The organism is Micromonospora sp. WMMD987 (genome assembly GCF_029581435.1).
GTDB classification, from domain to species: domain Bacteria; phylum Actinomycetota; class Actinomycetes; order Mycobacteriales; family Micromonosporaceae; genus Micromonospora; species Micromonospora rifamycinica.
On sequence record NZ_CP120861.1, the window covers coordinates 4,830,341 to 4,945,683 of the forward strand.

Annotated in this window: 87 protein-coding genes, 1 tRNA gene and 2 pseudogenes (1 of these 90 cut by a window edge); 42 read left to right on the forward strand and 48 right to left on the reverse strand. The window is 73.7% G+C overall.

Going from position 1 to position 115,343, the window contains the following annotated elements:
* Positions 1–1,304, reverse strand: the 5' portion of a protein-coding gene (locus O7612_RS20300; protein WP_282266567.1) for a glycoside hydrolase family 3 protein. Its footprint begins 214 nt before the window's first position; only the first 1,304 of its 1,518 coding nucleotides appear in the window; its start codon is at positions 1,302–1,304; its stop codon lies off the left edge, out of view.
* A gap of 139 nt (positions 1,305–1,443) precedes the next feature.
* Between O7612_RS20300 and O7612_RS20305 the strand changes: the two genes are divergently transcribed.
* From O7612_RS20305 to O7612_RS20315, 3 genes are all read left to right on the forward strand, one after another.
* A complete protein-coding gene (locus O7612_RS20305) occupies positions 1,444–1,569 on the forward strand; it encodes a hypothetical protein (RefSeq protein WP_282266569.1) in 126 nt (41 codons plus the stop codon).
* 120 nt (positions 1,570–1,689) lie between these two features.
* Complete coding sequence (locus O7612_RS20310; protein ID WP_282266571.1) at positions 1,690–3,321, forward strand: ATP-dependent DNA helicase RecQ; 1,632 nt, start codon at positions 1,690–1,692, stop codon at positions 3,319–3,321.
* A gap of 62 nt (positions 3,322–3,383) precedes the next feature.
* Entirely contained in the window at positions 3,384–3,887 is a 504-nt protein-coding gene (locus tag O7612_RS20315) for a hypothetical protein (protein WP_282266572.1), read from the forward strand.
* Between the two features lie 66 nt (positions 3,888–3,953).
* Here O7612_RS20315 and O7612_RS20320 read toward each other — a convergent pair whose 3' ends face one another.
* Positions 3,954–6,647: a LuxR family transcriptional regulator gene (locus O7612_RS20320; RefSeq protein WP_282266574.1), complete on the reverse strand. Its 2,694-nt coding sequence runs from the start codon at positions 6,645–6,647 to the stop codon at positions 3,954–3,956.
* 180 nt (positions 6,648–6,827) lie between these two features.
* On the opposite strand from O7612_RS20320, the gene O7612_RS20325 reads away from it, so the two are divergent.
* The 3 genes from O7612_RS20325 to O7612_RS20335 all read left to right on the forward strand — a co-directional run bounded on the left by O7612_RS20325 (position 6,828) and on the right by O7612_RS20335 (position 9,129).
* A complete protein-coding gene (locus O7612_RS20325) occupies positions 6,828–7,238 on the forward strand; it encodes a Dabb family protein (protein WP_282266576.1) in 411 nt (136 codons plus the stop codon).
* 25 nt (positions 7,239–7,263) lie between these two features.
* Positions 7,264–8,301 (forward strand): medium chain dehydrogenase/reductase family protein, encoded by a 1,038-nt coding sequence (locus tag O7612_RS20330; protein ID WP_282266578.1) that lies wholly within the window; start codon positions 7,264–7,266, stop codon positions 8,299–8,301.
* Positions 8,302–8,403: 102 nt separating this feature from the next.
* A complete protein-coding gene (locus O7612_RS20335; protein ID WP_282266580.1) occupies positions 8,404–9,129 on the forward strand; it encodes a histidine phosphatase family protein in 726 nt (241 codons plus the stop codon).
* A 404-nt stretch (positions 9,130–9,533) separates the two neighbouring features.
* Here O7612_RS20335 and O7612_RS20340 read toward each other — a convergent pair whose 3' ends face one another.
* Positions 9,534–9,815: a transposase gene (locus O7612_RS20340; RefSeq protein WP_282266582.1), complete on the reverse strand. Its 282-nt coding sequence runs from the start codon at positions 9,813–9,815 to the stop codon at positions 9,534–9,536.
* 666 nt (positions 9,816–10,481) lie between these two features.
* Positions 10,482–10,565 (reverse strand) — tRNA-Leu (locus O7612_RS20345).
* A gap of 219 nt (positions 10,566–10,784) precedes the next feature.
* Here O7612_RS20345 and O7612_RS29480 point away from each other — a divergent pair.
* From O7612_RS29480 to O7612_RS20375, 6 genes and pseudogenes are all read left to right on the forward strand, one after another.
* Positions 10,785–11,201 (forward strand): annotated as a pseudogene (locus tag O7612_RS29480) (tetratricopeptide repeat protein); the annotation flags it as partial.
* Between the two features lie 2,274 nt (positions 11,202–13,475).
* Positions 13,476–13,883, forward strand: coding sequence for a fibronectin type III domain-containing protein (locus O7612_RS20355; RefSeq protein WP_282274115.1), 408 nt, complete (start codon positions 13,476–13,478; stop codon positions 13,881–13,883).
* A 187-nt stretch (positions 13,884–14,070) separates the two neighbouring features.
* Positions 14,071–16,695: a fibronectin type III domain-containing protein gene (locus O7612_RS20360; RefSeq protein WP_282266584.1), complete on the forward strand. Its 2,625-nt coding sequence runs from the start codon at positions 14,071–14,073 to the stop codon at positions 16,693–16,695.
* 35 nt (positions 16,696–16,730) lie between these two features.
* Positions 16,731–17,729 (forward strand): MoxR family ATPase, encoded by a 999-nt coding sequence (locus O7612_RS20365; RefSeq protein ID WP_282266585.1) that lies wholly within the window; start codon positions 16,731–16,733, stop codon positions 17,727–17,729.
* A 10-nt stretch (positions 17,730–17,739) separates the two neighbouring features.
* The gene (locus O7612_RS20370) at positions 17,740–18,900 is read left to right on the forward strand and encodes a DUF58 domain-containing protein (protein ID WP_282266586.1); all 1,161 of its coding nucleotides are present in this window, start codon (positions 17,740–17,742) and stop codon (positions 18,898–18,900) included.
* Between the two features lie 182 nt (positions 18,901–19,082).
* Positions 19,083–21,332, forward strand: coding sequence for a transglutaminase domain-containing protein (locus O7612_RS20375; RefSeq protein WP_282273970.1), 2,250 nt, complete (start codon positions 19,083–19,085; stop codon positions 21,330–21,332).
* Between the two features lie 196 nt (positions 21,333–21,528).
* Here the strand turns inward: O7612_RS20375 and O7612_RS20380 are convergent, their stop codons facing one another.
* Both O7612_RS20380 and O7612_RS20385 read right to left on the reverse strand, forming a co-directional pair.
* On the reverse strand, positions 21,529–22,338 hold the full coding sequence (locus O7612_RS20380; protein ID WP_282266587.1) for an SDR family oxidoreductase: 810 nt from the start codon (positions 22,336–22,338) through the stop codon (positions 21,529–21,531).
* Positions 22,339–22,423: 85 nt separating this feature from the next.
* Positions 22,424–23,398: pseudogene (locus O7612_RS20385) on the reverse strand (LLM class F420-dependent oxidoreductase); the annotation flags it as partial.
* Positions 23,399–23,523: 125 nt separating this feature from the next.
* Between O7612_RS20385 and O7612_RS20390 the strand changes: the two are divergent.
* The gene (locus tag O7612_RS20390) at positions 23,524–24,738 is read left to right on the forward strand and encodes a low temperature requirement protein A (RefSeq protein WP_282266588.1); all 1,215 of its coding nucleotides are present in this window, start codon (positions 23,524–23,526) and stop codon (positions 24,736–24,738) included.
* Positions 24,739–24,814: 76 nt separating this feature from the next.
* On the opposite strand, the gene O7612_RS20395 is transcribed toward O7612_RS20390, so the two are convergent.
* Positions 24,815–25,702 carry a phosphatase PAP2 family protein gene (locus tag O7612_RS20395; protein WP_282266590.1) on the reverse strand — a complete coding sequence of 296 codons (888 nt, stop codon included), beginning with the start codon at positions 25,700–25,702 and terminating at the stop codon, positions 24,815–24,817.
* A 219-nt stretch (positions 25,703–25,921) separates the two neighbouring features.
* Here O7612_RS20395 and O7612_RS20400 point away from each other — a divergent pair, with 219 nt between their 5' ends.
* Positions 25,922–26,575 carry a DUF3159 domain-containing protein gene (locus O7612_RS20400; RefSeq protein ID WP_282266592.1) on the forward strand — a complete coding sequence of 218 codons (654 nt, stop codon included), beginning with the start codon at positions 25,922–25,924 and terminating at the stop codon, positions 26,573–26,575.
* Between the two features lie 369 nt (positions 26,576–26,944).
* On the opposite strand, the gene O7612_RS20405 is transcribed toward O7612_RS20400, so the two are convergent.
* Positions 26,945–29,851: a glycoside hydrolase family 48 protein gene (locus O7612_RS20405; RefSeq protein WP_282266594.1), complete on the reverse strand. Its 2,907-nt coding sequence runs from the start codon at positions 29,849–29,851 to the stop codon at positions 26,945–26,947.
* 892 nt (positions 29,852–30,743) lie between these two features.
* Between O7612_RS20405 and O7612_RS20410 the strand changes: the two genes are divergently transcribed.
* Positions 30,744–32,234, forward strand: a complete 1,491-nt coding sequence (locus O7612_RS20410) for a GH1 family beta-glucosidase (RefSeq protein ID WP_282266596.1) — start codon at positions 30,744–30,746, stop codon at positions 32,232–32,234.
* Positions 32,235–32,346: 112 nt separating this feature from the next.
* On the opposite strand, the gene O7612_RS20415 is transcribed toward O7612_RS20410, so the two are convergent.
* The 3 genes from O7612_RS20415 to O7612_RS20425 form a co-directional block, all read right to left on the reverse strand.
* Positions 32,347–32,760, reverse strand: a complete 414-nt coding sequence (locus O7612_RS20415; protein ID WP_348774310.1) for a roadblock/LC7 domain-containing protein — start codon at positions 32,758–32,760, stop codon at positions 32,347–32,349.
* Positions 32,761–32,765: 5 nt separating this feature from the next.
* A complete protein-coding gene (locus tag O7612_RS20420) occupies positions 32,766–35,297 on the reverse strand; it encodes a nitrate- and nitrite sensing domain-containing protein (protein ID WP_282266600.1) in 2,532 nt (843 codons plus the stop codon).
* A 69-nt stretch (positions 35,298–35,366) separates the two neighbouring features.
* Positions 35,367–36,794: an FGGY family carbohydrate kinase gene (locus O7612_RS20425; RefSeq protein WP_282266603.1), complete on the reverse strand. Its 1,428-nt coding sequence runs from the start codon at positions 36,792–36,794 to the stop codon at positions 35,367–35,369.
* Between the two features lie 307 nt (positions 36,795–37,101).
* Between O7612_RS20425 and O7612_RS20430 the strand changes: the two genes are divergently transcribed.
* Positions 37,102–39,021, forward strand: coding sequence for an anthranilate synthase family protein (locus O7612_RS20430; RefSeq protein ID WP_282266605.1), 1,920 nt, complete (start codon positions 37,102–37,104; stop codon positions 39,019–39,021).
* Between the two features lie 95 nt (positions 39,022–39,116).
* Here the strand turns inward: O7612_RS20430 and wrbA are convergent, their stop codons facing one another.
* Complete coding sequence (gene wrbA / locus O7612_RS20435; RefSeq protein ID WP_067308244.1) at positions 39,117–39,737, reverse strand: NAD(P)H:quinone oxidoreductase; 621 nt, start codon at positions 39,735–39,737, stop codon at positions 39,117–39,119.
* A 387-nt stretch (positions 39,738–40,124) separates the two neighbouring features.
* Here wrbA and O7612_RS20440 point away from each other — a divergent pair, with 387 nt between their 5' ends.
* Positions 40,125–41,231 carry a winged helix DNA-binding domain-containing protein gene (locus O7612_RS20440; protein ID WP_282266608.1) on the forward strand — a complete coding sequence of 369 codons (1,107 nt, stop codon included), beginning with the start codon at positions 40,125–40,127 and terminating at the stop codon, positions 41,229–41,231.
* 849 nt (positions 41,232–42,080) lie between these two features.
* Here O7612_RS20440 and ugpC read toward each other — a convergent pair.
* The 5 genes from ugpC to O7612_RS20465 all read right to left on the reverse strand — a co-directional run bounded on the left by ugpC (position 42,081) and on the right by O7612_RS20465 (position 46,930).
* Complete coding sequence (ugpC, locus tag O7612_RS20445) at positions 42,081–43,286, reverse strand: sn-glycerol-3-phosphate ABC transporter ATP-binding protein UgpC (RefSeq protein ID WP_282266610.1); 1,206 nt, start codon at positions 43,284–43,286, stop codon at positions 42,081–42,083.
* A gap of 9 nt (positions 43,287–43,295) precedes the next feature.
* Positions 43,296–44,129 carry a carbohydrate ABC transporter permease gene (locus O7612_RS20450; RefSeq protein WP_282266612.1) on the reverse strand — a complete coding sequence of 278 codons (834 nt, stop codon included), beginning with the start codon at positions 44,127–44,129 and terminating at the stop codon, positions 43,296–43,298.
* A 1-nt stretch (position 44,130) separates the two neighbouring features.
* The gene (locus tag O7612_RS20455) at positions 44,131–45,072 is read right to left on the reverse strand and encodes a sugar ABC transporter permease (protein ID WP_348774242.1); all 942 of its coding nucleotides are present in this window, start codon (positions 45,070–45,072) and stop codon (positions 44,131–44,133) included.
* Positions 45,069–46,358 (reverse strand): ABC transporter substrate-binding protein, encoded by a 1,290-nt coding sequence (locus O7612_RS20460; protein ID WP_282266615.1) that lies wholly within the window; start codon positions 46,356–46,358, stop codon positions 45,069–45,071. The genes O7612_RS20455 and O7612_RS20460 overlap by 4 nt, the downstream gene beginning before the upstream one ends.
* 320 nt (positions 46,359–46,678) lie before the next feature.
* Positions 46,679–46,930 carry a flavin reductase gene (locus O7612_RS20465; RefSeq protein ID WP_282266617.1) on the reverse strand — a complete coding sequence of 84 codons (252 nt, stop codon included), beginning with the start codon at positions 46,928–46,930 and terminating at the stop codon, positions 46,679–46,681.
* Positions 46,931–47,184: 254 nt separating this feature from the next.
* Between O7612_RS20465 and O7612_RS20470 the strand changes: the two genes are divergently transcribed.
* From O7612_RS20470 to O7612_RS20490, 5 genes are all read left to right on the forward strand, one after another.
* Positions 47,185–47,982 (forward strand): helix-turn-helix transcriptional regulator, encoded by a 798-nt coding sequence (locus O7612_RS20470; RefSeq protein WP_282266619.1) that lies wholly within the window; start codon positions 47,185–47,187, stop codon positions 47,980–47,982.
* Positions 47,979–48,161, forward strand: coding sequence for a DUF397 domain-containing protein (locus O7612_RS20475; protein WP_282273971.1), 183 nt, complete (start codon positions 47,979–47,981; stop codon positions 48,159–48,161). The genes O7612_RS20470 and O7612_RS20475 overlap by 4 nt, the downstream gene beginning before the upstream one ends.
* Positions 48,162–48,442: 281 nt before the next feature.
* Positions 48,443–49,021, forward strand: coding sequence for a DsbA family protein (locus O7612_RS20480; RefSeq protein WP_282266621.1), 579 nt, complete (start codon positions 48,443–48,445; stop codon positions 49,019–49,021).
* A gap of 335 nt (positions 49,022–49,356) precedes the next feature.
* Positions 49,357–49,788: a hypothetical protein gene (locus O7612_RS20485; RefSeq protein ID WP_282273972.1), complete on the forward strand. Its 432-nt coding sequence runs from the start codon at positions 49,357–49,359 to the stop codon at positions 49,786–49,788.
* Positions 49,789–49,835: 47 nt separating this feature from the next.
* Positions 49,836–50,111, forward strand: a complete 276-nt coding sequence (locus O7612_RS20490) for a hypothetical protein (RefSeq protein WP_067308270.1) — start codon at positions 49,836–49,838, stop codon at positions 50,109–50,111.
* Between the two features lie 5 nt (positions 50,112–50,116).
* Here O7612_RS20490 and O7612_RS20495 read toward each other — a convergent pair whose 3' ends face one another.
* The 3 genes from O7612_RS20495 to O7612_RS20505 form a co-directional block, all read right to left on the reverse strand.
* Complete coding sequence (locus O7612_RS20495; RefSeq protein ID WP_282266624.1) at positions 50,117–50,818, reverse strand: L,D-transpeptidase family protein; 702 nt, start codon at positions 50,816–50,818, stop codon at positions 50,117–50,119.
* Positions 50,819–51,312: 494 nt separating this feature from the next.
* Positions 51,313–52,011, reverse strand: coding sequence for an HAD family hydrolase (locus O7612_RS20500; RefSeq protein ID WP_282266626.1), 699 nt, complete (start codon positions 52,009–52,011; stop codon positions 51,313–51,315).
* A 52-nt stretch (positions 52,012–52,063) separates the two neighbouring features.
* Positions 52,064–54,802: a glucosidase gene (locus tag O7612_RS20505; protein ID WP_282266628.1), complete on the reverse strand. Its 2,739-nt coding sequence runs from the start codon at positions 54,800–54,802 to the stop codon at positions 52,064–52,066.
* 45 nt (positions 54,803–54,847) lie between these two features.
* On the opposite strand from O7612_RS20505, the gene O7612_RS20510 reads away from it, so the two are divergent.
* The 6 genes from O7612_RS20510 to O7612_RS20535 all read left to right on the forward strand — a co-directional run bounded on the left by O7612_RS20510 (position 54,848) and on the right by O7612_RS20535 (position 64,054).
* Entirely contained in the window at positions 54,848–56,788 is a 1,941-nt protein-coding gene (locus O7612_RS20510; RefSeq protein WP_282266630.1) for an amylo-alpha-1,6-glucosidase, read from the forward strand.
* 142 nt (positions 56,789–56,930) lie between these two features.
* Positions 56,931–58,262, forward strand: coding sequence for a glycosyltransferase family 4 protein (locus O7612_RS20515; protein ID WP_282266632.1), 1,332 nt, complete (start codon positions 56,931–56,933; stop codon positions 58,260–58,262).
* 64 nt (positions 58,263–58,326) lie between these two features.
* Complete coding sequence (locus O7612_RS20520) at positions 58,327–60,660, forward strand: serine/threonine protein kinase (protein WP_282266634.1); 2,334 nt, start codon at positions 58,327–58,329, stop codon at positions 60,658–60,660.
* 141 nt (positions 60,661–60,801) lie between these two features.
* Positions 60,802–62,361, forward strand: a complete 1,560-nt coding sequence (locus O7612_RS20525; protein WP_282266636.1) for a serine/threonine-protein kinase — start codon at positions 60,802–60,804, stop codon at positions 62,359–62,361.
* Positions 62,362–62,463: 102 nt separating this feature from the next.
* Positions 62,464–63,273 carry a metal-dependent hydrolase gene (locus O7612_RS20530; RefSeq protein WP_282266638.1) on the forward strand — a complete coding sequence of 270 codons (810 nt, stop codon included), beginning with the start codon at positions 62,464–62,466 and terminating at the stop codon, positions 63,271–63,273.
* A gap of 130 nt (positions 63,274–63,403) precedes the next feature.
* Positions 63,404–64,054, forward strand: coding sequence for a hypothetical protein (locus tag O7612_RS20535; protein ID WP_282266640.1), 651 nt, complete (start codon positions 63,404–63,406; stop codon positions 64,052–64,054).
* Positions 64,055–64,093: 39 nt separating this feature from the next.
* Here the strand turns inward: O7612_RS20535 and O7612_RS20540 are convergent, their stop codons facing one another.
* The 7 genes from O7612_RS20540 to O7612_RS20570 form a co-directional block, all read right to left on the reverse strand.
* On the reverse strand, positions 64,094–64,687 hold the full coding sequence (locus O7612_RS20540; RefSeq protein ID WP_282273973.1) for an NTP transferase domain-containing protein: 594 nt from the start codon (positions 64,685–64,687) through the stop codon (positions 64,094–64,096).
* Positions 64,688–64,823: 136 nt separating this feature from the next.
* Positions 64,824–66,503, reverse strand: coding sequence for a bifunctional 3'-5' exonuclease/DNA polymerase (locus O7612_RS20545; protein WP_282266642.1), 1,680 nt, complete (start codon positions 66,501–66,503; stop codon positions 64,824–64,826).
* Positions 66,504–67,053: 550 nt separating this feature from the next.
* A complete protein-coding gene (locus tag O7612_RS20550; RefSeq protein ID WP_282266644.1) occupies positions 67,054–67,974 on the reverse strand; it encodes a carbohydrate ABC transporter permease in 921 nt (306 codons plus the stop codon).
* A gap of 1 nt (position 67,975) precedes the next feature.
* Positions 67,976–68,884, reverse strand: a complete 909-nt coding sequence (locus tag O7612_RS20555) for a sugar ABC transporter permease (RefSeq protein WP_067311563.1) — start codon at positions 68,882–68,884, stop codon at positions 67,976–67,978.
* 20 nt (positions 68,885–68,904) lie between these two features.
* The gene (gene ngcE, locus O7612_RS20560; protein ID WP_282266646.1) at positions 68,905–70,341 is read right to left on the reverse strand and encodes an N-acetylglucosamine/diacetylchitobiose ABC transporter substrate-binding protein; all 1,437 of its coding nucleotides are present in this window, start codon (positions 70,339–70,341) and stop codon (positions 68,905–68,907) included.
* Between the two features lie 25 nt (positions 70,342–70,366).
* Positions 70,367–71,116 (reverse strand): SIS domain-containing protein, encoded by a 750-nt coding sequence (locus O7612_RS20565; protein WP_282266647.1) that lies wholly within the window; start codon positions 71,114–71,116, stop codon positions 70,367–70,369.
* Entirely contained in the window at positions 71,113–72,060 is a 948-nt protein-coding gene (locus O7612_RS20570) for a MurR/RpiR family transcriptional regulator (RefSeq protein ID WP_282266649.1), read from the reverse strand. The genes O7612_RS20565 and O7612_RS20570 overlap by 4 nt, the downstream gene beginning before the upstream one ends.
* A gap of 201 nt (positions 72,061–72,261) precedes the next feature.
* Between O7612_RS20570 and O7612_RS20575 the strand changes: the two genes are divergently transcribed.
* The gene (locus O7612_RS20575; protein ID WP_282266651.1) at positions 72,262–73,281 is read left to right on the forward strand and encodes a BadF/BadG/BcrA/BcrD ATPase family protein; all 1,020 of its coding nucleotides are present in this window, start codon (positions 72,262–72,264) and stop codon (positions 73,279–73,281) included.
* 111 nt (positions 73,282–73,392) lie between these two features.
* Here O7612_RS20575 and O7612_RS20580 read toward each other — a convergent pair whose 3' ends face one another.
* From O7612_RS20580 to murD, 3 genes are all read right to left on the reverse strand, one after another.
* Positions 73,393–74,889, reverse strand: coding sequence for a CoA-acylating methylmalonate-semialdehyde dehydrogenase (locus O7612_RS20580; protein ID WP_282273974.1), 1,497 nt, complete (start codon positions 74,887–74,889; stop codon positions 73,393–73,395).
* A gap of 47 nt (positions 74,890–74,936) precedes the next feature.
* Positions 74,937–76,244 (reverse strand): aspartate aminotransferase family protein, encoded by a 1,308-nt coding sequence (locus O7612_RS20585; protein ID WP_282266653.1) that lies wholly within the window; start codon positions 76,242–76,244, stop codon positions 74,937–74,939.
* 193 nt (positions 76,245–76,437) lie between these two features.
* On the reverse strand, positions 76,438–77,784 hold the full coding sequence (gene murD / locus O7612_RS20590; RefSeq protein WP_282266655.1) for a UDP-N-acetylmuramoyl-L-alanine--D-glutamate ligase: 1,347 nt from the start codon (positions 77,782–77,784) through the stop codon (positions 76,438–76,440).
* An 88-nt stretch (positions 77,785–77,872) separates the two neighbouring features.
* Here murD and O7612_RS20595 point away from each other — a divergent pair, with 88 nt between their 5' ends.
* Positions 77,873–79,222 carry a hypothetical protein gene (locus O7612_RS20595; RefSeq protein ID WP_282266657.1) on the forward strand — a complete coding sequence of 450 codons (1,350 nt, stop codon included), beginning with the start codon at positions 77,873–77,875 and terminating at the stop codon, positions 79,220–79,222.
* Positions 79,223–79,367: 145 nt separating this feature from the next.
* On the opposite strand, the gene O7612_RS20600 is transcribed toward O7612_RS20595, so the two are convergent.
* The 3 genes from O7612_RS20600 to O7612_RS20610 all read right to left on the reverse strand — a co-directional run bounded on the left by O7612_RS20600 (position 79,368) and on the right by O7612_RS20610 (position 83,623).
* A complete protein-coding gene (locus O7612_RS20600; RefSeq protein ID WP_282266659.1) occupies positions 79,368–81,170 on the reverse strand; it encodes a PucR family transcriptional regulator in 1,803 nt (600 codons plus the stop codon).
* 87 nt (positions 81,171–81,257) lie between these two features.
* Positions 81,258–82,709 (reverse strand): argininosuccinate synthase, encoded by a 1,452-nt coding sequence (argG, locus tag O7612_RS20605; protein ID WP_282266661.1) that lies wholly within the window; start codon positions 82,707–82,709, stop codon positions 81,258–81,260.
* Positions 82,710–82,765: 56 nt separating this feature from the next.
* On the reverse strand, positions 82,766–83,623 hold the full coding sequence (locus tag O7612_RS20610; RefSeq protein WP_282266662.1) for an RNA methyltransferase: 858 nt from the start codon (positions 83,621–83,623) through the stop codon (positions 82,766–82,768).
* 88 nt (positions 83,624–83,711) lie between these two features.
* Here O7612_RS20610 and O7612_RS20615 point away from each other — a divergent pair, with 88 nt between their 5' ends.
* Positions 83,712–85,550 carry a thiamine pyrophosphate-requiring protein gene (locus O7612_RS20615; protein WP_282266663.1) on the forward strand — a complete coding sequence of 613 codons (1,839 nt, stop codon included), beginning with the start codon at positions 83,712–83,714 and terminating at the stop codon, positions 85,548–85,550.
* Between the two features lie 263 nt (positions 85,551–85,813).
* Complete coding sequence (locus tag O7612_RS20620; protein WP_282266664.1) at positions 85,814–86,419, forward strand: thymidylate kinase; 606 nt, start codon at positions 85,814–85,816, stop codon at positions 86,417–86,419.
* Positions 86,420–86,721: 302 nt separating this feature from the next.
* Here the strand turns inward: O7612_RS20620 and O7612_RS20625 are convergent, their stop codons facing one another.
* The 4 genes from O7612_RS20625 to O7612_RS20640 all read right to left on the reverse strand — a co-directional run bounded on the left by O7612_RS20625 (position 86,722) and on the right by O7612_RS20640 (position 92,002).
* Positions 86,722–88,950, reverse strand: a complete 2,229-nt coding sequence (locus O7612_RS20625; protein ID WP_282266666.1) for a transglycosylase domain-containing protein — start codon at positions 88,948–88,950, stop codon at positions 86,722–86,724.
* Positions 88,951–89,369: 419 nt separating this feature from the next.
* Positions 89,370–90,161, reverse strand: a complete 792-nt coding sequence (locus O7612_RS20630; protein ID WP_282266668.1) for a hypothetical protein — start codon at positions 90,159–90,161, stop codon at positions 89,370–89,372.
* A 256-nt stretch (positions 90,162–90,417) separates the two neighbouring features.
* Positions 90,418–91,524 (reverse strand): SPFH domain-containing protein, encoded by a 1,107-nt coding sequence (locus O7612_RS20635; protein WP_282266670.1) that lies wholly within the window; start codon positions 91,522–91,524, stop codon positions 90,418–90,420.
* Positions 91,525–91,528: 4 nt separating this feature from the next.
* A complete protein-coding gene (locus tag O7612_RS20640; protein ID WP_067312893.1) occupies positions 91,529–92,002 on the reverse strand; it encodes an NfeD family protein in 474 nt (157 codons plus the stop codon).
* 94 nt (positions 92,003–92,096) lie between these two features.
* Between O7612_RS20640 and O7612_RS20645 the strand changes: the two genes are divergently transcribed.
* On the forward strand, positions 92,097–93,410 hold the full coding sequence (locus O7612_RS20645) for a serine hydrolase domain-containing protein (protein WP_282266674.1): 1,314 nt from the start codon (positions 92,097–92,099) through the stop codon (positions 93,408–93,410).
* Positions 93,411–93,733: 323 nt separating this feature from the next.
* On the opposite strand, the gene O7612_RS20650 is transcribed toward O7612_RS20645, so the two are convergent.
* Positions 93,734–94,546, reverse strand: a complete 813-nt coding sequence (locus tag O7612_RS20650; protein ID WP_282266676.1) for a DUF3097 domain-containing protein — start codon at positions 94,544–94,546, stop codon at positions 93,734–93,736.
* Between the two features lie 128 nt (positions 94,547–94,674).
* Between O7612_RS20650 and O7612_RS20655 the strand changes: the two genes are divergently transcribed.
* Positions 94,675–95,469: a hypothetical protein gene (locus O7612_RS20655; RefSeq protein ID WP_282266678.1), complete on the forward strand. Its 795-nt coding sequence runs from the start codon at positions 94,675–94,677 to the stop codon at positions 95,467–95,469.
* Positions 95,470–95,629: 160 nt separating this feature from the next.
* On the opposite strand, the gene O7612_RS20660 is transcribed toward O7612_RS20655, so the two are convergent.
* The 4 genes from O7612_RS20660 to O7612_RS20675 form a co-directional block, all read right to left on the reverse strand.
* Positions 95,630–96,409, reverse strand: a complete 780-nt coding sequence (locus O7612_RS20660) for an HAD-IIA family hydrolase (RefSeq protein WP_282266680.1) — start codon at positions 96,407–96,409, stop codon at positions 95,630–95,632.
* Positions 96,410–96,448: 39 nt separating this feature from the next.
* On the reverse strand, positions 96,449–97,480 hold the full coding sequence (locus tag O7612_RS20665; RefSeq protein WP_282266681.1) for a ferrochelatase: 1,032 nt from the start codon (positions 97,478–97,480) through the stop codon (positions 96,449–96,451).
* 98 nt (positions 97,481–97,578) lie between these two features.
* Positions 97,579–98,346 (reverse strand): enoyl-ACP reductase FabI, encoded by a 768-nt coding sequence (fabI, locus tag O7612_RS20670; protein ID WP_067312905.1) that lies wholly within the window; start codon positions 98,344–98,346, stop codon positions 97,579–97,581.
* Between the two features lie 22 nt (positions 98,347–98,368).
* Positions 98,369–99,073, reverse strand: coding sequence for a beta-ketoacyl-ACP reductase (locus O7612_RS20675; protein WP_282266683.1), 705 nt, complete (start codon positions 99,071–99,073; stop codon positions 98,369–98,371).
* Between the two features lie 427 nt (positions 99,074–99,500).
* On the opposite strand from O7612_RS20675, the gene O7612_RS20680 reads away from it, so the two are divergent.
* A complete protein-coding gene (locus O7612_RS20680; RefSeq protein ID WP_282266685.1) occupies positions 99,501–99,710 on the forward strand; it encodes a hypothetical protein in 210 nt (69 codons plus the stop codon).
* 31 nt (positions 99,711–99,741) lie between these two features.
* Here the strand turns inward: O7612_RS20680 and O7612_RS20685 are convergent, their stop codons facing one another.
* Genes O7612_RS20685 through O7612_RS20695 form a run of 3 tightly spaced genes read right to left on the reverse strand, consistent with a single transcriptional unit; the run spans position 99,742 to position 102,784 of the window.
* A complete protein-coding gene (locus tag O7612_RS20685) occupies positions 99,742–100,692 on the reverse strand; it encodes a VWA domain-containing protein (RefSeq protein WP_282266687.1) in 951 nt (316 codons plus the stop codon).
* Positions 100,689–101,696 carry a DUF58 domain-containing protein gene (locus tag O7612_RS20690; protein ID WP_282273975.1) on the reverse strand — a complete coding sequence of 336 codons (1,008 nt, stop codon included), beginning with the start codon at positions 101,694–101,696 and terminating at the stop codon, positions 100,689–100,691. The genes O7612_RS20685 and O7612_RS20690 overlap by 4 nt, the downstream gene beginning before the upstream one ends.
* Positions 101,675–102,784: a MoxR family ATPase gene (locus O7612_RS20695; protein WP_282266689.1), complete on the reverse strand. Its 1,110-nt coding sequence runs from the start codon at positions 102,782–102,784 to the stop codon at positions 101,675–101,677. Before O7612_RS20695 ends, O7612_RS20690 begins: the two co-directional genes overlap by 22 nt.
* 240 nt (positions 102,785–103,024) lie before the next feature.
* Here O7612_RS20695 and O7612_RS20700 point away from each other — a divergent pair, with 240 nt between their 5' ends.
* The 3 genes from O7612_RS20700 (at position 103,025) to O7612_RS20710 (ending at position 105,410) form a co-directional block, all read left to right on the forward strand.
* Complete coding sequence (locus O7612_RS20700; protein ID WP_282266691.1) at positions 103,025–103,255, forward strand: hypothetical protein; 231 nt, start codon at positions 103,025–103,027, stop codon at positions 103,253–103,255.
* Positions 103,252–103,770, forward strand: a complete 519-nt coding sequence (locus tag O7612_RS20705; RefSeq protein ID WP_282266693.1) for a PH domain-containing protein — start codon at positions 103,252–103,254, stop codon at positions 103,768–103,770. Before O7612_RS20700 ends, O7612_RS20705 begins: the two co-directional genes overlap by 4 nt.
* Positions 103,771–104,024: 254 nt before the next feature.
* Positions 104,025–105,410 (forward strand): PH domain-containing protein, encoded by a 1,386-nt coding sequence (locus tag O7612_RS20710; RefSeq protein ID WP_282273976.1) that lies wholly within the window; start codon positions 104,025–104,027, stop codon positions 105,408–105,410.
* Positions 105,411–105,488: 78 nt separating this feature from the next.
* Here the strand turns inward: O7612_RS20710 and O7612_RS20715 are convergent, their stop codons facing one another.
* Positions 105,489–106,517 (reverse strand): phosphatase PAP2 family protein, encoded by a 1,029-nt coding sequence (locus O7612_RS20715; RefSeq protein ID WP_282266695.1) that lies wholly within the window; start codon positions 106,515–106,517, stop codon positions 105,489–105,491.
* 166 nt (positions 106,518–106,683) lie between these two features.
* Between O7612_RS20715 and O7612_RS20720 the strand changes: the two genes are divergently transcribed.
* Positions 106,684–107,091: a hotdog domain-containing protein gene (locus O7612_RS20720; protein WP_282266697.1), complete on the forward strand. Its 408-nt coding sequence runs from the start codon at positions 106,684–106,686 to the stop codon at positions 107,089–107,091.
* A complete protein-coding gene (locus O7612_RS20725) occupies positions 107,088–107,918 on the forward strand; it encodes an MBL fold metallo-hydrolase (RefSeq protein ID WP_282266699.1) in 831 nt (276 codons plus the stop codon). Before O7612_RS20720 ends, O7612_RS20725 begins: the two co-directional genes overlap by 4 nt.
* 209 nt (positions 107,919–108,127) lie before the next feature.
* Here the strand turns inward: O7612_RS20725 and O7612_RS20730 are convergent, their stop codons facing one another.
* Positions 108,128–109,060 carry a carbohydrate kinase gene (locus O7612_RS20730; RefSeq protein ID WP_282266701.1) on the reverse strand — a complete coding sequence of 311 codons (933 nt, stop codon included), beginning with the start codon at positions 109,058–109,060 and terminating at the stop codon, positions 108,128–108,130.
* 337 nt (positions 109,061–109,397) lie between these two features.
* On the opposite strand from O7612_RS20730, the gene O7612_RS20735 reads away from it, so the two are divergent.
* Positions 109,398–110,528 carry a lytic polysaccharide monooxygenase gene (locus O7612_RS20735; protein ID WP_282266703.1) on the forward strand — a complete coding sequence of 377 codons (1,131 nt, stop codon included), beginning with the start codon at positions 109,398–109,400 and terminating at the stop codon, positions 110,526–110,528.
* Between the two features lie 100 nt (positions 110,529–110,628).
* Here O7612_RS20735 and asnB read toward each other — a convergent pair whose 3' ends face one another.
* Positions 110,629–112,590, reverse strand: coding sequence for an asparagine synthase (glutamine-hydrolyzing) (asnB, locus tag O7612_RS20740; RefSeq protein ID WP_282266705.1), 1,962 nt, complete (start codon positions 112,588–112,590; stop codon positions 110,629–110,631).
* A 370-nt stretch (positions 112,591–112,960) separates the two neighbouring features.
* Here asnB and O7612_RS20745 point away from each other — a divergent pair, with 370 nt between their 5' ends.
* Positions 112,961–114,442: an aminopeptidase P family protein gene (locus O7612_RS20745; protein ID WP_282266707.1), complete on the forward strand. Its 1,482-nt coding sequence runs from the start codon at positions 112,961–112,963 to the stop codon at positions 114,440–114,442.
* Positions 114,443–115,343 lie beyond the last annotated feature (901 nt).

Consider the following 115,343-nt stretch of genomic DNA (forward strand, 5'->3'; position numbering starts at 1 on the left):
GCCCCGCCGGCCGGGTCGCCAGCCGTGGCGGCCAGGTCGACGGGCTCGGCGGACAGGTCGGCCTCGGTGAGTCGCACGGTGGTGGTGCCGGGGAGCAGGTCGGCCAGGGGTACGCCGAGGCCCCACGGCGTCTCCGCGCCGATGGCGATGTTGTGCGGCGGGGCGAACTCGACCACGTGCGCGGCACCGGTCAACGGCAGCCGGCCGATCGGGTCGCCGCTGACCCGGACCGCCCGCCGGGCGGCGGTCAGGCCGACCGGCGAGCCGTCGACCGGGCGCGGGGCGTCGGCGGGCCGACCGAGGCGGGCGGCGGTGCTCCACTCGGCGAGCTGACCGACCCGCTTCGCGGCCTCGGCGAGCCGTTCCTCGGGTAGCTCGCCGGAGAGCACCGCGGCCACGACGGCGTCGCGCAGGTAGCGGGCGGTGGCCTCGTCGGCGCGCTCACCACCGACGCAGATGGCGTCCGCCCCGGCGACGAGCGCCCGGACGGCGGCGCCGGCGAAGCCGTACCGGTCGGCGACGGCCCGCATCTCCACCGCGTCGGTGACCACCACGCCGGAGAAGCCCAGCTCGTCGCGGAGCAGGTCGCCGAGGATCCGGCGGCTGAGGGTGGCCGGCAGGTCGGGGTCGAGGGCCGGGACCAGCAGGTGTCCGGTCATCACCGCCTGCACCCCGGCGGCGACGGCGGCCCGGAAGGGGACCAGTTCACCGCTGTCGAGGCGGCCCCGGCTCGCCTCGATGCGGGGCAGGTCGTGGTGCGAGTCGACCCGGGTGTCGCCGTGGCCGGGGAAGTGCTTGGCGCAGGCGGCCACCCCGGCGGACTGGAGGCCGCGCACCCAGGCGGCGGTGTGCCGGGCGACCAGGTGCGGGTCGGCGCCGAAGGCGCGTACTCCGATCACCGGGTTGGCCGGGTTGATGTTGACGTCGGCGTCCGGAGCGTAGTTCAGGGTGACGCCGAGGGCGGCGAGTTCGTCGCCGAGGTCACGGGCGACCTCCTCGGTGAGCGCGGGGTCGTCGACCGCGCCGAGGGCGAGGTTGCCGGGACGGGAGCTGCCCCGGCCGGACTCGATCCGGGTGACGTCGCCGGCCTCCTCGTCGATGGCCACCAGTACGTCGGGACGTTCGGCGCGCAGCGCGGCGGTGAGCGCGGCCACCTGCTCCGGGTCGACGACGTTGCGGGCGAACAGCACCACCGCGCCAAGCCCGTCGGCCAGCCACCGGCGGACCCAGTCGGGCGGGGCGGTGCCGACGAAGCCCGGCTGCAGGACGGTGGCGGCCAGGCCCGCCAGGTTGCGCTCGTTCATCCGGCCCCGGTACCCCCGTCGCGTGCCGACGGCCCGGTGCCGTCGCGGTGCTGCCATGGTCACATCGGGCGACGTAATAGTCAATAAACCTTACTGTTACTGTCTGGCGTCGTTCGGGGTCACGTGCGACAGTGCGGGGATGGACCTGCCGCCGCTCGCCGACGCCACCTCCCCGGCCGACATCCCCGGCGTACGCCTGCTCGGCCTGGTGGTCGGCGGGTTGCTGCTGCTGGCCGCGATCCGGGCCGTGTTCGGCCGCCGCTGACCGACCGTCGAGCACGGCCGCACCCCGGGTGACCACCGCCTGACCTGCCCACAGTGGGCGGCACACCGATCCCGTGGGAGCGGTTTCGGCCTCGATCGACCCGGGTACCTCCGGCCCTCGATGAAGCTGTCCATGCACTCGACGACGTTGCGCCGCGCGGCGCGCAGCCTGTTCGGCTGGAAAGCGCTGCGGCCCAACCAGCTCGCCGCCATGCGCGCGGTGATGAAACGACGCGACGCCCTGGTGGTGCTCCCCACCGGAGCCGGCAAGTCGGCGATCTACCAGATCCCGGCGAGCCTGATCCCCGGGCCGACGGTGGTGATCTCGCCCCTGCTGGCCCTCCAGCAGGACCAGATCGCCGCGCTCAACGAACGCCAACGCCCCGAGCTGCGCGCGGTCCGGATCAGCTCGGACGAGAGCGCCGCCCAGCAGGCCGAGGCGATCGAGGACATCCGGCAGGGGCGGGCCGAGTTCCTCTTCATCACCCCGGAGGCGCTGAGCAACCCCGACCGGATGGCCGAGGTCAAGTCGCTGGCGCCGGCCCTGGTGGCGATCGACGAGGCACACTGCATCTCGGCCTGGGGGCACGACTTCCGCCCCGACTACCTGGCGTTGGGCCACCTGATCGACGGTCTCGGCCGCCCGCCGGTGGTGGCGCTGACCGCCACCGCCTCCCCGCCGGTACGCGACGACATCATCGCCCGGCTGCGGCTGCGCGACCCCGAGGTGGTGGTCTCCGGGCTGGACCGACCCAACCTCTTCATCGAGGTCGCCTACTGCCCGACCGACGACTACCGCTGGCGGCGGCTGACCGCGCTGCTGCGCGACGACGAGCGGCCCGGCATCATCTACGTGCCGACCCGACGCGCCGCCGAGGAGTTGGCCGACCGGCTGACCACCGCCGGCTTCCCGGCGCAGTACTACCACGGCGGGATGCCCACCGCCGCCCGGCACGAGCTGCACGAGGCGTTCCTCGCCGACCAGGTGCCGATCATGGTGGCGACCTCGGCGTTCGGCATGGGCATCGACAAGCCGAACATCGCCTGGGTGGTGCACATGGCGCTGCCCGACTCGCCGGACAGCTACTTCCAGGAGATCGGCCGGGCCGGGCGCGACGGTGCGCCGGCCCGGGTGCTGCTGCTGTGGCGGGCCGAGGACGTCGGCCTGCAACGCTACTTCTCCGGCGGCCTGCCGGACGAGACCGAACTGCGGGACCTCGCCGCGCTGCTGCGTCGCCGGCCGGCGACGAAGAAGGCCCTGCGCGAGTCGACCGGGCTCGGGCCGCGCAAGCTCGGCCAGTACCTGGCCCTGCTGGAGCAGATCGGCGCGGCCGAACCCCGGGCCGGGCAGAAGATCGGCGCACCGCGCTACTCCCCCACCCCGGTCGAGGCGGGCGCGGCGGCCCTGGCCGAGGCCGAACGGCAGCAGACGGTCACCCGGTCCCGCACCGACATGATGCGCGCCTTCGCCGAGACCACCGGGTGCCGGGGGCAGGTGCTGCTGGCGTACTTCGGTGAGCAGATGTCGCACGTCTGCGGGCACTGCGACAACTGCCACGCCGGCACCAGCGTCGCCGACAGCGGCGCGGTCGGTCCGTTCCCCGTGCACAGCCAGGTCCGCCACCCCGAGTGGGGTCCGGGCCTGGTGCTCAACTACGAGGAGGACCGGATGACGGTGCTCTTCGACGAGGTGGGCTACAAGACGCTCTCCGTGCGCGTGGTGTCCGAACAGGGTCTGCTGACACTGGACTAGCCTGACCCGGGCGACCGCCCGCGTGCGGTGCCCGCAGTGGAACAACCGAGAGGGGCTCAGTCGTGATCGAACAGCCGGCGTACACCGGGTTCGGGTTCTCCGACGAGGAGTGGGGGCTGCTGGTCGGCCTGCCGCAGTCGGTCCTGACCGCGGCGAGCGCCGCCGAGTCGGACGGCGCCCGGCGCACCCGCGCCGAGAACGCGGCCGGGCTGGAGACCATCGCCGCCGGCCGGGAGTCGGCCAGCCCGCTGGTCGCCGCCGTCGCCGGGGAGATCGTCTCCCGGGTCGGCGACCCCGAGGCCGGCGAGGAACTACCGGTGATCTCGCCGGCCGACCCGCAGGCGCTCATCGACGACGTGCTGGTCCGGGCCGGGCAGGCGGCCACCCTGCTGGCCGCCAAGGTGGACGAGGGCGAGGCCGGGGCCTACCGGCACTGGCTGGTGGAGATCGCCGACCAGGTGGTCGGGGCGGCGTCCAGCGGAGGACTGCTCGGCATCGGCGGCGACCAGGTCAGCGACTCGGAGCGGAAGTTCCGCGACCGCCTCTCCCAGGTCCTCAACGACTGACATCGCGTACGGCGACGGGCCGGGCCAGCCTGACGGCGGCCCGGCCCGTCGGTGGTGCCGGTGGGTTCACGACCCGAGGTCCGGCCGGTCCCTGAGTTGCCGCCGGGAGTTGATGCCGAGCTTGCGGAAGATGTTGCGCAGGTGGGTGTCCACGGTGCGGGGGCTGATGAAGAGCTGGTCGGCGACCTCGTTGGATGTCGCGCCGGCGGCGACCAGCCGGGCGATGTGCAGCTCCTGGATGGTGAGCTGGTCGTAGGTGTGTGACGACCGCCGGCGCGGCCGTTCCCCGGTGGCGCGCAGCTCGACCGCGGCCCGCCGGGCGAACGCCTCGAACCCCGCCCCGGACAGCAGGCGGTGCGCGGTGCGCAGGTACGGCCGGCAGTCCCGTCGGCGGCCCTCGCGTCGAAGCCACTCCCCGTACAGCAGATGTGCTCTGGCCCGGTAGGTCACCAGCGGACTCCGTTCCAGGTACGCGACGGCGTTGCGGTACGGCTCCTCGGAGCCGGTCACCAGCCCTTCGGAGTACGCCGCGATCCCCAGGGCGGTGGCGGTGCCGCTGGCGTCGGCGCGTTCGGTCAGCGACTCCAGCGCCGCCGCGGCGGCCGTGGCGTCGCCGCAGCGGACCGCGGCTTCGACCAGTTCGGGGAGCGAGAAGCTGGCGAGGAAGAGGGCGCCGTCCGCGACGGCCCGCCGGGCGGCGGTCAGCGCCGCCGGATAGTCGGCGAGACCGTTGTGCAGCACCGCCGACGCCCAGTCGATGTTGCCGGTCAGGAGGCCGCTGCCGCTGGTGGCAGCTGCGGCCGACGCCTCTTCGAACAGCGCGAGCGCCTCGGCGCGGCGGCCACGCACGGCAGCCAGGTGGATCCGGTGGTAGAGCTGTGGCGGCCCGCCGGTCGCGTCGGCGATCGCCTCCTCCTCGGCTATCGACGCCGTGGCCAGGCCGAGGTCGGCGGAGAGCGCGCCGTACGAGGCCCGCTGGGCGAGACCGAGACGAATCAGCAACGGCGAGCCGGACTCCTGGCCGGTCCGCACCAACCACCTCACGGTCGCCAGATGCAGGTCCGGATCCCACATCTCCCCCGCGAGCATCAGGGCGAGCGCGGGGTACCCGGTCCAGGCGGGACCGCCGGGACCGTCGAGGACCTGCCGGATCACCGGGACCGCCTTGCGGTGTCCGGTCGTATCCAGCAGGCTCAGCGCGTCCAGGATGTCCGGTGGGCGTGGTCCGGACGCCGGCAGCGACCGGACGGCGGTCAGCACCAGCTCCAGCACGCCGTTGGCCCGGCCGACGAGCAGACTCATCTCGAGCGCGTCCAGCAGACACCTACGGGCCCGCTCCGGGTCCGGCCCGGCCAGCCGCCTGGCGGCGCGGATCATGAACTCCGGGCCGCTGGTGTCCCCGTCGCTCTGGAAGGCCACCTGCCCCCGCAACAGATCGACGTCCGCGAGCTGGAACTCGTCGAGCGCGGCGTGCTCGACGGCTCTGACCAGCGCGGCTGCCCGGTCGGGGCGGCCCGCGGTGAGGGCGGCCTGCGCCGCCGCGAGGGTCCGTCCGATCCGGTCGGCGGGATCCCGGGAGAGTTCGGCCGCGCGTTCCAGGAAGGCCGCCGCGGCCACCACGCCGCCGCGCGCCCGGGCGCGGGCGGCCGACCGTTCGAGTTCAGCGGCGACGCCGTCGTCCGGGCCGACGCTGGCCTGGGCCCGGTGCCAGGCCGAACGGTCCGGGTCGGTGACGGCGTCGGTCGCCTCGGCCAGTACCCGGTGCGCGTAGCGCCGTTCGTCCGCCGACGCGGCACCGTAGACCGCCGACCGGGCCAGCGGGTGGCAGAAGCGGATACCGGTCGTGAAGTGGACCAGTCCCGTCCCGGCCGCGGCGGCGCTGGCCGTCGGCACGTCGATGCCCGACAAGCCCGCCGCCGGCCACAACAGGGCGGGATCGCCCGTCGGGTCGGCACTCGCCACGATCAGCAGGCGGCGGGCCCCGTCCGGCAGACCCGACAACCGGGCCTGGAAGCTACGCTCGATCCGCGTCGGCACCGGAGTGGTCTCCGGTGGCCCGAAGCCGCCCGCCCCGGGCAGTTCGAGCAGCGCCAGAGGGTTCCCCCCGGCCTCGGCCAGCAGCCGGTTCAGCACCTGGTCGTCGAGCAACAGGTGACGTCGGGCCGCCAGCAACGTCCGCGCCTCGGCGTCGCTCAGGCCGCCGACGTCGAGGCCCGGCAACTCGTCCAGTTCGCCCGACGCGGGCAACCGCAGCGCGAACAGCATGGCGACGGGCTCCTCGGCCACCCGCCGGCCGACGAAGGCCATCGCCTTCGCCGACGCCGCGTCCAGCCACTGGGCGTCGTCGACCAGGCACAGCAGCGGACGCACCCGGGCCGCGGCGGCCAGCAGACCCAGGGTCGCCACGCCGATGTGGAAGAGGTCGGGCGTACCCGCCTGGAGCCCGAACGCGACCCGGAGCGCGTCGGCGTGCCGGGCGGGCAGCTCAGCGAGGTGGTCCAGTACCGGCGCACACAGCTGGTGCAGCGCACCGAAGGGCAGTTCCCGTTCGAACTCCGCCCCGGACGCCTGGATGACGCGGGCACCGGACGCCGCGTCGAGCGCGTGTGCCAGCAGCATGCTCTTACCGATGCCGGCCTCGCCGCGTACCACCAGCGCCCCGCCCCGGCCCGACCGCGCTGCCCGCACCAGATCGTCGAGGACCGCGATCTCGACGTCCCTGCCGACCAGTGAGCCCCCGGCGGCGGCAGCGGATCGCACCCGGACACGCTACCCCTTGTCCGGCATCGCCCCGGAACCCCGGCGGATCGCCTACGCGGCTACGCAGTTCCCACCGATGCGGTGCCCGGTCCCGTCGGCGGAAGGTCTCCCTGTCACACCTGCGTCCCCGCCCGCCCCGGTCGGCGAGCGTGCTCACCACACCTCTGGAGGACAGCCCCGATGATCTACCACGGCAACCGGATAAAGATCAGGGACGACGCCGATCCCGGGCTGGTCGCTCAGGCCCTCGACGCCCTCCGCGAGCAGGGCCGGGTCATCCCGGCGGTCACCGCCTTCATCGTCGGACGCGAGTACGGCGGCGACTTCGACTGGGGAGCCGTCTTCGTCCTGGAGGACCTGGACGGATACTGGGAGTATCTGAACCACCCGGCACACGCGAGGTCCGAGCGGCTCGGCATTCCGTTGATGGCGAGGTTCGAGGCCTACGACATCACCGACGACGACTCTCCGGACTTCGCCGCCCGTGTCGCGGCCCTACAGAAGCGGCACTACGAGGCCGACCCGGACCTGCTGGCGGCGATGCCGTCCGACACGGGCACGAGCGTGCACCGCACGCCGGACAGGCCGTAGCCGTAACACTGTGGAGGAACGTCGCATGACCCACGTCGCCACCATCCGTACGACCGAGGTGGTCCTACCGGAAGCGGTCGAACCGAACGGTCTGGAGGTACGGACCCGCGACCTCCCGGCACCGGCGCCGGGGCAGGTCGTCCTGCGGATGGAGGCGACCGGGGTGTCCTTCGCCGAGCAGCAGATGCGCCGCGGTAAGTACTACGACCAGCCGCCGTACCCCTTCGTGCCCGGGTACGACCTGGTCGGCACCGTCGTCGCCACCGGGCCCGGCGTGGACGCCGACCTGACCGGACGCCGGTTCGCGGCGGTGACCAAGACCGGCGGGTGGGCCACCCACGTCCTGGTCGAGGCAGCCGACCTGGTCCCGGTGCCGGAAGGGGTGTCCGCCGCCGCCGCGGAGACGGTGGTGGTCAACGGCATCACCGCCTGGCAGATGCTGCACCGGCTGGCGAAGGTCCGGTCCGGCGGCGTCATCGTCGTGCTGGGTGCCAACGGCGGCGTCGGCTCCACGCTCGTCCAACTGGCCCGGCACGCCGGGATCCGGGTGATCGGCACCGCGGCGCAGCGGCACCACCACACGGTACGCGAGCTGGGGGCGACCCCCGTCGACTACCGCGACCCGGGCATGTACCACCGGATCAGGAGCCTCGCGCCGGACGGCGTGGACGCGGTGTTCGATCACGTCGGGGGCCCCGGCGTGCAGCAGTCGTGGCAGTTGCTGCGCAGGGGCGGAACGCTGGTGTCGTACGGCACGGCGGCGACGAAGGACGAGGAGGGCAACTCCCGGCTGCCGGTGCTGAAACTCTTCGCCCAGCTGAAGCTCTGGCACACCCTGCCCAACCACCGGAGCGCCTACTTCTACAACTTCTGGGCCGGTCACCGCCGTCCGGAGACCTTCCGGCGCACCCTGGCCGAGGACCTCACCACCGTGTTCCGGTTGCTCGCCGACGGCGTGCTCAGCCCGCAGATCGCCGCACGGATCCCGCTGACCGAGGCCGCGTCGGCGCTGACGCTCGCCGAGTCCCGTACGGTCGCGGGAAAGGTCATCCTCGTGCCCTGAGCGGACGCCCTACCGGGCTGCCACGGCGTGTGCCCATGGCGGTGACCGTGGGCGCACTCCCGGCGGCCGTCCCTGGCGGGCGGGTGGTGGAAACCTGGAGGCATGGACACCGTCGCGCAGTTGACCATCGTCCGTCACGGGCAGAGCGCCGCCAACGTCGCCTTCGCCGACGCCCACGCACGCGGCGTCGCCGAACACGGCCTCACCGGCCGCGACGCCGACGTCGACCTGTCGCCGCTGGGTCGGCACCAGGCCACCCAGCTCGGCCGTTGGCTCGCCACCCGGCCCGCCGACGAACGTCCCGAGCACGTCGTCTGCTCCCCCTACCTACGGGCCCGGCAGACCTGGACCCGGGTGGCCGACACCGCCGCGTCGCTCGGCGTCACCCTGCCGCCGGCCGAGATCGACGACCGGCTGGTGGACCGGCTCATGGGCGACCTGGAACTGCTGACCCCCCTCATGATCGCCGAGCGGTTCCCCGCCGAGGCGCACCGGCTCGCCGCCAACGGCCTCTACGCCTACCAGCCACCCGGCGGCGAGACGTTCGACCACGTCGCCGCCCGCGTCCGCGCCGTCCTGACCGACCTGAACACCCGCCACGCCGGCCGGCGGGTATGGGTCGTGGCCCACGACGCCGTGGTGATCGCCGCCCGCCACCTCCTCGACGAGCTGCCGTTCGTGGACCTCGACACGATCGTCGCCACCACCCCGATCGCCAACACGTCCCTCACCCGCTACGCCCACGTCGACGGCCGGCTCGACCTGGTCGAGTTCGCCGCCACCACCCACCTGACCGGAGGGCACCACACTGCCCCCAGTCGCCAATGACTCGCCTCGGTGGGCAGGAAATCCGACCCCTCGTCGGCAGCTCCACGACATCCGTGACACACCGCAGGACGCCGACAGCAGGAACAGGGGCACTGGCTACCGGAAGCGATGACTCGGGTGCGTCCACGGGAATGGTGTACGAATTGCCGGTGATGGGGGTGTTGAAGACGTGCCGAATCGGGGTGAGCCTGTAGGCGCCGAGCAGGGCACTCCTGGCGTCGTCGCGGCCCTGCCAACTCGCGGCGAGCACGGTCACGGTGACCCGTAGCCCCCGGGTGTCGGTGCTTCCGGCCTTTGATCTTTTTCGCGGCGTCGTAGCCTCGGCTGTCGCATCCGACGGTGTCAGCGCCCTTCACGCTCTGCGAGTCGATGATCCCCGACTACGGTTGCGGCTCAGCGCCCTGTTACACCCGTGCCCTGATCCGCAGCGTGGCCAGGAGTTCATCGGTGACGCCGGCTTCCTCCCAACGGATGAAGTACCAGGACACCGTCTGCCAGGATGGCAGGTCAGCTGGCAGGTGCCGCCACGGGCACCCGGACCGCACCACGTACAGGATCGCCTTGACGATCTCCCGGCGCGAATGCCTCTCCCGGCGGCCGTCTGTGTTCGGCTCCGGCAGCAGCGGCTCGATCAACGCCCACGGGGCATCGGTCAGATCGGAGGAATAGCCACGGCGTGCAGACACCGCGCCACCCTGCCCGTCCCGCCGGTGAAAGTCATGCCGCCAGGCGGTCCACAACAGAACTTTTCAAACACGCACTCAGCGGCCGATTGGCCAAGAAAAGCCATACAGGATCATGAAGCGCCCGTCTACACCGGACACACGCGCACACGCTACACCTTCGGCCCGTGCGGCGCACACACCCACGCAACACGCCCAATTGAGCGGGTGAGGTTCCCCCGGTTCGCTGGAGGGCCGCCGCCGGCAGACGGAGATGACCCTGACCGGTCACCGTGAACACACCCTGCCGATCCGCGCGGAACACCACCAGACCGGCACCCTCATGGATGTGCAGCCGGGTGCCCGGCACCCAACCGAGCGCCCGAACGACCCCACTGTCGGCGATCCGACCGCTGGCATCCAGCGCCGCCACCCCATAGACCATGCTGCCGGCACGAGGAGTCGGAAGATCCGGAAGCGGCAACGGCCGACGACGAAGACCCCCGTCAGACCGCCCACCCGGCTTACCCGGCCCCGCCGGCGGAACGACGGGAGCGACCACAACGTCAGCCACGCCGACCACCCCCGCCCGAAGCGGGACCGGCCGACGTCGACTCGGAGATCAGATCGGTGTGGTCAAGCGCGCCCGACCACCAGTACGTCGTAGACAGCAGGGATGCTGCCAAAGTGTGTCCGAGGGGGGACTTGAACCCCCACGCCCTATACGGGCACTAGCACCTCAAGCTAGCGCGTCTGCCATTCCGCCACCCGGACTTGCCCGTTCAGCCTACCGGGTCGGCTCCGGCGTCTTTCACCCCGGTCAGCCGGCCTGGTGGGCCGCACGGGGCATTACTGTACACGGCCGGAATGGATCATGCACATCACCGTCGGGCGGCCGGGCGTGAACTGGATCATCGCAGGTCAGAAGCCTGCATCGGAGCGCATCACCGGGTGGGTAGCGTCCGGACCCGTCCACGCGGCAGCATTGCTGGCGTGTCCGCACCCGCACCCCTCGCCGCAGTCCGACACCGGGCGCTCGCCCTGCGTTCCTCCGGTGACCTGTCGGCGGCCTGCCGGCTGCTCGCCGACGCGATCGACTCGGCCCGCCCCGCGTACGGTGAGGACCACCCGGAGGTCATGGGTGCGCTGTACCTGCTCGCGCGGCTGCACCGGGAGGCCGACGAACCGACCGCCGCCCGCCGGGTGCTGGAGGAGGCGTACGCGGCCGGTGAGCGGCGGTGGAGTCCGGCCGATCCGCTGATGCTCGCCCTCGCCTTCGACCTGGCCGGGGTCGCCGAGGAGCTGGGCAACCGGCACGAGGCCCGCCGCAACTACACCCGGGTCGCGACCGCTGGCCCCGCCGTGCTCGGTGACCAGCATCCCAGCGTGCGGGCCGCCCGCCGGTACCTGGGCATCCCGGCCGACCACCCGCAGCCCGGACCCGCCGCGACCGCCCCGCCGGCACCGGCCGCCGCACCACCGGCCCCTCCGGAGCAGGGATACGCGCCGTCGACGGCACCCCGGCAGGGGCACCCGCCCGCGCCGACGCCCCGGCCCGGAACCGCCCCGACGCCACCGGCACCCCCCGCTACGGCGCGTCCGATCTCCGCACCGCCCTCCGCCGCGGACGACCCACCGTTCCCGCCGAGCCCTTCCGCCCCACCGGACTCCCGCGGCGGGCCGCAGCGCACGCCACCGACGCCACGCCAGGGCACCGCCCCGGCCACCCCAGGTCCTGACGCCGAACCCCGGGTGCCGCTACCCCGGCAGATGTACGGCGCGACCGCCCGTCGGCCCGGTGCACCCCGCCGACCGGTGCCCCCCGCAGCGCAGTCGGACCCACCGTCCCCTCCCGCGTCGCGCACCGTCATCCCGGATTCCCCGGCGGCGCTGCCGCACCCGGCCGCGCCGGAGGTGACGCCACGCTCCGCCCCCGTGGCGTCGGAATCGTCCCGACCGCACCCGGCGCCACCGTCCTCCTCGTCCGCGCCGGTCTCCGGTGGCGGACCGGCAACGTCGCCCTGGGCACCGCCGCACCTCCAGCCGCAGCACGAGCACCCACCGCCCGCCGCACCGCCGCACCCCCCTCCACCGCACCGTCGAGCACCGTCGCTCCCGCCCGAACGGTCCGACCCCGGCGGGTCGACCGCCCGGTCGTCCGTACCGCACCACGGACAGCCGACCGCGATACCGCCCGTCCCGCCGGCCCGGCACGGACAGCCGACCGTGCCGCCACCCGGTCCACCGGCGCAGCACGGGCAGCCCCCCGCGCTGCCGTCGGAGCCACCGGCGCAGCACGGGCGGCCGGTGGCGATTCCCGCCGGCCCGGCCCGGCCGATCGCCCTGCCGGCCGGTCCCCCCACCCGGCGCGGTCAGCCGACCGTGCTCCCGGCCGCCCCGCTCGGCGGACGGGACGACGGTACCGGTCCGGTTCGCCCGGTTTCCGGCACGACGCCGCCGGAGGGGCACGTCGCCCGCCCGGTCAGCGCACCACCCGCCGCCGGGTTGCCGTCGGCGCGGGGCTGGGACCGTCCGACGGTGCAGGTACGCCAGATCGGGCCGTTACTGGAGGAGCGGGACGGTGACGCCGCCGCAGACCAGCGGACGCTGCCCGATGCCCGCCCCCCGGCCGGCTCACCGCCCATCGCCGTCCCGGCCGGCGGATCGTCCCCGGCACCGGCAGGGCAGCCGACCCCGAACACCCCACCGGCACCGGACGCCACCGTCGTCCCACCACCGGCGACGACTCCGGCACCGCCGGCAGGAGCAGCAGCACCGGCGGGACCACCGCCGCCAGCACCGGCACCACCAGCAGGGCCACTGCCGCCGACCCCGGCACCACCGGTGGCAGGGCTGACCGCACCGGCGGCGACGCCACCGCTCGCGGTACCGGCAGCAGACACCCCACCGGCAGCCGCGGAATCCTCACCGGCGACCACGCCGACGCTGCCGGACCGACCCGGTACGTACGGTGGGTCGACCGGCGCCCACGTGCCGGTTCCGCCGGTTGGTGGGGTACCCGCCGCGCCGCCGATGCCGTACGGGCCGCCCACGACAGCCCCGCCGGTGAGCGCTCCCCCCGCCGGAGCCCCCCGGCAGCCGGCCGACGGACCGTCGACACGCGGGATGAGCCGGCCACCGACGCAAGCGCCGGCCTCTTCCGCGGCGCCACCGGCGTACCCGGTCGGCGGCCCGCAGGTGGTGGAGCCGCTCGATCCGGCGGGTCCGCCGTCGCTGCGGCGGCCGTCGGTGGGTGCGCCACCGGCGTGGAAAAGCGGCCACTGGGACACGGGCGACCTGCCGGGCCCGGGCGAGCCGACGGGCACGGGTAAACCGACGGACGCGGGCGGGCCCACGGACACGGGCGAACCGACGGGCACGGGTGAACCGACGGACGCGGGCGGACCCACGGACACGGGCGAACCGACGGGCACGGGTGCGACGGCGGGGGCCGCCGACAGCCGCCGGGGCGTCGAGGGCGGTTTCCCGCTGCCGGCCGACCCCCCGGCCGAGGGTCCGGTGGCGCGGGCCGGGGCGGTCGAGCAGACGCCACCCGCCGTACCCGCCCCGCCGGTACCGGCACCGACCGGCGGATCCGCCGCCCAGGCGCACCTACCGCCCCCGGTGCGGGACGCGGGTGATCCCGGGCACCCGACGCGGACCGGAAGGTCGCGGGGTCGGCTGGTGGCCGTGGTGGCGGGAGTGGTGGTGGTGCTGGCTGTCGGGGGCACGGTCGGCGCGTTGACGCTGGGTCGGGAGTCGACCGATCCGGGACAGTCGACCGGTGCCGCCGGGGGGACGGCCGGGCCGCCGCCGGCCGACCTGAAGCTCCGTGACGATGCCGCCACCATCACGGTCACCTGGTCCGATCCGAGCAACGGGTCGGTGCCGTTCATGGTCGCGGGTGGACGGACCGGGAAGGCGCTCGGGGTGATGGCGACCGTCGACCCCGGACAGACCAGTTTCACGGTCAACGGGTTGAACACCGAGGTGGACTACTGCTTCACCGTGCTGGCGGTCTACTCGACGAACGCGTTCGCGACCTCCGGTCAGGTCTGCACCGACCGGGTCCGGCCGTCGCCTAGCCGCTGACCGGGTCGGTACCGGCCGGCACCGCGGGGGTGCGTGGAACCGGGCTGATCCCCGGCACGCTGGGTGTCCGAATCGGAACGGTGCGGGTTTCCTCGTCCCGGGGTGGCCCATATGATGTCCCACGGTTCAGGGCAGGACGGCCGGCACCCGGCCCGCCGCCCGGCCACCGGACGGAGGGCGAGCCGCTGTGGCCAGCATCGACGATGCCGCGAAGACCGGTGTCGGGGCGTCCCGTCGGCGGTCCCGGTTACGGGGCGGGCTGGTCACGGTCGGCACGGTGACCGCGCTGGTGGCCGCGCTGGGGCTCACCCTGCTCGGTCGGGGTGCCGCCGAGGACGCCCTGGCCAGCTTCGACGCCAGCAGTTGGCTGTGGAGCAGCACCCGCAGCGAGCTGGCCCGGGTCAACGGGATCACCGCCCGGGTGGACACCCGCAAGGAGGTTCCCGGCGCCCGGCAGCACCCGGTGCAGGTCACCCAGACCGACCGGGTGCTGGTCCTGCGGGACCTGGAGACCGGTCAGGTGAGCGCGCTCGACCTGGCCACCCTGCAGATCACCGCGACCACCCCCACCACGCCGGGCCTCGGGGTCAACGTGGTGCTGCACGACGACGCCGCCTTCGTGGTGGACGCGGTGCGGGGGGTGGTGCGGCAACTCGACCCCCGTTCGCTGGTGCCGGTGGGTGACCCGGTGCTCTTCCCGCCGGGCATCACGGCCGGCGCGTTCGACGGTCGGGGCCGGTTGTGGATCGCGGTGCCGACGGAGGGGACCGTCGCGGCGGTCACCGCCGCCGCCCTGCCGTCCGGGCCGGTGTCGGGGGCGGCCGGAGGGCACGGGCCGCAACGGGTCGAGACCCATCCGGTCGCCGAGCCGAACCACGAGCTGGTGCTGTCCACCCTGGACGACGGGGTGGCGGTGCTGGACCGCACCACGGGCATGTTGGTGACGGTCCGGGCCGGGCAGGTCCGGCGTACCGCGCTCGGCGCGACGGCCGGGGGTGCGCTGCCGGCGCGGACGAGCGGCCCGGTGGTGCCGGTGACGATCGGCGGGGACCGCCGGGTGCTCGCCGTGGGTGACGGCCGGGTGGTCACCCGGTTCGTGGTGCCGGGCGGCGGTGACCGGGTCGGGCCGGCGGTCGCCTGGGCCGGCCGGTTCTACTGCGCCGACGGGGTGACCGGCACGGTCTACGCGTTCGACGCCGCCGGGACGTTGGTGGAGACCATCCGGCCCGGCCGGGCCGCCGGCCCGTGGGAGCTGGAGGTGCGGGAGAACCACCTGTTCATCAACGCCCCGGGGGCGGCCACCGCCCGGGTGGTCGACGACGCGCACCGGGTGCGCACGGTCGACAAGTACGCCAACGACGTGCTGGGCGGGGATCCGCCGCCGGATCCGCCCCCGCCGCCGCCACCGCCGAAGCCGCGGGTGGGCAAGCCCGGTGCGCCGCAGCAGGTGACCGCGACCGCGGGCGACGCGCGGGCCCGGGTGGTCTGGCGGCCGGCGGCCGCGAACGGCGCGGCGGTGCTGCGGTACGTGGTGGAGGGCGCCGGCCAGCGGCACGAGGTCGGGGCCAACCAGCGGGCGGTGGAGATCACCGGGCTGACCAACGGGTCGACGTACACGTTCTCGGTGCACGCGGTGAACGCCAAGGGCGACGGTCCGGCCCGGCGCAGCAACCCGGTGACCCCGACGGCGGCGGTGCCCGATCCACCGGCCGGGGTCACCGCGCAGGCCCGCGCCGACGGCACGGTCCTGGTGCGCTGGCCGGCCGCCGACGGGCAGGGCAACCGCATCGCCCGGTACACGGTGACCGCGAGTTCGGCCGGCGCGAACGCCCCGGTGGGCGAGTCGCGGCGCACCGAGCTGGTGGTCCCGGCCGGTGAGCTGACGTACGGCACCCAGTACGCGTTCACGGTGACCGCGGTGAACGACCGGGGTGCCGCCTCGGCGGCCTCCCCGATCAGCGACCCGGTGGTGCCGTTCACCGCTCCCGGCCGACCGACGGAGCTGCGGGCGGTCACGGTGGCCGACCGGCCGGGCACGATCGCGGTGCAGTGGTCACCGGCGGCGGCGAACGGCCGGCCGGTGAGCCGGTACCAGGTCGACGTGGGCGGGCGGACCAGCGAGGTGACCGACACCGCCACGACGGTCACCGGGCTGGGCGACGGGCAGAACGTGATGGTCCGGGTGAAGGCGGTCAACGAGGCGGGGCCGGGGCCGGAGGCCACCGCGACCGCGCGCACGGTGGCGGCGCCCCGGGTCACGGTGACCGGCTCGTCGGCCGACGCGACGTCGGTCACGGTGACGTTCACCGTGGACGCCGGTGGCGGGGAGCCGACCTGCACCGCCGCCACCGGCGGGAAGAGCGCGACGGGCGGCTGTGCCAGCCTGCGGGTGACCGGCCTGACCCCGGGCACGGCGTACACGGTGACGGTGACGGCCGCCAACGCCGCCGGTCGGGGCACCGCCACCCGGGCGCAGACCACCGACCCGCTGTACGGGGTGGCGACCTGTGTCAACGGCCCGGACGGCGACCAGCGCACCTACTGTGACGCCGATGTGGACGGTCGCAACGGCAACGAGGTGTTCTCGGTGCCCCGACAGGACGACGACAAGCAGGTCGGCTGGGCGAAGCCGGGCACCCGGCTACGGGCGTACTGTCGGCGGCAGGGCGAGAACGTCGATTCCTGGATCTACAACGACCAGAAGCAGAGCACCTGGTGGGTCCGGGTCGACTACCGGGGCCGCAACTACATTCCCTGGGCCTGGCTCAACCTGGCCGGCGGTGACGACATCGCCGTGCTGCCGACCTGTTGACGTCCGTCACCCCAGCCGAGGAGCCTCCCGCCGTCGTGAACAGCACCCCCGAACCGCTCAGCCAGCCGGAGGTCCAGGGTTTCGCCGCCCTGGCCGCCCGGTTGGCGGAGAACGTCAACGCGGTCGTGCTGGGCAAGCCGGAGGTGGTCCGGTTGGCGTTGACCGCCCTGTTCGCCCAGGGGCACGTGCTGCTGGAGGACGTGCCGGGGGTGGGCAAGACCACCCTGGCGCGGGCGGTGGCGGCGACGGTGCAGGGCCAGTGGCGGCGCATCCAGTTCACCCCGGACCTGCTCCCCTCGGACGTCTCCGGAGTGACGATCTTCAACCAGGCCACCCGGGGGTTCGAGTTCCATCCGGGGCCGGTGTTCGCCAACATCGTCATCGCCGACGAGATCAACCGGGCCTCGCCCAAGACCCAGTCGGCGCTGCTGGAGGTGATGGAGGAGCGGACGGTCACGGTGGACGGTGTCCGGCACCCGGTGCCGCAGCCGTTCCTGGTGGTCGCCACCCAGAACCCGGTGGAGATGGACGGCACGTACCGGCTGCCCGAGGCCCAGCTGGACCGGTTCCTGGTGAAGTTGTCGGTGGGCTACCCGGACGAGGCGGTCGAGGTGGAGGTGCTGCGCGGGGCGACGGTCCGCTCCCCCGACTCGTTGCAGCCGGTCACCGACACGGCCACCGTCGGGGAGATGGTCCGGATGGCCCGCCGGGTGCACATCGCCGAACCGCTCTACGGGTACGCCGTCCGGCTGGCCACGGCCACCCGCCAGCATCCACAGGTCCGGGTGGGGGTCAGCCCCCGTGGGGTGATCGCGTTGACCCGGGCGGCCTGCGCGTACGCGCTGATCGACGGCCGGGGCTGGATCATGCCGGAGGACCTGAAGGCGCTCGTCGAGCCGGTCTTCGCCCATCGCCTGCTGCTCACCGCCGACGCGCAGGTGCGCGGGGTGACCGCCGCCGAGGTGCTGCGCCAGGCGGTGGCGTCGGTGCCGGTGCCGCTGCCGTCGGGCCAGTCGACCCCGACGCACGGCTGACCGGGCCGGGATGGGGCTCACCACCCGGGGTGCCGGGCTGCTCGTCGCCGCGACCGCGCTGCTCGGTGCCGGGCTGCGGTTCGGGTATCCGGAGCTGACCATGCTGGGGGCGGCGGGCGCGGTGGCGGTCGGGCAGGCGGTGCTGGGCGCGCTCCGCCGTCCCCGGCTGGTGGTCGCCCGGGCGGCCGACCCGGACCGGGTGGCGGTGGGCGAGCCGGCCCGGATGACCCTGACCGTGCGCAACGCGGGCCGGTTGCGGGTGACCAGCCTGCTGGCCGAGGACCGCTGCGCGGGCCGCCCGGTGCCGGTGCCGCTGCTGCGGCTGCGCCCCGGCCGGGACACCACCTGCGGGTACGACGTGCCGACCCGTCGACGGGGGGTGCTGCCGGTGGGGCCGCTGCGGGTGACCCGCCGCGACCCGCTGGGCCTGTGCGCCGCGACCCGCCCGTACGGGCCGGCGACGGTGATCCGGGTGCATCCCCGGGTGTTCCCGTTGACGGCGGTGCCCACCGGGGCGGGGCGCAGCCTGGACGGCCGGGTGGACGGGGTGCCGCACGGGTCGATCACCTTCGACTCGTTACGCGAGTACGTGGTCGGCGACGAGTTGCGCCGGGTGCACTGGCGGACCAGCGCCCGGGTGGGTGAGCTGATGGTGCGGGAGAACGTGGACACCAGCCTGCCCCGGATCGTGGTGCTGCTGGACAACCGGGCCGCCGCCCACCCGGACCGGGCCGACGGGGTGGCCGCGTCGTTCGAGGCGGCCTGCGAGGCGGCGGCCTCGCTGGTGGTGGCCGCGTTCCGGCAGGACCTGCCGGTGGTGTTGCTGCCGGTGGATCCGGCCGACGACCGGGCCGCCGACCCGGCCCTGGACCGGCTGGCCGCGGTGACCCTGGCCGGCACCGGTCCGGGCGGCCCGGCCGACGGGGTGCTGGGCGCGGCGGTGGCCCGGCTGCGCCGGGAGCGGCCCGGCGACACCCTGGTCTTCCTCACCGGCCCCGGCGGCCGGGACGACCTGGGGCGGCTCGGGGCGCTGCGTGGGGCGTACCCGTCGGTGGTGGTGGGGATGTTCGGGGCGGACGGGCCGACACCGGCGGCGGGCGGGCCGGTGGTCCTCGACGTGGCCGACGGCGCGGCGTTCGCCGCCGCGTGGGACACGGTCCGCCGGTGGTGACGGTGACCGACCGACCCGACGGGACCGGCCCGGGCAACGGCCCGGGCGACGGCGGACCGGGCGGCAGCGGGCCGGGCGGCGGCGGGCGGGGCGACGGCGGACCGGGCGGCGGCGGGCGGGGCGACGGCGGGCCGGACGACGGCGGGCGGGGCGGCGGCGGGCCGGGCCGGACGGCCGGCGGGCTGCCGGGGCGGGTGCTGCGGGCCGCTGTGGTGCCGACGACGCTGGTCGCCGCCATCGGCCTGACCGGGGTGGTGCTCAACCGGGTGTACGCCGGTGACCTGCTGACCCGGCTGGTGTGCGGTGCGGCCCTGGGCGCGGTGCTGGTCAGCGTCGCCGCCCGCCGACTGCCGTCCTGGCTGGTGGCGCCCCTGTCGGTGACCGCCATGCTCGGCTGGACGGGCTGGTCGGTGCGGCTCGCCGCCACCCGGGCCGACCTGCCGGGCGGTTTCCTCGACGTGGCCGCCGACGCGGCCGGCAACGCCGTTCCCCGGCTGCTCACCGCGATGATCCCGGTCGAGCCGGCACCGGACACGGTGCTGGTGCCGGTGGTGGCGGCCTGGTTGGCCGGGCTGGCCGGCGCCGAGGTGGCGATACGTGCCGGGCGGGTGCTGCTGGGGTTCCTGCCGGCCACCGCGCTCTACGTCGCGGTCGTCTACGTGGTCGGCCCGAACGCGGCACCGGCGGTCGGGGCGTCGGTCGTCTTCGCCGGGCTGATCGCGGTGGCCCTGGCGACGGCCCGCACCCCCGGCCCGGACCCGGCCGCCGGGCTGGCACCGGCCCTGCGGGCCGCCGTCCGGCTCCGGGCCGCCACGGTCTCCGCCGCCGGGGTGGCGCTGGTGGTGGCGGCGGCCGCCCTGCTCGGCCCGGCCCTCGCCGGGCGGGTCGACGAACGGCCGGTGGACCCGCGTCGCTACGTGCCGCCGCCCCGGGTGGAGTCGCTGGACGAGAACCCGCTGATCCGGATCTCCGGGTGGGCGCTGGAACCGCAGCGGAAGCTGCTGGACGTGTCGACCCGCCCTCCGGCGGACGGTCCGACCACGATCCGGCTGGCGGTGCTCAGCGACTACGACGGGGTCACCTGGCGGGTGGGGGCGACCTACCGCACCGCCGGTCGGGTGCTACCGGCCGGGGAACCGGGCACCGGGACGGTGGACACCGTCCGGCAGGAGATCACCGTGGCCGGATTGACCGGCCGGCTGCTCCCGGCGGTCGCCACCCCCCGTGCGGTCGACGGCGCCCGGGTGGCGTACGACCCGCAGAGCGGGACGCTGATCCGGCCGGAGGGGCTGGTGCCGGGGCTGACGTACACGGTCACCTCGGCCCGGGAACGGCCGGACGCGAACCTGCTCGGCACCGCCGACGTGCCGGCCGGTGCGCAGGTGGCCCGGGTGCTGCGGGTGCCCGACGGGGTACCGGAGCCGTTGCGCCGGCTCGCCACCCAACTCGCCGAGGAGAACGGCGCCCCGTACGCCCGGGCGGCGGCGGTGGAGCAGTTCCTCGCCGAGCACTACCGGCTGGTGGCGGACGCGCCGAGCGGGCACGCGTACCCGAATCTGGAGTTCTTCCTGTTCGGGCCGCGCAACGGTGGCGGTCAGCGGGGCACCTCCGAGCAGTTCGCCGCCGCCTTCGCGGTGCTGGGCCGACTGACCGGCCTGCCGACCCGGGTGGTGGTGGGGTTCACCGCCCGGGGGGACGGGCCGGTCCGGGCCGCCGACGCGTACGCCTGGCCGGAGGTGCTCTTCACCGGGGTCGGCTGGGTGCCGTTCGACCCGCTGCCCCGCCCCGACAGCGCCCCCCGCCCGGTGGAGGAGGACTTCCGACCGGCCGCGCCGAGTCCACCGCCGTCGGAGGTGCCCGAGCCGACCCCGGCCCTCTCGACCACCCCACCGGCGGTGGCCGGGCCCGGCCACGCCGCCCCGGAGCACGCCGGGCCGGTCCCGGTCTGGTTGGGGGCCGGTGCCGTCGGGCTGCTGCTGGTCGGGGTGACGCTGGGGGTGCTGGTCGGCTGTCGCCGGGCACAGACCCGCGCCCGGCTGGCCCGGGGGGATCCGGCGACCCGGGTGGGTGGCGCGTGGCGGCACGCCACCGACGCGCTGCGCCTGTCGGGCCGGCCGGTCGGCGGGCAGCTCTCCGCCACCGAGGTGGCCGAGCTGGCCGGGCGGGCGCTCGCCGAGGACTCCGGGCGGACCGGGCAGGACTCCGTGCGGACCGGGCAGGACTCCGGGCGGACCGGGCAGGAGGCGGCGCTGACGGAGTTGGCCGGGCTGCTCAACCAGGCGGCCTTCGCCCCGGGCACGTTGACCGACGCCCAGGCCGACCGCGCCCGCAGTCTCGCCGAGGGGTACGCGACGGCGCTGCGGGCGGCCCGCCCCCGCTGGCGGCGGCTGCTCTGGTCGGTGCGTCCCGGCCCGCTGCGCTGGCCCCGCTGACCCCTGACCGGCACCGCCGCGCACCGACCGGCCCCGGGGCCACGACGGCTCGCCCGGCGGCCGGTCGTCACCGGTGGCGGCGCACGGCCGACCGGCAACCGGGCACCCGGCCGACCGGCGGCCGGTCGTCACCGGTGGCGGCGCACGGCCGACCGGGAACGGGGCATCCGGCCGACCGGCGGCGGCCGGCAGCCGACTACGCGGGTGGCGGGTCGGCGGCGCGTAGCCGGCGGACCAGCTTACGCAGACCGGCCTGCCAGCCGTCCGGGTCCTCGGCGCGGCGCAGCGCGTACCGGGCGACCTCCGGGTGGGGCAGGATGAGGAAACGCTCCTCGGCCAGCCCGGCGACCGCCGCGTCGGCGACCTGGTCGGCGGTGAGTACCGGGCCGGAGGCGGCGATCACCCGGGCCGCCAGGTGCCCGCTGCCCAGCCCGTCGGCGAGCATCGGGGTGTCCACCCCCTGCGGGCAGAGCGCGCTGACCCGGATGCCCTGGTCCCGGTAGGTGATCGCCAGCCACTCGGCCAACCCGACCGCCGCGTGTTTGGTGGCGGTGTACGGGGCGTCGCCGACCGCGGTGAGCACCCCGGCCGCCGAGCAGGTGTGCATCAGGTGACCGCCGCCGCGGGCCAGCATGCCGGGCAGCACGGCACGGGCGGCGTACACGTGGGCCAGCACGTTGACCCGCCAGGCCCGGTCCCAGTCGGCGTCGGCGACGTCGATACCGCCGCCGGTGGCCACGCCGGCGTTGGCGCAGAACAGGTCGATCCGGCCGTACCGTCGCTCGGTGTCGGCCACCAGGTCGCGGACCTGGGCCTCGTCGGCGGCGTCGACGGCGACCGCGCGGGCCGCCGGGCCGACCGTCGCGGCCACCGCGACCGTCGCCCGCAGGTCCAGGTCGGCCAGGACGACGGCGGCGGCGCCCTCGGTGGCGAAGCGACGGGCCAGCGCGGACCCGATCCCTCCCGCTCCCCCGGTGATCACCACCACCCGGTCGGTGAGGTTCATCTCAGCCCCATTCCGTCGACTGCCCGGTGCGCCCCGCCGCCGAGCCGTCCCCGGCGGCCGGTGACGGATCCGGGACCGGCGGTGGTCCGAGCCGGGCGATCAGGTCGTCCAGCGCGGCGGCCCCACCGGCGGTCAGTTCCGGGGTGGGCAGCAGGGCCAGCACCGGCACGTCCACCCCGGCGTCGGCGTAGCGGCGCACCTGGTCGCGGCAGTGCTCCGGGGAGCCGTGCAGGATCAGCGCGTCGACCACCTCGTCGGGGACGGCCGCGGCGGCGGCCCGCCGGTCACCGGCGGCCCAGGCCGCCCAGACCGGGCCGAGCGCCGGCTCCCGGCCGAGCCAGCGGTGGAACTCCGCGTACGCCGGGACGGTGAGGTAGCTGGTGATCAACCGGCGGCCGAGGGCGCGGGCGTGGTCGACGTCCTCGGTGGGGCAGACGAAGATCCGGGCGACCACCTCGAAGTCCGGCCCGTGTCCGGTCAGCTCGGCGCGGACCCGGGGAACGTCGGCGGCGGCCAACCAGTTGAGGATCACCCCGTCGGCCTCGGCGGCGGCGAGCCGCAGCATCCCCGGTCGCAGCGCGGCGAGCAGCACCGGCGGCGGGCTGGCCGGCGGGCGTTCCAGGGTGAACCGGCGCACCCGGAAGGTGTCGAACGCCCCGTCGACCGTCTCGCCCCGCAGGGCCGGCTTGAGGAACCGCAGCACGTCCCGGGTACGCCGGAACGGCTCGGTGTAGGGCACCGCGTTCCAGTCCCCCACCACCACCGGGGAGGACGCGCCGATGCCCAGCGCGAACCGGCCCGGGGCGGCCTCGGCCAGCGCCGCCGCGCTCATCGCCAACAGGCCCGGCCCCCGGGTGAAGGCGGGGGTGATCGCGGTGCCCAGCCGCAGGCCGGGTTGCCAGGCGGCGGCCAGGGCCAGCGGGGTGAACGCGTCGGTGCCGTTGACCTCGGACGACCACAGGTCGGTGAAACCGGCCCGTTCGGCGGCCGCGTAGCAGGCGGCGTGCGCGGCGAGCGGGACACCGGTCAGCGGCACCGTGAGGCCCCATCGGTTCGTCATCCGGTCGATGGTGCCCGCTCACCCCCCGACGGAACAAGGGTGGATTGCCGCGTTGACCGTCCCCGGGACCGGCCAGGATGCTACTAACCCCTGGTGGGTTGGGCCGACGGCAACTGCCGACGATCATGACGGGCGGCGGACAGGCCGCTCCGCTGCGGCGTACCGGGTCGGCGCAGGGCGCGACATTCCTGGAGCTCTTCTTCGACCTGGTGTACGTCTTCGCGCTCACCCGCATCTCGTTCCGCGCCTTCGAGGATCTCTCCCTCGAGCCCGGCGGCACCAGCGGCTGGTCACCGGTCACCGGAGGCGTCAAGACGCTGCTGCTCCTGCTCGCGCTCTGGACGATCTGGCAGGGCGTGGCGTGGACCACCAGCCGTTACGACCCGCACCACGGTTGGCTCCAGCTCGTGGTGATCGTCGCCCTGATCGGCAGCATGGTGATGGGGGTGGCGATCCCCCGCGCGTTCACCTCCGCCGGGCTGACGTTCGCGGTGGCGTACGTGGTGACGCAGGTGTTCCGGCCGGGGCTGCTGCTGGTGGCCCTGCGCAGTCACGAGTACCGGCGGCTCAAGCTGCGCATGCTGCTCACCTACTGTGCGACGGGGGTGCTCTGGCTGACCGGCGCGTTCCTGCCGCCCACCGCCCGGGGGGTGTGCTGGGCGCTGGCGCTGCTCGCCGAGTACCTGGCGGTCCGGTTCGGGTGGCCGGTGCCGGGGCTGGGCCGGTCCACGGCGAGCCGCTGGGACGTCGCCGGGGAGCACCTGGCCGAGCGGTACCAGCAGTTCTTCCTGGTCGCGCTGGGTGAGACGATCCTGGTGAGTGGGCTGGCGTACAGCACGGGACCGTTCGACCCGGCCCGCACCGGGGCGTTCGCGGTGGCGTTGGTGACCTCGGTGCTGCTGTGGCGGATCTACGTGCAGCGGGCCGGGCAGATCCTCGCCGAGGCGGTGATGCGGTCGCGTCACCCGTCGGTAACCGGTCGGTCGGCTGCCGACACCCACCTGGTGATGGTGGTGGGGCTGGTCGGCACGGCGATCGGGTACGAGCTGACCATCGAGCACCCGCTCGCCGCGCCGGAGGCGGCCTGGGTGGTGCTGGTGGTGGGCGGTCCGGTGCTCTTCCTGCTCGGCCGGACCCGGTTCGAGTACGAGGTCTTCGGCCGGGTCTCGCCGTCCCGCTGGATCGCGGCGGCCAGCCTGGTGGTGCTCTTCCCGCTGCTGCTGCACGTGGTGCCCCTGGTTTCCGCCGTGGCGGCGATGGTGGTGCTCGGCGCGGTCGCGGCAGCCGACGCCCGCCGGGCCCGCGGCCGTCCCCCGGAACCCGCCGCCCCACCCCTGTGACCCCACCCCACCGGCACGTGCCCGGTGGTCAGGAGGTTCGCGCCGGTGGCCGGTGGCCGGTGGCGAGGGAGGGTCGTCAGCCCTTCCACCGGGGCACCAGGCGGTGCACGGAGAGCAGCACCAGCGCCGCCACCACCCCCATGGTGCCGGCGATGCCGGCGGCGCTGCCGGCGTACCCGATGAACAGGGTGCGGCGGGTCAGCTCGTCCACCGGCGTCTGCTGCTGGTCGAGCAGGCCGGACAGCGCCAACCCGCAGCCGAGGACGGCGAGCAGGCCACCGATGCCGAGCACGCTGGCGGCCACCTTGTGGGCGTCGTCGGAAGCGACCTGCGCCTGCTCGTGCTGGAAGACCAGCAGCAGCAGACCGGCCAGCGCCGCCCAGACCCCGACCACCAGGAACGCGGCGACCGCGTCACTGGGCCGGTGCCAGCCGGCGGAGAGGGTGGCCACCCCGGCCACGGCCGCGTACGCGACCCCGAGGAACGCGCCGAGCACCCGCACCTTGGCCGGCAGCACCAGGATCAGCGCGAGCGCCACCGAGGCGGCGATGGTGGTGTGTCCACTGGGCAGGCTGTTGCCGACCCCGTCGCGCTGCGGGTCGATACCGAGCGCCGGCCGGTCGATGACGTACTTGAGCACCTGGGTGGTGACGTTCGCCCCGGCGATCAGCAGGGTGGCCGAGATGGCGAGTGCCTTGCGGCCCCGGATCAGCGCGATGAAGAAGATCACCACGGTAGCGGCCAGCAGGGAGACCACCGACATCGCGTTGAGGATCCGGTTGACCAGCCCGTCGATGCGGTCCTGGCCGATCCGGTTGCCGGTCAACGCGACCGTGTCGAGCCACTGCCCGGTGCCGGTGTGCACGGCGAACCGCCATACCAGCAGAAAGGCGGCCGTCTGGGTCAACGCCAGCACGACCAACCAGACCGCGGTCCAACCCCTTGCCGTCGCTCGCACCCGCACACCGTAGCGGCAAGCCCGGCCCGTCGCGCGCGGGGTCGCCGATCCGGTACGGATACTTGGCTTCCGGACCCACGGGAGGTGACGGTGACCGGCTCACCACAGCACGAACGACCGCCCCGGCAGTCGGCGCGGGAGGGGCCGGCACCGGAGGGGTCCACGCGACCGGTGCCGACGGACCGGTCCCCCGGCGACACGCCGGCACCGGACACGTCAGCCCGGGTGCCGGACGGTGCAGCCGCACCGGAGCCGGTGGAGTCGTTGGCCAGCCTGCTCGGCGGGCGGGGTGGCGCGGTCGACGCGACCCTGCCGCCGGTGGCGTTCACGATCGGCTGGCTGGCGACCGGACGGTCGGTCGTCGGCGGGGTGGCCGCGGCCGTGCTGGCCGGCACGGCGGTGGCGCTGTGGCGGTGGCGGCGCGGGGACCGTCCCCGGGCGGTGCTGATCGGACTGCTGGCCGTCTGTCTGGCCGCGCTGGTGGCGCTGCGCACCGGGCGGGCCGTCGACTTCTTCGCGGTGCAGTTGCTGTCGAACCTGGCCAGCACGCTGGTCTGGGTGGTCAGCATCGTGGTGCGCCGGCCGCTGCTCGGGGTGGTCGTCGGGGCCGCCTTGCGGCAGCGCGGCAGGTGGCGACGGGATCCGGCGCTGCTGCGGGCGTACGGGCGGGGCAGTTGGGTGTGGGCGGCCACGTACGTGGTACGGGTGGCGGTGTTCCTGCCGCTGTGGCTGGGCGGGCAGGTGCTGGCGCTGACCGTGGCCCGGGTCGCGCTCACCTGGCCGCTGGTGGCGGCGGCGTTGACGGTGAGCTGGGTGGTGATCCGCCGCTCGCTACCGGCCGGTCACCCGGGGCTGCGGCACCCGGTGGAACCCGGCTGAGCCGGCGGTGCCCGGGGCGACCGGGACACGCGGTGCGGGACGGGCCTGCCCGCAGGGCAGGAGCGCGGTGCGGGCGGCGGAAACGTTAACGGAGAGGCCGCCACGGGGGGAGCGGCCTCTCCGATCAACACGGTACTCCGTCATGCGGCGTCGCGTTATCCCGCGCGCCCTCTTTTTTCGCGGCTTTCCCGCCGTGGCGGGGTGGGGGATGGTGGGGTGGGCCGACCGATCCGCTGCGTCGGCCAGATGATCGACCCACCCCCGGCCTGACCGTGGGAATCAGGCCGCCCGCCGACCGGGCGTCCGCTCCCCCGGGCCCGGTCGGCCTCCGGGTGGGCGGCGCCGCGCCACCCACCCGGTGGGGTCAACTCAGCCGTTCGGGAAGAGCATCCCGTAGTCCGCGTACGCCATGGCGATGTCGGACTGGGCCCAGAACCGGTGGTAGTTGAACGTCGGCTCGGGGCCACCCTTGAGGTACGCGTCGACCTTCGGCCAGTCCGGGTCGTTCTTGTAGAACGACCGGATGTCCAGGAAGCTCTTGCCCGCGGCGATGGTGTCGCCGTTGGGCATCTTCCCGGTCCAGCCCGGCGGCACGTAGAGGCCCTGGCCGTCGGCGGCGTTGTACACGTCGTCGAACCGCTTGTAGTCGCCGCGCGTCTCGGTGGTCGAGACGCCCTTGCTGTCACTGGCCGCCGAGAGCGCGTCCAGCAGACCCTTCGCGGTGGTCTTGGCCTGGGTGTTGCCGGACTTGGCCGCGTACGCGATCAGGGTCCGGGCGAGGGAACCGGTGACGCCGACGTCCTGGCCGGTGGACATGACCTCGACGTGCAGACCGGTGTTGGACGCCGGGCTGCTCGGGTTCCAGTTGGCGGGCTGGCCCGTCCACTTCAGCTCGGACGGGACCGACCAGTTGGTGCCCAGCTTGGTGTTGGCGATCGCCCACGGCACCCACTTGTCGAGCAGCGCCTTGGCCTTGGTGTTGCCGGTCTCCAGGTACAGCTCGGCGATGCGCTGCATCGACCAGACCTGCATACCGAACCACTGGTTCGACGGCGGGTCGTTGTAGACCGGGTCGACGTCGTAGTACATGCCGTAGAAGGTGGCGGTGCCGGCCGGCGGGGTGCCGTAGTTGCCGTCCCAGCTGTTGGTGGCGCCACCGGCGATGCCGCCCTCGGCGGACTGGAGCCAGGTGTAGAACTCCAGCTGCCGGTCGAGGCTCTTCTGCCAGTCACCGACCGCGGTCGGGGACTTCGGCTTCAGCTCGTTCACGTTGGTCATCGCCCAGGCCGCGAACGGGTTCTGGTAACCGAAGTGGTTGTGGCTGGAGCCGATCCGCCAGGACCAGCCCGCGCTGGCGTCGTACGCGCCACCCCAGGCGTAGTACCAGGACAGCAGGTAGTGCGCGGAGTCCTTGCCGCTGCCGGCGGGGCAGGTGCTGGCCCCGACGCAGTTGCCGATCTTCTTGAAGTACTTGTCGTACATCGCGTACCGCAGGTAGTCGCCCATCTTGGCGGCCTTGGCCACGGTGGCCGCGACGTCGGCCTGCTTGCCCTGGGCCTTGGCCCAGGTCAGCGCCCAGTACGCGGCCTGCACGGCGCGGGCGTCGGCGTCCGGGGCGTTGGTGTACTTCCACTGCTTGGCCGGGGCGCTCGAGTCCTTGACGAACAGGTCGAGGTAGCCGTACTGGCCGCCGTGCTTGAAGGTGTCGCAGGACGGCTGCGGGATGGTCTCCCACACCGACTCCTGCGTGCCGCGCTGGAAGGTGTTGATGTAGGCCGGCTTGGTGGTGCCGTCACCGCAGCGGCCGAAGCCGTAGGTGTTGTCGACGTCCATCAGCCAGTGCATGCCGTAGATGTCGCCGGTGCCGTAGGTGGACGTCAGCTCCGAGCGCAGCGGGTCCTGGCCGACCGGGACGCTGGCGTTCAGCGCCGACGGGTACTGGCTGGGCAGGTTGTACTCGGCGGCGTACTGCGGGGTGCCGGCGGCGCCCGCGGTGGGCTGGTCGGCGTGCGACGGGATGATGTACTTCTCCATCACCGTCCAGGCGTTGTTGAACGGCGCCCAGTTCTGGGTCACCCGGCCGTAGTAGGCCTCCAGCCACAGCCAGTAGCTGAACGCCTCGGAGGTGGTCTCGTGGCCGTGGTCGGGGGCCTCGACGATCAGCGTCTCGATCGAGTGGTACGGCACGCCCTCGGGGCTGAAGTAGCCGGAGTTCTTGATCTTGCCGTACTGGTCGAGGAACTTCGCGACGTAGGCGTTGTCCCCACCGGGGGTGTCGTTGTCGATCTCGGTGGCGGTGACCACCACCGAGGCGACGCCGGTGCCGGCCGCGGTGATGGTGGCGGCGCCACCGGCGGTGTCGGTGTCCTCCGCCGCGGCGACCGTGACGGTGACCCCGGTGTTCCAGTTGCTCGGGGTCAGCGTGACGGTGGCGGGCGACACCGTGATGTCGGTGTCACCGGCGCGGGTGAGGGTGACCGGCACGCTGCCCGAGGGGGCGGCGCTGAGCTTGAGGTTGAAGGTGCTGCTGCCACCCTCGTTGACGCTCACCGAGGACGGCGTGGCGACCAGCACCGGGCCGGTGGCGGCGCCGACGGTGAACGACTTCTCCGACACGCCGATGCCGTTGGCGTTGTCGTACGCCTTGGCCTGGACCGTGTAGCTGCCGGCCGGCAGCGAGGTCAGCGTGTACGCGTACGGCGCGGAGGTGTCGGTGTTGACCAGCAGGCCGTTGCGGTAGAACTCGACCTTGCTGATCGTCCCGTCCGGGTCGCTGGCGGTGGCGGTCAGCGGCACGTCGGCCGGCGCGGTGAACGGGCCGGTGGGCACGCCGAGGGTGACCGTCGGCGGCTGGTTGGCCGGGGTGCCGTTGCACGGGGTGCCGTTGAGCGTGAACGACGTCGGCTTCGGGTTGCTGCCCGAGTAGGAGCCGTTGAACCCGATGGTGGTGGAGCCCCCGGTCCCGATGTTGCCGTTGTAGGACTCGTTGGTCGCGGTGACCTCGCTGCCGCTCTGGCTCCACTTCGCCGACCAGCCCTGGGTGACCCGCTGGCTGCTGTTCGGGAAGGTCCACTTGAGCGACCAGCTGCTGAGCGCGTCACCCAGGTTCTTGATGGTGACGTTCGCGGTGAAGCCGCTGCCCCAGTCGTTGGTGGCGTAGACCACGTCGCAGGCCGGCGCGGCCTGGGCCGCACTGGCCGGCAGGCCCACCCCGCCGATGGCGAGTGCGGTGGCGGCGAGCATCGCCGTGCGGCGACGTCTTGCCATGAGTCTCATGTGCGCGGTGTCTCCTCGGACCGGGCCGGGGCTACGGGCCCCGGCGGAGGCACCTCCACGCGCGGAAACAGGGGTGCGCGGGGGGACGGAGGCGCCGGAATGGTGGTCGGTCCGGCCGGTGGGCCGGGGCAGGGACGGGGTACGGCCACTCGACCGGCCGTGCCGTTCCTTCGGGTGCCGTCCGGGAGACCCGGATGCCCTCGGCGACCCATCACTCGCGCATGTCTGGCTCCGCTGCGTTGATTCGACAGTGTGCCATGGAAGCGCTCCCACAACAACTACCAGTGTCGAAACGCAGGTCGATGTTTCGATCTCGTTTAGGGGCTTTCACAAAGCCGTGACGGGCGTTACAGTCGCAGCATCGCCGATGGGAGCGCTTCCATCGACGGAGATGCAACAAATGAAGGTCGAACCGTGGTCGCCCGACCACGGGGTTCAGCCCGAACGGCTGACGACGGGCCAGCCCGGACACCGTCGCCAGCCGACATCCCACCACCACGGAGGGAGGTGGAACCAGAGCCACTCGCGTGGCCCGGCTCCCGCGCGACACGCACTGTCGGACGCCAATTCGAGCGTGCGTGTGTGCAACACAGGTGGGGACGGGGGTTGCCCTCCCCCGTCCCCACACTAAACCCCCGTACTCGACAGGAAAAGAGGCCGACGGGTCAGGCGTACACGCCACCCGGCCGGCCTCGATCGCTATCTGCCCCTCGGCAGTGGGGCCGACCGTCCCTCGACGGCGCCCGTCACACCCCCGCTTCCCCATCCCGGCCGCCCACGCGCGGCCCTCTAGGCTGGCGGTCCGCCTCCCCGAGGCGGCCGGGCCGCCGCACGCCCGCGCTGGGAGCGCTCCCGGCCGTCGGGGTGGCCCGCACCCTGAGGAGAAAACTCCATGTCGATACTCACCCGACGGCGCCTGCTGCGCCGCGCCGCGCTCTCCGCCACCGCCACCGCCGGCGCCGGCCTCCCCGCCGCCGGTGCCGCCGGCGTGGCCGCGGCCGGTGGCGCCCTCGCCGGCTGCGACGCGCCGAAGGGTGGCGAACCGACCGCCGACCCCAGCGGAGAGCGGCTGCGCTTCCCGTCCGGCTTCGGCTGGGGTGCCGCCACCTCGGCCTACCAGATCGAGGGCGCCGCCAAGGAGGACGGCCGGGGCGCATCGGTCTGGGACACCTTCAGCCACACCCCCGGCCGCACCCGCAACGGCGACACCGGTGACGTGGCCGCCGACCACTACCACCGCTGGGCCGACGACCTCGACCTGATGCGCGACCTCGGGCTGCGCAGCTACCGGTTCTCCATCTCCTGGCCGCGGATCCAGGCCGACGGCACCGGCAAGCCCAACCAGCGCGGGCTCGACTTCTACAAGCGGCTCGTCGACGGGCTGCACCAACGCGGCATCACCCCGATGGTCACCCTGTTCCACTGGGACCTGCCGCAGGCGTTGCAGGACGACGGCGGCTGGGAGAACCGGGACACCGCCCACCGGTTCGCCGACTACGCCGACGCCGTCTTCCGGGGCCTCGGCGACCAGGTGCCGGTGTGGCTGACCATCAACGAACCGAAGACCGTGGTGCAGAACGGTTACCTCTGGGGCCACCACGCCCCGGGCCGGCAGGACGCCGACGCCGCGTACCTGGTCGCCCACCACCTCCAGCTCGCCCACGGTCTCGCCGTCCGCGCGCTGCGCGCCACCGGCCTCGACGCCCGGATCGGCCCGGCGCTCAACCTGCACCCGTGCTACCCGGCCGACGACAGCACCGCCGCCGCTGCCGCCGCCACCCTGCACGACGGGTACGAGAACCGGCTCTACCTGGACTCGATCCTCACCGGCGCCTACCCGGCCGACGTGCTCGCCGACCTCGGCCCGGACAGCCGGATGGTCCGCGCCGTCCGCGACGGCGACCTGGCCGTCATCGCCAGCCCGGTGGACCTGCTCGCCGTGCAGTACTACACCCCGCTCTACCTGACCGGCAACGGCGACACCGTCACCCGCTGGCCCACCAGCGAGGCGGACTGGCAGCAGATCTACCCGCAGGGCATGTACGACATCCTGACCCGGGTCACCCGCGACTACGGGCCGGTCCCGATCACCATCACCGAGAACGGCCTACCCTGCCCGGACACCCTCGGCTCGGACGGCACGGTCGACGACGCCGGCCGCATCGCCTTCCTCCGCGACCACCTGACCGCCGTCCACCGGGCCGTCGCCGACGGCGTACCGCTGGAGAGCTACCACGTCTGGTCCCTGCTCGACAACTTCGAGTGGGCCGAGGGGTACGACCAGCGGTGGGGACTGGTCTACGTCGACTATCCCACCCAGCGGCGGGTCCTCAAGCGCAGCGCCCACTGGTACCGCCAGGTCATCCGGGACAACGGCCTGTAGCGTCGGCCGCCGGCACCCGACGGCAGCACCGGCACGGCCGGACCGCGTGGGGCGGTCCGGCCCGGCACCCGGCGGGCACCACCCGGGCCGTCCGCCCCGACGCCCCGTCCGCTCAGCGGGGCAGCGCCTGCTGGAGTTCCGCCCGCAGCGCCGGGGTCAGCATCTCCCCGGCCTGCTTGGCCAGCCGGGCCATCTCGTAGCCGACCACGCCGATGTCCGCCTCCGCGCCGGCCAGGGTGGCCAGGATCGAACCGTCCCGGATCTGCATGACCAGGAAGTAACCCCGACCCATCTCCACCACCGTCTGCTTGACGACGTCCCCGTCGAACATCTGGGCCGCGCCCGCCGTGATGCTCATCAACCCCGACGTCACCGCGGCCAACTTGTCCGCGTGGTCCCGGGGCAACTGCGCCGAGAGCGCCACCAGCAGACCGTCCGAGGAGACGACCACCGCGTGCGCCACCCCGGGCACCCGCTCCGCGAACGCGTTGACCAACCAGCTCAGGTCGCGCGCCTCCTGGCTCAGCGTCATCACTGTCGTCCTCCTTCGCCGCGCACACCCGGCGGCAACGTTAACTCGGTGGTCTCCTCGGCCTCCGCCCGACGCACGCCGCTGTACAGCCGCGACAGCATCCCGCCCACCGCCTCCGGATCCGGGTCCTGGCGGACCCGCGTCGGCTGCGGACGGGCCGGCTCGGTCACCGTGGTCAACTGGGCCATCGGCACCCGCACCGGCAGGCCCCGCTCGTTGGTCCCCCCGGTCACCGGGACGAGCGGCGGCGCGGGCAGGCTCTCCCCCAGCGAGACCGGCGACGACGACGCCGGACCCTGCCGGGACCACCAGCCGCCACCGGCGTCGACCGGGGTCGGGACGGACGGCGTCAACACGTCCGCGGCCCGCACCGGCGTCCCGGGTGAGCGGTCCGGGCGGCGGCCCGCCACCGGCAGCTCGGCCGGTCGGGCCGGACCCGGCCACCGGGGCGGCCCGCCGACGACGGTGCTGGTGAGCGCCCGCGGCGCGGGCGAGGTGTCCACCTCCGGTGCGGGCGGCGCGGACAGCAGGGTCGCCGGCAACACGATCCGGGCCACCAGCCCCTGCCCCGCGGCCACCAGCCGCACCCCGACACCGTGCCGGGCGGCCAGGTGACTGACCACGAAGTGGCCCATCCGCTCCACGGCTGCCACGTCCGCCGCCGGCGGTGCCGCCAGCACGGCGTTGGCCTGCGCCAACGCCGTCGGAGTCATGCCGAGACCGGCGTCGGCGATCTCCACCACCGCCCCGCCGTCCTCGGCCCGCGCGGTCACCCGGACCAGGGTGTCCGGCCGGGAGAAGGCCGTGGCGTTCTCCAGCAGCTCCGCCATCAGGTGCACCAGCTCACCGACGGCGTGCCCGACCACGTACAGGTCGGCCACCGCCTCGTGCCGGACCCGCTGGTACTGCTCGATCTCCGCGCTGGCCGCGAGCAGCACCGCACCCAACCGCACCGGCCGATTCCACCGCCGGGTCGACTCGGTGCCGGCGAGCACCAGCAGGCTCTCGTCGTTACGGCGCATCCGGGCGGCCAGATGGTCCAACTTGAACAGGCTCTCCAACTGGTCCGGGTCGGCCTCCTCCCGCTCCAGGTCGTCCAACAGCTCCAGTTGCCGTTCCACCAGCACCTGGCTGCGCCGGGCCAGGTTCACGAACATCGCGTTCACGGTGCGCCGGGTCTCCGCCTGCTCCACCGCCACGCTGACCGCGCTGCGGTGCACCGCCACGAACGCCTCGGCCAGCTCACCGATCTCGTCGAGCGACCGGACCACCGCGGGCGGCACCTCGATCCTGGGCACCCCGCCGTCGACCGTACGGAGCCGGTCCAGGGCGTGCGGCAGCTCCACCTGGGCGATCCGCAGGGCCTGGTCGCGCAGCCGCTGCATCGAGTTCGCGATCGACCGGCCGACCAGCACGGCCAGCAGCACCGCCAGGGCGAGCACCACCACGATGCCGCCGAGCACCAGCAGGGTGGTGCGCAACTGGGCGTCACTGACCCCGTCCGCCCGCGCCACCGCGTCGTCGAGCACCCGGGTCTCCAACTGCCGCAGCAGCTTCTGCCGCTGCTCGCTGACCGTCCACCACTGGTTCGCCGGCAGCACCGGGGGCAGGGCGGTGCCGCCGGTGGTGATGCTCCGCTCCTCCAACCGGGTCGCGTCGACGAATGCCGCCTCGCGGGACATCCGGTCGTACGCCTGGATCTGGCCGGTGCTCGCGGCGACCCGGAACGCGCCCAGCGCGGCGAGCTGCTGGACCCGCAGGTCACTGAGGCTCACCTGGTCCTCCAGGCCGTACCGGCCGGCGCGGGCGGCGGCGTAGAGCTGGCCCCGGATCCGCGACGACAGTTCCTTGACCCGGGCGAGCTGCACGTACCGCAGCACCGCGTCGGTCAGCTCCGGACGGTCCGGCCCCGGGCTCGGCTCGGCCAGCAGGCCGAGCAGCGACTCCACCGCCCGGTGGTAGTTGCCGAGGATGGTGTCGTTGCTCAACACCGCCGGTGGCACGGCCGTCCGGATCCGGACCACCTGGTCGTACGCCTCGAGTGCCTCGGCGTAGGCGACCTGCCAGGCGGCGTCGGAGTCGGCCAGCGGCCCGGCCGCCGAACGCAGTTCGTCGAAGGCGGTGTCGGTGGCCGCGTGCAGCGGTCGCAGGGCGAGTGTCGCCGCGTCCCGGTCGGCGGCGTTGCCCGCGCGGCGCAACGCGGCCAGCTCACCGGCGGTCCGGCCCCGTTCCTGCTGGAGCCGGTCCACCGCCGTGGTGATCTGCTGTCCGATGCCGACCTGGCGAGCGAAGTCGTTCAGCGCGGTGGTCCGCCCGACCAACCCGGCGGCCTGCACCCCGGCCAGCACCAGGAAGGCCACCGACGGGATGACCAGGACGGTGGCGAGCTTGGTACGCATCCGCCAGTCCCGCAGCCGCAACGGCGAGCGACGCCGGTGCGGTACGACCCGCTCGTCGAACCGGTTCCGACCCGGCGGCGACGGAACGCTCGGTGTCGGGACGCTCGGTGTCGGGTCGGGACCTGCGTCCACGTCTCGCCTCCTCGGCCTCCGTCCCCACGACGGGGGGCCGGGTCCATCCAACCAGGCCCCGGAGCTGTGTCAACGGGTCGACGGGGCATCCGACCAGGCGGACGTGCCGTTCCCGACGGCCGAGGTCGGCGAGGGGTCCTCCTCCGTACGGCCGGTGCCGCCGAGCCGCTGCGCGTCGGGTACCCGGCCCAGCGCGACCAACGCGGCGCCGGTGGCCCCGATCTCCCGCTCGGCCCGGTGCCGGACCCGGCGCGGCGCGAGGGCGGCGGCGAACGCGGTGCGCCACCACGCGGAGGCGGTCACCGCTCCCCCGCCCAGCACCACCTCGACCGGGGCGTCGACACCGGACTCCAGCACGGCCAGGTCGTCGGCGACCATCCGGCACAGTCCGGCCATCAGGCCGGCGAGGATGTCCACCCCACCGGTGGAGAAGCTGAGCCCCCGCAGCTCGCCGGAGCCGGCCGGGGCCGATCCGGGCGGCCGGTCCCCGCCCAGCCGGGGGTTCGCCCCGAGCACCCCGTCCGGGGCCACCCGGTCCAGGGCCGCGTCCAGCTCGGACCCCTCGGGCAACCGCAGCGTCCGGTTCGCCCAGGCGAACAGGTTCCCTCCGGACGAGTACGCCGCGCCGGTCACCACGTACTCGTGGTCCACCCGGTAGCGCCACAGCGCATCGGGCAGCGGCGGCAGCGCCGTTCCGGCGGGAACCCGCTGGACCAGCCGTACCGCGGCCGACGTGCCGACGGTGACCGCCGCCCGGCGGGGGTCCACGCACCCGGAGCCGACATTGGAGGCGGCCCCGTCGCCGACCGGGGCGGTCCAGTCCGCCCCGGCGAGCTGCGGCCACCGTCGGGCGAATCCGCTGCGCAGCCGGCCGCGCCAGTCCATCGGGGCCAGTTCGGGCAGCTCACCCGGCCGGACGCCGGCCAACGCGACCGCCTCGGCGTCCCAGGCCAACCGGCGTAGGTCGAGCAGGCCGGTGCCGGAGGCCATCGACACCGACATGGGCGCGCTGTCGAGCAGCTGGCCGAGGACGTACTCGACCAGGCCGGCGAACCGGGCCACCCCGGCCGTCCGGTCCCGCAGCCAGGGCAGCCGCACCGACCAGTAGCAGCGGTGCCACCACGCCCCGGTACGACCGTGGAAGTCCGCCGGATCGGCCGGGCCGCCCACCCCGGCCGGTGCGGCGGGGCGGGTGTCCAACCAGGTCAGTACCGGGCCGAGCGGGTCGCCGGCCCGGTCCAGCGGCACCACCGAGTGCCACTGCGCGCAGGTCGCCACCAACCGGACGTCGCGCAGGTGACCGGCGGCGGCCAACTCGTCCAGGCACTCGGTCAGACCGGCGAGGTAACCGGCGGCGTCCAGGGTGCCCGTCCCGTCCTCGGCCACGGTCAGGTGCACCTTGCGGCGGGCCAACGCTCCCGGCAGCGGGTCGGCGTCGGCGTCGAGCACGAGTCCGCGTACCGAGGAGGTGCCCAGGTCGAGAGCGAGAATGTTCATCGCCGGTCACGGTACCCGCCGGTCGGCCCGCCGACGCCCCGATCGGCCACCGGCGTCGCCCGGTCCCGCCGGCGGGTCGACGGCACCGCCCGGGTCGGCGTGGGAAGCCTCTTCCCCGCCGCCCGCGCGCCGCCTAGGGTGTGGCTATGCCCGCGCACCCGACCTGCTGGTGGCCCGCCGACCCGGCGGCCATCCCCCGCGCGTAGCTGACACCCACGCGGCCGCCCCACGAGGCGGCCGACGGTTCTCTCCCCGGCACCCGGGGCCGCCCGACGGACGAGGCGGCCCAGCCCCGGAGGAGAACCCGATGAATCCCCTGCACGACCTGCTCGCCGCCGTCGCCGACGGCCTCGACCCCGGCCCGTTCGCCCTGGTCCGCCGGCACGGCATGGACCACGTGGACCTGTACACCGGCCCGGTGGACGTGGCCGACCGGCTCGCCGACCTGCCGCTGCCCGGCGGTGGCCCCGGCCCCCGGACCCTGGCACTGGTGCCGTACCGGCAGATCGCGGAACGGGGCTTCGCGTGCGTGGACGACGGTGTCCCGATGGAGTACCTGACCGTCACCGGGCACACCGAGCTGCCGCTGGCCGACCTGCTCGTCGCCCTGCCGGCCGGGCCGGTGGTCACCGACGACGCGGCCTTCGACGTCGACGACGACGAGTACGCCCGGATCGTCGAGCGGGTGCTGGCCGGGGAGATCGGGCGGGGTGAGGGGGCCAACTTCGTCATCCACCGCACCCTGCACGCCACCGTGCGGGGTGTCCCGTTGGCCGCCGCGCTGGCGGCGCTGGGCCGCCTGCTGCGCGACGAGCGGGGCGCGTACTGGACGTTCCTGGTGCACACCGGCACCCGGATCCTGGTCGGCGCGACCCCGGAACGGCACGTCAGCGTCGACGACGGGCTGGTCATGATGAACCCGATCAGCGGCACGTTCCGACACACCGGGACGACCGCCGACCGGGACGGGCTGCTGCGGTTCCTGCACGACCCGAAGGAGGTCGAGGAGCTGTACATGGTCCTCGACGAGGAGCTGAAGATGATGGCCGGGGTCGCCGAGAACGGCGGGCAGGTGGTCGGGCCGTACCTCAAGGAGATGGCGCACCTGGCGCACACCGAGTACCTGCTGGCCGGTCGGGGCACGCGCGACGTCCGGGAGGTGCTGCGGGAGACCATGTTCGCCCCGACGGTGACCGGCAGCCCGATGCAGAACGCCTGCCGGGTGATCGCCCGGCACGAACGCACCGGGCGGCGCTACTACTCCGGGGTGCTGGCGCTGCTGGGCCGTGACGCCGAGGGCCGGCAGACGTTGGACGCGCCGATCCTGATCCGCACCGCCGAGATCTCCCCCACCGGGCGGCTGCGGGTGCCCGTCGGGGCGACCCTGGTGCGGCACTCCACCGCCGCCGGTGAGGTCGCCGAGACGCACGCCAAGGCCGCCGGGGTGCTCGCCGCGCTGGGGCTGGGTCCGCGGGCGACGGCCGCCGGCCCGTACCCGCCGGTGCGGTGGGCCGACGATCCCGAGGTACGGGCGGTGCTCGCCGCCCGCAACGCCCCGCTGGCCCGGTTCTGGCTGGACCAGCGTGCCCCCGGCGCGGCGGCGCTGCCCGGGGCGCTCGGCCGACGGGCGCTGGTGGTCGACGGGGAGGACACCTTCACCGGCATGCTGGCCCACCAGTTGCGCGCCCTGGGCCTGGCGGTGGACGTCCGTCCGTGGCACGTCGGCGGCGACGACGACGGGTACGACCTGGTGGTGGTCGGTCCGGGGCCGGGCGACCCGGGTGCCCTCGACGATCCGAAGATGGCCGCGCTGCGCGGCGTGCTGGCCGGTCGGCTCGACGCGGGCCGACCCACCCTGGCGGTGTGTCTGGGGCACCAACTGCTCAGCGGGTTGCTCGGGTTGGCGCTGCACCGCCGCGCCGCGCCCTACCAGGGACTGCAACGGCAGGTGTCGCTGTTCGGGGTGCCGCGCCGGGTGGGCTTCTACTCGACGTTCACCGCCCGGTCGGCCACCGACCGGGTCGGTTCGCCGTACGGGCCGGTGGAGCTGGCCCGGGATCCGGCCGACGGGTCGGTACACGCGCTGCGCGGGGGGACCTTCGCCGGGGTGCAGTTCCACCCGGAGTCGGTGCTCAGCCGGGACGGCATGGCGGTCCTGGCGGAGCTGCTGGGGCAACTGCTGGCCCGGCCGGCGCTGACGGCGCACGGTGACGTCGAGCACGGCTGACCCGGCGGTACCCGGTGTGCCGGGCGGGGAGCAGGCCTCCGCCCGGCACACCGGTCACCCGGCCGACCCGACCCGGCGGGGCCGGGTGCACGGCTTCAGCCGGCGGCGAGGCCGCGCTTGACGCCGGCACCGATGCGGACCGCCCGCTTGGCGGTCAGCGCGGTGGCGGCGAGGGCCACGTGGTCCGGGGCGATCTCCCCGTTGTTGCTGGTGTGCGACGCGCCGTACGGGTTGCCGGCGACGAACTGGCTCGGGTCGGTGTAGCCGGGGGTGACCACCACGCCGCCCCAGTGGTAGAAGATCGTGAACAGCGACAGCAGGGTCGACTCCTGCCCGCCGTGCGAGGTGGCGGTGGAGGTGAAGGCGCTGTAGACCTTGTCCGCCAGGGCGCCGTTGGCCCAGAGCGGGCCGGTGGTGTCGATGAACTGCTTGAGCTGGGCGGCGATCATGCCGTACCGGGTGGGTGAACCGAAGATCACCACGTCGGCCCAGGCCAGGTCGTCGATCTCGGCCTCCATCACGTCCTGGGTCTCCAGCCGGTGCGCCTGCCAGCCGGCGTTGGAGCGGATCGCCTCGTCCGGTGCCAGCTCGCGCACCTTGCGCAGCCGCACCTCGGCTCCCGCCTCACCGGCTGCCTCACAGGCCGCCTGCGCCATCTGGTAGGTGATACCGGTGGCGCTGTAGTAGATGACCGCTACCTTGACCTGGCCGTCCATCGTCTGTGTCCTCCTCGGTTCGGGTCAGCTCCGGCGACTACCCGGTGGTTGCCGGATCAAACACCGCGCCCCGGTATGATCCGGACAACTCCCGGACGTCGAACGGCCCTTTCCCGGAAAAGTTCCCGCAGGCAGCTCAAGATTTCCGCAAGTTCCATCCGTGAACGCTCCCGTCCGACGACCGGCACGGAATCCTGACGGGTACGGCTGCCGTGGGCGGGGGCGGACCCCGGCGGCCAGGGGGGCCTGCACGGGGGATCGCGCTCCGCCGGTTACGGCAACCGGCGTAGCGCGATCGGGGCCCGACCCCGCTTCCGCCCTCGACGAGCGCTGTCGGGGGTCTTCCCATCCTGGCCGCTGTCGGAGGGTCTTCCTATCCTGGCCGGCATGGTGGAACTGACCGGGGCCGAGGCGCTGACCCTGCGGATGACCTCGCTGGGCATGCGGGAGCATCCGGGTGGCCGCCCGGCGGACGTCGCCGGGGTGGTGGAGTGGTTCGGGGCGATGCAGGCCCAGGACGCGGCGAGTGGTCTGTGGTCGCTGGGGCTGCGGCTGCCCGGCCACACCGAGGCCGACGTGCGGGCCGCGTTGGAGCGACGCGAGGCGCTGCGGACCTGGCCGATGCGCGGTACCGTGCACCTGGTGCCCGGCCGGGACGCCCGCTGGATGCTGGAGCTGACCGGCGTACGGGCGCTGGCCGGGGCGCCGGCCCGCCGGGCCACGCTCGGGCTGACGGAGGCCGAGGCCGACCGGGCCGCCGACGTGCTCGGCGCGGCGCTGGCCGGCGGCGGTCGGCTGACCCGCGCGCAGTGCCTGGACACCCTCACCGCCGCCGGGGTCGACGTCCGCGGCCAACGCGGCTACCACCTGCTCTGGTATGCCAGCCAGCGGGGCGTCACCTGCATCGCCCCACACGTGGGCACCGAGCAGACCTTCGCGCTGCTCGACGAGTGGATCCCCGACCCGCACCGGCCCGAGCGGGACGAGGCGCTGGGCATCCTGGCCCGGCGGTACTTCCGCAGCCACGGGCCGACGACCCGACGCGACTTCACCGGGTGGACGGGCCTGAACGCCGCCGACACGAAACGGGCCGTCGCGGTCGCCACCGACGCCGGGACGTTGACCGCCGTCCGGGTCGACGGGGTGGAGTCGTACCTCGATCCGGCGCTGCTGGACGCCCCCCGGCTGGCGGTGGACGACGTGCACGTGCTGCCCGGCTTCGACGAGTACCTGCTCGGCTTCAAGGACCGCGCCCTGATGGTCGAGCCGGCGCACCTGAAGGCGGTGATTCCCGGTGGCAACGGCGTCTTCCAGTCCACCGTGGTACGCGGCGGCCGGGTGGTGGGCACCTGGAAGCGCCGCCTCGCCCGGACCAGGGTCACCGTGACGATGCAGCCGCTGGTCCCGCTGGACGGGCCGACCCGGCAGCGGGTCGAGGCGGCGCTGGAGGGTTACGCCCGCTTCCTCGGCCTGCCGCTGCACCTCACCTGGTAGGGCCCGCCACCTCCCGCCGGCCACCGATGCCGGACTGCCGACGCTGCCGGGCTGCCGACGCTGCCGGGCTGCCGACGCTGCCGGGCTGCCGACGCTGCCGGGCTGCCGACGCCGCTCGCCTGCCGACGCTGCCGGACTGCCGATGCTGCCGGGCTGCCGCGTCGCCGGTCTCCCGGTCCCGACCTCCGACCAGCCTGCCGCCGGACGGTGTCGTGCCCGCATCCGTCTGCACGTGATCCCGAGGCGAGTGACGGTGACCGCACGCCGTCACCCTGCGCCACCAACGAGTCTGTTACCGAGAGTAACCGCAGGTCATCCACCGTCGCCAGGGCCAGCGCTCCACCAGGACAAGCAAAACCTCCCCTGAGCTGCGCTTACGTCGCAACCCTCCGCCGACCTCCACCAACCTCTCACGGAAGCTTTGCTCTGCTGCCCTAGATGCGACGGCTACTCATCGTGGCTGTCGCCTACGGGGCAGCAGAGCAAAGCCTCCGGAGGTGATGGGGTTCGCCCGGTGTCAGGTCACTGTCCGTGTCGATCGGCACGGGTGGGTAAGCGGGCGGAGGGAAGGGCGGACGAGACCGGAGGGGTGGGCGGGCCAGGCGGCACGGGCGGGCCAGGCGGCATGGGCGGGCCAGGCGGCATGGGCGGGCCAGGCGACATGGGCGGGCCAGGCGACACGGGCGGGCCAGGCGGCACGGGCGGAACGCCGGACACCTGAGGGGCACCGGGCGAGGTACCGAGGCCGCAGGCGGCGCGGGACGGCAGAGCAGGGTTCGGGGGATCGGTGGGCGCACGCCGCTGGTGCCGGGTGGGCGTGCGGCCACCGATCCGGGGTGAGGGGGTGGGTCAGTCGCCGAGCGCGCCGGCCGACCGGCCCTCGTGCAGGGTCAGGTTCCGGCCGGTCGCCGGGTCGAACAGGTGGATCTTCTCCAGGTTGAACCAGACCCGGCGGTCCTCCCCCTCCCGTACCGGGGACTCGGCCGACAGCCGGGTCACCAGGTTGCCCCCACCGCCGCTGAAGTCGGCACCGGCGTCGGCGGCCAGTTCCTCCAACTCGGCGGCGCTGGCCCGCTCTCCCTCGACGGTGAAGTAGACGTACTTGTCGGAACCCATCGACTCGACGATCTCGGCGGGCGCGGTGAACTCCATGCCCCGGGCCCGGGTCTCGTCGTCGATCAGTTCGGCGTCCTCGAAGTGCTCGGGCCGGATGCCGAGGATCAGCTCCCGGGGCGCGTCGGCCCCCTCCAGCTCACGGCGGATCCGGTCGCCGATCGTGACGTCACCGAGGGCAGTACGCAGCTTCCCGTCCGCCACGGCGGCGTGCAGGAAGTTCATCGACGGCGAGCCGATGAACCCGGCGACGAACAGGTTGCGCGGGTGGTCGTACAGCTCCTGGGGCGGGCCGACCTGCTGGATCGCGCCGCCCCGCATGATCACCACGCGGTCGCCGAGGGTCATCGCCTCGGTCTGGTCGTGGGTCACGTAGACGGTGGTGGTGCCGAGCTTCTTCTGCAACCGGGACACCACCGTGCGCATCTGCACCCGCAGTTTGGCGTCCAGGTTGGACAGCGGCTCGTCCATCAGGAACGCCTTGGGCTGCCGGACGATCGCCCGACCCATCGCCACCCGCTGGCGCTGCCCACCGGAGAGGTTCGCCGGCTTACGGTCGAGCAGCGAGGTCAGCTCCAGCACCTTCGCCGCCTCGTCCACCTTCTGGTCGATGGTCGCCTTGTCCAGCTTGGCCAGCCGCAGCGGGAAGGCCATGTTCTCCCGCACCGTCATGTTCGGGTAGAGCGCGTAGGACTGGAACACCATCGCGATGTCCCGGTCGCGGGGGGCCTTGTCGTTGACCCGTTGCCCGCCGATGCGCAGTTCACCGGAGCTGATGTCCTCCAGCCCGGCGATCATGTTGAGGGTGGTGGACTTCCCGCAGCCGGACGGGCCGACCAGGATGACGAACTCGCCGTCGGCGATCTCCAGGTCGACGTCCCGGACCGCGACGGTGCCGTCGGGGAAGCTCTTGCTCACCTTGTCCAGCACGATGTCAGCCATTGTTGTCACCTATCCCTTGACGGCGCCGGAGGTCAGGCCGGAGACGATGCGGCGCTGGAAGAAGAGCACGAACAGGATGATCGGAATGGTGATCACCACGGCGGCGGCGCAGATCGCCCCGGTGGGGTCCTCGAACTGCGACTCGCCGGTGAAGAACGACAGCGCCACCGGCACCGTCCGGGCCCGCTCGGTCGAGGTGAGCGTGATGGCGAACAGGAAGTCGTTCCAGCAGAAGATGAAGACCAGGATCGCCGTGGTGAACAGGCCCGGGGCGGCCAGCGGGGCGATCACCCGGCGGAACGCCTGCCCCTGGGTCGCGCCGTCCATCTTCGCCGCCTTCTCCAGGTCCCACGGGATCTGCTTGAAGAACGCCGACAGCGTGTAGATCGCCAGCGGCAGGGCGAAGGTGATGTACGGCAGGATCAGCCCCGGCCAGGTGTCGAAGAGGCCGAGTTGCCGCTCGATCTCGAACAGCGGCGACACCAGCGACACCTGCGGGAACATCGCGATCAGCAGGGACACCCCGACCAGCAGGCGCTTGCCGGGGAAGTCCAGCCGGCTGATCGCGTACGCGGCCATCGCGCCGAGCACCACCGCGATGAACGTGGCGATCAGGGCGATGCCGATCGAGTTGACCAGGGCCCGGACGAACTGGTCGGTGTCGAAGATGCTCCGGTAGTTGTCCAGCGTCCACTCCCGCGGCCAGAACCTGCCGTCGGTGAGGGTGGCCGGGGTCTTGAACGACAGGGAGGCGATCCAGAGCACGGGGACCAAGGCGAAGACGACGACGATGACGTCGATCAGGCCCCAGCGCAGCTTCGCCCGGGTGGTGGTGTCGGCCATGTCAGCGCCTCTCCCCGTCGTCGCTGCCCGGGGCAGCGGTGCCGAACAGCTTCACGAAGACGAACGCGATGATCGCCACCGTGATGAAGATCAGCACGGACATCGTGGAGCCGATGCCGAGGTTGAGCCCCCGGATCAGGTTGTTGTAGGCGAGCATCGACACCGACGAGGTCTCGTTGCCGCCGTTGGTGAGCACGAAGATGTTGTCGAACACCCGGAACGCGTCCAGGGTGCGGAACAGCAGCGCGACGAGGATGGCCGGCTTCATCACCGGCAGCATCACCTTGGTGAACCGCTGCCAGGCCGTCGCCCCGTCGGTGGAGGCCGCCTTGAGCAGGTCCTCCGGCACCAGGGCCAGCCCGGCCATCAGCAGCAGGGCCATGAACGGGGTGGTCTTCCAGATCTCCGCCAGCATGATGATCGCCAGCGAACTGGCCCGCTCGGTCAGCGGGGCGCTGCCGTCGAAGAGGTTGGCCAGGTAGCCGGTGCCGGGCGTCCAGGCGTACCGCCAGGAGAACGCGGCGACGACCGTGACGATGCCATAGGGAATGAGCGCCGCGGTCCGCACGATGCCCCGGCCGACCAGGGTGCGGTGCATGACCAGGGCCAGCCCCATGCCGAGCACCAGCTCCACCGCGACGGTGACCACCGTGATCAGCATGGTCACCCCGAACGCGGTCCACCAGAACTCGTTGCTGAGCACGGTGACGTAGTTCTCCAGCCCGATGAATTCGCGCTGGTCGGGGAAGCGCAGGTCGAAGCGCTGCAGCGACAGCCAGACCGAATAGATGATCGGGTACGCGGTGACCAGCACCATGACCAGCGCGGCCGGGGCGCAGAGCAGCCAGCCCAGCTTCCGTTCGGCCTTCTTGTTCTCGCTCAACGGGGCTCTGCCCCGTCGGCGGCCGGACGGCGGCGCGGGAGCGGTGTCGGAGCGGCTCACGGCAGGACCCCCTTGGACTGGAGCGCGTCGGAGATCGCCTCGCGCAGCTCCTTGGCCGTCTGTTCCGGCCGGATCGCCGACGGCGGCGACAGGATCGCCGACATCACCGTGGAGATGCTCTGGTACGCGGGGGTCAGCGGCCGGACCGCCGGGTCCTTCAGCTCCTCCAGGATGGTCTCCTTCATCGGGTACGCCTCGTCCATCTCCGGGTCGTCGTAGACCGACTCGATGGTCGGGGGCACCCCGTCGTTGACCGCGGAGAACTTCTGGTTCTTGGCGTCCCGGATGCACTTCGCCGCCTCGAAGGACTCCGTCGGGTGCCTGGAGTAGGCGCTGACCGCCATGTTGATCCCGCCGATGGTGACCTTGCTGGGGGTGTTCGCGTCTACGCCGGGTACCCGGGCCCAGGTGACCTTCTTGGCCAGCTCCGGGTCGGCCTCCTGCAACGCCGGGTAGACGAACGGCCAGTTGACCTGGAACGCGCCCTTGCCGGACTGGAAGTCGAGCCGGACCGGATCCTCGGTGGAGTTGCTGAACGACGGCGACGTCACGCCCGACGTGGCGAACCGCTGGAGCTGGTCGAGGGCCTTGACGGCGCCGTCGTCCAGCACGGCCTTCTTGCCGTCGTCACTGAGGATCTTGCCGCCGGCGCTCTCGGCCAGGGTGTTGTAGAGCACCACCAGGCCCTCGTACTGCGCGCCCATGGTGAGCACCTGGTACGGCTTGCCCTGCCCCTTGAGGTCCTTGGCCGTGTTGATCATGTCGTCCCAGGTCTTCGGGGCCTGCGGGACCAGGTCGCTGCGGTACCAGAGCAGCTGCACGTTGGTGTTCTTCGGCGCTCCGTAGAGCTTGTCCTCGTAGCGGGCGGTGTCCAGCGGGCCCGCCAGGGTGCCCTGCTCGACCTCACTCTTGTCCTGGCCGGTCCACTCGCGGATCCACTTCGCGCTGGCGAACTCCTGGGTCCAGGTGACGTCCAGGCCGAGCACGTCCATCCCGCTGTCCTCGGCGGCCAGCCGGCGGACCAGTTGCACCCGCTGGTCGTCGGCCTGCCGGGGCAGCACCCGGTAGGCGATCCTGTAACGTCCCTCGGCCCGGGTGTTGCAGTCGTCGACCACCTTCTGCAGGTTCTGCTCCGGTGGGTAGTACAGGTTGATCGTCGGTGTGCCTCCGCCACCGTCGTCGGCGCCGCACGCGGCCAGCGGCGCGACCAGCGCCAACGCGGCTGCCGCCGCCCCGGCCCGGAGCGCCGGCCGACGCCGGTGTCGGGCCGTTCCGGGGTCCGTCATCACCCTCCCCCTCTCTTCGGCGAAAACCGGGGAAGTGACCCGCGCCCCGGCCCGTGGCCGGGCCTCTGACGTGCGGAAACGCGCCTGCCCAGCCGTTCCGTGCGCCTAGACTGCCCGGCCCGCCACGCCGCGAAACCTGCCGGCAACCCGGGTCCGGGCCGGTACCCGGGCTCCGGCCGCCGCGTGGGCTCCCGACGCCCCCGATGGTGGCTCCTCGGGCCGGATGCCCGGTTTCAGCCCCGCCCCCGCGCCCAGGGCAGCCGGCCTCAGCCCCACGCCCAGGACAGCCGGCCTCAGCCCCACGCCCAGGACAGCCGGCCTCAGCCCCGCGCCCGCGCCCAGGACAGGAAGCGTTCGGTCATCCGGGCCGGTGGGTGCCCCGGGTGCAGTTGGCCGAGCTGGCGGGTCGCCTCGGTCATCAGGACGCCGAGGTAGACGAGCAGCCCGGTGCGGTCCTGCCGGAACTCGGTGAGCAGGGCGAGCTTGGCCGGTTGGCAGGGCCACTCCCGGCCACAGTTGCGGCACCGCCACAGCGGGCGCATCGCGACGTGCGGGACGGGCGGTCGGACCACCGTCGCCACCTCCTCGGGTCGATCCCCGTCGATCCGGTCCTGGAAGGGGCCGCTCCCGCACGGGGGATCGGGAGCGGCCCCGCAGCAGGACCCGCTACCGCCCTCCCTGGCTGCCAGCGGGTCCGCCATGGTGACAGTCTGGTGATCGACCCATTACCGTGGATACACGCTCACCGCATCTGCGCAGCTCAGCACCGCGGGTGAGCAATCACGACAGACCCGCCGATCCACGGTGGGCAGAGGTTGGGGGTGTGATGGGGACAGCTACCGACTACGTGCTGGAGGAGTTACGTCTGTTCCGGACGGGGCTCGGGCTCAGCCAGGAGGATTTCGGCAAGGGCATCGGCTATTCGGGGTCGCACGTCAGCTCGGTGGAGACCGGCGGTCGGGCGCCCACCAGGGAGTTCATGCGGGCGGTCGACGGCTGCCACGAGACCGGCGGGCGCTTCCAACGGATGCTGGAGAGGCTGGGCCGGCTCGACGCCGAGCCGGCCTGGCTGCGGGAGTGGATCGAGTTCGAGCGGGAGGCGACCACCCTGCGCTGGTTCGAGATGACGTACGTGCCGGGCCTGTTGCAGACCGAGCGGTACGCCCGCGCGACGCTGGCCGGCGGCCGGTTCGCCGCGGAGGACGTCGACCGGATCGTGGCGTCCCGGCTCGAACGGCAGGCGATCCTCCGGCGGGAACGCCCGCCGCAGCTCATCTGCGTGATCGACGAGGCGGTGCTCCGTCGGCCGGTGCTCGACCAGCCGGGGCTGATGATCGAGCAGTGCGAGCACCTGGCCCGGTTGACCGCCGAGGAGCACGTCCAGGTGCACGTCGTGCCGACCGACGCCGGCATGTACCTGGGGCTGGCCGGGCAGTTCATCATCGCCGAGATGCCCGACGGCGAGCGGGTGGCGCACGCGGACAACCAGCTCACCGCGCAGATCGTCGATGCGCCGACCGACGTTGCTAGTCTGGCCAGGACGTGGGAGATCGTGCGGAACGAGGCGCTCCCCCGCCGGCAGTCAATCGAGCTGATCGAGGAAGTGGCGAAGTCATGGACATGATGACCCCGCAGTGGCGGAAGTCGACCAGGTCCGGCGGCAACGGCGGATCGTGCGTCGAGGTCGCCGACAACCTGCCCGACCGGGTGCTGGTGCGCGACACCAAGGACCGCGAGGGCGGCACCCTCCACTTCGACCGGACGGCCTGGACGGCGTTCGTCTGCTACGCCAAGCAACACTGACCCGGCTCACCCGACCAGGCTCACCCGCCACGCCGGGGAGCCTGGTCGGCCCCGGCCTCCGGCCACCGCCCCGGGCACTGAGCCGGGCCGAGCCGCACCCCGGGGGCCGAGCCGCACCCCGAGGCCGAGCCGCACCCCGGATCGGGGCCGCACCCCGGATCGGATCGGATCGAACTTGAGCCGCGCGAGGCCGGGTCGGGTCGGGGTGCGCGGCGGGGCCGGACGGGGGTCCGCGGCGGGGCCGGACGGGGTGCGCGGCGGGGCCGACGTAGGCTCGGCCGATGGATGCCACCTTCTTCTTCGATCCCGCCTGCCCGTGGACCTGGCGCGCGTCGCGTTGGCTGGTCACGGTGGCCGAGGCTCGTGACCTGACCATCGAGTGGCGGGCGTTCAGCCTGAGCATTCTCAACGCCGGACGGATCCCGCCGCAGTTCGCCGAGCCGATGGCCGCCTCCGCCCGGGCGCTGCGGCTGGTCGAGGCGCTGCGCGCCGACGGGCGCGGTGCGGACACCGGCCGGTTCTACACCGAGCTGGGCGTCAACACCCACGACGCCGGCACCCCGCTCTCGGCCGACCTGGTCGACGCGGCCGTCAAGGCGGCCGGTGTCCAGGACGCGGCACCCGCCCTGGAGGACGCCCGCTGGGACGCGGCGGTACGCGAGTCGCACGACCTCGCGTACTCCTCGGCCGGACCGGACATCGGTGCGCCGGTGCTGATGGTGCCGGACGCCGAGCGCGGCATCCACGGACCCATCCTGACCGAGGTGCCCGCGCGCGACGACGCCCTCACCATCTGGGACTCGTTGCTGCCGCTGCTTCGGATGCCGGCCTTCCACGAGGTCAAGCGCGGTCGCCGCTGATCCCGCCCGCCCGCGACACGCCCCGCCACGCCCGACGTCGCGCCGCCCGCACCGGCGGCGGCGGTCACGTCAGCGTTCGCGTCCCGTCGCGCGGGTGAGCGGCGTCGGCGTCCGCGCGTCCCGTCGGCCGGTCACGACTGGCCGGTCGGCGGGCTACCCCGGGGGTGCCGCGTGCACTAGCGTTGACGCACTCACTCCACAGCCAGCGCGTCGCCGTCGTAGTCGATACGCCTCCGGCCGACATCAGCCTGCCCGATCGGTGGGTTCTCCCGCGAACTCCCCCGGCGCGGCCACCGGGTTGGGCAGGATCATCCTCAACGAGGAGGTGCTCCGTGGTGCAGGAGACCCGCGCTCTCGCCCTGACGTTCGAGGTGAGCGGCCTGCCACCGGTGAAAACCGAAGCGCTGTCCATCTTCGCCGCCGGCCATCGGCAGGCGACGAGGGTCCGCGCCCTGCTCGAAGCGGCCTGCACCGCGGCCCAGCAGACCGGCTGGACACCGTTGGCCGGGCCGATCGAGGTCGACCTGACCCTGCGGTGCCCACCCGGGCACCGCACGTCCGACGCCAGCACCCTGCTCGGTGGGGTGTGCGCGGTGCTCCAGGACAAGAAGCGGGTGGCGAACATCGGGCTGGCCCACCTCGGGGTCCTGGTCGACGTCGCCCTCTACGCCGACGACCGGCAGATCCGCCGGCTGTCGTACCGGGAGGAGCCGGCGGAGGACTTCTCGTACCAGGTCCGGGTGGCCGCCGCGCCAGCCGTGGTTTGACCGACGCCCGCGGTGGGGTACCGCGGACGCCGACGAAGGGAGCGCCGATGTCGGAGCCACATGTCACGCTCGACCCGAGAGGGCTCGACCCGGTGCAGCAGAAGCTGCGCGGCCCATTGGAGGACCAGCTCACCTCGGCTCTCCAGGCCGCCACCGACCGGGTCCGGGCCAGCTACGCGGGCGAACCGGTCGAGCAGGTCTGTCAGCGGCTGCTCGAGGAGACCCGGTCCGGGCTGCACCCCGACATCGCCGCCGGGTTCCAGCCCGACATGGACGAGTTCTGCCGGGTGGCGGTGGCGATCGTCCGCAACGAGGTGTCCTGAGCGGCTCAGTACCGGCCGAGGTTCTGCGCCGGGCAGATCACGATGCGCGGCGCGTGCTTCGGGTCCAGCCAGCGCAGCACGGCCACCAGGTCGGCGTGCGCCAGGCTGACACAGCCGGCGGTCGGGCCACCGGCGGCGGTGCTGAACTCGTGCAGGAAGATGCCGCTGCCGGCGTTCGGCACCGGCTTCGGCACGTTCGGCGGCATGTTGTAGGTGATCACCGCGAAGTGGGTGTACGCGGGCACCTCCCGCCACAGCGCCTCGCTGTAGCCGCCCGGGTTGGTGGCGCTGTGCTGGAAGGTGTTGTAGGCCGCCGAGTTCGGGTTCTCGTTCCACCAGTCGTCGGTGACCACCCGGTGGTAGGGGAACCGTACGCCGGGATTGGCGGCGATGCCGTACATGGTGGGGCCGAACGAGTAGACCCCGGTGGGGGTGGTCGCCACCCCCTCGGTGTGGTGGTCGCTGAACCCCTTCGCCCCCAGCCGCGCGGCCAGCGGGGCCGACACCGGCACCCAGTGGCCGCCGGCCCGGTGGAACGTCTCCAGGGTGGCGTGCGTGGTGGCGTAACCGCTGCCGGTGACGATGACGACCTGGCGGGTCGCGGTGGGCAGGGTGGTCAGTCGCGCAGCGCGGTTCGGCGGCGGGACCAGCCGACCACGGCCCGTCGTGGACGCCGTGCCGCCGCCCGGGGCGGTTGTCGTCTCCATCGCTGACATGATCGCATCACCGCCGGCATCCGGGATGCCCCACCGACCACCTGACGCCCGGAGTCGGGCGTCCGGACGATCGCCGGCGGCGGGTCAGGGCCGGGTCCGCAACTCCCCGACCCCGACCGCCGGCTGTCCGGCCCGGCAGCGGTGTACGCCGCTGCGGACCCCACGGGCGGGGCAGGCCGCCGCGTCGGGTCCGACACGCGGACCCAGGCCGCCTGCACTCAGCTCCACGGTGCCCCCCGGTGCCGGACTTCGGCGCGTTCCCGACCACCCCGACAGGGTCGTCAACGCCGGGCAAGGTTAGGCAGCCCCCGGGTCGCCGGGCAAGCGGCCCGACCCCGCCCGGAAGGTGATTCACACCGGGGCGGAAATGCGGCATCCCGGCGTGACACGCGCCGCCGGACGGACGCTGTTCCGCGTCGGTGCGGCCCGTCGCCACGGCCCGTCGAACCGGCCTGTCGGAGGCGGCCCGTCGGAGCGACGGTCGGCTAGAAGTGGGCGAGCAGATCCGGGAAGGCGGCCAGCCGGATCACTCCGGTGTCGGCCGGGTCGAGGTCGTCGTCCTCCAGGATCCAGGTGTTCTCGTTGGGGATGAACACCGCCCGCATCCCGGCCGCCCGCGCCGGCAGGATGTCCGACTTCGGAGAGTTGCCGATCATCCAGGCGTCGGCCGGGGTGAAGCCGTGTTCCCGGGCCAGCCACCGGTAGGTCCCGGTGTCCTTCTCCGCCACCACGTGCGCGGCGGCGAAGTGGTGCAGCAGACCGCAGGCGTCCAGCTTGCGCTGCTGCTCCTCCCGGTCCCCCTTGGTCAGCAGCAGCAGGTCGTACCGGGTGGCCAGGGCGGCCAACGTGTCGGCGACCCCGGGCATCAGCTCGACCTGGTGGTTGACCAGCGCGGTGGCCAACCTGTCGATCTCCCGCCGCTCCTGCTCGGTGACCGGCCGCTCGCGCAGCCGGGCCAGGCACTCGCCGAGGCTGCGCAGGAAGACCTTGCTGCCGTAGCCGTGGGCCACCGCGTTGGCCCGCTCGATGTCGTCGAGCACGGTACGGATCTGCACCCGGTCGAGCGTCGGATGGTCGAGCCAGTCCAGGAAATCGTCGATTACCCGCTCGAACAGGACGTTGTTCTCCCAGAGCGTGTCGTCGGCGTCGAAGACCAGCGTCGTTCCGGCCCTATCCGCACTCATCCCGATCCCCTCTCGGACGGTCCGCCCCCGACCGGCGGCGACCCCGGACACGTTAGCGGCCCGACCCGCCCGGCACCTCCGGGTTATCCCGGCGCAGGGTCAGGATGAGGTCGGCGACCAGGGCGGTCCAGCCGGTCTGGTGCCAGGCCCCGAGGCCCGCGCCGTTGTCGCCGTGGAAGTACTCGGGGAAGGCGATCAGGTCCCGCCAGTCGGGATGCGTCTGGAAGAGCTGGCACGCGCCGTAGATCGGCCGACGCCCCCACCCGTCCCGGGTGAACAGGGAGATCAACCGGACGGAGAGGTCGTCGGCGATCTGGTCCAGGGTGCACTTGCGCCCGGACCGGGTCGGGTACTCCACCTGCAGGTCGTCGCCGAAGAACGCCGCGTAGTCGCGCAGCGCGCTGACCAGCAGGAAATTCGTCGGCATCCAGATCGGACCGCGCCAGTTGGAGTTGCCGCCGAACAACCCGCTGGTCGACTCGGCCGGCTCGTAGCCGACGCAGAACTCCTGCCCGCCCAGGTCGACCGCGAACGGCTTGTCCAGGTGCGCCCGGCTGAGCGTCCGCAGGCCGTAGTCGGAGAGGAACTCGTCGGGGTCGAGCATCCGGGCCAGCAGCCGGACCACCTGCTCCGGGCCGACCATCGACAGCAGCCGCTGCTGCCGGCCGTCCGGGCCGAGCCGGCGGGCACCGATCACGTCGGCGTACTCGGGACGCTGGGTGAGGAACCAGCGCAGCCGGGCCCCCAGCTCGGGCAGGCGTTGCAGGGTGCGGGCGCTCAGCCGGGTGGTCGCCGCCAGCGGTAGCAGCCCCACCACCGAGCGCACCTTCAGTGGCACCTGACTGCCGTCGGCGAGCCGCAGCACGTCGTAGAAGAACGCGTCCTCGGCGTCCCACAGCCCCTGCGAGTAGCCGGCCGCGGCGATGTAGGCGAAGTGCTCGAAGAACTTCGTCGCGGTGTCCACGTACGCCCGGTCGTGCTCGGCCAGCACGATCGCCATGTCCAGCAGGTTGAGGGCGTACATCGCCATCCAGCCGGTGCCGTCGGACTGCTCCAGCACCCCGGCCACCGGCAGCGCCGCCGAACGGTCGAACGGTCCGACGTTGTCCAGCCCGAGGAAGCCGCCCTCGAACAGGTTGTTGCCGCCGGTGTCCTTGCGGTTGACCCACCAGGTGAAGTTGAGCAGCAGCTTGTGCATCACCCGGGCCAGGAACTCGTGGTCGCGCCCGCCGTCGATCTCGAACACCTTCAGCGCCGCCCAGGCGTGCACCGGCGGGTTCACGTCGCCGAACGCCCACTCGTACGCCGGGATCTGGCCGTTGGGGTGCAGGTACCACTCGCGGAGCAGGAGCAGCACCTGCTCCTTGGCGAAGCCCGGGTCGACCCGGGCGATGGTGACGCAGTGGAAGGCCAGGTCCCAGGCGGCGTACCAGGGATACTCCCACGGGTCGGGCATGGAGATCACGTCGAAGCTGGTCATGTGCCACCAGGCGCTGTTGCGCCCGTGCCGGCGGCCGGCCGGCGGCGTCGAGCCCGGGTCGCCCTCCAGCCACCGTTTGACGTCGAAGTGGTAGAACTGCTTGCCCCACATCAGCCCGGCGATCGCCTGCCGGGCGACCAGCGCCTCGTCGGCGCTGGCCGCCGCCGGGATCACCCCGGCGAAGAAGCGGTTCGCCTCGGCCCGCCGCGCCCACACCACCGCGTCGAAGCCGGCCCCCAGCTCCGCCGGGGGCGGCACGGCGGCCCCGGGCGGCGGCGCGGTGCGGGTCAGCCGCAGCCGGATCTGCCGCTGCCCGCCGGCCGGCACGTCGAGCACGTAGTGCAGGGCGCCCTTGGTCCCCTCCCGGTCCGGGTTGACGGTGGCCGCGCCGGCCACCACGTGGTCGTTGATCCCGTCCTTCGGGTACGGCGAACGACCGGGCAGCCCCCACAGCCGTTCGGCGTTGGTGTCGTTGTCGCAGAGCAGCGGGACCGGCCCGCCGTCGCCCTCCAGCAGGATCTGCCCGAGCACCCAGTGCTCGCCGACCAGCCGGCCGCCCTCGCCGGTCAGCCGGGGCACCCGGTCCGCGCCGGGCGGACCCCAGGCCCAGGTGTTGCGGAACCACAGCGTGGGCAGCACGTGCAGGGTGGCCGCCTCGTCGGCCCGGTTGGCGACGGTGACCAGGATGCACAGGTCGGTCGGGGACGCCTTGGCGTAGTCGACGGTGACCGCCCAGTACCGGTCGTCGTCGAAGATGCCGGTGTCGACCAGCTCGTACTCGGTCTCGTCCCGGCCGCGCAGGGCGTTGACGGCGACCAGTTCGTCGTACGGGAAGGCGGCCTGCGGATAGTGGTAGCGCCAGCGCATCCAGGAGTGGGTGGGCGTGCTGTCGAGGTACCACCAGTATTCCTTGGCGTCCTCACCGTGGTTGCCGCCGTCGCCGCCGAGGCCGAACATCCTCTCCTTGAGGATCGGGTCCACCCCGTTCCACAGCGCCAGCGCGAAACAGAACGTCTGCCGGTCGTCGCAGACGCCCGCCATGCCGTCCTCGTTCCACCGGTAGGCTCGGGACCGCGCGTGGTCATGGGGGAAGTAGTCCCATGCCGTGCCGTGCTCGCTGTAGTCCTCCCGTACCGTCCCCCACGCCCGTTCGGACAGATAGGGACCCCATGCGCGCCAGTCCTGCTCCCCGGCATCGGCCTGGGCGAGCCGGAGCCGCTCGGCATCGGGGGACGGGGCGTCGGAGGGCGATCGGTCGGTGCGCACCTGCACATTTTCGACGCCGCCGGGGTACTTGACCACAGCGGCCATTGTCGTCGTGGCGTGTTACACCTCGCCGCCACAGGAGGAAAGAAGTTGATCGAGTTCGGATTCGGCCCGGGGGTCTGCGGCGAACTGGCCGGCGGAGCGACCCGGGAATGGCTGGTCACCGACGGTCTCGGCGGGTACGCCATGGGCACCGTGAGCGGGCTGCGGACCCGCCGCTACCACGGTCTGCTGGTGGTGGCCGGGGAGACCCCGGCGGCCCGTCGGGTGGGGCTGGTCAGCCTGGACCCGGCGGTGGTCCTGCCGTCCGGGGCCCGGGTCCGGCTCGGCGCGCACGAGTGGACCTCGGGCGTGGTCGACCCGCGCGGCTTCGAGTACCTGGAGCGCTTCGACCTGGTCGACGGGCTGCCCCGCTGGCGGTGGCGGATCGGTGACGTGGTGATCGAGCGGGAGCTGGCCATGACGTACGGTCGGCCCGCCGTCGCGGTGGTGCACCGGCTGGTGGCCGGCGGCCCGGTCCGGCTGGACCTCTCGGCCGCCTGCACCTGGCGCGACGCGCACGGCGAGCGGCGGGCCGACGGGCCGACGCCCCGGGTGGAACCCGCCGACGGCGGCGCGGTGATCGAGGGCGCGTACCGCCTGACCGGCCCGGACTGGACGCCGGAGGGTCAGTGGTGGCTCGGCGTGCACCACCGCGAGGAGGCCGAGCGCGGGCTGCACCCCGAGGAGGATCTCTGGTACGCCGGGCGGTTCTCCGGCGCGCTGGACCGCCCCGGGGACACCATGTCGGTGCTGGCCTGGGCCGGTGACCTGGCCGAGGAGCCGCCCCCGGCGACGCGGGTGGTGGCGGCGGCCCGGCAGCGGCACCGGGCGGTGGTGGCGGCGGCGAAGCCGGCCGACGCGGTGGAGGCGACCCTGACGCTGGCCGCCGAAGCGTTCGTGGTGCGTACCCCCGCCGGGCCGGACGTGGTGGCCGGTTACCCCTGGTTCGGGGCCTGGTCGCGGGACACGATGACCTCCTACGAGGGGTTGTTCCTCTGCACCGGCCGGGCCGACGAGGGGCGGGAGCTGCTGCGGTCGTACGCGGCGACGCTGTCGGAGGGGATGCTGGCCAACACCGCCGACACCGGGAGGGTGGAGTACAACACGGTCGACGCGACGCTGTGGTTCCTGCACGCGGTGAGCCGGCACGTCACCGTGACCGGCGAGACCGACCTGGGTGACGAGCTGCTGCCGGCGCTGCACGGGGTGGTCCGGGCGCACCTGGACGGCACCCGGTACGGCATCGCCGTCGACCCGGCCGACGGGCTGATCACCCAGGGTGGCACCCCCGGCACCGCGCTGACCTGGATGGACGCCCGGGTGTACGGGGTGCCGGTGACCCCCCGGGTCGGCAAGCCGGTCGAGGTCAACGCGTTGTGGATCAACGGGTTGGCCGGGTTGGCCGAGCTGACCGAACTGGCCGGGCAGGACCCGGACGAGCTGTGGCGGCTGCACGACCGGGCGCGGGAGGCGTTCGGCAAGCGGTTCCCCACCCCGGCGGGCTGGCTGCACGACGTGGTCGACGCGCCCGCCCCGGCGTACCCGCTGGGTGGGGCCGCGCACCACGACGACGACCTGCTGCGACCCAACCAACTGCTCGCCTGGTCGCTGCCGTACGCCCCGCTGGAGCCGGACCCGGTGGCGCTGCGTCGGGTGGCGGCCGGGCTGTTCACCCCGCTGGGTCCGCGCAGCCTCGCCCCCGACTCGCCCGAGTTCGCCCCCCGGCACCGGGGCGGCCCGGCCGACCGGGACGGCGCCTACCACCAGGGGACGGTCTGGCCGTGGCTGGTCGGTCCGTTCGTCGAGGCGTACCGCCGGGCCGGGTTGCCCACCGACGACCTGCTGGCCGGGCTCGTCGGCCATCTCGGCGAGTACGGCCTGGGATCGGTGAGCGAGACCGCCGACGGCAGCGCGCCGCACGCCGCCACCGGCTGCCCGTTCCAGGCGTGGTCGGTGGCCGAGCTGCTGCGGGTCCGGCGGGCTCGATAGGCAGCCGTTACACACCGGCAACGGTGGCGTCTCCGCTGGTTATCCCCGACTGGGCAGGATGGGCACCGACCCCGGGCCACAGCGAAGACACCCCTCTGGTGTCCCACCGGCGCGTGCCCGGGACACACCCGAAGGGGGCCGCATGTCACCTGACGCCGACGTGATCGACATCCACCCCGGCCGGCACCAGCGGGTGCTGATGCTCTCCTGGGAGTACCCGCCGGTGCTCGTCGGCGGCCTCGGCCGGCACGTGCACGCCCTGGCCACCGCCCTGGCCGCCGCCGGGCACGAGGTCACCGTGGTCACCCGGCACGCCGAGGGTGCGCCGCTGGAGGAGTACGCCGAGGGGGTCCGGGTCCTGCGCGCCCCCGAGGACCCGGTGACCTTTCCGCTGGCCACCGGGTCGCTGCTGGCCTGGACGATGGCGTTCAACCACACCCTGACCCGGACCGCCCTGCGGGCCGCCGACACCGCCGACTACGACGTGGTCCACGCCCACGACTGGCTGGTCGGGCACACCGCCGTGACCCTGGCCGAGCACCTCGACCTGCCCCTGGTCACCACCATCCACGCCACCGAGGCCGGTCGGCACCAGGGCTGGCTGCCCGGGGAGCTGAACCGCACCATCCACGGCGTCGAACACTGGATCAGCAACGCCTCGACCCGGGTGATCGCCTGCTCCGGCTACATGCGCGAGCAGGTGGGCCGGTTGTTCGACGTGCCCGCCGGCCGGGTCGACGTGGTACCCAACGGGGTCGACGACCGGGCCTGGCGGGCCCGGCCGCGCGCGGTCGCCTCGGCCCGCGCCCGGTTCGCCGGGGACGGCCCGCTGATCGGTTACGCCGGGCGGCTGGTCTACGAGAAGGGCGTGCAACACCTGGTGGACGCCGTGCCGCACCTGCGGCAGCGGCACCCGGGGCTGCGGGTGGTGATCGCCGGCGACGGCCCGTACAAGGACGAGCTGGTCGACCGGGTGCACCGGCTGCACGTCGCCGACAGCGTCCGGTTCGCCGGCTTCCTGGACGCCGGGCAGCTCCCGGCGATGCTCGCCGCCACCGACGCGACCGTCGTGCCGAGCCTCTACGAGCCGTTCGGCATGATCGCCCTGGAGGCGGCGGCGGCCGGTGCCCCGCTGGCCGTGGCGAGCACCGGCGGGCTGGCCGAGATCGTCGAACCGGGCGTCACCGGGGTCACCTTCCCGCACAGCGACCCGGGCGCGCTGGCCGGTGCGGTCGACCGGCTCGTCGGCGACGAGGTCTTCGCCCGCCGGGTGGCCCGTCGGGCACGCACCATGGTCGGCGAGCGCTACGGCTGGGCGGCCATCGCCGCACGTACCGTGAGCAGCTACGCCACCGCCCGCCGCGAGCACGGCGGCTTCCAGGCCCGGCGGGCGGCGACGCTGCTGGCCGGTGGTCGCCCACGGATCGCCATCCCGGAGGGCAACCTGCTGGCGCTCGACGGCGCGGCCTGCTGACCGGATCGAGACCTGACAACCGATAGGTCCGTCCCGATCCATTGGCTACGGTGTACCTCGGCCGATGGTGAGGAGAACGGTGCAGCAGGTAGTGATCGCCGGCCGGTACCGCCTGTTGAAGATGGTGGGCCGGGGTGGCATGGGCCGGGTCTGGCTGGCCCGCGACGAGGTGTTGCACCGCGAGGTGGCGATCAAGGAGGTCGTCCCGCCCGCCTGGCTGGCCGACGACGAACGCGACGAGCTGCGGCTGCGGACGCTGCGTGAGGCGCGTACCGCCGCCCGGCTCAACCACCCCAATGTGGTCCGGGTCTACGACGTGGTCCAGATCGAGGAGCGGCCGTGGATCGTGATGGAGTACGTCCTGTCCCAGTCGTTGCAGACGGTGCTGGACACCACCGGCCCGGTCGACCCGGTACGCGCCGCCGACATCGGGATGGCGCTGCTGGCCGCGTTGCGCGCCGCGCACTCCGCCGGGGTGCTGCACCGGGACGTGAAGCCGCAGAACGTCCTGGTCGCCGACGACGGCCGGGTGATGCTCACCGACTTCGGGCTGGCCACCTTCGACGGCGGTGACGGGCTGATGACCCGTCCCGGCATGGTGCTCGGTTCACCGCAGTTCGTCGCCCCGGAACGCGCCGCCGAGGGCGTGTCCAGCGTGGAGGCGGACCTGTGGTCGCTCGGGGCCACCCTGCACGCCGCCGTGGAGGGCCGGTCCCCGTACGCCCGGAGCACCGCGATGGCCACCCTGGCCGCCCTGGCCACCTCGCCACCGGACCCGGCTCCGCACGCCGGGCCGCTGCGCCCGGTGCTGGACGGGCTGCTGCTGCGCGACCCCCGCCAGCGGATCGGCCACGACGAGACGGCGCGTCGGCTGGAGATGGTGACCCGGCCGGTGCCCAGCGTGGAACCGCCCACGGTGGTGATGCCGGTGGCCCGTCCGGCCAGCCCGCCGCCGCACTGGCCGGGTAGGGACGGCGAGACGGCCGGTCGTCCGGCGGCCCCGTCACCGCAGGGCCGGGCGGAGAGCGACACCGAACGCGATTGGGGACCGCCCGGCCGCCGGGTTCCCCCCGACGCCGCCGGCCGACCCGCCCCGGCCCCGACCCGTGCCACCGCCCCGGCTCCGACGTCACCCGGTGCCGCCTCCACCGCTGCGGCGTCGTCGGGTACCACCTCCCCCGCCCCGGCGTCGTCCGGTGCCACCGGCCCGGAGCGGGTCGGCCGGGCCGGGGTGGTCGGCACACCACCGGGCGGCCTTCCGACGGTCCCCACCGGCTCCGGCGGGGCGACGCTGAGCGGCTCCGGCGGCTCCGGCGGCCCGACGCTGAGCGGCTCCGGCGGGCCGACGCCGGGCGGCTCCGGCACCGGCGGGGCGACGCCCGGCAGCTCCTCCGGCACCGGCGGCCCGGCAGCGGGCGGCCCCGGCACCGGCGACTCCGGTGCGGGTGCCGACGACCCGGCCGGCTACCGCCCGGGACTGGTCGATCCGCAGGGCCGCGGGCCCGGGGTGGGCAGCCCGGCGGACCCGGGGTCGGGCGGCCAGCGGGCGTCCGGCCCGGGGCGGGCCGGCACGGGCGCGGGTTCCCGACGGGCGACCGGGACGGGCGGGATGGCGGCGATGACCGCCCGGCTGGCCGGGGGAGCCCGGGGCTGGCTGCTGGCCGGGGTGACGCTGGCGGTGGGGGCGACGGTCGGGATCGGCACCACCATCGCGATCAGCGACGACGACCACCGGGCCGCACCGCCCGCCACCGACGTGCCGACCACCGGCAAACCCTCGACCCGCCCCTACGGCCCGCCCGGTCCCGGTACCGGTACGGGCCGACCGGGGACACCGCCGCCCGGCGGACCGGGCGTCGCCCCACCGCCCCTGCCCTGCCTGCGCCCCGAACCGGTCGGCACGAAGGTCACCGGTCGACCGGCGACCGTGGACGACGGGTTCCGTCCCCCGCCCGGGTGGACCTGGCACGACGGAGCCGGTTACCGGATCGCCGTACCGGTCGGTTGGCTGCGTACCCAGGAGGGCACGGTGGACTGCTTCCGTGACCCGGGCAGCCGTCGGACGCTCAGCGTGGAGCCGTTGGTCGGTGGCGGTGGTTCGGCGCTGGACCGGTTGCGGGCCGAGGAGCGCACCCAGCTCGGCTTCGGTGCCCTACCCGGGTACGACAAGATCAAGCTGGTGGCCTCCGGCGGCGACGGCGCCCAGTGGGAATGCCGCTGGGACACCCCGTTCGGCGGCCGGGAGCACGCCGTCCGGCTGATAGTCGGCGGCGACCTGGCCGGATACATGTTGAGCTGGTCCGCGGCGGACGAGGACTGGAACGCCTCCACCGACGAGCTGGGGGTGGCCCGGGAGAGCTTCCGGGGCCGGTCCACCGAGATCACCTCGCCCACCTGACGCCACCCCCCGACGACGTCCCGGCCGGGGAACCCGCACCGTCCGCCGCCTCCGGTCGCCGTCCTTCCCCACCGCGCCCGCGGTCGAGAAACCGCAGCTAGGTGGCTACCCTGGTATCGGGGGGAGCCGAGGGGGAACGTCGTGCAGCAGCTGCTGGTCGCCGGGCGTTACCGGCTGCTCCATCTGGTCGGCACCGGCGGGATGGGCCGGGTCTGGCTGGCGCGCGACGAGATGCTGCACCGGGACGTCGCGGTCAAGGAGGTCGTCCCGCCGCACTGGCTCGCCGAGTCCGAACGCGAGGAACTGCGGCTGCGGACGCTGCGCGAGGCCCGTACCGCCGCCCGGCTCAACCACCCCAACGTGGTGCGCATCTACGACGTGGTGCACGACGGCGACAGCCCCTGGATCGTGATGGAGTACGTCGCCTCCCGGTCGGTCCAGCAGCTCCTGGGCGACGACGGTCCGCTGGACCCGCACCGGGTGGCCGGGATCGGCCTGGCGGTGCTGGCCGCCCTGCGCGCCGCGCACGCCGCCGGGGTGCTGCACCGCGACGTGAAGCCGCACAACGTGCTGGTCGCCGACGACGGTCGGGTGGTGCTGACCGACTTCGGGCTGGCCACCTTCGACGGTGGCGACGGGGTGATGACCGGGCCGGGCATGGTGCTCGGCTCGCCGCAGTTCGTGGCCCCCGAGCGTGCCCGCGACGGGGTGTCCGACCCGCGCACCGACCTGTGGTCGCTGGGGGCCACCCTCTACGCGGCGGTGGAGGGCCGGTCGCCGTACGCCCGGTCGAGCGCGATGGCGACACTGAGCGCCCTGGCCACCGAGCCCCCCGACCCCACGCGACGGGCCGGCCAGCTCCGCCCGGTGCTGGACGGCCTGCTGCGTCGCGACCCTGACCGACGGCTCACCGCCGCCGAGGCGGAACCGCTGCTGCGGGCGGCGCTCGCTGCCACGTCGGTGCCACCGGGCGACCCGGCACAGCGGCGACGCGAGCCCGCCCGGGACACCACGGTGGCGCCGGCCGGGGTCCGCCGTCACCGCCGGATCGCCCTGGTCGCGGTGGCCGTGGCGGCCGCCCTGCTGGCCGGAGCCGGCACCACGCTCGCCCTGCGGGCCGACGGTTCCACGCCGCCCTCACCGGGGGCCGGTGCCGGCGACCCGGTGGCCCGGCCGGCGGCCTTCCCGTGCGCCGCCCCCGCGCCGGCGAACGCCACCCCGGTCCGCTCCGCGCCGCCGCCGTCGGGTGAGCGGTTCGGCCTGGTTCCCGGTTGGACCTGGTACGAGGACCCGGCCGGATTCCGGATCGCCGCGCCGGCCGGCTGGCTGCGCTACACCGAGGGCACCGTGACCTGCCTGCGGGAGCCGGGTGGCCCCCGGGTGTTGAGTGTCGCCCCCGGTGACGCGCCGGCCGACCCGGTCGCCCACTGGAGGACCGAGGAGCGCCGGCTGACCGACGACGGCCGGCTCGCCGGCTACCGCCGGGTGGAGATCTCGGCGTTGGACATGTTCCGGGGCGGCGCGCTGTGGGAGTGCGAGTGGACCGGCCCGACCGGCGTCCGGCTGCACACCGCCCGGCTGCTGGTGCGGGTCGCCCCGGAACGCGCCTACACCGTCTCATGGTTGACAGACCAGTTCGACTGGCAGGTCAACGCGACATACTTCCTGATGATCCGGCAGAGTTTCCGCCCTGCCGCCTGACGCCCTCTCCTGTGGACCATCCGGGTGATTGCCCCGTCGACGGCGGCTCTGACACAGTGGCGTAGCGTTGTCGATCAAGAAAACGGGGAGGGGCGAGGCGACATGATGGGACCGTCCCACGCACTGTCGGGCGCGGCGGTGTGGCTGACCGGGTCGTGGGCACTGGACCACTTCGCCGACTACCACCAGTCCCCGCTCGCGTTGGCCGTCGGCACCGCGGTCTGCGCCGGGGGCGCGCTCTTCCCCGACCTCGACCTCTCCGGCAAGGTCACCCGCAACCAGGGCGGCGCCACGGTGGCCCGCACCTTCGGCGTCTTCTCGCTCTTCGTCGCCGAGGTGATGGAGAAGATCTCGCTCGGGGTCTACTACGCCACCAAACTCAGCCGGGATCCACGGCGCAACAACGGCCACCGGACCCTGACCCACACCATTCCGTTCACCGTCCTGGTCGGCTGGGGCACCACCGCGCTCTGCGCCGCGTACGGCAAGTGGGCGGTGGTGAGCATCCTGTTCTTCATGATCGGACTGGCGCTGCGCGGGCTCTTCGACGAGTGGGCCGAACGGGCCGGCTGGGTGATCGTCACGCTCGTCTCGGCCGCCGCCGCCTGGTTCACCTTCGCCAACCTGCCGGGTGACCGGGGTTATCCGATGATCGGGCTGGCCGTCGGGGTAGGGTGTTTCGTACACATCCTCGGCGACATGATCACCAAGGCCGGGGTGCCGATCCTCTGGCCGATCCCGATCAAACGTCGGATGTGGACGATGATCGGGCTGCCCAACAGCATCGCGCTGCGGACCGGCAGCAAGGCCGAGGTGGTGGTGCTGCGGACCGCCCTGACCGTGCTCTCGGTGCTCGCGGCGGTCGGCCTGGTCGCCCCCTCGGTACTCCAGCGGTTCAACATCGAGGTCTGACCGGGGCTGCCCCCGTCTCGCGCACCTTCCCTGGTCACTGCGGTGCCGGCCGGTCCCGGCACCCTGCCCCACGGCGGGACCGCCCAACCGGGGGAAGTACGGGGGGTACGGCGACGCCTACGATGCGAGCATGTCCGCCGGCCCCAGGACCCGTACCCTCGCCGGAACCCGCCGCGGACGATCGATCGCCGGCCTGTCGGTCCTGCTGTCCCTGGCCCTCTTCGGCGGTGTCATCTGGGACGCCGGGTACGCCCGGCTCTACCCGGCGGCACGGTTCCTGCACCGGCCGCTGCCCCTGCTCGGACTGGCCACCCTGGCCGCGCTGACGCTGGTGGCCGCCGGCTGGCTGGCCGCCCGGCAGCCCCCCGCCTCGACGGCGCTACGGCTCAGCGCGCTCGGCTGCGCGGTGCTGCTCGGGGTCGGCACCTCCGCCTGGGGTATGTTCCGCACCGGTTTCGCCTCGACCGTCGAACGGGACTCGACGCTGGCGGTCTCCCCCGACGGCCGGTACGCCGTGGTCCGGCTGGACATCCGGGACTGGAAGGACCTCCCGCACACCGAGCTGCGGGTACGGTCCCGGGCGGGCCTGCTCAGCCGCGACGCCGACCGGGAACTGGTGGACTGCCGCCGCGGTTGGCCCAGCGGACGGATCGACGCCGAGTTCGTCGGTGAGCGGACGGTCCGGGTGACCCCCGCCGGCCGCTCGGCGGTCACCGTCGCCTTCGACCAGCGGTTGCGCCCCCAGCACCGGGTGGACGCCTGCCGTCCGAGCGACGGCTGAGCGCCGACCGGGCGGCCGGGCGACCCGCCAGCGCAGCCCTCAGACGCCGACCCGCTGGGGTGGCACGGTGAGGCCGTAGAGCGCCATCAGCTCCGGGCTGTCCACCCGTTTGCCGTCGGCGACCGAGTCACAGGCGATGTCGACGATCTGGTCCTTGTGCGCCAGCAGGTAGGGCCGGGCTCCGACGTCGGCGCTGGCCAGTGTGGCGATGCCGGCCCAGTGCCGACGGCCGAAGAGCATCGGGTAGCCGCGCAGTCCGTCGTAGGTGGCGCAGGCGAGCACGTCCGGGTACGGCAGGGCGGCCACCCGCCGGACCGCCGCCGGGGTCAGACCGGGCATGTCGACCGGCACCACCACCACCGCCTCGACCCGCTCGTCGGCCAGCGCGGCCAGTCCGGCCCGGATCGACGAGCCGACCCCCGTGCCCCACGCCCGGTTGACCACCACCGTGGCCGGGCTCAGGTCGGCAGCGGCGCGGACCTCGTCGGCCGCCGCCCCCAGCACGACCGCCAACTGCCCACAACCGGCCTCGGTCATCGTCTCGATCATCCGACTGACCAGCGGTCGGCCCTCCAGGCACAGCAACGCCTCCGGGCCGCCCAGCCGGCGTCCGCCGCCCGCCGCGATGATCATTCCTGCGATACGCACACCCGGTGCAACGAGCCCCCACGAGATGAGTGTCGGCACGAAACGGATATTTCACGCGTATAACCCACTGGGTCCGGCCCGCCCCGGCCCCGCCAACGGCCCGGTGGGGTGGGGTGGGGCGCTAGGTGGCGTCGGCGTAGCAGTCGACCACGGAGAGGTCGAGGGGAAAACGGACCGGGGAGTCTCCGAACAGCAGGGTCGAGGCCCGTGCCCCGGCCCGGCGGACCGCCTCGGCGACCGCCCCGGCCAGCTCGGCGGGACAGTGCACGATCACCTCGTCGTGCTGGAAGAAGACCAGTTCCCCACCGGTGTCGGCCAGCTCGCCGCGCAGGGTGGCGAGCAGCGTCGAGGCCCACTCGGCGGCGGTGGCCTGGATGACGAAGTTCCGGGTGAACCGACCCCGGGACCGGGCGGCCCTGGCCCGGGGCGAGCGGGGGTCCGAGCCGGCATCCGGATCCGGCGGGGTGTCGTCGTCGCCGAGGCCCGCCGTGCCCGGGGGACAGGTCCGGCCCAGCCAGGAACGGACCAGGCCGCCCGCCTCACCGGTACGCGCTGCCGCCTCCAGGAAGCCGAAGGCGGTCGGATAGCTGCGTTTGAGCACCGCCAGGGCCGGCAGCGCCCCACCGCCGGTCTGCCCGTACATCGCGCCGAGCAGGGCGAGCTTGGCGCGAACCCGGTCACCGCCGAAGGAGTCCCGGGCCAGCGCCGCATAGAGGTCACCGGCCGCGCCCGCGGTGGCCAGCCGGGCGTCACCGGAGACCGCGGCGAGCACCCGGGGTTCCAGTTGACCGGCGTCGGCCACCACCAGCACCCAGCCCGGATCGGCCACCACCGCCCGACGGATCACCTTGGGGATCTGCAACGCACCGCCGCCCCGGGTCGCCCACCGGCCGGAGACCACTCCGCCGGGGACGTACTCCGGGCGGAACCGACCCTCGCGGACCCAGGCGTCCCGCCAGGCCCAGCCGTGCGCCGTCCAGAGACGGTAGAGCTCCTTGTATTCGAGCACCAGCGGCACGGCCGGATGGTCGACGCCGCGCAGCACCCAGGCCCGGGTGTTGGGCAGTTCCACGCCGACCCGGGCGAACGCGCGCAGCAGCTCCGCCGGGGAGTCGGTGTGCAGTTGCCGGACGCCGAGGGCCTCGGCGATCCGGGCGGCCAGCTCGGCCAGCCGCCGGGGCGGCCCACCCACCGGGGACGGCTCACCCAGCAGCTCGGCGAGGAGCGCGTCGTGCACGTCGGCCCGCCAGGGCAGCCCGGCGGCGGCCATCTCCACCGCGACCAGCGCGCCGGCCGACTCGGCGGCCACCAGAAGCCGGAACCGGCCGGGATGGGCGGTGGCGGCGATCCGGGCGAGCTGGTCGGCGTACACCCTCGTCACGGCGTCGATGCCGGGAGCCGGCAGGCCGGGGACGGCCTCGAAGAGCGTGGCCTGCCCGTGGCCGGGCGGCGCGGGCGGCCGGGGCGGCGGATCGGGCGGCACGGCGGCCCCGGTGAGCCGGGCGAACGCCGCGGCCGGTGAACGGGGCTCGCCCCACCGGCCGGCGTGCCCCAGCAGCAGCGCCTCGGTCAGCTCGAGGTCATGGCAGCGCTCGACGCGCACCCCGGCGCGCAACAGGATCGGGTAGACCGCCGTGCCGGAGCCCCACACCCAGCGGGGGCGCTCGACGCTCTCCCGGGCGGCGACGGCGCCGGGCAGGTCGTCGACCAGCTCGACCGCGCCGAGCGGCCGACCGGCGGCGTCCAGCGGCCGCAACGCGCCACCGCCCCGCTCGCCCGCCGCCACCGCCACCACCGCCACGGCCCGATTCTGCCCCGCCCCTGTGACACCCGTCCGGCCGTCGGAATCCGTCCGCCCCGGTCGCGCCGCCCCAGACTGCCAGCGGGCCGGACCTCGCGCGGCCCGCCGTGCCCGGCCCGCCCGCGCGGCGCCCGGAGGCCGGAGCGGACGGACACGGCCGGAGCGAACGGGAGGCGGGGTGACAGGCCGGTGGACGGGCGGGGTGACAGGCCCGCGCGGACGGGTGCGGTGATGGGCCACGTGCGGACCGGGCGGGGTGATGGGCCGGCGCGAATGGACAGGATGACAGGACCGCGCGGACGGGCGGGGTGATGGGCCACGTGCGGACGGACGGGATGATGGTCCACGTGCAACCCGTATGCCCCGCAGGCATATTTATGCCCGCGGGGCATATGGGTTTCGGACACACATGCCTGTCCGACCCCCGGGAGCGGCGGCGGGATGGGCTGCCGGCCGTGCCGGAGATCAGGCCGGACACAGGTGCCTGTCCGACCCGAGGACCTGTCCCACCCCAGGACCTGTCCGATCCGGGAAGCGGCAGTGGGTTGGGCTACTTGACCGCACCGGAGGTCAGGCCGGACTGGATCTGCCGTTGGAAGACCGCATACACGATGATCATCGGGAGGATGGCGATGGTCAGGGCGGCGAACAGGCCGGACCAGTCGGCCTCGTAGCCGGCGTTGACCGAGATGTCGGCGATGCCCTGGGTGAGCACCCACTTGTCCTTGGCGTTGGAGAGCAGCACCAGGGGCAACTGGTACTGCGCCCACTGTCCGATGATGTTGAAGATCGCCACGCTGATCAGGCCCGGCTTCGCCATCGGCAGCATCACCTGGAAGAACAGCCGGGTGTGCGAGCACCCGTCGATCATGCCGGCCTCGGCCACCGAGTTCGGCAGCGTCCGGAAGAACGCGGCCAGGAAGAAGACGGTGAACGGCAACGAGTAGGCGATGTAGACCAGGATCACGCCGGTGTGGGTGTCCAGCAGGCCCAGGTTACGGACCACGAAGAAGAGCGGAACCAGAGCCAGGAAGACCGGGAACGCCAACCCGGAGACGAACAGGTAGTAGATCGCCCGGTTGCCCCGGAACTTGTACCGGGCCAGCACGTACGCGGCCATCGAGCCGAGCAGCATGGTGCCGAAGGTGCTGCACGACACCACGAAGACGCTGTTGAGGAAGTACCGGCCGACGTGCGCCTTGGTCCAGGCCCGACCGAAGTTCTCCCAGCGCAGTTCCGCCGGCAGCGTCCAGGGGCTGCTGAAGATCTCGCTGGTGTTCTTGAACGCGGCCAGGAACGTCCAGAGGATCGGCACGATGACGATCACCGCCCAGACGGCGAGCGCCAGCTGCCCCAGCCCGCTGAACAGCCGTACCTCGTGGTGCTGACCCCGGCCCCGGCGGGCGCGGGTGGCGGGCCGGCCCGGCGGGGTCTCCGCCGGGGCCGACGTCAGCGTCGTCTGTGCGGCCATCTCAGTACTCCACGCTTTCCCGCTTGGTCAACCGCAGCGTCAACGCCGCGAACGTGAGGGTGAGGAAGAACAGCGCCACGCCCATCGCCGAGGCGTAGCCGTACTTCGAGTAGACGAAGGCGTTGCGGTAGATCTCCACCGCCAGCACCGTCGTCGCGCCGTCCGGGCCGCCGCTGTCCACCGAGAGCACCGCGACGATGGCGAACGCGTCGAACGCGGCGATGCCGAGATAGATCCAGGCCACCTGGAGGGTGTCCCAGAGCAGCGGCAGGGTGACCCGGAAGAAGAGCATCACCTTGCTCGCCCCGTCCATCTCGGCCGCCTCGTAGATCTCCCCCGGGATGGAGGCCATCCCGGCCGAGAAGAGCACCACGTAGAAGCCGACCGCCTGCCAGACCAGCACCGCGATGATCGACCAGAGGGCCAGGTTCGGCCGGATCAGGAACAGCACCGGATCCAGGCCGAGCTTCATCAGCACGCCGTTGATCAGGCCGGACTCGTTGGGCCGGTACACCATCTGGAACAGCACCGCGATGATGGCCACGGCGAGGACCTGGGGGAAGAAGAACACCACCCGGTAGAACCCCGACCCCCGGACCCCCTGCCGCTGACCGCCCACGCTGCGTCCGCCCACGTTGAGCAGGAAGGCGAAGAACAGCGCGATGGCGATCGTGATCAGCGGCAGGGCAAGCAGCAGTACGCCGTGGTGCTGGACCGCCTGCCAGAAGCGCCCGTCGTCGAGCAGCCGCCGGTAGTTGTCGAAGCCCACCCACTGCGGGGCGGACAGCCCCCGCCAGTTGGTCATCGAGATCTGGAACGCCTGCGCGTACGGTGCGATGACGAAGACCACGTACAGCGTGACCGGGGCGAAGAGGAACCCGATCACGAACGGATACTTGCCGTGCCGCATGATCCCGCTACTCCGATCGGTCAGCGCGTGAACTTGGCGACGGAGCTGTCCTTCTTGATGGCGTCGGCCCGCTTCTGGATCCGCTCCACGAAGGCGTCCGCCTTGATCCGGCCGAACATCAGCTCGTTGGTGGCGGTCCGCGCCTCGGTGTCCAGCTCCTTGTACCAGCCGTCGAAGTACAGGTTGAACACGTCCTTGCCGGCGGCGGCGAGCGCGGCCTGCGAGCTGGCCACCCCCGGCGGGAAGGCGAAGCCGGCGCTGCCCGCGGTGACCACCGTCGGGGCCTTGACCACCTCGGTGAAGCCCTTGGCCCCGGCCACCGAGAGCATCTGGCGCATGTACTCCAGGCCGCCGCGCGGGTTCTTGCTCTTGGCCGAGACGAAGTAGCCCTCACCGGCGGTGGCCCGCACCGCGGTGCCCGGCAGCTTGTCCGAGCCCGACAGGCTCGGCACCGGCATCAGCTGGTAGTCGAAGCCGGCCGGCGTGTCCTTCTTCTGCTCGCCCTCCAGCCAGTCGCCGCTGGGGTAGAGGGCCAGCTTGTACTGGTTCTGCCGGAGCTGCACGTCGGTGTGCTTGAGCCCCTCGAAGCTCTTGTCGACGTACTTCGCGCCGATCTCGGCCCACGCCTCGGCGGCCTGCTTGACCGCGTCCTGCTGCCAGGCACCGTCCTCCAGGTTGTCGATGTTCTTCAGCACGTCGGTGCCACCGATCTTGGCGGCGTGGGTGAGGATCACGTTCCACTGGTAGTAGGCCGCGTTCGCCCCGGCGTAGCCGTACGGGGTGATGCCCTTGGACTTGATGCCGTCGAGCAGGGCGGTGAACTCCGACCAGTTCTTCGCCGGTGCCCAGCCGTTCTCCTTGAACAGCTTGCCCGAGTACCAGATCCCGAAAACGGTGGAGACGTAGTACAGGACGTAGGGCTTGCCGTTGAACGAGCCGGCCTCGACCGTGCCGGGCACCACCGTGTCGCGGACCTTCTTGTTCGGGTCGTCGACCGAGGGGGCGTCCCACAGCTCGGTGAGGTCCATCAGCTGCCCGTCGGCGACCAGCGAACCGAAGTCGATCAGCTTCTCGCCCGAGTTGTTGACGAACTCCGGCGGGTTGCCGGAGGCGAACCGGGGCTGGAGCACGGTGGAGACCGCCTGGGTCGACTGGTGCTTGACCTCGGCCTTGGGGAACGCCTTCTTATACAGCGGCTCGTGCACGTCGGTGGCGTACTTCTCGCCGTAGCCGCCGTTGAAGATGACCACCTCCAGCGGCGCGTCCTCGGGGGCGCCGAGCGGGTTGGCGGCGCTCTTGGTGCCCTCCTCGGCCTTGCTGCCGCCCTCGTCGGAGCCGCTGGTGGCGCAGGCGCCGAGCAGGCCGACCACCGGGGTGGCGAGCAGGCCCGCGGCGGCGGTACGGCCCAGCAGGGTGCGGCGGTCCAGCGTGGTCGGGGTCTCGGGGGTATTCGACATCGTCGTCTCTCCTTGGGTGTCCGGGTCAGGCGGTCCGCCGGAGACGTCCGGCGTACCGCGACTCGAGGGCGAGGTTGTGCGCGTCCCCACCGGGGACGTTGGCGGAGAGGTAGATAGGGGGTACCTCTCCGACCTGGTGGAACCGTCGGACGACCTCCGCTGTCAGCACCTGCGCCAGCAGCGCCGAGGTGACCGAGGAGGTCGCACAGACCGCGCCGCCGCCCTCCAGCGGCAGCAGTGCGTCGCCGTACGGGGCGCCGTTGTCCAGCACGACGTCGGCGAGGTCGGCGAGCCGGTGGCCGGACAGGTGGCGGGGGGCCACCCGGGTGGTGTGCGCGACCGAGGTGACCGCGATCAGCGGGTGGCCGCGCCCGGTGACCAGCGTCGCCAGCTCGACCACCGAGCCGTTGATGCCGGACTGGGAGGCGATCAGGAAGACGTCGGCCGGCTGCGGTCGGGCCAGCGGGTAGAGCTGGTGGGCCACGGCCGGATCCCGTTCCAGCTTGGGGTCGGTGAGCACGTCGCGCGGGGCGTCGCCGTGCAGCACCAGGTCGTGCAGGCCGAGCCGGTTGGTGGGGACCAGGCCACCGGCCCGGGCCACCAGGTCGGCGGCGAACGCCTCGGAGTGGCCGGCGCCGAACGCCTGGAGCACCCCGCCGGCCCGCAGGCTCGTGGTGATCAGGTCGGCGGCCCGGCCGATCGCCTCGGCCTGGCCGTCGACCACCCGGTCGAGCAGGGGGCGGACGGCCCGGGCGTACCCCTGGGCACTGATCATGAGGTGGTCCCCTTCGCGGCCTTGTGCCCCTCGACGGCCTGGGCGGTACGCCGGAAGGCCGCGTGGGCGCGGTCGTGGGTGCGCTGCGCCACGGCGATGTAGAGCAGGTCGAGCACGACGAGCTGCGGGTGCCGGGCGGACAGCGCGTCCGGCCGGAACGTGGTGGCCTGGCTGGCGGTGAGCAGGACGAGGTCGGCCAGCTCGGCCAGCGGGGAGCGCGGGAACCCGGTCAACGCCACCGTGGTGGCGCCCCGGCTGCCCGCCTCGGCCAGCATCTCGATGGTCTCCCGGGTCTGCCCGGTGTGCGAGATGCCCAGCGCCACGTCGCCGGGGCCGAGCAGCGCGGCGCTGGCCAGCCCCTCGTGCACGTCGCTCCAGGCCCACGCCGCCACCCCGATGCGGTGCAGGCTGAGCTGCATCTCCTCGCCGACCAGGGCGCTGCCGCTGGCGCCGAAGATGTTGACCCGGGCCGCGCCGGCGATGGCGACCGCGGCCCGTTCCACCTCGGCCAGGTCGAGCAGCGTGGCGGTGTCGTGCATGGCCCGGGTGTCGGCGGCCATGATCTGGTCGAGCACCCGGGCCAGCGGGTCACCGGGTTGGATCTCCCGTCCGATGTCGACGGTCCAGCCGGCCGAGCGGGCCCGGCCGGTCTCGGAGGCGATACCCAGGCGCAGGTCGGCGTAGCCGTCGAAGCCCATCGCCCGGCAGAACCGGGTGATGGTGGCCGGTGAGGTGCCACTGCGTTCGGCCAGTTCGACGATGGTGGCGCGGGCCGCCGCCTCCGGGTCGCTGAGCACCTGCTCGGCGACCCGGCGCAACGCTCCCGTCAGCTCACCCGCGCCGGCCCGGACCCTGGCCAGCACCCCGTCCGCGCCCCGCCGGTCGGCCGGCTCGGCGTCGACCACCGCGGTTGCCGCGGTGGTGTCCCCCTCGCGTTCGGCCATCGACCCGCCCTTTCGGAAAAGAGTGTTAACTGTTAGTGGTAAAAGTTCTTACTGAAGGCCCCTTCCTGTCAAGACCATGGGCGAAGTTTTCAAACTGTTACCTGCCGCCGCACCCCGGCACCGGCCACCACCCTTGCCCTCCGGCCCCCGCAGCGACCAGCATGGACACCCCCACCCCAGCCCGCCCGGAGGTCCCCGCCGATGTCCGACACGGTCGTGGTCGGCCTCGACGTCGGCGGCACCTCCACCCGGGCGGTCGCCCTGACCCTCACCGGCGAACGCCTCGGCACCGGCCGGGCCGGCGGCGGCAACCCCACCAGTCACGGTGCCGAACGGGCCGCCGCCGAACTGCTGACCGCCCTGCGCGACGCGGTACGCGGAATCGACCCGGCCCGGGTCCACGCCGGAGCCATCGGGCTGGCCGGGGCGGGCCGGCTCCGCGCCGACCCCGACGGCCGGGCCGCCTTCGACCGGGCCTGGTCGGACGCCGGCCTGCGCTGCCCCTACACCGTGCACAGCGACGCCCTCGTCGGCTACGCCTCCGGCACCGCCGCACCCGACGGCACGATCCTCGTCGCCGGCACCGGGGCGATCGCCGCCCAGGTGCGCGGCCTGCGCCTGGACCGGGTCGCCGACGGACACGGTTGGCTGCTCGGCGACGCCGGCTCCGGCTTCTGGCTGGGCCGCGAGGCGGTCCGTACGCTCCTGGCCGACCTGGACGCCGGCACCGCACCCGGCCCGCTCGGCCGACGGTTGCTCGCCGAACTGCTCGGCACGACCGACGTGGCGGCCCGCCCCCGGGACACCGTGGACGCGGTGGTCCAGGCGGTCACCCGCCAGCCGCCGGTCGCCCTGGCCCGGCTCGCGCCGCTGGTGGTCGACGACGCCGCCGACGGTGGGCCGGTGGCGGCCGGACTGCTCCGGCGTGCCGCCGCACACCTGGTCACCAGCGCCGGCCGGATCCGCCCGACCGGCGCGACGACACCGCTGGTGCTCGGCGGCGGGCTGCTCACCGGGGACACCCCGCTCGCCGCGGCGGTCCGGGTCGAGGTGGCACGCCACTGGCCGGACGCCCCGGTGCACCCGGCCGGGGACGGCGCGGCGGGGGCCGCCTGGCTCGCCGCCCGCACCCTGCCCGGGTTCACCGACCCGGCCGCCCGGCACGCGTTGCTGGTGGCCCCGGCCCGGACGGCGGCGGCCACCCCGGAGGGGGCCTCCTGACCGCCGACGTCCCGCCGGCACCCACCATGGCGCGTCCCTCGTCGCTCACCACGGACGATCGTTATCGGTCAGACGGCGCGGCCAGGACGGGGCAGGCCAGGACGGGGCGGGTCAGGTGGCGGTGGGGAAGCCGAGGTTGACGCCGCCGTGGCGGGGATCGGGCCAGCGGCTGGTGACCACCTTGCCCCGGGTGAAGAACCGCACCCCGTCCTCGCCGTGGGCGTGCAGGTCACCGAAGAGGGACGCCTTCCACCCGCCGAACGAGTAGTAGGCCATCGGCACCGGAACCGGCACGTTGATCCCGACCATGCCCACCTCCACCTCGTGCTGGAACCGCCGGGCCGCCCCGCCGTCGTGGGTGAAGATCGCCGTGCCGTTGCCGTACGGGTTGGCGTTGACCAGCGCGACCGCCTCGTCGTACGAGTCGACCCGGACGACGCCGAGCACCGGCCCGAAGATCTCGTCGGTGTAGATCGACATGTCCGGGGTGACCCGGTCGAACAGGGTCGGGCCGAGCCAGAAGCCGCCCGGTTCGCCGTCCGGCACGACCTGCCGGCCGTCCACCACCGCGACCGCGCCCGCCGCCACCCCGGCCGCCACGTACGACCGGACCCGCTCGGCGTGCCCGGCGGTGACCAGCGGACCCAGGTCGACGCCGCGTCGGCCGTCGCCGGTACGCAATCCGGCCATCCGGTCGGCGATCCGGGCCACCAGGGCGTCGGCGACCGGCGCCACCGCGACCAGCGCGGAGATCGCCATGCACCGCTGGCCCGCCGAGCCGAACCCGGCGTTGACCGCCGCGTCGGCGGCCAACTCCAGGTCGGCGTCGGGGAGGACCACCAGATGGTTCTTCGCCCCGCCCAGGGCCTGCACCCGCTTGCCGGCCAGCGAGCCGCGCCGGTGCACGTGCCGGGCGACCGGGGTGGAGCCGACGAACGACACCGCCCGTACCCCGGGATGGTCCAGCAGCGCGTCCACCGCCTCGGCGTCGCCGTTGACCACGTTGAACACCCCGTCGGGCAGGCCCGCCTCGGCGAACCACTCGGCCAGCAGCAGCGCCGCGCCCGGGACCTTCTCGCTCGGCTTCAGCACCACCGCGTTGCCACAGGCCACCGCCAGCGGCAGGAACCACAACGGCACCATCACCGGGAAGTTGAACGGCGAGACCACCGCCACCACCCCGAGCGGCTGCCGCAGGCTGTACGAGTCGACCCCGGTGGAGACGTTCGCGCTGAAGCTCCCGCGCACCGTCGAGGCGATGCCGCAGGCGTACTCGATCACCTCGATGCCGCGCTGCACCTCCCCGGCGGCGTCGGCGAGCGCCTTGCCGTGCTCGGCGGTGATCACCCCGGCGAGCCGGTCCCGACGGGCGTGGACCAGTTCCCGGAAGGCGAACAGCACCGCCGTGCGCCGGGCCAGCGAGGCGTCCCGCCAGCTCCGGGCGGCCCGCTCGGCCGCCTCGACCGCCACCGCGACGTCCGCCGCCCCGGCCAACGCCACCCGACCGGTACGCCGACCGGTGGCCGGATCGAAGACGTCCCCGAACCGGCCGGACGTCCCGTCGACCCGCGCACCGTCGACGAAGTGCCCGATCCGGGTGACCTCCACCGTGGGTGCGGCCTGCGGGCCGGGTGACGTCCGCCGGGTCGCCCCGGTCACCGCGCCGCCTCCGCCGCCACCGTCGACCGGATCGCCTCGACCAGGATGGCCAACCCCTCGCGGGCCTCGTCCTCGGTGAGGGTCAGCGGCGGCCCCATCCGTAGCACGTTGCCGTGCAGGCCGCCCTTGCCGACCAGCAGGCCACCGGCCCGGCACGCCTCGAAGACCAGGGCGGTCAACACCGGATCGGGCTCCGACCCGCCGGGCCGGACGAACTCCACCGCGAGCATCAGCCCCCGGCCGCGCACCTCGGCGACACCGTCGAGGTCGGCGACCGTGGCCCGCAGGCCGTCCAGCAGGATCGCGCCGACCCGGGCCGCGTTGGCCTGGAGGTCGTGGTCGAGCAGGTAGTCCAGGACCGCGTTGCCGGCGGCGGTGCACAGCGGGTTGCCGCCGAAGGTGGAGAAGCTGATCGCCGGAACCGACTCCATGACCTCCGCCCGGCCGACCACCCCGGCCAGGGCGAACCCGTTGCCGATGCCCTTGGCGAAGGTGAGCAGGTCCGGGGTGACCCCGTGCGCCTGGTAGCCCCAGAAGTGCTCCCCGGTGCGCCCCCAACCGGTCTGCACCTCGTCGGAGATGAGCAGGATGCCGTGCTCGTCGAGAACCTTGCGCCAGCCGGCGAACAACCCGTCGGGCGGGGCGACGAAACCGCCCACGCCCTGGATCGGCTCGGCGATCAGGCAGGCCACGTCACCGCTGGTCTGGGTGGCGAGCACCTCCCGCAGGTCCTCCACGGCGGCGTCCATCCGGTCGGCCTCGGGCAGTCGGGCGAGCAGCCCGCGCAGCCGTTCACCGGAGTGCAGCCAGGCCACCTGGAGCGGGTTGTGCGCGCTGGCCGTCCAGTTGCGGTGACCGGTGATCCCCATCGTCGCGTACGACCGGCCGTGGTAGCTGTTGCGGACGGCGAGGATCTGGTGCGACCGGCGGTGGTTGGTGGCGACCAGCAACGCCGCCTCGTTCGCCTCGGTGCCCGAGTTGGTGAAGAAGACCCGGGCGTCCGGGATGCCGGCGAGCGAGGTCACCTTCTCGGCCAGCTCCACCTGCTGCCGGATCAGGTAGAGGGTGGAGGTGTGCACCAGGCCGGTCCGCAGTTGGCGCTCCACGGCCTCGCGGATCTCCGGGATGTCGTAGCCGATCATGTTGGTCAGCACGCCGCCGAAGAAGTCCAGGTAGCTGCGCCCCCGGGCATCGGTGACCCGGCGACCGGACCCGGCGACCAGCTCGATCGGCTCGGTGTAGTAGAGCGGCATCCAGGAGGGGAGCACGGCCCGGTGTCGGGCCAGCAGGTCGTCGGCGGTCATCGGCACACCCTTCAGCGGCGGCTTGCGCGTTCCCCGCACGCTGCCACCCCGACCGGCCCACGACAACTGACACTGTGTAGCCCGGCGACCGTCCACTCCTGACACGGCGTCACCCGACACCGGCGTCACCCGGCCCGGTGCCCCCGGCCGGCGTCCCGGCCCGCAGCCGGGCCGGGGTCGCGGGGCCAGCGGCTCAGCCGGCGGTGTCCCGGATCGCCTCGGCGAAGACCTCGGAGCGGTGCTCGAAGTTGCGGAACCGGCCGTAGCTGGGGGCCGCCGGCGAGAGCAGCACCACCCCGTCGGCCGGGGTCACCGACCGGGCCAACCGGACCGCGTCCACCAGGTCGTCCACCACCTCGGTACGGACCTTCGGCAGCCCGGCCAACGCCGCCACGATACGGGAACCGCTGTCCGGAATCCCGATCACGGTCAGCTCCCGCTCGGCCAGGTGCTCGGCCAGCGGCGTGTAGTCCAACCCCCGGTCGGTGCCGCCGACGATCACCGTCAACGGCCGCCCGTCGTACGCGTCGATCGCGTGCATCGCCGCGTACGGGCTGGTGGCGAGGGTGTCGTCGACGAAGGTGAGACCGGACGGGTCGACGATCTCGGTGAGCCGGTGGGCCAGCCCGTGGAACCCGGCGACCGCCACCGCCAGGGTGTCCCGGTGACCGACCACGTCGATCCCGAGCGCGTCGAGCACGGCGAGCGCCACGCAGAGGTTGCCCGCGTTGTGCCGGCCGACCAGCGGCAGCACCTGTCGGGCGAAGAGCGGCCGGTCGCCGAGGTGGAACCAGTCGGTGCCGTCCGGGCCGGTGGCGACGTGGGCGGTGTCCGGCAGGCCGGCGCGGATCGCCGCCCGGTCGCCCAGCTCCAGCGCCAACCGCGGGTCGTTGCCGTTGACCACCACCGTCGGGGGGCCGTACGCGATCAGGTTGAGCTTGTCCCGGTAGTACTCGGCCTCACCGCCGTGCGCGTCCAGGTGTTCCGGGAACAGGGCGGTGACCACCGCGACCCGGGGGGAGTCGGTCAGGTCGCTGCACTGGTAGCTGGACAGCTCCAGCACGTACAGCTCGGCGTCGGGCAGGTCGAGGGTGGGCACGCCGATGTTGCCGCCCAGCACGTTGGGCCGGCCCACCGCCGCGAGCAGGTGGCTGATCAGGCTGGCGGTGGTCGACTTGCCCTTGCTGCCGGTGACCCCGATCGTCCGGCCGGCGTGGTCGGCCATCCACAGCGCGGTGCCCTGGGTGACGGTGACCCCCCGGGCGCGCAGCTCGACCAGCCACGGGTGGGTGTTGGGCACCCCCGGGGAACGGACGACGATCTCGGCGGCGGCCAGCCGGGCGTACCCCTGCTCCCCGGTGACCAGCGGCGCGGCCTCGGCGAGCGGTCCCTCCCAGGCCACGGTGAGGAAGTTGGCGCTGTCGTCGACCGCGACCAGATCCGCCGGGCCGTGCGCGGCGATGGCGGTCACGGCGGCGCGGCCCTCCCGGCCGGCCCCCCAGACGGCGACGGTACGGCCGCGCAGATCGGACAGGCGCACGAACTCTCCCTGGGGTGTCGACGACGGGGCACCGGCCCCGTCCGGCGCAGCGAACCCGCCCCGGACGGACCAGGGCCTAGTATGGCGTGTGCCCAACGAGCAACTCCGGCGGATGGACGCCTTCACCTTCCCGTCGTACTCGGTCGACCTCGCCACCGGTGAGGTGTCGTTCGACTACGCGCTGACCGGCCCCGACGGCGAGCAGCGGTTCACCGAGACGATCACGCTGCCGCTGCCGGACGGGCCGCCGTCGGACGAGACGGTGGCCACCCTCGGCCGGGTCCTGGAGCTGCTGCACGTGGTGGCCGGGGTGAGTTACTACAAGGCCGCCGCGCCGCCGCGCCTGGTGCTGCCCGCGCCGCTGGGCGGGGCCGCCACCGCGCTGGTCACCGCCGTCTACACCAGGGGCCTCGCCGAGTACGCCTACCGCAACCAGCTCCCGCACGTGCTGGAGCTGCGCCCCGAGGTGCCGGCCGGCGAGGTGTCGCCGCCCCGGGTGTACGACGACTCGGACCGCCGCCCGCTGTCGGCCGTCGGCGGGGGCAAGGACTCCATCGTCAGCCTGGAGGCGCTGCGCCGGGCCGGCTTCGACCCGGTGCCCTTCTCGGTGAACCCCAACCACGTGATCGTCGCGGTGAACGAGGCGTCCGGGCTGCCCGCGCTGGCCGCCCGCCGCCGGCTCGACCCGGTGCTGTTCGACCTGAACGCGGCGGGTGCGCGCAACGGGCACATCCCGGTCACCGCGATCAACTCGCTGATCGCGGTCGCCACCGCCGTGCTGCACGGACTCGGGCCGGTGGTGATGTCCAACGAGCGGTCCGCGTCCGATCCGAACCTGATCTGGAACGGTCACGAGATCAACCACCAGTGGTCCAAGGGGGTCGAGGCCGAGGGGCTGCTGCGGGCGGCGCTGGCCGAGCACGCCGGGCTCACCGAGCCGTACTTCTCGCTGCTGCGCCCGCTGTCGGAGCTGCACATCGCCCGGCTGTTCGCCACCATCGACCGCTACGACGCGGTGGTGACCAGTTGCAACGCCGCGTTCAAGCTGCGTGACGCCAGCGCCCGCTGGTGCCGCGACTGCCCGAAGTGCCGGTTCGTCTTCCTGGCCATGGCCCCGTTCATGAGCCGGGACCGGGTGGTCGGCATCTTCGGTGGCGACCTGCTGGCCGACGAGGCGCAGATCCCCGGCTACCGGGAACTGCTCGGCGTGGACGGGCACAAGCCGTTCGAGTGCGTCGGCGAGGTCGAGGAGTCGGTGGTGGCGCTGGGCCTGCTCGCCGAGCAGGATCAGTGGCGCACCGCCCCGGTGGTCCGCGCCCTGGTCGACGCGGTGCCCCCGCAGGCCTGGTCCACCGCCGCCACCTCCGACGTCTTCACCCCCGGCGGCCCCAACCACGTCCCCACCCCGTACACCAAAACCCTGGAATCCCTCACCTGACGCCGAGAACCACGCGCGATCTTGGAGTTGTGGTGCCCGCCTCGCGGGGTTATGACCCCTTGTGTGTCCACCACAACTCCATGATCGACACGGGTGGGGGTGGGGTGGGGGTGGGGTGGGGGTGGGGTGGGGGGTGGGGGTGGGGTTAGGGGGTGCGGATGGCGTCTAGGGCTAGCAGGGCTACGTGCAGGGACAGGCAGGTCTCGACCGAGTCGAGGTCGACGCCGAGGATCCGGCCGATCCGGGCCAGCCGCTCGTAGAACGCCGGTCGGGACAGGTGCGCGGCGGCCGCGCCGGCCGACTTGTTGCGCCCCTGTTCCAGGTACGCCCGCAGGGTGCCGAGCAGCTGCTCCCGGGGATGCTGCGCGTCGTGGGTCAACAGCGCGCCGAGTTCCCGTTCGACGAAGGTCTGCAACCGGGGTTCGTCGCGGAGCAGGTGCAGCAACCCGGCCAGCCCGACGTGCGGCAGCCGGAAGATCGGCAGGTCCCGGCGGTCCCGGCGGGCCGCCTCGGCGAGCTGCCGGGCCTCGACCAGCGAGCGGCGTACCTCCCGCAGGCTCCCCACCCCGGAACCGGCGGCGACGATCACGCCCGGCTGGTGGCTGTTCCCGCCCGGCGGCCCCGGCTGGTCGGGGTGGCGGCGGCGCAGCGCGGCGGCAAAGGCGGTGAGGGCGCGTTCCTCGGCGGTGGCGTCCGGCAGGGCGAGCAGCACACCCACCGCCTGGTCGTCGACCGGGCTGGTCAGGCCGGACAGCTTCGTCTCCCGGAGCGCCTGCCCCACCGCCTCGGCGAGGTCGCGCAGTCGGGCCGGACCGGCCTGGGGGTCCGCCGGGGTCGTCGGTGCCGGCCGACCACCCGGGGGTGGGCCGGGACCGTCGACCGGCGGCCCTCCCTCGCCCGGCACGGGGCTGCCCGGGGTCCGGTCGCGGCGGTGCCGGACCATGATGCCGACCAGGTGCCGGCGGTCCAGGGTCACCCCCAGCGCCCTGGCCCGCAGCGCGATCTCGTCGACCGGGCGGGAATGGTCGAGCAGGGCGGTCAGCAGCGTACGGTGCAGCTGCCGCTCCAGCCCCTCGGCGTCGCGCCGGATCAGCCGGCCCAGCGCCAGCGTCGAGGCCGCCCGCTCCACCAGGATGGTCAGCCGGGTGGGCGGGCTGCCGACAGGTCGCCCGGCACCGAGGTCCCCACCGGCGGGCCAGCGCAGCAGCAACCGGCCCCAGTCCTGCCCACGCGCACCGACGGTGGTCACCAACCAACCGCTGTCCGCGTCGTACGCCGTCCGCCCGGTGGGGCGGATCCGCCGGGAGTGCTGCTCCCAGCCGTCCAGCAGCAGCTCGGCGCTCTCCCCCGCCGGGTCGTAGCCGAGCACCTGCCGGGACAGGTTCTCCAGCACCACCGGGCAGCCGGCCAGCTCGGCGGCCTGCCGGAGCACCTCGGCGGCCCCGGCACCCTCGACGGACAGGTCGGTGAACCGCTGGTGGATCTCCTCGGTGGCCCGCAGTTCGTGCAGTTGGGCGTCGACGATCAGGGCGTGCACCGCCTCGGTGATCCGTACGAACGGCGTGGCCCGGCGCAGCTCGACCAGGGGCAGCCCGCGCCGCTCGGCCGCCGCCGCCATCACCCGGGGCACCTCGGACGGGTAGCGGCGGCCCAACTCGACCACCAGACCGGAGACGCCCACCTGGGCGAGGTCTCCGATGAAGGCGCGCAGGCCGGCGTCGTCGGCGGGCAGCCCGATGCCGGTGGTGAGCACCAGCTCACCGCCACCGAGCAGGGTGGCGATGTCGGGCACCTCCGCCACGTGCACCCAGCGCACCGGCCGGTCCAGGGCAGCCTCCCCGGCGACCAGCCGGGGCGCACCGCGGCGGACCGGGTCCAGGGCCAGCACCTCACGGACGGTGGGGAACACGGGCGACACGCTACCCTCCGTGATCCCTGTTCCGGCCATCGCCGCCGGCCGGTCCGGGCACGCTGGCGTCGACCGACGGCCGGCACCGCATCCGGTCCTGGCAGGCGTCCGCCAGGGCGGAGCCGGTCAGTCGACGCCGAACTCCATCGCGGCCCGGTCGAGGGCCTCGTCGGCGGCGGAGGTGACGCCCCGGGAGGCGATGGCCTCCGCGCCGCCCTCCGGCATCGCCCCGATCAGCCCGGTCGCCGCCGCCTGGGCGGCACCGATCGCCCGCTGGGTGGACCCGCCGCCGACCAGGCCGAGGGTGACGTACTGCTCCAGCTTGGCCCGGGAGTCGGCGATGTCCAGGTTACGCATGGTGAGCTGACCGATCCGGTCGGACGGGCCGAAGGCCGAGTCCTCGGTACGCTCCATCGACAGCTTGTCCGGGTGGTAGCTGAACGCCGGCCCGGTGGTGTCCAGGATCGAGTAGTCCTCGCCCCGGCGCAGCCGCAGGGTCACCTCACCGGTGACCGCGGTGCCGACCCAGCGCTGCAACGACTCGCGCAGCATCAGCGCCTGCGGGTCCAGCCAGCGGCCCTCGTACATCAGCCGGCCGAGGCGACGGCCCTCGTGGTGGTAGTTCGCCAGGGTGTCCTCGTTGTGGATGGCGTTGACCAGCCGCTCGTACGCGGCGTGCAGCAGCGCCATGCCCGGGGCCTCGTAGATGCCCCGGCTCTTGGCCTCGATGATCCGGTTCTCGATCTGGTCGGACATGCCCAGGCCGTGCCGGCCACCGATGGCGTTGGCCTCCAGCACCAGGTCGACGGCGCTGCCGAACTCCTTGCCGTTGATCGTCACCGGGCGGCCCTGGTCGAAGCCGATCGTGACGTCCTCGGTGGGGATCTCCACCGACGGATCCCAGAACCGGACCCCCATGATCGGGTTGACCGTCTCGATGCCGGTGTCGAGGTGCTCCAGGGTCTTCGCCTCGTGCGTGGCGCCCCAGATGTTGGCGTCGGTGGAGTACGCCTTCTCGGTGCTGTCCCGGTACGGCAGGCCGCGTTCGAGCAGCCACTCCGACATCTCCTTGCGGCCACCGAGTTCGGTGACGAAGTTGGTGTCCAGCCACGGCTTGTAGACCCGCAGCTGCGGGTTGGCCAGCAGGCCGTACCGGTAGAACCGCTCGATGTCGTTGCCCTTGAAGGTCGAGCCGTCACCCCAGATCTGCACGTCGTCGGAGATCATCGCCCGGACCAGCAGGGTTCCGGTCACCGCCCGGCCCAGCGGGGTGGTGTTGAAGTACGCCCGGCCGCCGGAGCGGATATGGAACGCGCCGCAGGTCAACGCGGCGAGGCCCTCCTCGACCAGGGCGGCACGGCAGTCGACCAGGCGGGCGACCTCGGCGCCGTAGCTGAGCGCACGACCGGGCACCGAGTCGATGTCGGGCTCGTCGTACTGGCCGATGTCGGCGGTGTAGGCGCAGGGAACGGCGCCCTTGTCGCGCATCCACGCGACCGCGACCGAGGTGTCGAGGCCGCCGGAGAAGGCGATGCCGACACGTTCGCCGATGGGCAGGGAGGTGAGAACCTTGGACACGGGGAAGATTATGCACGAGGCCGCATTCTCATGCAAATAGCCGGTGGTCGTGGTGACTACCCGTCGACCGGATCGTCGCGCCCCAGCTCCCAGAAGGCCACCGCCGCCGCGGCGGCCACGTTCAGCGAGTCCACGCCGCGCCGCATCGGGATCACCACCCGCACGTCGCTGGCCGCCTGGGCCGCCCCGGTCAGGCCCGGCCCCTCCGCCCCCAACAGCAACGCCGCCCGCTCCCGCTGCGCCGGGGTCAACCGCTGCATCGGTACGGCGTCCGCCGCCAACGTCATGGCCAGCACCGTGAACCCCGCCGCCCGCACCTGGTCCAACCCCACCGGCCAACGCTCCAGTTTCGCGTACGGCACCGCGAACACCTCCCCCATGCTCACCCGCACGCTGCGCCGGTACAGCGGGTCGGCGCAGGACGGCGAGAGGAGCACCGCGTCGACACCCAGCGCCGCGGCCCCCCGGAAGATCGCCCCGAGGTTGGTGTGGTTGTTGATGTCCTCCAGAACCACCACCCGCCGGGCGACGGCCAGCACCTCGGCGACGGTGGGCAACGGCTTACGGTGGAACGAGGCGAGCACGCCCCGGTGGACGTGGAAGCCGGTCGCCTTCTCCAACACGTCGGGGGTGGCCGCGTAGACCGGCGCGTCCCCGGTGTCCAGGTCGGCGAGCTGGTCGACCCGCTTCGCGTCGACCAGGTACGACCGGGCCGGATAGCCGGCCCGCAACGCCCGGCGCAGCACCAGCTCCCCCTCGGCGATGAACAGCCCGTGCGGGGGCTCCCAGCGGGTGCGCAACTCGACGTCGGTCAACGCGCGGTAGTCGGCGATCCGTGGGTCGTCCGGGTCGGTGATCTCGTGAACGGGCACCGCCCGATTCTGCCGGGTGGCCCGGAGCCGACCCGAGGGCACGGTCGGGTTTTGCCGGACGCGGACGGGTTTCCGGGGGCGTGGCGCGGGAAGGGGGCGGGAAACGGACGCTACCGGAGGGACCACCACGATGAGCGCAACGGGCAACGCCGACGGCCGGTTGCCGAAGAACGCCACGGTCGCCGACCACATCGTGGCCCGCCTCGCCGAATGGGGGGTACACCGCTACTTCGGTTACCCGGGGGACGGCATCAACGGCATGACCTCGGCCCTGCAACGGGCCGGCGACCGGGTGGAGTTCGTCCAGGTGCGCCACGAGGAGACCGCCGGCTTCGCCGCCACCGCCCACGTCAAGTACGGCGGCGGCCCGCTCGGCTGCGCCCTGGCGACCAGCGGCCCCGGTGCGATCCACCTGCTCAACGGCCTCTACGACGCCAAGCTCGACCACCAGCCGGTGGTGGCCCTGGTCGGCAACACCGCGCTCACCGCCGAGGGCGGCGGCTACTACCAGGAGGTCGACCTGCTCGCCCTCTACAAGGACGTGGCCTCGGACTTCCTGGCCCAGCTCGACGACCCGTCCCAGGTGCGGCACCTGGTGGACCGGGCCTGCCGTACGGCGCTGTCCCGCCGGACGGTGACCGCGCTGGTCCTCCCGCTGGACGTGCAGGACGAGCCGGCGGTGCCGGACCCGCCGCACGCACACGGTTACTACCACACCAGCGCTGTCCCGAGCAGCACGCCGACGGTGCCGCCGGAGGCGGAGCTGCGCCGCGCCGCCGAGGTGCTGCGCGGCGGCGGGAAGGTGGCGATGCTGGTCGGGCAGGGTGCGCTCGGTGCCGAACAGGAGGTACGCCAGATCGCCGACCGGCTGGGTGCCGGGGTGGCCACCGCGCTGCTCGGCTTCACCGCCGTGGACCACCGCGAACCGTGGGTGACCGGGGCGATCGGCCTGCTCGGCACCCGTCCGAGCTGGCAGCTCATGCAGGAGTGCGACCGGTTGCTGATCGTCGGCAGCAACATGCCGTACTCGGATTTCTATCCGCCGCAGGGGCAGGCCCGCGCGGTGCAGATCGACCTGGACGGCACCCGGATGGGGCTGCGTTACCCGACGGAGGTCAACCTGACCGGCGACGCCGGTCCCACCCTGCGGGCGCTGCTACGGGAGCTGGACGACGGCCCCGCCCCGACAGCCTGGCGGGCGAGCCTCGCCGACGCCACCTCCGCCTGGCGACGCGCCCAGGCCGACCTGGCCGGGCAGCCCGCCGACCCGGTGAACCCGCAGTTGCTGTTCCACACCCTCAACGACGCGCTGCCCGACGACGCGATGCTCGCGGTGGACTGCGGCACCGCCACCGCCTGGTACGCCCGCCACCTCCAGGTCCGCCCCGGCATGCTGGCCAGCCTCTCCGGCACCCTGCTGTCGATGGGCGGGGCCATGCCGTACGCCCTGGCGGCGAAGTTCGCCCACCCCGACCGGCCGGTGGTGGCGCTGATCGGCGACGGGGCGATGCAGATGAACGGGGTCAACGAGTTGATCACCGTGGCGAAGAACTGGCGGCACTGGGCCGACCCGCGTTTCGTGGTGCTGGTGCTCAACAACCGGGATCTGGCGTTCGTCAGTTGGGAACAGCGCTCCACCGAGGGCACCCCGCGCTATCCGGCCAGCCAGGACGTGCCGGACGTGGCGTACCACCGGTGGGCCGAGCTGCTGGGCCTCGACGGCGAACTGGTCGACTCCCCCGACCAGGTCGCCGGGCTCTGGCGTCGGGTGCTCACCGCCGACCGCCCGGTGGTGGTGAACGCGGTGGTCGACCCGGCCGAACTGATGCTGCCTCCGCACTTCACCCTCGACCAGGCCCGCAAGACGGCGGCAGCCCTGCTCCGGGGCGACACCGACCGTGCCGGCATCATCCGTCGCGGCATCCCCGCTACCCTCGCCACCTACCGCCCCCGCCGCAAGAACCCCTGACCCAACCCACCCCAGCCCAGCCCCGCCCCGGAAGCAGGGGGCCAGGAAGCAGGGGACCGGGGAGGAGAGAGCGGGGGCGGGCACGGGGTGGGGTGTGCTGCAGAGGGCGGGGGCGGGGCACAGGGTGGGGTGCTGGAGAGAGCGAGGGCGGGCACGGGGTGGGGTGTGCTGCAGAGGGCGGGGGCGGGGCACAGGGTGGGGTGCTGGAGAGAGCGAGGGCGGGCACAGGGTGGGGTGCTGGAGGGGGTGGCTAGGGTGCGGGGATGGGGCGTGGGGTGGTCGTCGCGTTGGTGGGGGTGGACGGGTCGGGGAAGTCGACCCAGGCCAGGCGGCTGGCGGGTCGGCTGCGCCTGGCCGGCGTACCAGCGGTCTACCTGGAGAACGCCGGCGGACGGCCACTGTGGAACCGGCTGGCGCGGGCGGTGGGCCGGCGCGACGGGGTGCACCTGTTCGGCCGGCGCGGCTACCCGGTGCTGGAGGCGACGGTGCGCTGGCTGGCGCTGGCCCGCGCGGTGGCGGTCACCCGGCTGACCGGGCGGGTCGGGGTGATGGACCGCTGGACCTGGTGCCAGTACGTCATCATGCAGGCCCGGGGCGACCGGGGCATCCGGCTGGTCCGCGCCGCGTACGCCCTCTTTCCCCGGCCGGACCTGGTCTGCTTCCTGGCGGTCACCCCGGAGCTGGCCCAGCGGCGGGTGCTGGCCCGGGGCATCGACACCGAGGAGTTGGCCCACCTGGCAGCGTTGGACACCGGCTACCGGGCGCTACCGGAGTTCGGCAGCTTCACCCTGATCGACGGCGATGCCGACCCGGCGACGGTGGCCGGCGCCCTGGACCGCGCGGTCGCCACGGTGACCGGCAGGCGGTAGCCGTCACCGGCACCGCGCCGACAGCCCCGATGACCGGCAGGCGGTAGCCGTCACCGGCACCGCGCCGACAGCCCCGGTGGCACCACACAGCCGACACCCCGACCCAGCCCGGTGGGGGCACACCAGCCGGCACCCTGGTCCCCTCGACCGGATGGTGGTCCAGCCGGTTGCTCCTCGCCACTGCCGCTGAAGATCACGCTCGATCCGTGTTCGAGTGGCCTCTCAGGCGTTTGGACGCCACTAGAACATGGATCGAGCGTGATCTTGCGCCTCGGCGCCGCGCGCCGCGCACGAATCCCGGCTCAGCCCCGGCGGTTCTGCAACCAGCGCAGCAGATCCGAGGGGAGGTCCTGCACCGGTGACGGCAGGCGGGGGGACGGGCGGGGCGTCGGGCGTTGCGGGTTGCCGACCAGCTCCCGGCTCGGGGCGGTGAAGTCACGGACCGGCTGACCGTCGACCGCGGTACGGATGGTCCGGGCGACCGCGGTGATCACCTCGCCCTGCACCGCCGCGCCGACCGCGTCGCCCGGGTCGTCGGGGTTGGCGGCGATACCGGCGACCGCCACCTGCGGGGTGAAGCCGACGAAGGTCTCGGTGGCGTTCTGCTCCGAACTGCCGGTCTTGCCGGCCACCGGGCGACCGACGATCCGGTCCACCCCACCGGCGGTGCTGCCGTTGCACTGCCCGTACGCCGACTGCTGACCGACCGGGCAGCGCGCCGCGTCGGTGGCGGCCCGCGCCACGTCCGGCGTCACCACCTGCTTGCAGGATGGCGTGCCGACGGGCACGGTCGCGCCGTCCGGCGCGGTCACCGACACCACCGGCGTCGGCGCGCAGTACGTCCCCTCGGCGGCCACGGTCGCGTAGGCGTTGGCCAGGTCGAGCGGGGTGGTGGCGGACACCCCGAGGGTGAACGCCCCCCAGTCGTCGGCGTCGTGCGCGGCGAGGGCGGCGTCGGCCGGTGCCCGGAAGGTGATCCCGAGGCGCTGGGCCATCTCCACCACCTTGGCCGGACCGACCTGCTCCTCCAGCCAGACGAAGTAGGTGTTCACCGAGCGGCCGAAGCCGTCCCACATCATCCGGTAGCCGTCCATCCGGGCCGGGTTGGCGTTGGCCGGGCACCACCGGCCGCCGCAGGAGGCCTCCCCCTCGGCGGGGAAGCGGGTGGTCAGCCGGCTCGGCGAGTCGAAACCGGTGGACAGGGTACGCCCGTTCTCCAGCGCGGCCAGCATGGTGAACAGCTTGAACGTCGAGCCGGCCTGGTAGCCGGCGATGCTGCCGCCGCCGGAGACCAGCGGGTTGACGGTCTGACCGTCGCCCACCCCGTACTCCCGGTTGACGGCCAGGGCGAGCACCCGGCCGGTGCCGGGCTCGACGGCGGCGATCGGCAGGGCGCGGGCGTCGTCGGCGGGGTAGACCTTGCGGGCCTCGGCGACGGCGGTGGCCTGCACGTCCGGGTCGAGCGAGGTCACGACCGTGTAGCCGCCCCGGCGCAACGCCTGCTCCCGCTCCTGCTCGGTCGCGCCGAAGGCGGGTTGCCCCAGCCACCAGCCGCGCAGGTAGTCGCAGAAGAAGCCGGCGTCGGCGGTGACCGCGGCGGTGCAGCCGTTGGGCTGGGCGGTGGGGTGCAGGGTCAGCTTCTCGGCCCGGGCCACGTCGGCCTGCGCCGCGGTGATCGCGCCGGTGGCGACCATCGAGTCGAGGACGTACCCGCGCCGCTCCAGGGCCGCGTCCCGGTCACCGTCGATCGGACTGTACGCGTCGGGCGACTGCACCAAGCCGGCCAGCAGCGCCGACTCGGCGAGGGTCAGCTCGGCCGGCGGCTTGCCGAAGTAGCGCTGGCTGGCGGCGGCGACCCCGTACGCGCCGGAGCCGAAGTAGGCGATGTTGAGGTAACGGTTGAGGATCTCGTCCTTGCCGAGGGTCTTCTCCAGCTCGGTGGCGTACCGGATCTCCTGGAGCTTGCGGCCGACGGTCTGCTCGGTCGCCGCCTGCCGCTCCTCGGCGGTGCGGGTGGGATCGGTCTTGAGCACGTTGCGCACGTACTGCATGGTGAGCGTGGAACCGCCCTGGGCGGTGCCGCCACCGGTGACGTTGGCGACCAGCGCACGGGCCATGCCCCGCAGGTCGGCCCCGCCGTGGGAGTAGAAGCGCCGGTCCTCGGCCGCGACGATCGCCTGCCGCAGCGTGGGCGCGATCTCGGCCAGTGGCACGTCGGTGCGGTTGACGTCGTAGAACGTGGTGAGCAGCGTCTTACCGTCGTTGGCGTAGAGGTAGGAGCGCTGCGGGGTGACCGGGGTACGCAGCGCCGCCGGCAGGTCGTCGAACGCCCCGAGCACCGCCTTGGTGGCGATCCCGGCGAGCAGGTTGCCCGGCAGCGCGGCGACCGCGAGGACCAGACCGGCCAGCAGGCCGGCGAGCAGCACGGTGAGCAGCCGCGTCAGCGGCGTCCGGGGTGAGGACATGCGCTCCAGCATTGCCACCGCGACGACCAGCGGCCCACTCCGCCATCCGATTGTCAGGTAACTCACCGTAATCTGCCAGCGACTTCCCCACCCCGCACCCCTCCCGTCCCGAGCCATCCCCGTCCTCCCCTCCATCCCGTTCCTCCCCTCCATGCCACCCCCTCCCCGTCGTCCCCGCTCCTCCCCTCCGGGTCACTCCCCGAGCCCCATCCCCGGCAGCACTCCCCCGCACCGCTCACCGGCGAGCCGCTCCCTCGGTGATCAAGAGGTTCCGGGGCTGCCCACGCAGATCTCCGACCTGAAGCTCTTGATCAACTGACCCGAACCTCTTGATCACCGAGCGCGGGCAGGCGGGGCGGGAGCGCCGGCACGGGTGGGCGGCGCGAGCGGAGTGCGGGCGCGGCGGGCGGGCGCGGCGGGCGCCCGCGGGTGGGCGTGGCGGGCGCGGGCGGGCGGGCACGGGTGGGGCTGCTCGGGGCGGGTGGTCAGGCGGCGGGGAGGGGGCCGTGGGGACCGGTGGGCGGGGTCGGGGTGGTGACGCTGGCGGTGGCGGCGTCACGGGCGATGGCGGCCGGGAGGAGGCGGCCGGAGCGGTAGCCGATGCCGATGCCGGCGATCAGCACGAAGATCGCGCCGAAGGTCGGCAGCGAGCCGACCAACGCGCCGCCCAGGCCGAGCAGCGGGGCGGCGATCATCAGCATCGCCCCGTCGCCGATGGCGAAGGTCCCGGAGCGGGCCACCGCCCAGCCGGTGAGCAGCCATCCCGCGCTGTAGCAGGTCGCCCCGACCAGCACCAGCGTCCGGGCGGTGGTGCCGAAGACCGGCGTCTGCCCGGCCAGGCCGGCGAAGGGCAGCATCAGCACCGTACCGCCGATGCCGACCAGCAGGCCGGCAACCGCGCCCCGCCGGCTGCGGGCGGCCGCGAGCAGGCCGGTGAGCGCGAGCAGGGCGAGCAGGCCCAGCCAGATCGCGGCGACCCAGCCGAGCAGGTAGAGCGGTCGGCCGTCGGCCGGGTACGGGTCGTCGCCGGCCGCGCCGTCGCCGGCCATCGCCACCGCGCCGTAGAGCACCGCGTAGGCGGGCAGCAGCCAGACCGCGGCGCGGGCGAGCCGGCGCAGCGACCAGGCCCAACTGGCGTCGGTGGCGGGTGCGGCCGGGCCGGGGTCGCCGACGAAGGGCAGCACGCCGAAGCCGCCGCCGGTCCGCCGGGTGCCCAGCGGACCCGCCGGGTCGTGTGCGCCGACCCTCGGGGTACGGGAGAACAACGGGTCCTTCATGCCTCACCTCGTCCGCTCCGACGGGCGGCACGAAGGCGACGCCCGTCTGCTCCTGCGACGGGCGGGCCGGAACGCGCCACCCGTCACCGCCGACGGGGACACCGAACGCGCCCCGTCGGCTCCGGACGGGCGGGCCGGAACGCGCCGGCGCCCCGGGTCCTGACCACCACCCGTCCCTCAGGACCGATCGTGGCAGGCACCGGGGCGCCGGATGAGTGTTTCTCGCATTTGCCGCCCCGGGTGGGCCGCGGCGGGGTCAGGCCCGTTCGCGCTGGTCGGCGGGGTCGCTGACCAGGCTGGCCGGGGAGACCGGCTCGGGTGCGGGCAGTCCCTGCGGCACGTTGCCGCCGGTGGCCTGCGCCTCGGCGACGCGTACCTCGTCGTGGATCTGCTGGGCGGCGCTCGCCGCCGCCTGGGCCGCCTCCGCGGCCTCCCGCTCGACCTCGCTGGCGGTCTGCTTCGCCTCGGGGGCCGGTTCGTCGCCGACCATCCGGCTCAGCCCGCCCAGCGCGCCGCCCATGCCCTCCAGGGCCTTGGTCAGCTCGGCCGGGACGATCCAGACCTTGTTGGCCGTGCCGTTGGCGATCTGCGGCAGTGCCTGGAGGTACTGGTAGGCCAGCACCTTCTGGCTCGGGTTGGCGGTGTGGATCGCGTCGAAGACCGTCCGGATCGCCTTCGCCTGGCCCTCGGCCTGGAGGATGCGGGCCTGCCGGTCACCGTCGGCGCGCAGCACCGCCGCCTGCTTCTCACCCTCGGCGGTGAGGATCTGCGACTGCTTGTGCCCCTCGGCGTTGAGGATGGCGGCCCGGCGGTCCCGCTCGGCGCGCATCTGCTTCTCCATCGAGTCGCGGATGCTCGGCGGCGGCTCGATCGCCTTGATCTCCACCCGGGTGACCTTGATACCCCACCGGCCGGTGGTCTCGTCGAGCACGCCGGAGAGGTGCCGGTTGATCTCCTCCCGGCTGGTCAGCGCCCGCTCCAGGTCGAGCGAACCGATCACGTTACGCAGCGTCGTGACGGTCAACTGCTCGATCGCCTGGATGAAGTTGGCGATCTCGTAGGTCGCCCGGACCGAGTCGACCACCTTGTAGTAGAGGACGGTGTCGATCGACACCACCAGGTTGTCGGAGGTGATCACCGGCTGCGGCGGGAAACTGACCACCTGCTCCCGCATGTCGACCTTGGTACGCACCGCGTCGACGAACGGGACCAGCAGGTTCAGGCCCGGGTTCAGCGTGCTCTTGTACTTGCCGAGCCGCTCCACCACGTCCTGACGCTGCTGCGGCACGATCCGCACCGCCTTCGCCAGCGTCACCACTATGATCAACGCTACGGCCACCAACAGGACCGCTACAAATTCCATACCGTCACCTTTTCTCTTCCGGCAGCTCACCGGGGGAGGAAATGTCGTCCTGCCACACCAGGGCGGTCGCGCCCTGGACCTTTATCACCTGCACCCGCACACCGGGCGCGAAGGTCTGCGTCGCGTCGTACGGACGCGCCGTCCACAACTCGCCGTCGATCTTCACCATGCCCCGCTCGGTATCGACCTGCTCGATCACCAGCGCGGTGGCGCCCTCCAGCGCCTGCACCCCGAACGGCTGCTCGCCGCTGTCCACCGACGGCCGCATGTGCCGACGGATGGTCGGCCGGGCGAGCGCCACCGTCAGCGCCGACACCACGGCGAAGACCACCGCCTGCACGGCGACGGGCGCACCCAGCGCGGCGGCCCCGGCGGCGGCGAACGCGCCGACCGCGAACATGATCAGGAACAGCGTCGTCGTGAAGATCTCGGCGACGGCCAACAGCACACCCAGCACGATCCACACCACGGCGTCCACCCCTCGATCGTGACACGTCCACGCGAATCCACCCACTTCTGATGATCAGTAAGCTCGTCCCAGGGCGGTACCGACCGCCGCGAAGGAGCCGATCGTGACCCTGCTCGCCGAGACCGCCCGCCGGATCGACACCCTGGTGGCGCAGGCTCAGGCCACCGGGCGTACGCCCTCGCTGGCGCTGGGCGTCGTGCGCGACGGCGCCCTGGTGCACCTGGCCGCCGCCGGCGACCACCCGCGCCCGGACGCCGACCTCCAGTACCGGGTGGGCTCGATCACCAAGACGATGACCGCGACACTGCTGCTGCGGGAACGCGACGCCGGCCGGCTCACCCTCGACGACCCGCTGGACCGGTACCTGCCGGGCACCGCCGTCAGCGGGCTTACCCTGCGCCAGTTCCTCGGCCACGCCAGCGGCCTGCACCGCGAGCCCGACGGCCCGTGGTGGGAACGCACCGAGGGCACCGACCTGGCCACCCTGGTCGCCGGCCTGACCACGGACAAGGTCGGCTACCCCGCCTGGCGCGGCTACCACTACTCCAACCTGGCGTACGGGCTGCTCGGCGGGGTCCTGGAGCGGGTCACCGGCACACCCTGGGCGGAACTGGTGACCACCCGGATCCTCGACCCGCTGGGCATGTCGCGCACCACCTACCACCCCACCGAGCCGTACGCGCCGGGCTACGTGGTGCACCCGTGGCACGACACGCTACGGGAGGAGCCGTGCACCGACACCGGGGCGATGGCCCCCGCCGGGCAGCTCTGGTCGACGGTGACCGACCTGGCCCGCTGGGCGGCGTTCCTCGCCGACCCCACCGACGAGGTGCTGGCCGCCGACACCCTCACCGAGATGTGCACCCCGGTGATGCTCAACGACCTGGACTCCTGGCGCGGCGGTCACGGCCTGGGGCTGGAGCTGTACCGCGAGGGCGACCGGGTGTACGTGGGCCACGGCGGCTCGATGCCCGGCTACGTGGCCGCGCTGACCGTGCACCGGCCCAGCCGGACCGCCGTGGTCGGCTTCGCCAACTCGTACGGCTTCCGCACCGGGCACATCGGCGGGCTCTCCCGGCAACTCCTCACCCTGGTCCTGGACGCCGAGCCGCCCCCGGTCGTCGCCTGGCGGCCGGCGTCCGCGCCACCGGTGGCGGAACTGGCCGAGCTGACCGGCCGCTGGTGGTGGATGGGCATCGAGTACGAGGTCCGGGCCGACCCAGCCGGTGGGCTGCGGGCCGGCCGGGTCGGCAACCCGACGCTGCGGTTCACCCGGGAGGGGCCGGACCGCTGGCGGGGCCGCTCCGGCGAACAGGACGGCGAACTCCTCGCCGTGCTCCGCGACCCGGCCGGGCGGGTGGTGGGCCTGGACATCGGCACCTTCGTCTTCACCCGCACGCCCGACCAGGAACCCTGACCCGCCGGGCGGACGCTCCACCGGGCCGGGCCGGGCCGGGCCGGGCCGGGCCGGGCCGGGCCGGGGCAGGCCGGGCCGGGGCAGGCCGGGCCGGGGCAGGCCGGGCCGGGGCAGGCCGGGCCGGGGAAGGACAGGCCGGGGAAGGACAGGCCGGGGCAGGACAGGCCGGGGCAGGACAGGCCGGGGCAGGACAGGCCGGGGAAGGACAGGCCGGGGAAGGACAGGCCGGGGCAGGACAGGCCGGGGAAGGACAGGCCGGGGAAGGACAGGCCGGGGCGGGCCGGTGGAGCGGCGTAGCCGGTGGGGAGCGGGCGGCGTCGGGCTCAGTCGGGTTCGGTCACGAAGTCGATCAGGCGCTCCATCGCGGTGATCAGCGGCGTCTCCACGTCGGCGAAACTGTCCACCCGGGACAGGATGCGCCGCCACATCTCGGCCGGCTCGGCCACCCCGAGGGCCGCGCAGACGCCCTCCTTCCACGGCTGGCCCGGCGGTACCACCGGCCAGGCCCGGATGCCCAGCGCCGCCGGTCGGACCGCCTGCCACACGTCGACGTACGGATGGCCGGTGACCAGCACGTACGGGGAGTCCACCCGGGCCACGATCCGGCTCTCCTTGGAACCCGGCACCAGATGGTCGACGAGCACCCCGAGCCGGCGGCCGGGGCCGGGGGCGAAGCCGCGTACCTCGGCGTCGAGGGCGTCGATGCCGTCCAGCGGTTCCACCACCACGCCCTCGATCCGCAGGTCGTCGCCCCAGATCCGTTCGACCAGGGCGGCGTCGTGCACGCCCTCGACCCAGATCCGGCTGGCCCTGGCCACCTGCGCCCGGACGTCGGCCACCGCGACCGATCCGGAGGCGGTCCGCCGCCGGGCGGCCGGCACCGGGGCGCGGACCGGCCGGCGCAGGGTCACCGGCGCCCCGTCGAGCAGGAACGCGGCGGGCAGCAGGGGGAAGACCCGCCGCCGGCCGTGCCGGTCCTCCAGCACCACCGCACCCGACTCGAATCCGACCACCGCACCGCAGAACCCCGAGTCGGCGTCCTCCACCACGAGGTCCACCTCCGCGTCGACCTCGGGGGTGACCTTCCGTCGTCGCCAGTCGCCCGCCAGTACGTCCTCGCCGTATCGCCCCGCCATGTCGATCACGCTAGCCGCACCCGTGCCCCGGCACCTCCCGACGCGCCCGCCCCGGGCGGCGGGACGGCGGGACGGCCGGCGACACGGCAGTCGAGACAGGGGCAGCGGGGAGCACGTACCCTTTCGGCATGTCCTCCCCCGCAACGGGCGCGGCCACCCTGGCCGCGCGCCGGTCGAGCCGTTTCGTGGCCTGGGTACGCGCCTGGCGGGCCGGCCTGGTGCCCTTCGACGAGGTCGCCGAGTCGGTGGCCGGTGACGAGGAGCACCTGGTCGCCGACGCCCCGGGCACCTGGCGGGACGTGCCGCTGCGGGAAGCCCTCCCGGCGCTGGCCAAACTCTCCCCCGACGAGATCCGGCTGGTGCTGCCGGCCCCGGGAGACCCGCGCGGGCTGCCCGGCCCGGGTGACTTCGCCGGGGCGGCGCTGCTGGCCGGAGAGGCCGTGGTGGCGGGTGGGCTCGGGCTGATCCCCGAGGTGCGCACCCACACCTCCGGCTCCGGGATGACCTGGGAGACGGTGCTGTGGCGGGTCTACCCGCTGCCGGCCGACGCGCCCAGGGCGTCGCTGACCGCGCCGGGAGCGGCCGAGGCGGAGGCCGAACTGGCCACCGCGCTGGCCGAGTCCACCGCCGCGCTGACCCGGCTCGACGTGGCCCAGTGGCGGCCCGAGCTGGCCGGGGCGCTGGCCGCGCTGCGCCGCCCGGACGGCGCCACCGACCTGCCGCCCGGGTTCGACCCGCGTTCCCGACGGCTCTTCGCCCGGGCCGCCGTCCTCGACCGGGTGCTCGCGCTGGCCGGGGAGAGCGCGCCCGGCGGGGCGGTCAACAACCATGAGGCCCAGCAGCGCGACGCCGCCCTGCGCCCCCTCACCACCGCCTGCCGGCAGGCCCTGGTCGCCGCCTGCAACGCACCGCTGCGCCCCTGACCGGGCTGCGCCACCGGCCCAGGCCTGACCAGGCTGCGCCACCGGCCCAGGCCTGACCAGGCTGCGCCACTGGCCGGGGCACCGTTAAGCCCCTGACCGGGGCACCGCTACCGCCGCTGGCCGGGGCGGCGCGGCCGGCAGGCGTCCCCGACGGGTCGGCTCAGATCTCGTCGATCAGGTCGAGCACCGAGTCGACGATGCGCGACGGCCGGTACGGGTAGCGTTCCGTCTCGGCCCGGGTGCTGATCCCGGTGAGCACCAGGATCGTCTCCAGGCCCGCTTCCAGGCCGCACAGGATGTCGGTGTCCATCCGGTCGCCGATCATCGCGGTGCTCTCGGAGTGGGCGTTGATGGTGTTCAGCGCGGAACGCATCATCATCGGGTTCGGCTTGCCGACGAAGTACGGCTCCACCCCGGTCGCCTTGGAGATCATCGCGGCGACCGAACCGGCGGCAGGCAGCGCGCCCTCGACCGACGGGCCGGTGACGTCCGGGTTGGTGCAGATGAACCGCGCCCCGTCGTTGATCAGCCGGACCGCCTTGGTGATCGCCTCGAAGCTGTAGGTGCGGGTCTCCCCCAGCACCACGTAGTCCGGGGCGAAGTCGGTCAGCACGTAGCCGACCGCGTGCAGCGCCGTGGTCAGCCCCGCCTCCCCGATCACGTACGCGGTGCCGCCCGGCCGCTGGTCGGCGAGGAACTGGGCGGTGGCCAGCGCCGCCGTCCAGATCGCCTCCTCGGGCACCTCGAACCCCATCCGGGTGAGCCGGGCCCGGAGGTCGCGCGGGGTGTAGATGGAGTTGTTGGTCAGCACCAGGAAGGGTTTGCCGGACGACCGGAGCCGGTTGACGAACTCCGGTGCCCCGGGAACCGGCTGGCCCTCGTGCACCAGCACGCCGTCCATGTCGGTGAGCCAGCTCTGCACCGGCCTGCGGTCAAGCATCTGTCGTCCCAAGGTGGTGTCGGGGAGGGCGGGTCGTCATCAGGGGCGGCGGGCGGCCGACACGCAGCACGGGGTGGGGCAGGTGTCCCACATGGGCAGGTCGCCGAGTCGGCGGCGCAGCCGCTCCCCGTCGGGCGTGGTGCGTTCGGCCACCAGCTCACGCACCATGGTCACGAACCTCGGATCGGTGCCGGGGGTGCCGGCCCGGACGAAGTCCAGGCCCAACCCTCCGGCCGTCTCCGCGGCCTCGGTGTCGAGGTCCCAGGCGACCTCCAGGTGGTCCGAGACGAACCCGATGGGGCTGACCACCACCCCGGTCACGCCCTGTCCGGCGAGGACGGTCAGGTGGTCGTTGACGTCCGGCTCCAGCCACGGCACCTGCGGCGGGCCGGAGCGGCTCTGCCAGACCAGGTCGTACGGCAGGTCGGGCGCGGCGGCGGCGTGCACCAGCCGGGCGGTCTCCGCGAGCTGGGCGGTGTACCGGCCGCCGTGCGGGCCGGCGGTGGCCGCCGCCGAGGTGGGGATGGAGTGGGCGGTGAAGACGAGCCGGGTGGTGTCCCGCCGGGCCGGGTCCAGCGTCTCCAGTGCGGAACGCACCGCGTCGGCGTGTGGCTCGACGAAACCGGGATGGTCCCAGAACTGCCGCAGCTTCTCGATCACCGGGGCGTCCGGGCCGACGGCGGCCCGCGCGGCGGCGATGTCCTCCTGGTACTGCCGGCAGGACGAGTAACCGCCGAACGCGCTGGTGACGAACGCCAGTGCCCGCTGGACGCCGTCGTCGCGCATCTGTGCCACCGTGTCGGCGAGCATCGGATCCCAGTTCCGGTTGCCCCAGTAGACCGGCAGCTCGACGCCGTGGGCGGCGAAGTCCGCCCGGATCGCGGCGAGCAGCTCACGGCACTGCTGGTTGATCGGGGAGACCCCACCGAAGTGCAGGTAGTGCTCGGCGACCTCGGCCAGCCGCTCGGGCGGCACCCCCCGCCCCCGGGTCACGTTCTGCAGGAAGGGCAGCACGTCCTCGGGACGTTCCGGCCCACCGAAGGAGACCAGCACCAACGCGTCGTACGACATGGGGTCATTCTCCCCCGCGCCCGGCGACGGCCCGACGACGCCCCCTGGTGGCGGACACGACACAGGGGCCCCGGGGGTCCGGAGCCCCTGCGCGTGGTTCAGGCGCCGAGGACGTGGTACCCGCCGTCGACGTGGACGATCTCGCCGGTGGTGGCCGGGAACCAGTCCGACATCAGCGCCAGGCAGGCGCGGGCGGCCGGTTCCTGGTCGGTGAGGCTCCAGCCGAGCGGGGAGCGCTCGGTCCACGCCTGCTCGAACTGCTCGAAGCCGGGGATGGACTTCGCCGCCATGGTGCGCAGCGGCCCGGCGGCGACCAGGTTGCTACGGATGCCCTGCCGGCCCAGGTGCACCGCGAGGTAGCGGGAGACGGACTCCAGCCCCGCCTTGGCCACGCCCATCCAGTCGTAGACCGGCCAGGCCTTGGTGGCGTCGAAGGTGAGGCCGACCACCGCGCCGCCCGGCGACATCAGCGGCAGGGCGGCCATGGCCAGCGACTTGTAGGAGTACGTGGAGACCTGCAGGGCGGTCGCCACGTCCTCCCAGGCGGCGTCGAGGAAGCCGCCGCCGAGGCAGCTCTGCGGGGCGAAGCCGATCGAGTGGACCACCCCGTCGAGGCCGTCGACGTGCTTGCGCACCTGGTCGGCCAGGCCGGCGAGCTGCTCCGGGTTGGTCACGTCCAGCTCGATGATCGGCGCCGGTTGGGGCAGCCGCCGGGCGATCCGCTCGACCAGCGAGAGCCGGCCGTAACCGGTGAGCACGACCTGGGCGCCGTTCTCCTGGGCGAGCTTGGCCACCGAGAAGGCGATCGAGGCTTCGGTGATGACGCCGGTGACCAGCAGCCGCTTGCCGGCGAGCAGTCCTGACATGTGTTGGCTTCCTCCGTAGTTCTCAGTGGCCCATGCCGAGGCCGCCGTCGACCGGGATGACGGCGCCGGAGATGTAGCCGGCGGCGTCCGAGGCGAGCCAGGTGACCACCCCGGCGACCTCGTCCGGATCGGCGAACCGGCCGGCGGGGATGACCTTGCGGTACTCGGTGCGACGGTCCTCGGGCAGGCTGGCCGTCATCTCGGTGTCGATGAAACCGGGGGCGACCACGTTGGCGGTGATGTTGCGGCTGCCCAGCTCCCGGGTGATCGAGCGGGCCACCCCGACCAGGCCGGCCTTGCTGGCGGCGTAGTTGACCTGGCCGGCACCGCCGTAGAGCCCGATCACCGAGGAGATGAAGATCATCCGGCCCCACTTGGCCCGGAGCATCTTGGACGAGGCCCGCTTGGCGCAGCGGAAGGCACCGGTCAGGTTGGTGTCGACCACCCCGGTGAACTGCTCCTCGGACATCCGCATGAGCAGCGTGTCGTCGGTGATGCCGGCGTTGGACACCAGCACCTGGACCGGCCCCAGCTCGGCCTCGATCGTGGTGAAGGCGGCGTCGACGGAGGCGGAGTCGGTGACGTCGCACCGGACCCCGAACAGCCCCTCGGGGGCGTCACCACTACGGTGCGTGACCGCCACCCGGTCGCCCTGCTTGGCGAACGCCTGCGCGATGGCCAGTCCGATTCCCCGGTTGCCGCCGGTCACCAGCACGGTGCGGGTCACGGGTCCCCCTTCGGTTCCGCTGATCATTCCGGTCGGAGCCTAGGCGTTACCGGTAGGTAACCGCTAACGGACCACTGCCGTGTCGCCGGCGGCGCGGCCCCGACGGCAGAGCGCGGACGATGGCCTCCCACCCCGACGTCACGGCCCGGCTCCGGCCGGTGACCGCCGGCTGACGGAACCGGGACCGGCACGCTGAGTGCGCGTGCCCGACGGCCCCGTTGTACGATAACCGGCGTTCCGAGCCGAAGGCGGCTCGTGTCTCCGGCCCCGCCGACCACAGGAGGTGATCGCTGTGCGAGATAGCGATCCTCCCAGTCGTGGCCGGGCCGTCCGTCAGCCCCGCTGAGCCACGACTCAGTCGGTTGAGCTGACCCAGCTCCCGCTCACCGCGCCCCACCCGCACCGCCGACCCCCGCCGTACCGGCCGGTGAGTCGACGGCCGCCGGCCCGCGCGGTGCAGCAGCCCGGTCACGACTTCGTGTGTGCGCCCCGACCAACCCCCTGCGGTCCGCCCGCCCCGCGGACCGTCCCGTCGCCACCGGAGCCGTTCATGAGCCGCTACGTAGCCCCCCTGAGCTTCACCCTCGCCGCCGTCTGGGTCGCCGTCGTGTTCGTGCTGGCCGGTGGCGGTCACTGACCGCCACCGACCGGCACGGCAGCACCCCGGGTCACAGCATCCGGGAGGTCCACAGCAGGCTCAGCCCACCCGCGCAGAGCGCCAGCAGCAGCGCCACCCCGGCGTACCACTGGGTTATCTCGCGCGGCTCGGTGCGGAACCCGATCGACGAGCCCATGTCCTGGTAGACCTGCTTCAACTCGGCCACCGAGGCCGCCTCGTAGAAGAAGCCCTCGGTGGTCTCGGCGAGCTGGGCCAACGCCAGCCGGTCCACCGGCACCCGCTGCAACTGACCACCGATGTCCACCTGCCCGGAGTCGGTGCCGAACGCGATGGTGGAGACCGGCACGTTCGCCGCCTGCGCCGCCGCCGCGGCCTCCTCCACCGACCGGCCCGAGGTGCGGAACCCGTCGGAGAGCAGCACGATCCGGGCCGGCGGAATCCCGGCCGCGCCGTCCGCCGGCACCGACCGGATCGCCTCCAGACAGGTGAAGACCGCCTCACCGGTGGCGGTCGCCTCGGCCAGGGTCAGCCCGTCGATCGCGGCGGTCACCGCGGCCCGGTCCTTGGTGGGCGCCACCAGCACGTTCGCCGCCTTGGCGAAGGAGACCAGCCCCAGGTTGTAGCTCACCGGCAGCTCGCCGACGAACTGCTTAGCCGCCTCCTGGGCAGCCTCCAGCCGGTTCGGTGACACGTCGTCGGCCTGCATGGACAACGAGACGTCGATGGCGAGCATCACGGTGGCCCGCTCCAACGGCTCCTCGGTGTCGATCGCCGGCCGGGCCATCCCGGTGGCCAGCGCCACCATCGCCAGCAGCAGCGCGGTCGCCGCCGCGTGCCGCCGCCAACCCAACCCCTTGGGCGCGAGGGTACGCAGCAGGTCCACATTGGTGAACCGCATCGCGTACGCCCGACGGTGGCGCTGCCGCCAGACGTAGGCCGCGGCCAGGGCCACCACCGGCAGCAGGGCCAACAGCCACCACGGTTGCATGAAACGGATCATCGCGTCGTCCCCCGGGTGCGGGCGTGCCGCTGGGCGGCCACGAATCGCACCATGTCCAGCAGCCAGTCTCGGTCGGTACGCAACAACAGGTGCCCGGCGCCGGCGGCCCGCATCTCGGCGGCGTTCGCCGCGCGCTGGGCGGCGGCCTCCTCGGCGTACCGGCGGCGTAGCCGCGGATCGGCGGTCTGCACCTCGTGCAGCCGGCCGGTCTCCGGGTCCACCACCGGCAGCACCCCCACGTCGGGCAGCTCCAGCTCACGCGGGTCGACCACCTCGATGGCCAGCACGTCGTGCCGTACCCGCAGCTTCCGCAGCGGACGACCCCACTGCGCGGGCGGCGCGAGGAAGTCCGAGATCACCACGACCAGGCCCCGGCGGCGCGGCGGCCGGTTGAGCAGATCCACCAGCGCGCCCAGGTCACCGCGTCCGGGTCGCAACGGGGTGTGCGCCACCGCGCGCAGCAGCGCCTGGGCCTCCCGCCGGCCGGAGCGGGCCGGCACCCGGGTCAGTGTCGGCGGCCCGGCGGGGGGCGGCGGGGCGGGCCGCCACCGGCGGGCGGGCGTGGGCGGCGGTTCCGCCCCGGTCCCGATCACCGCGCCGATCCGGTTCCCGCCGCGCACCGTCAGGTGGGTCAGCGCGGCCGTCGCGGCGACCACCACGTCCCGCTTGAGCCACCGGCCGGTGCCGAAGTCCAGGCTCGCCGACAGGTCCACCGCCAGCCAGGTCTCCAGCTCCCGGTCGGCCACCGTACGCCGCACGTGCGGGGTGGTGGTACGGGCGGTGACCGGCCAGTCCATCCGGCGTACGTCGTCGCCGGGGCGGTACTCGCGGGACTCCCCCGCCTCGCTGCCCGGACCGGGCAGCAGCCCCGCGTAGTCGCCCTGGAGCAGGCCGTCGAGTTTGCGGGTGACCAGCAGTTGCAGCCGGGACAGCACCGCCTCGGTCCGCTCCGCGCCGGCGTCGGCCGGGCGCACCGCGCCGGTCACGGCCGCTGGCCGGGCCAGCCGGCGGCCGGCGGGCCACTGACCGGCGGCGACGCGGACGCCTGCTGCCGCGGGGCCACCGAGGGCAGCGGGATGGTCGACATCACCCGGTGCACCACGTGGTCGGCGGGCACGTCGTCGGCGAGCGCGTCGTAACTGAGCACCAACCGGTGCCGCAGGATGTCCGGCGCGATGTCCTGGACGTCCTGGGGCAGCGCGTAGTCCCGGCCGCGCAGCAGCGCCAGCGCCCGGGTGGCCCGGACCAGGCCGAGCGAGGCACGCGGGCTGGCCCCGTACTGGATCAGCCGGGCCACGTCGGGCATGCCGTGCTCGGCGGGGCTGCGGGTGGCCAGCACCAGCCGTACGGCGTAGTCGACCAGCGCGTTGTGCACGAAGACCTGGTCGGCCTTGCGTTGCAGGGCGAGCAGGTCGTCGGCGCTGAACACCTGCGCCGGTTCGGGTGCGGCGACCCCCATCCGGTAGACGATCTCCCGCTCCTCCGCGTCGGTGGGGTACCCGACGACGATCTTCATCAGGAAACGGTCCCGCTGCGCCTCCGGCAACGGGTAGACGCCCTCCTGCTCGATCGGGTTCTGGGTGGCCATCACCAGGAACGGGTCGGGCACCCGGTGGGTCTGGCCGCCGATGGAGACCTGCCGCTCGCTCATCACCTCCAGCAGCGCCGACTGCACCTTGGCCGGAGCCCGGTTGATCTCGTCGGCGAGCAGGAAGTTGACGAAGACCGGCCCCAGCTCGACGTCGAACTTCTCGCTCGACTGCCGGTAGATCCGGGTGCCCATGATGTCGGCCGGCACCAGGTCCGGGGTGAACTGCACCCGGGCGAACTGGCCGCCCACCACCCGGGCCAGGGTCTCCACCGCGAGGGTCTTGGCCACCCCCGGCACCCCCTCCAGCAGGCAGTGCCCGCGGGCCAGGAGCGCCACGAACATCCGTTCCACCATCCGGTCCTGCCCGACGATCACCCGCTTGATCTCGAACAGTGCCCGCTCCAGCAGGGTGGCGTCCTGGGCGGGGGTGGTCACCGCCGGAGGTGTCTCGGGGGAGGTTCCGTTCGGGGTCGGGGCGTCGGGCGTGGTCGGCTGGGCCACCGGTCCTCCACAGCATGATCGGTCGTCGTGGCGTGGTGCGGTAACAAGACTCGCATGCCCGGCTGGGAGCCGAGGCGGCGAGAACCCGATTTCGGGCACACCGTCCGGATCACCGAATCGCTGAACGAGGCTGGACACACAGGGGTCTGCCGCGTGTACGATTCACCCCGTCGCCGGGCGGCTCCCCCCGTGGCCGCCCGGCGCTCAAACTTCCGGTCCCGGCGTGCCTACACTCCCCAGGTGACCGATCCCACCCCCACCGACGACGCCCCCGTCTGCTCGTCCCGGGGGTGCCGCGCACCCGCCGTCTGGGCGCTGCGCTGGAACAATCCCCGGCTGCACGTCCCCGACCGGCGGAAGACCTGGCTCGCCTGCCCGGCCCACCGGGGCAGCCTCGGTGACTTTCTCGACGCCCGCGGGTTCCTCCGGGAGGTCGCCGCGCTCCCGGGATCGCATACCCTCGAAGCGTGAACGCTGCCGAGCCACCCCAGTCCCCGGTGAGCGCCCTGGAACCCTGGCCGGACACCGTCCGCTGGCAGCCCATCTCGACCGACCTGATCTGGGTGGAACTGCTCCGCCTGGCGCTCGGGGTGGCGGTGCTGCTGGTCGGGCTGGTGCTGGGCTGGGTGTTCAGCGGGCACTGGCTGTTCGGCGCGGGCTGTGCGGTGGTGCTGCTCGGCGCCGGCTGGCGGGTGGTGACGATCGTCCGTGCCGTCCGCGCCTGGGGGTACGCCGAACGCGCCGACGACCTGCTGGTCCGGCACGGGCTGCTGGTCCGCCGGCTGTCCATCGTGCCGTACTCGCGGATGCAGTTCGTCGACGTCAGCGCCGGACCGTTGGAACGCGCCTTCGACCTGGCCACCGTGCAGCTGCACACCGCCGCGGCGGCCACCGACGCCCGGGTGCCCGGCCTCCGGCCGGCCGAGGCGTCCCGGCTGCGCGACCGGCTCACCGCGCTCGGCGAGGACCGGGCGGAGGGACTGTGACCGACGGTCCCGGCCCCGGCGCGGGCCGGCCCGCCGATCCGCCACCCGCCCCGTCGGGCCTGCCCACGCCGGGCGTCACCGCTGCGCCCCCGAGCATCACCGCGGCCCCGCCCCCGATCACCGTGACCCCGCCGGGCGTCACCGCGGCCCCGCCCCCGATCACCGTGACCCCGCCGGGCGTCACCGTAACCCCGCCGGGTGCCAGCGCGACCCCGCCGGTGTCCACCGACCCGGCCCACCCGGAGATCCCCCCGGTGCCGCCGGGGCCGACCGACCACGGCCCGGCGGGCGGTGAGGTCGAACCCCGGCAGCGCCTGCACCCGCTCAGCCCGGTGTTGCAGGGGGCGAAGTCCCTGGTGGTGGTGATCGCCGGGCTCTCCTGGTCGACCCTGTCGAGGGTCGGCTTCGGCTGGTTCGCCGTGCTGGTGGCGGTGCTCGCCCTGGGCGCGACCGTGCTGGCGGTGGTCAGCTGGTACAACACCGGCTACCACATCGTCGGACGGGAACTGCGGGTCCACGAGGGGCTGCTGTGGCGGCGCACCCGGGCGATCCCGCTGGAACGGTTGCAGGCCGTCGAGGTGGTCCGGCCCCTGCTCGCGCAGCTCACCGGCCTGGCCGAGCTGCGGCTGGAGGTGGTCGGCGGCGGCAAGACCGAGGCGCCGCTGGCGTACCTCTCGGTCGCCGACGCGGCCCGGCTGCGGCAGCGGCTGCTCACCGTCGCCGCCGGCATGCCGGGCACCGAGGTCGGCGACGCGGCCGTGCCGCCGGCCGCCGGCGCACCCGCGGACGGCAGCGGCCCGGTCGCCCGCCCGGGCGACGGGGAGCCGGCGGGCCGCCCGCTGCACGCGGTGACCAACACCGACCTGCTGGTCAGCCAGCTCCTCACCCCGCAGGCGTTCCTGCTCCCGGTCGGGGTGGCCTTCGTGGTGGCGCAGTTCCTCTCCGAGGGCTCCTGGTCGTTCATCGCGGTGGCCAGCACCCTCACCGCGATGGCCGGCGTGCTGCTGCAACCCGTCCGCCGGGTCCTCGACGACTGGAACTTCCGGCTGGCCCGCGAGTCCGACCGGCTGCGCATCCACAACGGCCTGCTGGAGACCCGGATGCAGACCGTGCCGCTGGAACGGGTGCAGACCGTCGGGGTGACCTGGCCGCTGCTCTGGCGGATGAAGGGCTGGCTGCGGCTGCGGTTGGAGGTGGCCGGCTACTCCGGCGGCGAGGCCGACGACCGCAACCGGCCCGACCGGCTGCTCCCCGTCGGCGACCTGGACGTCGGCACGGCGATCGTGGACGAGGTGCTGGCCGGGGTGCGGTTGACCGCGCTGCCGTTGACCCCGCCCCCGACCCGGGCCCGCTGGCTGCGCCCGCTCAGCGCCCGGGTGCTCGGCGCGGGGCTGCACGAGCGGGTCTTCGCCGTCCGGTCCGGTCTGCTCACCCGGCAGCTCGCGCTGGTGCCGTACGCCCGGATCCAGAGCGTGCGGGTGGTGCAGGGGCCGGCGCAGCGGCGGCTGCGGCTGGCCACGGTGCACGTCGACACCGCCGGCGGATCGGGGGCCGCCGCGCACGACCGCGACCTGGCCGAGGCCTGGACGCTCGCCGCGGAGCTGACCGCGCGGGCGCACGCCGCCCGCCGGGCCGGCTGAGTCAGCCGGCCCGGATCCCAGGCCGGCTGAGCCGCCGGCTCGGGTCTCAGGGGGTCTCAGACCGGCTGAGCCGCCGGCTCAGTCCCGGACGGGCACCGACGCGACGGGTGCGACGGGCACCGGGGGTTCGTCGTCCCCGGCGGTCGCGGCCCGCCGGGACCGCCGAGCCCGCCAGGCCCGCTCGGCCAGCCCGACGACCAGGAACGTCATCCCCACGTACGCCCAGCCGACCAGCACGTCGATGACGTAGTGCTCACCGCTGTAGACCAGGGTGAACGTCATCGCCAGCGGGTACGCCAGCAGCAGCGGCCACCACCGTCGGCGGGTCGACCGCAGGAAGAACAACACCACGAACAGCGCCCAGGCGGTGTGCAGCGACGGCATCGCGGCGACCGGGTTGGACGCGATCTGCCCGGCGTTGAGCAGGTTGCCCGCGCCGTGCATACCGAACTCCTTCCACCCCCGGGTGGAGATCCGGGCGACCTCGGTGAGCAGCCCGTTCTGCGCCGCCCACCACGGCGGCGCGGCCGGGTAGACGAAGTAGGTGACCAGGCCGGCGGCACAGAGGAAACCCCAGCGCCGCATGTACGCCGCCCAGCGCTCCCGGCTGCGCACCCAGAGCACGGCGGCGGCGGCCAGCGTCACCACGAAGTGGGAGAAGTAGACCCAGCTGACCAGCACGTCCCACCAGTGCACCTCGGGCCGGTAGAGGTGCTGCTGGAGCCAGACCGTCGGCACCTCGCCCCCGGTGGCCCAGCCGAACATCACCCGGTCGGCGACGATCAGCTCGTAGGCGTGCGGGGTGCGGCCGTTGTCGGCGAAGCCCCGGGAGAGGTTGTAGAAGGCGAGCAGCAGCACCACCGGGATCCAGTCCCGGGCGAAGGCCAGGTGGCTGCGCCACGGCCGGCCCCAGTTCCAGGCGACGGTGCCGGCCCAGATCCACAGGAAGGCGTACGCCGGATCCGTCGGCAGACCGATGACCAGCCAGGTCACCACGAAGGCGACGGCCCAGACCGACATCGCGGTCACGCGACGCCGGCCGCCGACGGACACCTCGGCGGTGGGGGACGACGGGACAGGGGGCGGGGGCTCAGTCACAACGGCCATCGCCGTCAAGGTTAACGGTGGGCGACGCATCGACCACCGCCGACCACCCACCGGGTGGCCGCCGGGAGCCGCCGCGCCCGCCCGGACCGGGAGCACCCGGTCGCGGCGCGGCCGGGCCGCCGGTCTCCGGGCCGATGCCGGCGCCCCGCCCACTAGGCTGATCCCCATGCCGCAACAGCCGGACGCACCGTTCCCGCCGGGGCTGACCGCCCGGGTCGAGCTGACCGTCACCGAGGCCGACACGGCGCGGGCCGTCGGCTCCGGTGACGTGCCGGTGCTGGGCACCCCCCGGGTGCTCGCCCTCGTCGAGGCCGCCACGGTGGCCGCGACGGCGACCGGGATGCCCGCCGGCCGGATCACGGTCGGCGTCCGGGTCGAGCTGGCGCACCTGGCCGCCACCCCGGTCGGGCGGACCGTGGTGGCCCACGCCCGGCTGGCCGAGGCCGACGGGCGGCGGTTGCTGTTCGAGGTGACGGTCACCGACGGCGACGTCACGGTGGCCTCGGGGCGGATCGAGCGGGCGCTGGTCGACCGGCAGCGGTTCGTCGAGCGGGTGACGCGGGTGTCGTCGTGACGTTCCGGTTCGTGGCGGTCGCCGACGGGGTGCACGTGCTGCGGGAGCCGCTGCTCGACGTCAACGTCACGCTGGTCGTCGGCGACGGCGCGGCGCTGCTGGTGGACACCCTGTCCACCGCCGGGCAGGCCGCCGCGCTGGCCACCGCGGCGCGGACGGTCACCCCGTACCCGTGGACGCTGGTCAACACGCACCACCACTTCGACCACTGCTTCGGCAACGCCACGCTCGCCGTCGACCCGCCCCGCCCGGTGTACGCGCACGAACGGGCCGCCGCGGCACTACGGGAACGGCCGGACCGGCTGCGCCGGGCGGCGTACGAGGAGATGCGGGCGGACCACCCCGGGCTCGCCGCCGAGCTGGCCGGGACGACCCTGCTGGCCCCCACGCACACCGTGCACACCGAGACGGTGCTCGACATCGGCGGCCGGCGGGTGGTGCTGCGGCACCCGGGGCACGGGCACACCGACGCGGACCTGGTGGTGCACGTGCCGGATGCCGACGTGCTGGTCACCGGGGATCTGGTGGAGCAGTCCGGGCCACCGGCCTTCGAGGAGTCGTACCCGTTGCAGTGGCCGGACGCGGTGGCCGAGCTGCTACGGATGACCACCCCGGCGACGGTGGTGGTGCCCGGCCACGGCACGCCGGTGGACGTGGAGTTCGTCCGGGCCCAGCATGCCCGGCTGGCCGAGCTGGCCTGGCTGATCCGGGCCGCCCACACCGGCGGCGCACCGCCGGAGCGGGTGGCGGCGGACTCCCCCTTCGGTGCCCGGCCCGGCCTCACCGCCGCCCGCCGGGGCTACCTCGAACTCGACGGCACCCCCTGACACCCGCCCACTGACCGGCCGCGGGCCGGCCGGCGGAGCAGTGCCGGCGGTCGGGCCGCACGGCGGACCAGCGCGGGCGATCGGGTCGGGCGGCGGACCAGCGCGGGCGATCGGGCCGGGCTGCGGCCGGCGAAGCAGCGCGGGCGATCGGGCCGGGCGGCGGCCGGCGAAGCAGCGCGGGCGATCGGGCCGGGCGGCGCGGGCCGCGGTCAGTCGCCGAAGCGGCGGCGCACCTCGTCCCGGGTGGGCATGGCCACCGCCCCACCGGGCGACTCGCAGACCAGGCCGGCGACCCGCAGCGCGAACGCCACCCGCCGGTGCCAGTCGGCCGGCACCGGCGGTGCGCCGTCGGCCAGCAGCTCGGCCACGAGCGCGGCCATCACCGAGTCGCCCGCGCCGGTGGCGTCCACCGCCCGGACCTCCGGCGCGGGCACCCGGACCGGGTCGGGGCCGGCGGCGACCAGGGCGCCGTCCGCGCCGAGGGTCACCACCACCGTGCCCGCGCCCAGCTCCCGCAGGTACGCCGCGACGCCCTCGACCGGCTCGTCGGGCCAGAGCAGCGCGGCGTCGGCGGCGCTGAGCTTCACCAGGTGCGCCCCGGCGGCGAACTCCACCACCACCTCCCGCAGAGCGGCCAGCTCTGCGGGGCCGGACAGCAGCCGGGGCCGGACGTTGGGGTCGAAGACCCGCAGTCCGGGCGCGAGCGACCAGGCCCGGCGGGCGGCGGCGAGCGTCGCCGGGCACAACAGCACGATCGAGCCGCAGTAGAGCACGTCCGCGCCCCCGACCAGCGCCACGTCAAGGTCGTCGGCGGCGAGCAGGCCGTACGACGGTGGGTCGCCGTAGAAGCGGAAGTCCGGCTCGGCCCCGGTGTGCGTGGTCACCGCCAGCGTGGTGGGCGCGGCGACGGTGACCGTCCCGGCCAGTCCGACCCCGGCGGCGGCCAGGAAGTCACGGATCCGGCCGGCGAGCACGTCGTCGCCGAGCGAGCCGACGAACTGGGCCGTGCCGCCGAGCCGGGCCACCCCGACGGCGACGTTGAGCGGGCCGCCGCCGATCGCCTGCCGGAACACCGGCCGCCCCTCGCACTCGGCGTCCAGCAGGTCGACCAGCGCCTCACCGAGCACCACCGCGTATCCCACGTCGCCTCCCAGCGCGTCGTCGTCCGGCTACCAGGCTGGCACAACGGCCCACACCGATCGGGGGCGGCCAGGCAACAGAATCTCACCCATCGAGCAACGACTATTGCATGGTTCGTCCGGGCGTGATGGTATTGGTGTGCCGGGTGGCGCGGAGGGCTGCCGCATCCACTCGGCGATCAGCTGGGATCCGACGCGAGAGGCACCGGTCCGTGGGCACGGACCGCCGACGGCACGCGCCCGTCGGCCCCTGTCGGGCCGCCGGCCAGAGCCGCGACCGACGCATCCCCACCTTGTGCGGGGCGGGCGCTCACGCCACCCCGCGGATCAGGAGAAGCTCGTGCTCCGTTCTCGTACGGCCGCGTTGTTCACCGCGGCCGCCACCCTCGCCTTCGGGGCCGTCGCCCTGACGGTGCAGCCCGAACCGGCAGCCGCGCACGGCACGCCGATCGTTCCGGGCAGCCGGACCTACCTGTGCTGGCAGGACGGCCTCAGCCCCACCGGCGAGATCAGGCCGAACAACCCGGCCTGCTCCGCCGCCGTCGCCCAGAGCGGCACCAACTCGCTCTACAACTGGTTCAGCGTGCTCCGCTCGGACGCCGGTGGCCGCACCGTCGGCTTCATCCCCGACGGCAAGCTGTGCAGCGGCGGCAACACCGGCTTCGCCGGGTACGACCTGGCCCGCACCGACTGGCCGCTGACCCACCTGACGGCCGGTGCCCGGCTGGACTTCAAGTACAGCAACTGGGCGCACCACCCGGGCACCTTCTACTTCTACGTGACGAAGGACAGCTGGAGCCCGACCCGGCCGCTGGCCTGGAGCGACCTGGAGGAGCCGTTCCTCACGGTGACCAACCCGCCCCAGCGGGGCGCGTCGGGCACCAACGACGGGCACTACTACTTCAGCGGCAACCTCCCGACGGGCAAGTCCGGCCGGCACATCATCTACTCCCGCTGGGTCCGCTCGGACAGCCAGGAGAACTTCTTCGGCTGCTCGGACGTCACCTTCGACGGCGGCAACGGTCAGGTGACCGGGGTCGGTAGCGGCAACAACCCCACCACGCCCCCGCCGACCACGCCGCCGCCGACCACCACCCCGCCGCCGACCACCACGCCCCCGCCGACCACCACCCCGCCGCCGCCGACCACCACCCCGCCGCCGGGCAACAGCGACTGCATGGCGGTCTACCGGGTGGTCAGCGCCTGGAACGGCGGCTTCCAGGGCGAGGTCACCATCATGAACCACAGCACCCGCACGTACGGGGGCTGGGCGGCGAGCTGGACCTGGCCCAACGGCCAGGTGATCTCGCAGGTCTGGAACGGCACGCTGAGCACCAGCGGGTCGACGGTGACCGTCACCAACGCGGCGTACAACGGCTCCATCGCGCCGGAGAAGACGACCACGTTCGGCTTCACGGCCAGCAGCTCCGGCACCAACGGGCTGCCCACGATCACCTGCTCCGGCCGGTGACCGGGTACTGAGAAGGCCGTAGGCCCCCGCCCTTCGGGGCGGGGGCCTACGTTCGTCGGACGACCGGTGTGCACCGGTCACCACCGGGACCGGACCGGGGTCAGCGGACCATGCTGCCGACCACCGGCTTGGTGAGCAGGGCCGACTGGTTGCGCTGGATACCCGGGTCGAGGGTCTTGGCCACGAAGATGGCGTGCCAGATGCAGAAGATCAGCACCGTCCACACCTTGCGGGAGTTGTCCGCCTCCTCCCGCTTGTGCTCCTCCAGCAGCCGCATCGCGTACGACAGGTCGATCAGGTCGCCGGCGCCGGAGGTGGACAGCACGTGCCGGGCCCACTCGTACATCTCGCCGCGCAGCCAGACCCGGGTGGGGGTCGGGAAGCCCAGCTTCCTGCGGTTGACGATGGCCGGCGGCACGACCCCCTGCAACGCCTGGCGCATGGCGTACTTGGTGGCGTCGGAGCGGGGCGGCAGCTTCAGGTCGACCGGGATGGTGGCCGCCACGTCGAAGACCGCCCGGTCCAGGAACGGCACCCGCACCTCCAGCGAGTGCGACATCGAGATCCGATCCGCCTTGACCAGGATGTCGCCGCGCAGCCAGGTGTAGAGGTCGACGTACTGCATCTTGGTGACGTCGTCCAGCTCGGTGCACTCGGCGTAGATCGGGGCGGTGACGTCGGTGTAGCGCACCGACGGGTCGTAGCGGCGCAGCAGGTGCCGCTTCTCCTCCTCGGTGAACATCCGGGCGTTGCCGTAGTAGCGCTGCTCGATCGGGGTGGTGCCGCGCTCCAGGAAGCTCTTGCCCTTGACCCCCTGCGGGATCGCCTTGGAGACCGCGCGCAGGCCCTTCTGCACCCCGCCGGGCAGGCCGTTGACGGTGCCGAGGGACAGCGGCTCCCGGTAGATGGTGTAGCCGCCGAAGAACTCGTCCGCACCCTCGCCGGAGAGCACCACCGTGACGTGCTCGGCGGCCTTCTTGGCGACGAAGTAGAGCGGCACCAGCGCCGGGTCGGCCACCGGATCGTCCAGGTGCCAGACGATCTTCGGGAGCGCGTCGATCATGTCCTGCGGCCCGATCTTGGTCGGGATGGTGGTCACGTCGAGGTGCCGGGCCGACTCCTGGGCCACGTCGATCTCGGAGTAGCCGGGCACGTCGTAGCCGACGGTGAAGGTGAGGATGTTGGGGTTGAACTCCCGCGCCAGGGCCACCACGGCGGTCGAGTCGATGCCGCTGGACAGGAACGAGCCGACCGGGACGTCGGAGCGCATGTGCATCCGGACGCTCTCCCGCAGCGTCTCCCGGATCTCGTGGTAGAGCCGCTGCTCGTCGGCGACCGGGGCGGGCCGGAACACCGGCCGGTACCAGCGCCGGACGTCCAGCCGGCCCCCCGGGGACCAGCTCAGGTACTCGCCGGAACCGATCCGGCTGATGCCCTGGTGCAGGGTGCCGGGCTCGGGGACGTACTGGAGGGTCAGGTAGTGGCTGAGGTTGGCGGTGTCGATCCCGGCGTCACCCTGGTAGTAGGAGTGCGCGAAGGGCAGCAGCGCCTTCTTCTCCGAGGCGAGGTAGAGGCCGTCGGCGGTCTCCAGGTAGTGCAGCGGCTTGATGCCGAAGTAGTCCCGGGCGCCGAACGCCCGGCGCTCCTGCCGGTCCCAGATGACGAAGGCGAACATGCCGCGCAGCCGGGTGAGCACCTGCTCGCCCCAGTAGTGGTAGCCGGCGACGATCACCTCGCCGTCACCGGCGGTGGCGAACTGGGCGCCGAAGCTCCGGGCCAGCTCCTCCCGCAGTTCGATGTAGTTGTAGATCTCGCCGTTGAAGGTGAGCAGGTAACGACCGTTGGCGTAGGGCAACGGCTCGTGGCTGGACGCGACGTCGATGATGGCCAGCCGCTTGTGCGCGAACACCCCGTCCGCGTAGTGGCCCGTGGCGTCGCCGACCACCTCGACCCCTGTCTCGTCCGGTCCGCGGTGGTGCAGGCATTCCAACGCCCCCGCGATGTTGTCGCGGTGGGCGGCGGCGTTGCCGTTCGCGCTGAAGAAGGCCAGGAGTCCGCACATGGCCGCCATCTTTCCACGCGGCCCGTCGCGGCCGCGCGGCACCGCACACCCTGTCCCTCTCCGCACGGCACGATCCCCCGCACCCGGCCCCGGACCGGACGCCGGGCGGACCCGACGCCGGGCGGACCGGACGCCGGGTCCGGGCCGGAGGACGCCCGGGTCCGGAGGACGCCGGGTCCGGGCCGAAGGACGCCCGGGTCCGGAGGACGCCGGGTCCGGGCCGAAGGACGCCGGGTCCGGGCCGGGCTGACCCGGGGCAGGCCGACAGGCCGGGCAGGCCGGGCGGAGCGTCGGGTGCGGGACCGCAGGCACCCTGTCGCGCCGGAGCCGGAGTACCGTCTGGACGAGCGACGAGGCGAAGGGAGCCGACATGGCCGAGGACCGGACGGACGGCAAGCCGGCGGACGGCACCGAATCGCACGACCCGGACTTCCCGGAGGCGTTCCTGTCCTTCATGCGGCAGGGGTGGCGGGACACCGCTCTCCCGGTCGGCCCCCGGCCGGAGGTGCCCCACCACGCCAAGCGGCGGGCCGCGCTCTCCGCGGCCTTCCCGGGCGAGACGCTGGTCATCCCCACCGGCACCGAGAAGGTACGCGCCAACGACACCGACCACCCGTTCCGGCCGGGCAGCGACTTCGCGTACCTGACCGGCGACCACGACCCGGACAGCGTCCTGGTGCTGCGGCCCAACGGTTCGGGGCACGACGCGACGCTGTACATGCGTCCCCGTTCCTCCCGGGAGACTGACGAGTTCTTCCGCAGTCGGCACGGTGAGCTGTGGGTGGGCCGGCGGCACACGCTGGCCGAGAAGTCCACCGAGCTGGGCCTGGCCACGGAGGACCTGACCGCGCTGGACGGCGCGCTGGCCCGGATGGCCCCGGGGCGGACCCGGGTGCTGCGCGGTTTCGACCAGCGGGTGGACGCGGCGGTGCGCCCGTGGGACGGCCCCCGCGAGGAGGGCCAGCCGGCCCGCGACCGGGAGCTGGCCATCGCGATCGCCGAGCTGAAGCTGGTCAAGGACGAGTGGGAGGTCGCCCAGCTCCAGGAGGCGGTCGACGCGACCGTACGCGGCTTCGAGGACGTGGCCCGCGCGCTGCCGGCCGACCGGGGGGTCTCCGAGCGACTGCTGGAGGGGATCTTCGCGCTGCGCGCCCGGCACGACGGCAACGACGTCGGCTACGGCTCGATCGTCGGCGCGGGCGAGCACGCGACGATCCTGCACTGGGTGCACAACCACGGCGCGACCCGCCCGGGTGAGCTGCTGCTGATGGACATGGGCGTGGAGAACCGCAACCTCTACACCGCCGACGTGACCCGGGTGCTGCCGGTCGACGGCCGGTTCACCCCGCTGCAACGCCAGGTCTACGACGCGGTGTACGCCGCCCAGCAGGCCGGTATCGACGCGATCCGGCCGGGTGTCGGGTTCCGCGAGGTGCACCTGACCTCGATGCGGGTGCTCGCCGAGGCGTTGCGGGATCTCGGTCTGCTGCCGGTGAGCGTGGACGAGGCGATGGACCCGACCTCGACGGTCTACCGGCGGTGGACCCTGCACGGCACCAGCCACATGCTCGGCATCGACGTGCACGACTGCGCCAACGCCCGCAAGGAGAAGTACCGCGACGGTACGCTGGGCGAGGGCTACGTGCTCACCGTCGAGCCGGGGCTGTACTTCCAGCCGGAGGACGAGCTGGTCCCCGAGGAACTGCGCGGCATCGGCGTCCGGATCGAGGACGACATCCTGGTCACCGCGACCGGCTCGGTGAACCTGTCGGCGGGGCTGCCGCGCCGTTCCGACGAGGTGGAGACCTGGCTGGCCGAGCAGCGTGAGGCTGGTCCCCGGCTGCCCGGCTGACCTACCCGCCGGCACGAGACGAAACCAGACCCGACCGGCACAAGACGAAACCCGACCGGGCCGGCACAGGCGAAACCTGACCGGCCCGGCACGACACGGAACCCGGCCCGACCGGCACGAGACGGAACCCGACCGGGCCGGCACGAGGCCGTGCCCGCCGGCGATTCCGATAGCGCAGGGTGCGCCCACCCAGCTGATCCCGGCCCACCACACTGTGGGTGCGCCGGACCGTTCCAGCAGCACCTGTGGCGGCCCCGCCGACGGAGGCGTTCCCCGACGGGGTGACGCGTACCGGCGGCGGGGCCGGCGTCCACCCGCCTTAACTCCCGCAACACCCCCGCCCCCGCTCGCGTCCCCATCCCCGTGCTCCTGCTCGCGTCCTCGCGCCCGGTGCACCTTCATGATCGTGCTGGAACCACGAAATAGTGGCCTCCGTCGTGCTGGAGGCCACTACTTCATTGTTCCAGCACGATCATGCCGCCGGACGCAGCACGATCATGCCGGCGGACGCAGCACGACCACACCGCCTGGCGCAGCACGATCATGCTGCCCAGCGCAGCACGACCACACCGCCGACGCAGCACGACCACACCGCCCGGGGCAGCACGACCACACCGCCGGGGACTGTGGGGTGGTGGGGTCGGGGCACGGTCGGTGGGGATGTCCTGCGGTCCCCGACGGGACGGATGCGCGGCGGTGCGGCGGATCGGCGGATCGGGGCCGGCCGTCCGGGAAAGCACCCGAGCGGCGGCCCGGTCCCCAAAGCGGGCTTTATTCGGCTTTGCCCGCATAGCGAGGAACCTTCTCATACCGTGTCTTTCGGGAGCTACAACCGATTTGTAGCAGGGGACGTCCGCTCAGGCGCGGCGACCCTGTCTGGTACGAGGAGAGGGCAGAGAGC

Bases quoted from the DNA above. Each gene is read 5' to 3' on its own strand.
- O7612_RS20305 (WP_282266569.1), top strand. From the start codon at position 1,444: ATGGACCTGCCGCCGCTCGCCGACGCCACCTCCCCGGCCGACATCCCC.
- O7612_RS20310 (WP_282266571.1), top strand. From the start codon at position 1,690: ATGAAGCTGTCCATGCACTCGACGACGTTGCGCCGCGCGGCGCGCAGC.
- O7612_RS20325 (WP_282266576.1), top strand. From the start codon at position 6,828: ATGATCTACCACGGCAACCGGATAAAGATCAGGGACGACGCCGATCCC.
- O7612_RS20330 (WP_282266578.1), top strand. From the start codon at position 7,264: ATGACCCACGTCGCCACCATCCGTACGACCGAGGTGGTCCTACCGGAA.
- O7612_RS20335 (WP_282266580.1), top strand. From the start codon at position 8,404: ATGGACACCGTCGCGCAGTTGACCATCGTCCGTCACGGGCAGAGCGCC.
- O7612_RS20370 (WP_282266586.1), top strand. From the start codon at position 17,740: ATGGGGCTCACCACCCGGGGTGCCGGGCTGCTCGTCGCCGCGACCGCG.
- O7612_RS20380 (WP_282266587.1), bottom strand. From the start codon at position 22,338: ATGAACCTCACCGACCGGGTGGTGGTGATCACCGGGGGAGCGGGAGGG.
- O7612_RS20390 (WP_282266588.1), top strand. From the start codon at position 23,524: ATGACGGGCGGCGGACAGGCCGCTCCGCTGCGGCGTACCGGGTCGGCG.
- O7612_RS20405 (WP_282266594.1), bottom strand. From the start codon at position 29,851: ATGAGACTCATGGCAAGACGTCGCCGCACGGCGATGCTCGCCGCCACC.
- O7612_RS20410 (WP_282266596.1), top strand. From the start codon at position 30,744: ATGTCGATACTCACCCGACGGCGCCTGCTGCGCCGCGCCGCGCTCTCC.
- O7612_RS20425 (WP_282266603.1), bottom strand. From the start codon at position 36,794: ATGAACATTCTCGCTCTCGACCTGGGCACCTCCTCGGTACGCGGACTC.
- O7612_RS20430 (WP_282266605.1), top strand. From the start codon at position 37,102: ATGAATCCCCTGCACGACCTGCTCGCCGCCGTCGCCGACGGCCTCGAC.
- wrbA (WP_067308244.1), bottom strand. From the start codon at position 39,737: ATGGACGGCCAGGTCAAGGTAGCGGTCATCTACTACAGCGCCACCGGT.
- O7612_RS20440 (WP_282266608.1), top strand. From the start codon at position 40,125: ATGGTGGAACTGACCGGGGCCGAGGCGCTGACCCTGCGGATGACCTCG.
- ugpC (WP_282266610.1), bottom strand. From the start codon at position 43,286: ATGGCTGACATCGTGCTGGACAAGGTGAGCAAGAGCTTCCCCGACGGC.
- O7612_RS20450 (WP_282266612.1), bottom strand. From the start codon at position 44,129: ATGGCCGACACCACCACCCGGGCGAAGCTGCGCTGGGGCCTGATCGAC.
- O7612_RS20460 (WP_282266615.1), bottom strand. From the start codon at position 46,358: ATGACGGACCCCGGAACGGCCCGACACCGGCGTCGGCCGGCGCTCCGG.
- O7612_RS20470 (WP_282266619.1), top strand. From the start codon at position 47,185: ATGGGGACAGCTACCGACTACGTGCTGGAGGAGTTACGTCTGTTCCGG.
- O7612_RS20475 (WP_282273971.1), top strand. From the start codon at position 47,979: ATGATGACCCCGCAGTGGCGGAAGTCGACCAGGTCCGGCGGCAACGGC.
- O7612_RS20480 (WP_282266621.1), top strand. From the start codon at position 48,443: ATGGATGCCACCTTCTTCTTCGATCCCGCCTGCCCGTGGACCTGGCGC.
- O7612_RS20490 (WP_067308270.1), top strand. From the start codon at position 49,836: ATGTCGGAGCCACATGTCACGCTCGACCCGAGAGGGCTCGACCCGGTG.
- O7612_RS20495 (WP_282266624.1), bottom strand. From the start codon at position 50,818: ATGGAGACGACAACCGCCCCGGGCGGCGGCACGGCGTCCACGACGGGC.
- O7612_RS20500 (WP_282266626.1), bottom strand. From the start codon at position 52,011: ATGAGTGCGGATAGGGCCGGAACGACGCTGGTCTTCGACGCCGACGAC.
- O7612_RS20505 (WP_282266628.1), bottom strand. From the start codon at position 54,802: ATGGCCGCTGTGGTCAAGTACCCCGGCGGCGTCGAAAATGTGCAGGTG.
- O7612_RS20515 (WP_282266632.1), top strand. From the start codon at position 56,931: ATGTCACCTGACGCCGACGTGATCGACATCCACCCCGGCCGGCACCAG.
- O7612_RS20520 (WP_282266634.1), top strand. From the start codon at position 58,327: ATGGTGAGGAGAACGGTGCAGCAGGTAGTGATCGCCGGCCGGTACCGC.
- O7612_RS20530 (WP_282266638.1), top strand. From the start codon at position 62,464: ATGATGGGACCGTCCCACGCACTGTCGGGCGCGGCGGTGTGGCTGACC.
- O7612_RS20535 (WP_282266640.1), top strand. From the start codon at position 63,404: ATGTCCGCCGGCCCCAGGACCCGTACCCTCGCCGGAACCCGCCGCGGA.
- O7612_RS20540 (WP_282273973.1), bottom strand. From the start codon at position 64,687: ATGATCATCGCGGCGGGCGGCGGACGCCGGCTGGGCGGCCCGGAGGCG.
- O7612_RS20550 (WP_282266644.1), bottom strand. From the start codon at position 67,974: ATGGCCGCACAGACGACGCTGACGTCGGCCCCGGCGGAGACCCCGCCG.
- O7612_RS20555 (WP_067311563.1), bottom strand. From the start codon at position 68,884: ATGCGGCACGGCAAGTATCCGTTCGTGATCGGGTTCCTCTTCGCCCCG.
- ngcE (WP_282266646.1), bottom strand. From the start codon at position 70,341: ATGTCGAATACCCCCGAGACCCCGACCACGCTGGACCGCCGCACCCTG.
- O7612_RS20565 (WP_282266647.1), bottom strand. From the start codon at position 71,116: ATGATCAGTGCCCAGGGGTACGCCCGGGCCGTCCGCCCCCTGCTCGAC.
- O7612_RS20570 (WP_282266649.1), bottom strand. From the start codon at position 72,060: ATGGCCGAACGCGAGGGGGACACCACCGCGGCAACCGCGGTGGTCGAC.
- O7612_RS20575 (WP_282266651.1), top strand. From the start codon at position 72,262: ATGTCCGACACGGTCGTGGTCGGCCTCGACGTCGGCGGCACCTCCACC.
- O7612_RS20585 (WP_282266653.1), bottom strand. From the start codon at position 76,244: ATGACCGCCGACGACCTGCTGGCCCGACACCGGGCCGTGCTCCCCTCC.
- O7612_RS20600 (WP_282266659.1), bottom strand. From the start codon at position 81,170: ATGGCCGGAACAGGGATCACGGAGGGTAGCGTGTCGCCCGTGTTCCCC.
- O7612_RS20615 (WP_282266663.1), top strand. From the start codon at position 83,712: ATGAGCGCAACGGGCAACGCCGACGGCCGGTTGCCGAAGAACGCCACG.
- O7612_RS20620 (WP_282266664.1), top strand. From the start codon at position 85,814: ATGGGGCGTGGGGTGGTCGTCGCGTTGGTGGGGGTGGACGGGTCGGGG.
- O7612_RS20630 (WP_282266668.1), bottom strand. From the start codon at position 90,161: ATGAAGGACCCGTTGTTCTCCCGTACCCCGAGGGTCGGCGCACACGAC.
- O7612_RS20635 (WP_282266670.1), bottom strand. From the start codon at position 91,524: ATGGAATTTGTAGCGGTCCTGTTGGTGGCCGTAGCGTTGATCATAGTG.
- O7612_RS20650 (WP_282266676.1), bottom strand. From the start codon at position 94,546: ATGGCGGGGCGATACGGCGAGGACGTACTGGCGGGCGACTGGCGACGA.
- O7612_RS20655 (WP_282266678.1), top strand. From the start codon at position 94,675: ATGTCCTCCCCCGCAACGGGCGCGGCCACCCTGGCCGCGCGCCGGTCG.
- O7612_RS20660 (WP_282266680.1), bottom strand. From the start codon at position 96,409: ATGCTTGACCGCAGGCCGGTGCAGAGCTGGCTCACCGACATGGACGGC.
- O7612_RS20665 (WP_282266681.1), bottom strand. From the start codon at position 97,480: ATGTCGTACGACGCGTTGGTGCTGGTCTCCTTCGGTGGGCCGGAACGT.
- fabI (WP_067312905.1), bottom strand. From the start codon at position 98,346: ATGTCAGGACTGCTCGCCGGCAAGCGGCTGCTGGTCACCGGCGTCATC.
- O7612_RS20685 (WP_282266687.1), bottom strand. From the start codon at position 100,692: ATGATCCGTTTCATGCAACCGTGGTGGCTGTTGGCCCTGCTGCCGGTG.
- O7612_RS20715 (WP_282266695.1), bottom strand. From the start codon at position 106,517: ATGGCCGTTGTGACTGAGCCCCCGCCCCCTGTCCCGTCGTCCCCCACC.
- O7612_RS20720 (WP_282266697.1), top strand. From the start codon at position 106,684: ATGCCGCAACAGCCGGACGCACCGTTCCCGCCGGGGCTGACCGCCCGG.
- asnB (WP_282266705.1), bottom strand. From the start codon at position 112,590: ATGTGCGGACTCCTGGCCTTCTTCAGCGCGAACGGCAACGCCGCCGCC.
- O7612_RS20745 (WP_282266707.1), top strand. From the start codon at position 112,961: ATGGCCGAGGACCGGACGGACGGCAAGCCGGCGGACGGCACCGAATCG.